The 95,317-nt window shown below is 74.1% G+C and carries 90 protein-coding genes and 1 pseudogene; 40 read left to right on the plus strand and 51 right to left on the minus strand.

The window, feature by feature from the left end; translation table 11 throughout:
- Positions 1–198: 198 nt before the first annotated feature.
- Both C8054_RS22040 and pgi read right to left on the minus strand, forming a co-directional pair.
- The gene (locus tag C8054_RS22040; RefSeq protein ID WP_107159670.1) at positions 199–1,623 is read right to left on the minus strand and encodes a vanadium-dependent haloperoxidase; all 1,425 of its coding nucleotides are present in this window, start codon (positions 1,621–1,623) and stop codon (positions 199–201) included.
- A gap of 393 nt (positions 1,624–2,016) precedes the next feature.
- Positions 2,017–3,651 (minus strand): glucose-6-phosphate isomerase, encoded by a 1,635-nt coding sequence (gene pgi, locus C8054_RS22045; RefSeq protein WP_107159834.1) that lies wholly within the window; start codon positions 3,649–3,651, stop codon positions 2,017–2,019.
- A gap of 243 nt (positions 3,652–3,894) precedes the next feature.
- Between pgi and C8054_RS22050 the strand changes: the two genes are divergently transcribed.
- The 7 genes from C8054_RS22050 (at position 3,895) to C8054_RS22080 (ending at position 10,474) form a co-directional block, all read left to right on the plus strand.
- Positions 3,895–5,835, plus strand: a complete 1,941-nt coding sequence (locus tag C8054_RS22050) for an ABC transporter ATP-binding protein (RefSeq protein ID WP_107159672.1) — start codon at positions 3,895–3,897, stop codon at positions 5,833–5,835.
- Positions 5,836–6,176: 341 nt separating this feature from the next.
- Complete coding sequence (locus C8054_RS22055; protein ID WP_107159674.1) at positions 6,177–6,563, plus strand: hypothetical protein; 387 nt, start codon at positions 6,177–6,179, stop codon at positions 6,561–6,563.
- Positions 6,564–6,628: 65 nt separating this feature from the next.
- On the plus strand, positions 6,629–7,012 hold the full coding sequence (locus tag C8054_RS22060) for a hypothetical protein (protein ID WP_107159677.1): 384 nt from the start codon (positions 6,629–6,631) through the stop codon (positions 7,010–7,012).
- Between the two features lie 144 nt (positions 7,013–7,156).
- The gene (locus tag C8054_RS22065) at positions 7,157–7,915 is read left to right on the plus strand and encodes an ABC transporter ATP-binding protein (RefSeq protein ID WP_107159836.1); all 759 of its coding nucleotides are present in this window, start codon (positions 7,157–7,159) and stop codon (positions 7,913–7,915) included.
- Positions 7,912–9,195, plus strand: a complete 1,284-nt coding sequence (locus C8054_RS22070; protein ID WP_107159679.1) for a hypothetical protein — start codon at positions 7,912–7,914, stop codon at positions 9,193–9,195. The genes C8054_RS22065 and C8054_RS22070 overlap by 4 nt, the downstream gene beginning before the upstream one ends.
- Positions 9,196–9,227: 32 nt before the next feature.
- Positions 9,228–9,791, plus strand: coding sequence for a hypothetical protein (locus tag C8054_RS22075; protein ID WP_107159681.1), 564 nt, complete (start codon positions 9,228–9,230; stop codon positions 9,789–9,791).
- 134 nt (positions 9,792–9,925) lie between these two features.
- Positions 9,926–10,474, plus strand: a complete 549-nt coding sequence (locus C8054_RS22080) for an RNA 2'-phosphotransferase (RefSeq protein WP_107159683.1) — start codon at positions 9,926–9,928, stop codon at positions 10,472–10,474.
- Here the strand turns inward: C8054_RS22080 and C8054_RS22085 are convergent.
- Positions 10,461–11,732, minus strand: coding sequence for a sulfite oxidase (locus tag C8054_RS22085; protein WP_233219920.1), 1,272 nt, complete (start codon positions 11,730–11,732; stop codon positions 10,461–10,463). The two genes, C8054_RS22080 and C8054_RS22085, sit on opposite strands and share 14 nt — an antisense overlap.
- A 143-nt stretch (positions 11,733–11,875) precedes the next feature.
- Here C8054_RS22085 and C8054_RS22090 point away from each other — a divergent pair, with 143 nt between their 5' ends.
- Both C8054_RS22090 and C8054_RS22095 read left to right on the plus strand, forming a co-directional pair.
- Positions 11,876–12,763, plus strand: a complete 888-nt coding sequence (locus C8054_RS22090) for a helix-turn-helix transcriptional regulator (RefSeq protein ID WP_107159687.1) — start codon at positions 11,876–11,878, stop codon at positions 12,761–12,763.
- 97 nt (positions 12,764–12,860) lie between these two features.
- Positions 12,861–13,868, plus strand: coding sequence for a hypothetical protein (locus C8054_RS22095; protein ID WP_107159689.1), 1,008 nt, complete (start codon positions 12,861–12,863; stop codon positions 13,866–13,868).
- A gap of 73 nt (positions 13,869–13,941) precedes the next feature.
- On the opposite strand, the gene C8054_RS22100 is transcribed toward C8054_RS22095, so the two are convergent.
- From C8054_RS22100 to C8054_RS22120, 5 genes are read right to left on the minus strand one after another with little or no spacing between them, the layout of a single operon-like run.
- Positions 13,942–14,580, minus strand: a complete 639-nt coding sequence (locus tag C8054_RS22100) for a hypothetical protein (protein ID WP_107159691.1) — start codon at positions 14,578–14,580, stop codon at positions 13,942–13,944.
- Complete coding sequence (locus C8054_RS22105; protein WP_107159693.1) at positions 14,577–15,983, minus strand: selenium-binding protein SBP56-related protein; 1,407 nt, start codon at positions 15,981–15,983, stop codon at positions 14,577–14,579. The genes C8054_RS22100 and C8054_RS22105 overlap by 4 nt, the downstream gene beginning before the upstream one ends.
- 16 nt (positions 15,984–15,999) lie before the next feature.
- Positions 16,000–16,725 (minus strand): ABC transporter ATP-binding protein, encoded by a 726-nt coding sequence (locus tag C8054_RS22110; RefSeq protein WP_107159695.1) that lies wholly within the window; start codon positions 16,723–16,725, stop codon positions 16,000–16,002.
- Complete coding sequence (locus C8054_RS22115) at positions 16,698–17,531, minus strand: ABC transporter permease (protein WP_107159697.1); 834 nt, start codon at positions 17,529–17,531, stop codon at positions 16,698–16,700. Before C8054_RS22115 ends, C8054_RS22110 begins: the two co-directional genes overlap by 28 nt.
- Positions 17,528–18,493 carry an aliphatic sulfonate ABC transporter substrate-binding protein gene (locus C8054_RS22120; protein ID WP_107159699.1) on the minus strand — a complete coding sequence of 322 codons (966 nt, stop codon included), beginning with the start codon at positions 18,491–18,493 and terminating at the stop codon, positions 17,528–17,530. The genes C8054_RS22115 and C8054_RS22120 overlap by 4 nt, the downstream gene beginning before the upstream one ends.
- 142 nt (positions 18,494–18,635) lie before the next feature.
- Here C8054_RS22120 and C8054_RS22125 point away from each other — a divergent pair, with 142 nt between their 5' ends.
- Complete coding sequence (locus tag C8054_RS22125; RefSeq protein WP_107159701.1) at positions 18,636–19,802, plus strand: LLM class flavin-dependent oxidoreductase; 1,167 nt, start codon at positions 18,636–18,638, stop codon at positions 19,800–19,802.
- A gap of 13 nt (positions 19,803–19,815) precedes the next feature.
- Here C8054_RS22125 and C8054_RS22130 read toward each other — a convergent pair whose 3' ends face one another.
- The 4 genes from C8054_RS22130 to C8054_RS22145 form a co-directional block, all read right to left on the minus strand.
- Entirely contained in the window at positions 19,816–20,325 is a 510-nt protein-coding gene (locus C8054_RS22130) for an NUDIX domain-containing protein (protein WP_107159703.1), read from the minus strand.
- Between the two features lie 94 nt (positions 20,326–20,419).
- A complete protein-coding gene (locus C8054_RS22135; protein WP_233219922.1) occupies positions 20,420–20,977 on the minus strand; it encodes an NADAR family protein in 558 nt (185 codons plus the stop codon).
- 120 nt (positions 20,978–21,097) lie between these two features.
- Positions 21,098–21,742 carry an SRPBCC family protein gene (locus C8054_RS22140; RefSeq protein ID WP_107159707.1) on the minus strand — a complete coding sequence of 215 codons (645 nt, stop codon included), beginning with the start codon at positions 21,740–21,742 and terminating at the stop codon, positions 21,098–21,100.
- Entirely contained in the window at positions 21,739–22,104 is a 366-nt protein-coding gene (locus C8054_RS22145; protein ID WP_107159709.1) for a helix-turn-helix transcriptional regulator, read from the minus strand. The genes C8054_RS22140 and C8054_RS22145 overlap by 4 nt, the downstream gene beginning before the upstream one ends.
- An 84-nt stretch (positions 22,105–22,188) precedes the next feature.
- Here C8054_RS22145 and C8054_RS22150 point away from each other — a divergent pair, with 84 nt between their 5' ends.
- The 4 genes from C8054_RS22150 to C8054_RS22165 are packed head-to-tail and all read left to right on the plus strand — an operon-like array spanning position 22,189 to position 27,251.
- Complete coding sequence (locus C8054_RS22150; protein WP_107159711.1) at positions 22,189–22,875, plus strand: response regulator transcription factor; 687 nt, start codon at positions 22,189–22,191, stop codon at positions 22,873–22,875.
- Positions 22,872–24,230, plus strand: coding sequence for a cell wall metabolism sensor histidine kinase WalK (locus C8054_RS22155; RefSeq protein WP_199199878.1), 1,359 nt, complete (start codon positions 22,872–22,874; stop codon positions 24,228–24,230). Before C8054_RS22150 ends, C8054_RS22155 begins: the two co-directional genes overlap by 4 nt.
- Before the next feature lie 55 nt (positions 24,231–24,285).
- The gene (locus C8054_RS22160; protein ID WP_107159713.1) at positions 24,286–24,999 is read left to right on the plus strand and encodes a DUF2993 domain-containing protein; all 714 of its coding nucleotides are present in this window, start codon (positions 24,286–24,288) and stop codon (positions 24,997–24,999) included.
- Positions 24,999–27,251, plus strand: a complete 2,253-nt coding sequence (locus C8054_RS22165; RefSeq protein WP_107159715.1) for an MMPL family transporter — start codon at positions 24,999–25,001, stop codon at positions 27,249–27,251. The genes C8054_RS22160 and C8054_RS22165 overlap by 1 nt, the downstream gene beginning before the upstream one ends.
- Positions 27,252–27,303: 52 nt before the next feature.
- Here the strand turns inward: C8054_RS22165 and C8054_RS22170 are convergent, their stop codons facing one another.
- The 3 genes from C8054_RS22170 to C8054_RS22180 form a co-directional block, all read right to left on the minus strand.
- A complete protein-coding gene (locus tag C8054_RS22170) occupies positions 27,304–27,978 on the minus strand; it encodes a peptidoglycan recognition family protein (RefSeq protein ID WP_107159717.1) in 675 nt (224 codons plus the stop codon).
- A gap of 68 nt (positions 27,979–28,046) precedes the next feature.
- Positions 28,047–28,793 (minus strand): lysozyme, encoded by a 747-nt coding sequence (locus C8054_RS22175; protein WP_107159719.1) that lies wholly within the window; start codon positions 28,791–28,793, stop codon positions 28,047–28,049.
- A 126-nt stretch (positions 28,794–28,919) separates the two neighbouring features.
- Positions 28,920–30,245: an FAD-dependent oxidoreductase gene (locus tag C8054_RS22180; RefSeq protein WP_107159721.1), complete on the minus strand. Its 1,326-nt coding sequence runs from the start codon at positions 30,243–30,245 to the stop codon at positions 28,920–28,922.
- Positions 30,246–30,365: 120 nt separating this feature from the next.
- Here C8054_RS22180 and C8054_RS22185 point away from each other — a divergent pair, with 120 nt between their 5' ends.
- Both C8054_RS22185 and C8054_RS22190 read left to right on the plus strand, forming a co-directional pair.
- Positions 30,366–30,716, plus strand: a complete 351-nt coding sequence (locus tag C8054_RS22185) for a YciI family protein (protein WP_107159723.1) — start codon at positions 30,366–30,368, stop codon at positions 30,714–30,716.
- Positions 30,713–31,918, plus strand: a complete 1,206-nt coding sequence (locus tag C8054_RS22190; protein ID WP_107159725.1) for an RNA polymerase sigma factor — start codon at positions 30,713–30,715, stop codon at positions 31,916–31,918. The genes C8054_RS22185 and C8054_RS22190 overlap by 4 nt, the downstream gene beginning before the upstream one ends.
- 57 nt (positions 31,919–31,975) lie before the next feature.
- Here C8054_RS22190 and C8054_RS22195 read toward each other — a convergent pair whose 3' ends face one another.
- Positions 31,976–32,395 (minus strand): MarR family winged helix-turn-helix transcriptional regulator, encoded by a 420-nt coding sequence (locus C8054_RS22195; RefSeq protein ID WP_107159727.1) that lies wholly within the window; start codon positions 32,393–32,395, stop codon positions 31,976–31,978.
- A gap of 119 nt (positions 32,396–32,514) precedes the next feature.
- Between C8054_RS22195 and C8054_RS22200 the strand changes: the two genes are divergently transcribed.
- The gene (locus tag C8054_RS22200; RefSeq protein WP_233219957.1) at positions 32,515–34,266 is read left to right on the plus strand and encodes an ABC transporter ATP-binding protein; all 1,752 of its coding nucleotides are present in this window, start codon (positions 32,515–32,517) and stop codon (positions 34,264–34,266) included.
- Positions 34,267–34,383: 117 nt separating this feature from the next.
- Here C8054_RS22200 and C8054_RS22205 read toward each other — a convergent pair whose 3' ends face one another.
- Entirely contained in the window at positions 34,384–35,250 is an 867-nt protein-coding gene (locus tag C8054_RS22205; RefSeq protein WP_107159732.1) for a hypothetical protein, read from the minus strand.
- A 472-nt stretch (positions 35,251–35,722) separates the two neighbouring features.
- Between C8054_RS22205 and C8054_RS22210 the strand changes: the two genes are divergently transcribed.
- On the plus strand, positions 35,723–36,271 hold the full coding sequence (locus tag C8054_RS22210) for a hypothetical protein (protein WP_107159840.1): 549 nt from the start codon (positions 35,723–35,725) through the stop codon (positions 36,269–36,271).
- Positions 36,272–36,484: 213 nt separating this feature from the next.
- On the opposite strand, the gene C8054_RS22220 is transcribed toward C8054_RS22210, so the two are convergent.
- Together C8054_RS22220 and C8054_RS22225 are read right to left on the minus strand one after the other, a co-directional pair.
- Entirely contained in the window at positions 36,485–36,784 is a 300-nt protein-coding gene (locus C8054_RS22220; protein ID WP_233219959.1) for a cell division protein DivIVA, read from the minus strand.
- A 191-nt stretch (positions 36,785–36,975) separates the two neighbouring features.
- Positions 36,976–37,746, minus strand: coding sequence for a phosphotransferase (locus tag C8054_RS22225; protein ID WP_107159734.1), 771 nt, complete (start codon positions 37,744–37,746; stop codon positions 36,976–36,978).
- 73 nt (positions 37,747–37,819) lie between these two features.
- Between C8054_RS22225 and C8054_RS22230 the strand changes: the two genes are divergently transcribed.
- The 9 genes from C8054_RS22230 to C8054_RS22270 all read left to right on the plus strand — a co-directional run bounded on the left by C8054_RS22230 (position 37,820) and on the right by C8054_RS22270 (position 49,308).
- Positions 37,820–38,710, plus strand: a complete 891-nt coding sequence (locus tag C8054_RS22230) for an alpha/beta fold hydrolase (protein ID WP_107159736.1) — start codon at positions 37,820–37,822, stop codon at positions 38,708–38,710.
- A gap of 19 nt (positions 38,711–38,729) precedes the next feature.
- Positions 38,730–39,341: a hypothetical protein gene (locus C8054_RS22235; protein WP_199199880.1), complete on the plus strand. Its 612-nt coding sequence runs from the start codon at positions 38,730–38,732 to the stop codon at positions 39,339–39,341.
- 153 nt (positions 39,342–39,494) lie between these two features.
- Positions 39,495–40,037 carry a hypothetical protein gene (locus tag C8054_RS22240; RefSeq protein WP_199199881.1) on the plus strand — a complete coding sequence of 181 codons (543 nt, stop codon included), beginning with the start codon at positions 39,495–39,497 and terminating at the stop codon, positions 40,035–40,037.
- 97 nt (positions 40,038–40,134) lie between these two features.
- Entirely contained in the window at positions 40,135–41,403 is a 1,269-nt protein-coding gene (gene fsxC, locus C8054_RS22245; RefSeq protein WP_107159740.1) for an FxsC protein, read from the plus strand.
- Positions 41,403–44,777, plus strand: coding sequence for an FxSxx-COOH system tetratricopeptide repeat protein (gene fxsT, locus C8054_RS22250; protein ID WP_107159742.1), 3,375 nt, complete (start codon positions 41,403–41,405; stop codon positions 44,775–44,777). The genes fsxC and fxsT overlap by 1 nt, the downstream gene beginning before the upstream one ends.
- Positions 44,777–45,181: a hypothetical protein gene (locus C8054_RS22255; RefSeq protein ID WP_107159744.1), complete on the plus strand. Its 405-nt coding sequence runs from the start codon at positions 44,777–44,779 to the stop codon at positions 45,179–45,181. Before fxsT ends, C8054_RS22255 begins: the two co-directional genes overlap by 1 nt.
- Positions 45,182–45,309: 128 nt before the next feature.
- A complete protein-coding gene (locus tag C8054_RS22260; RefSeq protein WP_233219966.1) occupies positions 45,310–48,219 on the plus strand; it encodes a M36 family metallopeptidase in 2,910 nt (969 codons plus the stop codon).
- Between the two features lie 177 nt (positions 48,220–48,396).
- Complete coding sequence (locus C8054_RS22265; protein ID WP_107159748.1) at positions 48,397–48,837, plus strand: ribonuclease domain-containing protein; 441 nt, start codon at positions 48,397–48,399, stop codon at positions 48,835–48,837.
- A gap of 57 nt (positions 48,838–48,894) precedes the next feature.
- A complete protein-coding gene (locus tag C8054_RS22270) occupies positions 48,895–49,308 on the plus strand; it encodes a barstar family protein (protein ID WP_107159750.1) in 414 nt (137 codons plus the stop codon).
- A gap of 109 nt (positions 49,309–49,417) precedes the next feature.
- Here the strand turns inward: C8054_RS22270 and C8054_RS22275 are convergent, their stop codons facing one another.
- The 10 genes from C8054_RS22275 to C8054_RS22315 all read right to left on the minus strand — a co-directional run bounded on the left by C8054_RS22275 (position 49,418) and on the right by C8054_RS22315 (position 62,577).
- Positions 49,418–50,137: an HD domain-containing protein gene (locus tag C8054_RS22275; RefSeq protein WP_107159752.1), complete on the minus strand. Its 720-nt coding sequence runs from the start codon at positions 50,135–50,137 to the stop codon at positions 49,418–49,420.
- A gap of 60 nt (positions 50,138–50,197) precedes the next feature.
- Positions 50,198–53,551 carry an ATP-binding protein gene (locus C8054_RS22280; RefSeq protein WP_107159754.1) on the minus strand — a complete coding sequence of 1,118 codons (3,354 nt, stop codon included), beginning with the start codon at positions 53,549–53,551 and terminating at the stop codon, positions 50,198–50,200.
- Positions 53,552–53,650: 99 nt separating this feature from the next.
- The gene (locus tag C8054_RS22285) at positions 53,651–54,061 is read right to left on the minus strand and encodes an ATP-binding protein (protein ID WP_107159756.1); all 411 of its coding nucleotides are present in this window, start codon (positions 54,059–54,061) and stop codon (positions 53,651–53,653) included.
- Between the two features lie 233 nt (positions 54,062–54,294).
- A complete protein-coding gene (locus tag C8054_RS22290; RefSeq protein ID WP_107159758.1) occupies positions 54,295–55,674 on the minus strand; it encodes a polysaccharide lyase family 1 protein in 1,380 nt (459 codons plus the stop codon).
- Positions 55,667–56,872: a Gfo/Idh/MocA family protein gene (locus C8054_RS22295; protein ID WP_107159760.1), complete on the minus strand. Its 1,206-nt coding sequence runs from the start codon at positions 56,870–56,872 to the stop codon at positions 55,667–55,669. The genes C8054_RS22290 and C8054_RS22295 overlap by 8 nt, the downstream gene beginning before the upstream one ends.
- Entirely contained in the window at positions 56,869–57,024 is a 156-nt protein-coding gene (locus tag C8054_RS32095; protein ID WP_158273880.1) for a hypothetical protein, read from the minus strand. The genes C8054_RS22295 and C8054_RS32095 overlap by 4 nt, the downstream gene beginning before the upstream one ends.
- Positions 57,021–58,511: a mannitol dehydrogenase family protein gene (locus tag C8054_RS22300; RefSeq protein ID WP_107159762.1), complete on the minus strand. Its 1,491-nt coding sequence runs from the start codon at positions 58,509–58,511 to the stop codon at positions 57,021–57,023. Before C8054_RS22300 ends, C8054_RS32095 begins: the two co-directional genes overlap by 4 nt.
- Positions 58,502–59,803, minus strand: coding sequence for an enolase C-terminal domain-like protein (locus C8054_RS22305; protein WP_107159765.1), 1,302 nt, complete (start codon positions 59,801–59,803; stop codon positions 58,502–58,504). The genes C8054_RS22300 and C8054_RS22305 overlap by 10 nt, the downstream gene beginning before the upstream one ends.
- Positions 59,800–61,233, minus strand: a complete 1,434-nt coding sequence (uxaC, locus tag C8054_RS22310; RefSeq protein WP_107159767.1) for a glucuronate isomerase — start codon at positions 61,231–61,233, stop codon at positions 59,800–59,802. Before uxaC ends, C8054_RS22305 begins: the two co-directional genes overlap by 4 nt.
- Positions 61,234–61,248: 15 nt before the next feature.
- Positions 61,249–62,577, minus strand: coding sequence for a Gfo/Idh/MocA family protein (locus C8054_RS22315; protein WP_107159769.1), 1,329 nt, complete (start codon positions 62,575–62,577; stop codon positions 61,249–61,251).
- Between the two features lie 238 nt (positions 62,578–62,815).
- Between C8054_RS22315 and C8054_RS22320 the strand changes: the two genes are divergently transcribed.
- The 8 genes from C8054_RS22320 (at position 62,816) to C8054_RS22355 (ending at position 70,321) form a co-directional block, all read left to right on the plus strand.
- Positions 62,816–63,862 (plus strand): LacI family DNA-binding transcriptional regulator, encoded by a 1,047-nt coding sequence (locus tag C8054_RS22320; protein ID WP_107159771.1) that lies wholly within the window; start codon positions 62,816–62,818, stop codon positions 63,860–63,862.
- 97 nt (positions 63,863–63,959) lie between these two features.
- Positions 63,960–65,303, plus strand: coding sequence for an ABC transporter substrate-binding protein (locus tag C8054_RS22325; protein WP_107159773.1), 1,344 nt, complete (start codon positions 63,960–63,962; stop codon positions 65,301–65,303).
- Positions 65,304–65,329: 26 nt separating this feature from the next.
- A complete protein-coding gene (locus C8054_RS22330) occupies positions 65,330–66,313 on the plus strand; it encodes a carbohydrate ABC transporter permease (RefSeq protein WP_107159775.1) in 984 nt (327 codons plus the stop codon).
- Positions 66,310–67,182, plus strand: a complete 873-nt coding sequence (locus tag C8054_RS22335; RefSeq protein ID WP_107159777.1) for a carbohydrate ABC transporter permease — start codon at positions 66,310–66,312, stop codon at positions 67,180–67,182. Before C8054_RS22330 ends, C8054_RS22335 begins: the two co-directional genes overlap by 4 nt.
- Entirely contained in the window at positions 67,179–67,823 is a 645-nt protein-coding gene (locus tag C8054_RS22340) for a hypothetical protein (RefSeq protein ID WP_233219974.1), read from the plus strand. The genes C8054_RS22335 and C8054_RS22340 overlap by 4 nt, the downstream gene beginning before the upstream one ends.
- The gene (locus tag C8054_RS22345; protein WP_107159779.1) at positions 67,820–68,671 is read left to right on the plus strand and encodes a PmoA family protein; all 852 of its coding nucleotides are present in this window, start codon (positions 67,820–67,822) and stop codon (positions 68,669–68,671) included. Before C8054_RS22340 ends, C8054_RS22345 begins: the two co-directional genes overlap by 4 nt.
- Positions 68,672–68,726: 55 nt before the next feature.
- The gene (locus tag C8054_RS22350; protein WP_233219977.1) at positions 68,727–69,710 is read left to right on the plus strand and encodes a sugar kinase; all 984 of its coding nucleotides are present in this window, start codon (positions 68,727–68,729) and stop codon (positions 69,708–69,710) included.
- Complete coding sequence (locus C8054_RS22355; RefSeq protein ID WP_107159845.1) at positions 69,707–70,321, plus strand: bifunctional 4-hydroxy-2-oxoglutarate aldolase/2-dehydro-3-deoxy-phosphogluconate aldolase; 615 nt, start codon at positions 69,707–69,709, stop codon at positions 70,319–70,321. The genes C8054_RS22350 and C8054_RS22355 overlap by 4 nt, the downstream gene beginning before the upstream one ends.
- On the opposite strand, the gene C8054_RS22360 is transcribed toward C8054_RS22355, so the two are convergent.
- The 17 genes from C8054_RS22360 to C8054_RS22445 all read right to left on the minus strand — a co-directional run bounded on the left by C8054_RS22360 (position 70,314) and on the right by C8054_RS22445 (position 85,666).
- A complete protein-coding gene (locus tag C8054_RS22360) occupies positions 70,314–71,078 on the minus strand; it encodes a hypothetical protein (RefSeq protein WP_107159782.1) in 765 nt (254 codons plus the stop codon). The two genes, C8054_RS22355 and C8054_RS22360, sit on opposite strands and share 8 nt — an antisense overlap.
- 27 nt (positions 71,079–71,105) lie before the next feature.
- Positions 71,106–71,582, minus strand: coding sequence for a hypothetical protein (locus C8054_RS22365; protein WP_107159784.1), 477 nt, complete (start codon positions 71,580–71,582; stop codon positions 71,106–71,108).
- Positions 71,579–72,496, minus strand: coding sequence for a hypothetical protein (locus C8054_RS22370; RefSeq protein ID WP_107159786.1), 918 nt, complete (start codon positions 72,494–72,496; stop codon positions 71,579–71,581). The genes C8054_RS22365 and C8054_RS22370 overlap by 4 nt, the downstream gene beginning before the upstream one ends.
- Complete coding sequence (locus tag C8054_RS22375) at positions 72,493–73,125, minus strand: phage tail protein (protein WP_107159788.1); 633 nt, start codon at positions 73,123–73,125, stop codon at positions 72,493–72,495. The genes C8054_RS22370 and C8054_RS22375 overlap by 4 nt, the downstream gene beginning before the upstream one ends.
- Positions 73,106–75,784: a putative baseplate assembly protein gene (locus C8054_RS22380; RefSeq protein ID WP_107159790.1), complete on the minus strand. Its 2,679-nt coding sequence runs from the start codon at positions 75,782–75,784 to the stop codon at positions 73,106–73,108. Before C8054_RS22380 ends, C8054_RS22375 begins: the two co-directional genes overlap by 20 nt.
- Positions 75,781–76,263 (minus strand): GPW/gp25 family protein, encoded by a 483-nt coding sequence (locus C8054_RS22385; protein ID WP_233219980.1) that lies wholly within the window; start codon positions 76,261–76,263, stop codon positions 75,781–75,783. Before C8054_RS22385 ends, C8054_RS22380 begins: the two co-directional genes overlap by 4 nt.
- The gene (locus tag C8054_RS22390; RefSeq protein ID WP_107159793.1) at positions 76,260–76,598 is read right to left on the minus strand and encodes a hypothetical protein; all 339 of its coding nucleotides are present in this window, start codon (positions 76,596–76,598) and stop codon (positions 76,260–76,262) included. Before C8054_RS22390 ends, C8054_RS22385 begins: the two co-directional genes overlap by 4 nt.
- The gene (locus tag C8054_RS22395) at positions 76,598–78,169 is read right to left on the minus strand and encodes a phage baseplate assembly protein V (RefSeq protein ID WP_107159795.1); all 1,572 of its coding nucleotides are present in this window, start codon (positions 78,167–78,169) and stop codon (positions 76,598–76,600) included. Before C8054_RS22395 ends, C8054_RS22390 begins: the two co-directional genes overlap by 1 nt.
- Before the next feature lie 76 nt (positions 78,170–78,245).
- Positions 78,246–79,007 (minus strand): hypothetical protein, encoded by a 762-nt coding sequence (locus tag C8054_RS22400; protein WP_107159797.1) that lies wholly within the window; start codon positions 79,005–79,007, stop codon positions 78,246–78,248.
- A complete protein-coding gene (locus C8054_RS31765; RefSeq protein WP_146179955.1) occupies positions 79,007–79,300 on the minus strand; it encodes a hypothetical protein in 294 nt (97 codons plus the stop codon). The genes C8054_RS22400 and C8054_RS31765 overlap by 1 nt, the downstream gene beginning before the upstream one ends.
- Positions 79,301–80,642: 1,342 nt before the next feature.
- Positions 80,643–81,125: a phage tail protein gene (locus C8054_RS22410; RefSeq protein ID WP_107159801.1), complete on the minus strand. Its 483-nt coding sequence runs from the start codon at positions 81,123–81,125 to the stop codon at positions 80,643–80,645.
- Position 81,126: 1 nt separating this feature from the next.
- Positions 81,127–82,353, minus strand: a complete 1,227-nt coding sequence (locus C8054_RS22415; protein ID WP_107159804.1) for a phage tail sheath subtilisin-like domain-containing protein — start codon at positions 82,351–82,353, stop codon at positions 81,127–81,129.
- Positions 82,354–82,369: 16 nt separating this feature from the next.
- A complete protein-coding gene (locus C8054_RS22420; protein WP_107159806.1) occupies positions 82,370–83,053 on the minus strand; it encodes a carboxypeptidase-like regulatory domain-containing protein in 684 nt (227 codons plus the stop codon).
- Positions 83,050–83,658, minus strand: a complete 609-nt coding sequence (locus tag C8054_RS22425) for a glycine zipper family protein (protein ID WP_107159809.1) — start codon at positions 83,656–83,658, stop codon at positions 83,050–83,052. Before C8054_RS22425 ends, C8054_RS22420 begins: the two co-directional genes overlap by 4 nt.
- A 14-nt stretch (positions 83,659–83,672) precedes the next feature.
- Entirely contained in the window at positions 83,673–84,017 is a 345-nt protein-coding gene (locus tag C8054_RS22430; RefSeq protein ID WP_107159812.1) for a hypothetical protein, read from the minus strand.
- Positions 84,018–84,209: 192 nt separating this feature from the next.
- Positions 84,210–85,037: a DUF3153 domain-containing protein gene (locus C8054_RS22440; RefSeq protein ID WP_233219982.1), complete on the minus strand. Its 828-nt coding sequence runs from the start codon at positions 85,035–85,037 to the stop codon at positions 84,210–84,212.
- 131 nt (positions 85,038–85,168) lie between these two features.
- Positions 85,169–85,666 carry a nitroreductase/quinone reductase family protein gene (locus C8054_RS22445; protein ID WP_107159814.1) on the minus strand — a complete coding sequence of 166 codons (498 nt, stop codon included), beginning with the start codon at positions 85,664–85,666 and terminating at the stop codon, positions 85,169–85,171.
- A 224-nt stretch (positions 85,667–85,890) separates the two neighbouring features.
- On the opposite strand from C8054_RS22445, the gene C8054_RS22450 reads away from it, so the two are divergent.
- Positions 85,891–87,039 carry an aromatic acid exporter family protein gene (locus C8054_RS22450; RefSeq protein ID WP_107159816.1) on the plus strand — a complete coding sequence of 383 codons (1,149 nt, stop codon included), beginning with the start codon at positions 85,891–85,893 and terminating at the stop codon, positions 87,037–87,039.
- 58 nt (positions 87,040–87,097) lie between these two features.
- On the opposite strand, the gene C8054_RS22455 is transcribed toward C8054_RS22450, so the two are convergent.
- Complete coding sequence (locus C8054_RS22455; protein ID WP_107159818.1) at positions 87,098–88,087, minus strand: LacI family DNA-binding transcriptional regulator; 990 nt, start codon at positions 88,085–88,087, stop codon at positions 87,098–87,100.
- A 117-nt stretch (positions 88,088–88,204) separates the two neighbouring features.
- Here C8054_RS22455 and C8054_RS22460 point away from each other — a divergent pair, with 117 nt between their 5' ends.
- Together C8054_RS22460 and C8054_RS22465 are read left to right on the plus strand one after the other, a co-directional pair.
- Entirely contained in the window at positions 88,205–89,440 is a 1,236-nt protein-coding gene (locus C8054_RS22460) for an MFS transporter (RefSeq protein ID WP_107159820.1), read from the plus strand.
- Positions 89,441–89,528: 88 nt separating this feature from the next.
- On the plus strand, positions 89,529–89,861 hold the full coding sequence (locus C8054_RS22465) for a hypothetical protein (protein WP_107159822.1): 333 nt from the start codon (positions 89,529–89,531) through the stop codon (positions 89,859–89,861).
- Between the two features lie 126 nt (positions 89,862–89,987).
- On the opposite strand, the gene C8054_RS22470 is transcribed toward C8054_RS22465, so the two are convergent.
- From C8054_RS22470 to C8054_RS22480, 3 genes are read right to left on the minus strand one after another with little or no spacing between them, the layout of a single operon-like run.
- Positions 89,988–90,692: an MBL fold metallo-hydrolase gene (locus tag C8054_RS22470; RefSeq protein ID WP_107159824.1), complete on the minus strand. Its 705-nt coding sequence runs from the start codon at positions 90,690–90,692 to the stop codon at positions 89,988–89,990.
- A 40-nt stretch (positions 90,693–90,732) separates the two neighbouring features.
- Positions 90,733–91,095: a fluoride efflux transporter CrcB gene (crcB, locus tag C8054_RS22475; RefSeq protein WP_107159826.1), complete on the minus strand. Its 363-nt coding sequence runs from the start codon at positions 91,093–91,095 to the stop codon at positions 90,733–90,735.
- Complete coding sequence (locus C8054_RS22480) at positions 91,092–91,595, minus strand: CrcB family protein (protein ID WP_107159828.1); 504 nt, start codon at positions 91,593–91,595, stop codon at positions 91,092–91,094. The genes crcB and C8054_RS22480 overlap by 4 nt, the downstream gene beginning before the upstream one ends.
- 298 nt (positions 91,596–91,893) lie before the next feature.
- Here C8054_RS22480 and paaK point away from each other — a divergent pair, with 298 nt between their 5' ends.
- Both paaK and paaI read left to right on the plus strand, forming a co-directional pair.
- Positions 91,894–93,201 carry a phenylacetate--CoA ligase PaaK gene (paaK, locus tag C8054_RS22485; protein ID WP_107159830.1) on the plus strand — a complete coding sequence of 436 codons (1,308 nt, stop codon included), beginning with the start codon at positions 91,894–91,896 and terminating at the stop codon, positions 93,199–93,201.
- Position 93,202: 1 nt separating this feature from the next.
- Positions 93,203–93,610 carry a hydroxyphenylacetyl-CoA thioesterase PaaI gene (paaI, locus tag C8054_RS22490; RefSeq protein WP_107159832.1) on the plus strand — a complete coding sequence of 136 codons (408 nt, stop codon included), beginning with the start codon at positions 93,203–93,205 and terminating at the stop codon, positions 93,608–93,610.
- 128 nt (positions 93,611–93,738) lie between these two features.
- Here the strand turns inward: paaI and C8054_RS22495 are convergent.
- Positions 93,739–95,317: pseudogene (locus tag C8054_RS22495) on the minus strand (hypothetical protein); the annotation flags it as partial.

A 95,317-nucleotide genomic window follows, 5' to 3' on the forward strand; every position in this document is an offset into this window, starting at 1 on the left:
CGGCCCGAGCCCGCCGGCGCCGTCGTGCCGCGCGCACCCCCGTGGCGCGCGGCACGACGGCCGTCCGAGCGGCGGCCCGAGTGACCGCCGCCGCTTCCGGGCGCTTCCCGGCAGCCGCTCACGGCTCGACCGGGCCGCTGCCGTGTCACGGCTCGACCGGGCCGCCTCCGTTTCGCGGCGTCACCGGGCCGCTGCCGTTCAGGGCTCGACCGGGCCGGCGGCGGCGTCGGCGCGCAACCCGTGCGCGGCCAGGTCGTCGGCCACCTCCAGGCCGAGGCGCACCCCGCCGATGTTCTGCCCGAGGTCGACCCGGCCGTCGTCGTCGAGCGCGAACGCGTCGAACGACCAGTGCACGCCCAGATAGACGCGGCTCAGGCCGTTCTCCTCGATCATCTGCCACAACCCGTCCGGGAAGCGGCGGGCCCAGCGCGGCCGGACCGTGCCGGTGTTGTCCACGCTGACGCCGTTCAGCTCGTCGGAGACGAACTCCAGCCCGTCGGCGAGGTCGTCCGGGCCGCGCCCGCCGCGCCCGTGGAACTGGCGCACCGTCTGCAACGCCGCCGCGCCGAACGTGGCGTGGCCGGAGGGGTACGCCGGGAAGTTCGGCGTCCGGTTCTTCTGCCCGACGCTGTTGGTGTTCGGCGCGCCCAACGGCAGCCAGCCGATGTCGCCGGCCGGGTCGAGCGCGGCGTCACCGGTGCCGGTCGGCCCCAGCGAGCTGTCGTGCTCCCGGATGCCGAGCACCGGTCGCCACAGGTCGTGGCGGTACTTCTCCGCCCAGCAGAGGATGCCGGCGTCGGCCATCGCGGCGTTGACGAGCGCGAAGAGTCGCGCGTTGCGGGCCGTGTCGTGGCCCTGAGCCCGGGCCACGGCCCGGACGATCTGGTTGTAGAACCGGGGCGGGGTGCCGACGCCACGCGCGCCGTCGTAGGCCCAGAACAGCCCGACGGCGGTCTCGGCGGCGGTCCGGCGCGGCAGCCGGTCCGGCAGCGTGCCGGCCAGGTGCGGCGCGACGCCCTTGCCCCGCACCTGGCGCAGCGCCCGCTCGTACGCCCGGTCGCCCGGGCGCGGCGGTGCGTCGAGCTGGTGCCGGGTGGTCACCGCGAAGCAGCGTGACCGCGCGCCGTAGAACGGCGCGTGGTAGCCCTGCCCCGGGTTGTCCGGGTCGACGCGGTGGTGCGGGCGCGCCAGGGACGGCACGTAGCCGTCGTCACCGAGACCGGGGTCGCCGGCCCGCAGCCGCAGCACCTCCTCGGCGACCCGCCGGCCGTAGGCGTGCCCGGCCGCGTCGTGCTTGCCGGCGACCAGGCCCGCGGCGAGGTGTCGGGCCTCGAAGAACGCCCGCTGTGCCGGGTGCAGGACGGCCAGCGTGGTCCGGGCCGCGGCCGCCACGGCGCTGTCCGGGTCCGCGTCGGCGGGTGGCTCCGGCAGCCGGTCGCCCAACCACGGCTCGTACGCCCCGGTGAGACCGACGTACGCGTCGTGCATGGCCAGGTGGACGACGGCCAGCGCGCGGGCGCTGCCCACCGGCCCCTGCGACTGCGCCTCGGTGACGTCGCCGGTGGTGTGGGTGACCCGGTTCGCCTCCAGGGCCACCTCGTTCCAGTACAGGATCTGATCCACGATTTCCCCCGTCGTGATCCGCTGTCGAATGGCGGCGGCAATGCCGTTTCCGCAACGGATCACGGGTGCGGGAAAATGGGCGCGCGCCAGCACGTCCGGAATGCCGTCCGGATCGGTGAGGTGCGGAAAGCCGTTTCCCCGTCGAGCCCCCGTTGCGAACCGGCGCCCCACTGCTCAGGTGGTCCGCCGCGCCGTCGTCGAAATGCGAATCGACGTCGGCTCATCCATGGTTGCGGCGGCCGAGGCGAGGGGTCAAGGTGAGGCGCGGGTAAATGTGGCGACTGTCGGGGAGTAAGCAGTCGAGCGATTCGTGCAACCGAATGGCGGGTTCACGTCGTCGCAGGTCACGACGACGCCCGGGCGGTCGGGCCACCCGGGCGTCGTCGGCGGAGGTCAGCTCCGGCCGCGCTCGGCGCGGTAACGGCGGATCAGCTCCGCGGTCGAGGTGTCCACCTCGGCCAGATCCGGCGCCGATCCGGTGAGCTTCGGGGCGAGCTGGTTGGCCATCACCTTGCCCAGCTCCACGCCCCACTGGTCGAAGGCGTTGATGTCCCAGACCGCGGCCTCGGTGAAGACGATGTGCTCGTAGAGCGCGATGAGCTGGCCCAGGGTCGCCGGGGTGAGCTTCGGGGCCAGGATCGAGGTGGTCGGGTGGTTGCCCGCCATCACCCGGTGCGGCACCACGTCGGCCGCGGTGCCCTCGGCCTCCACCTGCTCCCGGGTGCGCCCGAACGCCAGCGCGGCGGTCTGCGCGAAGAAGTTCGACATGAACAGGTCGTGCATGTCGCCCAGGTCGTGGTTGGGCCGGCTGAACGCGATGAAGTCCGCCGGGATCAGCCGGGTGCCCTGGTGGATGAGCTGGTAGAAGGCGTGCTGACCGTTGGTGCCGGGCTCGCCCCAGAAGATCTCCCCGGTCGGGTACGTCACCGGGGAGCCGTCGACGCGTACCGACTTGCCGTTGCTCTCCATGGTGAGCTGCTGGAGGTAGGCCGGGAACCGGTGCAGGTACTGCGCGTAGGGGAGCACGGCGTGGGTCTCCGCGCCGAGGAAGTCCGAGTACCACACGTTGAGCAGCCCGAGCAGCGCCGGAACGTTGCGCTCCACCGGAGTCGAGCGGAAGTGCTCGTCGACGGCGTGGTAGCCGGCCAGCATCTCGCGGAACCGGTCCGGGCCGATCGCCAGCATCACCGACAGCCCGACCGCCGAGGGCAGCGAGTACCGTCCGCCCACCCAGTCCCAGAAGCCGAACATGTTCTCCGGATCGATGCCGAAGTCGCGCACCCGCTGCTCGTTGGTGCTGACCGCGACGAAGTGCCGGGCGACCGCGTCGTCGTCCGCGTCCAGCCCGGCGAGCAGCCAGCGCCGTGCCTGGTCGGCGTTGGCCAGCGTCTCCTGGGTGGAGAACGTCTTCGAGACCACCACGAACAGCGTGCGCGCCGGATCCAGGTCGGCGGTCTTGTCGTGGATGTCGGTCGGGTCGATGTTGGACACGAACCGGCAGGAGATCCCCGCGTCCCGGTACGCCTTCAACGCCTCGTACGCCATCACCGGACCCAGGTCGGAGCCGCCGATGCCGATGTTGACCACGGTGGTGATCCGCTCACCGGTGTGGCCGCGCCACCCGCCGGAGCGCACCCGGTCGGCGAACGCCGACATCCGGTCCAGGACGGCGTGCACGTCGGCGACGACGTCCTGGCCGTCCACGTGCAGCGTGGCGTCGGAGGGCAGGCGCAGCGCGGTGTGCAGCACGGCGCGGTCCTCGGTGACGTTGATGTGCCGGCCGGCGAACATGGCCGCGATCTTCTCGGCGAGGCCGACCCGCTCGGCGAGCGCGGTGAGCAGCGCGACCGTCTCGTCGGTGACCAGGTTCTTGCTGTAGTCCACGTGCAGGTCGGCGACCTCGCCGGTGAGCCGCTCGCCCCGCTGCCCGTCGGCGGCGAAGAGGTCGCGCAGGTGGGTGGCGCGCATCGCCTCGGCGTGCTTGCGCAGCGCCTGCCATTCGTCGGTGGTGGTGACGTCCACAGCCATCGGGTCGATCTTCTCCTTCACGACGGGGCGGTCGGCGGGCCTTCGCCGGCGACCCCACCAGCCTGCCATCCGGGGCCGGTCACCGCGACGCGACCCGGTATCGCCCCACCTGGTGGGCGCGTCCCACCCGGCGTCGAGCCCGACACGAGCCTGGCGCGTTCGTTCGACACGCCGGTCACCGGCTGACACCTGTCGATTGCCGAACGTAATATCCTGCTGCCCGGTCCCCGTGTGGGAGGTGCCATGCCCGGAGTGGTCCACCCTCGTCCCCCGTCCGACCCGGACGAGCCGGCCGACGAGTCGGCGCTGCCGGAGCTGGTCGATCCGCACTGGATGCACCGGGCCACCGAACTGGCCCACACCGGCTTCTGGTCGGTGGCCCGCCGGCTGCCCGCGCTGGTCCGCGAGGCGGTCGGTCTGGCGTGGGCGACCAGCCGCCGGGACACCGCGGCCTCGCTCGGCCTCAACGTGGCCGCCGGGGTGCTCACCACGCTCGGCCTGCTCGCCACCACCGGTGTGCTCCAGCAGCTCTTCGCGGCCGGTCCGACGCCGGCGCGGATCCGGGCTGCGCTGCCCGCCCTGGTGCTGGCCGCGGCGGCCGTCACCGCGCGCGGCGCGCTGACCGTCGCGGCCGGATGGGCGCAGGCCCGACTCATCCCGCAGATCAACTACGCGGTGGAGCGCCGGCTGTTCGAGACCACCTCGGCGGTCGAGCTGGCCGCCTTCGACGACCCGGGATTCGCCGAGGAGATGGACCGGGCCCGCGACCGAGGGCTGGCCGAGGCCGGGTCCCTGGTCGACGACACGGTCAACCTGGTCACCGGCGTGGTGGGGGTGGTGGCCACCGCCGTCGCGGTGGCCGTCATCCACCCGCTGCTGCTGCCCTGTCTGCTCGTCGCCGCCGTGCCGGAGGCGGTGACGGCGGTGCGGATGGCCCGCCGGCAGCACGTCGACTGGCTCGCCCGGATCACCCGGCGCCGCCGCAAGTGGATGCTGGGCGACCTGATGGCCAACCGGCACACGGCGGCCGAGATCCGCGCCTACCAGATGCGCGCCTTCCTGCTCTCGGAGTACCGCCTGATGACACGTCTGGAGACCCGGGCCGAGCTGCGCCTGGCCCGGGCCCAGACGATCACCCGGGGGCTCGGTCTGTCGGTGACCGGGATCGCCACGTTCGGGCTCTACCTGGTGCTGGGAGGCCTGCTCATGGAGGGCGTGGTCGCGCTCGCGGCGGCGGCCACCGCGCTGCTCGCCCTCCAGTCCGCGCGCGGCAGCCTGCACACCGCGATCTTCGCCACCAACTCGCTCTACGAGGACGCCCTCTACTACCAGGACTACCGAAACTTCCTCGACCGCGCCGACCGGCGGATCCCGGCCGGTGGCGACCGGCCGGTCGACGGGTTCGACCGGCTGGAGCTGGACCGGGTCAGCCTGCGGTACCCGGACACCGAGGCCGCCGCCGTCGACGAGGTGAGTCTCTCGTTCCGGCGCGGCGAGGTGGTCGCGCTGGTGGGGGAGAACGGCTCCGGCAAGACCACGCTGGCCAAGCTGATCGCCGGCCTCTACCGGCCCACCGACGGCACGATCCGCTGGGACGGCGTGGACGTCGCCGAACTGGACCCGCGTCAGGTCGCCGCCCAGGTCGCGGTGATGAGCCAGGACTGGTGGAAGTTCCCGTTCACCGCCCGGCAGAACATCCGGGTCGGCCGTCACGACCGGGCCGGCCGGCCCGGTCCCACCGTGGAGGCCGCCGCCCGGGCCGCCGCCGCGCACGACATGCTCAGCGAGTTGCCGTTCGGGTACGACACGCTGCTGGACCGGCAGTTCAAGGACGGTCAGGACCTGTCGGGCGGGCAGTGGCAGCGGCTGGTGGCCGCCCGCAGCCTCTACCGCGACGCCCGGCTGCTCATCTGCGACGAGCCCTCCGCCGCGCTGGACGCGCGCGCCGAGCATGCCCTCTTCGCGCACCTGCGGCGGCACCCCGACCGGGCCGTCGTGCTGATCACCCACCGGCTGGCCAACGTGCGGCACGCCGACCGGATCTTCGTGCTGGACCACGGTCGCCTCGTCCAGCAGGGCGACCACGGCACGCTGATGGCCGCCGACGGCCCCTACCGGCAGCTGTTCGAACTACAGGCGGCCGGTTACCTGGCCGGCACCGGCGAGCCGGCTCGCGACCGTTGACATCCAGCGCACTCGAACTCCGGCCGGCCCTGGCGATTGACGGCCCCGTCCGCGAGCCATCCTTAACCGAGTGCGGGTGCCAGAGCAGTGATGCTGCCTGCATGAATGGACTGCTGGTGGAGGCATCTTCCGGCGCACGGTTCACGCGAAGCGTCCAGCCAGGACACCCGCACGATTACGAACTTCGATGTTGACAGGCATCGGCGGAACTGACTACTTTGAGTACGTCCGAGGTTACAGCTCGGCACGGGGGAAAGTCGGCACCAATCTCACGCATGGCTTGGCGTGTGCGTCGTGGCCTGCCTATTCCTTCGTGTCGACCTAATTAGTTAGGTGCGGATATGAAGTTGAAGCTGGTCCTGGTGAGCGCCTTGCTCGCGATTCCTGGGGCGGCCCTCACGGGCATGGCCGCCTACGCGGACCCATCCGGCTGCTCGGCGAGCACCACCGATTTCGGGCTCGATTCCGGCAAGAAGCTGCAGGCGACGGGTGAGGGGCTCTGCAGCACGAGCGCGAGCCGAAACCTGCAGGTGGAGATCAAGCAGGACCTGAGCCTGCAGCCCGATCCGGTGGTGGCGCACGGCAACGATTCCCGAACCGCCAAGTCCTACGCCTCGACGGTCGTGAGCTGTGACAACGGCAACACTGCCACGTACTACGGTCGCACTTTCTTCACCACCAACACCACCTACCACGACTCGACTCACCGTCGGTACACGGTCTGCTGATCGAAGAACAAGCCTGCCGAGATCGTGCGCAACGCGGTCGTGTAGCCAGACGATTGGAGAAAGATTTGCGAATCAAGATTGTTCTTGCCGGAGCCCTGCTAGCTCTTCCGACGGCGGCCATCGCCGGCTCGGCCGCATTCGCGGACCCTGCCGGTTGCTCGGCTGCGACCACCTCCTTCGGCTTGAGCAGTGGCGAACTCAGAGCACTCGGCGAAGGGCGCTGCAGCACCAGTGCCAACCGGAACCTGCAGGTGGAGGTCAAGCAAGATCTCAGTCTGCAGCCTGATCCGGTCGTGACCCACACCAATGACAACGGATCGAAGACGTACTACAGCGGAGTCGCCCAGAGTTGCGACAGCGGCAACACGTCGACCTACTACGGCCGAACCTTCTTCACGACGAACACCACCTACCACGACAGCTCGCACAAGAAGTTGACGGTGTGCTGACAGGGTAGTGCTTGACGCGGGATGACGTGCGAGAATCGTCTCCTGTGTACGCCGGCAGCCCCCCACCTCGCGGGCCAAGCCCTCGCGTGCGAGGTAGGGGGCTTGCCGGTGGCCTTGCGCATCGGCTAGGAGTAGGGAAGAGTGTTGAGCGTCATAGTCGAAGGTGAGCGGCTTGGGCAGCGGTACGGAAAGAGCTGGGTAATTAGAGAACTGAATTTCTCCGTGCCGAGTGGTGTCTCCGTTCTGCTGGGACCGAACGGTGCGGGCAAGACGACGCTTCTTGAGATGATTGCTACGATCAGGAAGCCGGCGGCTGGATCGTTGTCGGTTGTGGGGGTGCCGGCCACGCGTGCCGCAGAAATTCGTGATATTCGGCGCCGGACTGGATACCTGCCGCAGTTCTTCGGTTTCTTCCCTGGATTTACCGCACAGGAGTTCGTCGAGTACTGCGCCTGGTTGAAAGCCGTTCCCAACAAGAACATCGCGAAGCTCTCCCGTGAGGCGCTCAGTCGAGTAGGTATGGAGGATCGTGCCTCGCAGACCATGCGGACCCTGTCCGGCGGAATGCTCCGGCGCGTCGGTATCGCCCAGGCGGTGGTCCACTCGCCCGAACTGGTCATCCTCGACGAACCAACCGTTGGTCTCGACCCTCAGCAACGCATCGAGTTCAGGTCGCTCATCCGCATGCTGAGCGATCAGACGAGCTTCCTGGTCAGTACGCATCTGGTGGACGAGGTCCAGCACGTTGCCGACCGGGTGCTGGTACTCAGTGACGGGCGGATCTCCTTCGACGGCTCCGCCGATGAATTGAGCGCCAGGTCGCACGACGACGCGATCGGCGACACCGTCCTGGAACGCGGCTACAGCGCGGTGCTGAGCGCGGGCGGGCGGTCGATGCCATGACCGCCTTCCGTCATGAGCTACGGCACAGCGTCGCCCTGCTGGCGTTCCCCTTTATTCTTTTCGCCCACTGCGCGCTTGCCGTTCAATGGCTGTGGCCGTCAACCGACATATGGCTGAACATGACCTCGGCGGTGGTCGGGGCATCGATGCTGTCCGGTCCCCTGATCGCCGGGCTGGCAGCCTGGATTGCGACTCGCGAGCACCGCAGGCGTGCGGCGTACCTGCGCATGGGCGCGGCCCGGGGCGTGCTGGCTGCGCCGGCACTGGAATGGGTAACCGTCGTACTCGTCGTCACCGTCTCCTACCTCACGGTAGCGGTGGTTCTCGGCGTGAAGACCGCCTTGGGCGCGACTGCGGGCGCGCCGGACCTTGTCTGGCTTTCGGTCGGGCTGATCGCGCTCGTTCTCATCGCGACGGTCGGTTACCTGTGTGGTCGGCTGCTCCCCAGAGTGTGGACGCCGCCGACGGTCGCCCTGATCTCCTATCTGTACTTCGCCTGGAATCTTCGGCACGGTGGAACATCCTGGTCGTACCTGTCGCCGGTCACCATGCAGCAGGTCAGCATCTTTCGTCCGATGAACGACCTGCTCATCGCCGGACAGGGGCTCTGGTATATCGCGCTCATCGCGCTCGCTGCGGGAACACTGGCCATCGTGCTCAAGGGGAGACTGGAAGCGGCGCCCCTGCTGACGGTCGTTGCGGCTGTGATTGTCGCCTCGGTATCCGTCGGTGTGGTGCTGAGTCAGCGTGGGCGCATTCTGGGTGAGCCTGAAAATGTTGCCTACCGCTGTTCCCGAGGCGCACCCCAGGTTTGCGTTCACCCGGCTTTCGCCAAGGGGCTTCCGCGGCTGACGACGATATTCGTCGAGCTGCACGAAAAGGTTCAGGGAACCCCAGCCGACTTCGTTCGGATTGAGCAACTTCCGCGAGACATGGCGATGCAGCCTCGGCCGGACGCGAATCGCTTCGCCCTCGACAGCCTCTCCGAGGCGGACATGCGCGGCGCGGTTTCCGAATATCTCGACGGTGTCGGAATTGGGGGCTTCGCGTGCGCGGACCAGCGGGCCGCCGGTGGCAGCTCTGCCAACATCGGAATCGTTCGCGCATGGCTGAGCAACGATATGAGGCAGTTCTTTGGTGATGACGCCGCAGCTGCCCGCCTCACCTGGTTCACCAAGATCGGTGAGCCCGGTCGGCGGAGTTGGTTTGCCAAGAACTACGCTTCGATCCATGCTTGCCGGCTGAGCGACGACGTTTTTACCGGTGAGGGTTTCCAGTGATCGGAATACGGCTTTTTCTTCGCAGCCGGCGAGTGCTGGCCGCCGCAGCGGTGGTGGTGATGGCCCAAGCCGCCGGCCTCGTCGTCGGCGCATCGGAATTCCGGACGAGCTCCTACACCGAGCTTGCGGTGCCCTGGGTCGTCTTTCTGCCGCTCATCTCCTCGGTGGCTGTGGGCGTGTCGTTGCGCACGCCTTCCCCTGAGGTCGACGGGTCCGCCGTTCGCGCACTGGCCTGGTACAGGACAGCACAAGCCGCTGCTCTCGGGTCAATCGCGCTACTCGGAACGATCGGCATGACCCAGCATCTGAACGGCCCGATCGGCATGACGGCAGCGGTCCGCAACCTCGCCGGGTTCACCGGGCTGGCCCTGGTCTCGGCAGCGCTCGTGGGGGCTCGCCTCTCCTGGCTGCTTCCCGTCGCGTCGGCGATGACGGCCATGACCATCGGCAGCCCCGTCAACACCGGTTTCGCATGGGACTGGCCGGTGCGGGTGGACCATGACTACTCAGCTTCCGTCACGGCACTTCTCCTGCTGGTGGTCGGCGCGATTGCCATTTTTCGAGGAGGACCGCGGGAGGTCAACCGGGACCGGTAGGCCGATCTCTCATTGATCGACCCACCTCAGGACACCGGCGGAACGGCTCCAGCGCTCGATCGACCTCTCCCGCTGTCCCGGCAGCCCCGCCGAATCCGGTCGACGCGGCGTGGCCGGGCGCCCACACTGTCCGGATGGAACACCGTGACCTGGTCCGGGTGAGCAGACGGATGTCGCTGGCGTTGCGGCACCGTCCCGACCGGTTCGGCCTGACGCTCGACCGGGCCGGCTGGGTGCCGGTCACCGACCTGCTCGCCGCGATGCGGATCAGCCGCGTCGAGCTGGACGCCGTGGTCGCCGGCAACGACAAGCAACGCTTCGCGGTGGAGCCCGGCCCGGACGGGGTCGACCGGATCCGCGCGAACCAGGGCCACTCGGTCCCGGTCGACCTCGGTCTGACGCCGGCGTCGCCGCCCGGCCGGCTCTACCACGGCACCGCCGACGAGGTGCTGGCGGCGATCCGGGCCGAGGGGCTGCGGCGGGGACGCCGACACCACGTACACCTCTCGCCGGACGTGGCGACGGCCCGGCGGGTCGGCGCGCGGCGCTCCGGCGCGGTGGTCGTGCTCGCGGTCGACGCCGCCGCCATGGCCGACCACGGCTACCTGTTCTACCGGTCGGCGAACGGGGTGTGGCTGACCGACACCGTCCCGCCGGGCTACCTGACCGTCAGCACGCCGTGACCGGGTGCGCCACCACGGCGTCGAATACGTAGGCCAGCGTGTTCGGCTCGGCCCGGTCGGGCTGGCCGGCGCCGGTGCGGTCGGTGGCGCGGGCGCGCAGCGTGTACCGGCCGGCGACCGGTGGGCGCCAGCGCGCCGTCCAGCGCTGCCAGGGACCGCCCCGGTCGGCGGCCACCAGGTCGGCCGCGCGCCACCCGTCGCCGGTGTCCACCTCGACCCGTTCGATCGGCCCGGTGCCGGACCAGGACCGGCCGCGCAGCAACAGCTCCTCGCCGGCCGGCACCCGGGCGTCCCAGGCCAGCTCGAACGCGCTCTTCACCGGCTGCGCGCCGAGCACCGTGCCGCCCTCCGGGTGACCGGGGCCGAACAGCCGGTAGAACCGGGTGTTCCAGGGTGAGAACAGCGGCGTGGTGGAGACCTCCACCGGACCCACCCACTTGATCGAGGAGATGCCGATCCAGCCGGGCACCACCACCCGCACCGGGAAGCCGTGGTCGGCCGGCAGCGGTGCGCCGTTCATCTCGTACGCCAGCAGCACGTCGTCGAGCGCCTTGGCGACCGGCAGCGGCCGGCGGACCCGGCCCAGGTCGATCCCGCCGGTGACGTAGTGCGGGTCCAGGCCCTCGGGCATCACGTCGACCGCGTCGTCGCGTAGGCCGGCCCGGCGCAGCACGGCGCCGAGCCGGACGCCGCGCCAGCGGGCCACGCCCACACCGCCCAGCCCCCAGGGCACACCCGGGGCCGACTCGCCCTGCTGGGAGGCGAAGAACCGCCGCCCGTTGCCGGCGCACTCGACCAGCGCGGTGCTCTCCTCGGCCGGCAGCCGGCGCAGCTCGTCGAGGCTGAACTCCACCGGCGCGGTCCGGGGCGGCGCGCCGTGCAGCCCGTCGCCGAACAACGACAGTCGCCAGGTGGCCGGGTCGAGTCGCGGGGTGACGGTGTGGTTGCGGACGAAGAACCGGTCGGTCGGGACCACGTATCCCTGACCGGCCATCGCCGACCAGTGCATCTCGGCGTTGGTGTCCAACCGCCGCAGCAGCTCCGGCGGCAGCGGCTTGGCGATCGGCGGGTCGACGCCGACCGGGACGGCGGTCACCGCGACCGGCTCGCGTTCCGCGGCGGCGGCGGCGACCGCGGCCATGGCGGTGCCCAGCTCCCGCAGCGCGTCACGGTCGACGCCGTCGCCGCGCGCCGCACCGGCGAGCCACTGCCGGCTCCGTTCGGCGTCGTGGGCGGCTTCGGTGGGGGACAGGCTCACGGGGACCTCCGGGCTCGGCGACACTGCCTTTCCTATTGAATCAGTAGGAGTTGACTGTCGTCGACGTGGGCCTGCCCCGCCCCGCGGTGCCTATCCCTGACAGGGAGTGGTTGGCGCAGGGCGGGCTGGCGATACTTCGAGTCATGAACGCGAGAGGACAGCTCGGCGACTTCCTCCGGGCCCGGCGCTCCCAGCTACGGCCGGAAGACACCGGCGTGGCGACGTACGGCGAGCGGCGCCGGGTCCGCGGCCTGCGCCGCGAGGAACTCGCCCTGCTGGCCGGGGTGAGCGTGTCGTACTACTCCCGGTTGGAGCAGGGGCAGGCCGGGAACGCCTCACCCGAGGTGCTCGACGCGCTCGCCCGGGCACTGCGGCTGGACGACGCGGAACGCCGCCACCTGACCGAGCTGGCGGCCGGGACCCGCCGGCGGCCCGCCGTGCGCCGCCCGGCCCCGGAGCGGGTGAGCCCGGCGGTCCGTCAGCTCGTCGCGGCGCTCGGCGACGTGCCGGTGGTGGTGCTCGGTCGTCGCGCCGACGTGCTGGCGTGGAACAGCGCGGGGCACGCGCTGTTCGCCGGTCACCTGACTCCGGAGATCCCGGAGCGGCCGGACCGGTCCCCGAACATGGCCCGGCTGGTGTTCCTGGACGCGCACACCCGCGACCTGTACACCGACTGGCCCACCAAGGCCCGCGCGGTGGTGGCGACGTTGCGGATGGCCTCCGGGCAGGATCCGGACGACCCGCTGATGGCCGCGCTGGTCGGCGAGTTGACCCTGCGGAGCCCGGAGTTCGCCGCCATGTGGGCCGACCACCGGGTGAAGGCCGGTGGCGGCACCGTCCACCGGATGTGTCACCCGCTGGTCGGTGCGATGGACGTGACGCAGCAGGCCCTGCGGACCGAGGACGGTCAGACCGTCGTCGTCGCCACCACCGAACCCGGCTCGGCATCGCACGCGGCGATGACGTTGCTCGTGCACAGCGTCGCCACCGCCCGTGCCGGCGCTGCGCGCCCGCCTGTTCGGCGCGAATAGCACCACTCCATCGTGCGACGCGAGGTGCTCCGCGAGGAGCGCCGGACCCGTCGCGCCCGTTCCCGCCCACCAATCAACCCGTCAGTAAGGAACAAGAATGCGCAAGAGAATGATGACTCTCGCCGTCGCGCTCGCCGCGGCGGGGATCGGCGTCGTGACCGCCGTGCCGCCGAACGCCGCACCGGCCGCCACCGTACGACCCCTGACCGTCGGGTCGGACCGACCGTCCGACTCGCCGGTGACCTCGCGGATCGCGGTCCACTTCGACCTGACGAAGGGGCAGCTGCCGGAGAACGTCGCGATGGGCCCGGACGGCACGGCCTACGTCACGTTCGCGGCCGCCCGGCAGGTCGCCGCAGTCACCCCCTCCGGTGGGACGCGGATCCTGGCGACCCTGCCGGCCCCCGCCGACGGGGGCGTCCACACGCCGGTGCTCTCGTTCGCGCTGACCACGGGCATCGTCCGAACGGCGGACGGCACGCTCTTCTTCCTGTACGCCAGCGGCGACGCCGCCTCGACCGGGCTGTACCGGCTACGCCCCGGCCAGGTCGTCCCGCGCCGCATCGCCGCCCTGCCGGCCGACGGGCTGCCCAACGGCCTGGCGTTCGACGCGACGGCGAAGCGGTTCTACCTCACCGACTCGGTGCGCGGCACGATCTCGACAGTCGCCCTGGACGGCGGCCCTGTCGAGGTCTGGTCCTCGGCGCCCGAACTCGCCGCGACCGGTTTCCTCGGCGCCAACGGCATCAAGGTGCGCGCCGGCGCGGTGTGGGCGACCAACCTCGACCAGGGCACGCTCCTGCGCATTCCGGTGCGGCACGGCCGGCCCGGCCCGGTCCGGGTGGCGGCCACCGGTCTGGTCGGCATCGACGACTTCGCCTTCGTCGGTGCCGGTGACCGGCAGGTCGTCGCCGCGTTGAACGGGCCGAACACGGTGGTGGGCATCGACGTGGCCGGCCGGTCACGCACGCTGCTGACCGCCGCCGACGGGCTGCAGAACCCGACCTCGGTGGCCGTGCGGGGTCGCACCGTCGCGGTGCTCAGCGCCGCGTACACCACCGGTGTCGACCCCAACCTGGTGCTGGCCACCCTGCCGGCCCGCTGACCCCTCCCGGGGCTGCAGACGCGGACCGCCCGCCGCCGTCGGATGACGGCGACGGGCGGTCCGCCCTCGGCGTTCAGGTGGCGCCGAGCAGGGTCACCACACCGGCGGCCACCAGCACGCCGGCCCACAGCCGGTCGACGTTGAACCAGGCCCGGCGCAGCACGCCGACGCCGAGTACCTCGTACACCAGCAGCGCGACCGCCAGCGCGACACCGAGCATGGCCCCGGTGTGCACGGCCGCCGCGGCGAGCCCGGTCAGCGCACCGGCCGGCGCGGCGGCCAGGTGCCCGGCATGCGGGCCGGCGCCCACCGCCGGCTCGGCGAGCAGCACCGGCAGCAGCATCAGCCCCGCGCCGTGCGCCGCCGACATCAGGAACGACCAGGCGGTGAGCTGGGCCGCCGACAGCCGCATCCCGGCCCAGCGGAAGTGCCGGTCGGACAGCAGCCGCCACAGCCCGAACCCGACCAGCAGCACCCCGCCGCCGACCGCGACCGCCGTGCCGGCCGTCACCGAGCGGGTGGCGCTGACCAGCGCGGCGACCACCGCCACCGACGCCAGGTGCCCGGCCGCGATCGGCGGCAGCGCGGCCAGCAGCGCGGCCCGACGGCGTTCCTGGAGACCCCGGGCCACCGCGAACAGCCAGCCCATCGCCGGGTTCAGGCCGTGGAACGCGCCGAGGCCGACAAGCGCCGCCCAGGTCGCGCCGGTCACGGGAAGCAGTACGAGTCGGACGAGGCGTCGCCGCCCTGCAACCGGGTCTGGTGCACCCGCCGGCCGCGGAACTCGTGCCCGCGCGGGAAGAAGCGCGGGTCCGGCACGAGGCCACCGTGCTCCTCGTCGACGTCCAGCTTCGCCACCCAGGCGCCCACACCGTCGGGATAGAACTGGTCGTCCCACGCGCCGTAGAGCGAGTTGCTGACGTAGACGCGGCGGCCGTCGCGGCTGATCTCCACCATCTGCGGGCCGCCGGCGAGGGGCTCGTCGGGGTACGCCGGGTGCGGGGTGCGGGCGACGATGCCGCCCAGGCGCACCGAGCCGACCCGCACCGGGTGGAACGGGTCGCTGACGTCGTAGCGGATCAGCTCGCCGGTGCCCCAGCAGGAGACGTGCAGGAACCTGTCGTCCACCGACAGGTCGATGTCGGTGACCAGCGGCGGCACCGCCCCGAACGGTGTGAGCAGCTCGGGCAGGTCCGCCGCGTCGGCCGGCTCGGCCGGGATGTCGATCACCTTGGTCACCGCCCAGGCGTCGCCGTCGCGGTGCCACAGCCAGACCGAGGCGGACAGGTCCTCGACGCTGATCACCACGCCGACGAAGCCGTACGACTTCGTCGGGTCGTGCGCGGGGCGCAGCTCCAGCGCCATCTGGTACGCGTCGCCGAGGTCGACGCGTTGCACGTGTCGACGCTTCGCCAGGTCCCAGAAGTGCAGCGCGTGCCCGTAGCGGCGACCCAGCAGCAGCTCGCCGACGATGCCGTCCTCGATCATCGACGGGGTGCCCCACTCGCTGGTGACCAGCACGTCCTGCGTGTAGTGCCACCAGAAGTCGTACGCCAGGAACTGCGGTCCCCGGTCGGCCTCCCACGCGCCGCGTACCTCGAACGTGGTGTGGTCGAGCACCGCGATGCCGCCCGGCCCCTCCTCGCCGTCGGCGCCGCCGAGCGCGGAGACATAGATGCCGTCCGGCCCGCAGTGCACGGTGTGCGGGCGGGAGTACCCGGCGCGCTCGCCCAGCTCCTTCGCCTCGATCACCTTCACCAGCTCGGGCCGGCGCGGGTCCGGTTTGGTGTCCAGCACGTGGATGCGGGACGAGCGCAGGCCGGGCACGATCAGGTAGCGGCGTTCCACGTGCGGGTGCGGCGCGGTCGGGCAGAGCGCGCTGCTGCACGCGTTCCAGCCGAAGTGGTGCAGCTCGTCGCCGGTGTGCGGCAGCTCGGTCCAGCCCACCACCCGGCCGTACGTGTCGGAGGCCGGGTCGGTGTCCAGCACCGCGATGGCGTCCGGTTGCCGCCCGGCGCGGTCGAACGCGGCCACGTACGCCAGCTTCTCGGCCGGCGCGGCGGCGGCCAGCGTGGGGGAGGGGTAGAACGTCGGGTCCGGGGTCCAACGGGTCATCGGTGCTCCATCATGGTCACGAGGTGGGTACGCCGAGGCGGTCGAGCAGCCGGCGGCGCAGCGCGCCGAGGGCCGGGTCGTCGGGGCTCGGGGCGGGGCCGAGGCCCACCGGGACCTCCTCGGCGATGACGCCCCCGTCGAGCAGCAGGACGCGGTCGGCGAGCAGCAGCGCCTCCTCCACGTCGTGGGTGACCAGCAGCGCGGCGAAGCCGTGCTGGGCGCGCAGCCGGCGCAGCAGTCCCTGCATGCGCAGCCGGGTCAGCGCGTCCAACGCGCCGAACGGCTCGTCGAGCAGCAGCAGGTCCGGCTCCCGGACCAGCGCCCGGGCCACCGCGACGCGCTGCGCCTGCCCGCCGGACAGCTCGGCCGGCCAGGCCCGGCCCCGGTCGGCGAGCCCGACCTCGGCCAGCGCGCGGTCGACCCGGTCGCCCACGCCCGGCCCGGTGAGGCCGAGCGCCACGTTGTCGGCCACCCGTTTCCAGGGCAGCAGCCGGTGCTCCTGGAACACCACCGCGGCGGCGCCGTGCACCCGGTGCGTGCCGCCGGCGTCGTCGTCCAGCCCGGCGAGCACCCGCAGCAGTGTGCTCTTGCCGGAGCCGCTGCCGCCGAGCAGCGCCACCGTCTCCCCGGCGGCGACGGTGAGGTCGACGCCGGCCAGCACCACGGCGGGGCCGAAGGACCGGGTCACCGCGCGGGCGGTGAGCACCGGCCCGGTCAGGTCGCCCGCAGCCCGCGTCGCCACGTCAGCGTCCTCCGTTCCGCGTACCGGATGAGCAGGTCCGAGGCCAGGCCCAGCAGCGCGTAGACGAGCAGGCCGAGCACCACCACGTCGGTCTGGCTGAACTCGCGGGCCTCCATCATCAGGAAACCGACGCCGGTCTGGGCGTTTACCTGTTCGCCGACGACCAGGCTCAGCCAGGCCGCGCCGATGGCCAGCCGTAGCCCGAGGAAGAGCGCGGGCAGCGCGCCGGGCAGCACCACGTGCCGCAGCCGGGCCGCCGCGCCGAGTCCGCAGGTGCGGGCCGCCTCAACGAGACGTTCGTCGATGTCCCGGATGCCGGCGTACAGGTTGAAGTAGATCGGGAAGAACGCGCCGAGCGCGACGAGCGTGACCTTCAGCGACTCGCCGATGCCGACCCAGATGATGAGCAGCGGGACCAGGCCCAGGTGCGGCAGCATCCGGGCCATCTGCACCGGTGGGTCGACCAGGTCGTCGCCGAGGCGCAGCAGCCCGGCCGCGGCGCCGAGCGCCAGCGCCAGGCCGCCGCCGATGAGCAGGCCGAGCGCGGCGCGGGTGAGCGAGTCGAGCAGGTGCGTGCCGAGCGTGCCGTCGGCGGCCAGCCGCGCGCCGGTGGCCAGCACCGTGCTCGGCGCCGGCAGTTTCTCCGCGGCGAGCAGGCCGGAGCGCGCGGCGGCCTCCCAGGCGACCACCAGCGCGACCGGGCTGGCCAGCCGCCACCACCGCCGGCCGGTGCGGGCCCGCGGTCGTCGCGGCGCCGGCGACGGTACGACCGGGGCGGGCGCCTCGGCCAGCGCCGGGCCGGTCACCGGAACGCCTCGGTGAACCGGTCGTCCACCCGGCCGGCGATGTCCACCGGTCCCGGCACCAGTTTCAGCGCCACGAAGCTGTCCGCGATGGCCTGCAACTCGCGGCCGATGTCCGGGGTGACCGGGGCGAGCGGCTTGGCGCTGCGGGCCAGTGCCCGGGTGGTCACGTCCAGCGGGATCTTCAGCTCCGGGGCGAGCACGGCGGCCCGCTCCGCCGGGTGGGCGATGCCCCAGTCGGTGGTCTCGCGGTAGGTGTCCAGGAAGGCCCGCACGTCGTCGGTGCGGTTCTTCACCGCGCCGGGCGCGGCCAGCACGTACTCCCGGTTGCCGGCCAGGCCGGCCGCGTCGGCGAGCACCCGCACGCCGGGCCGCTCGGCCAGCGCGAAGTAGGGGTCCCAGATGATCCACGCGTCGACCTGCCCGTTGTCGAACGCGGGTCGTCCCTCGGCCGGCTTGAGGTACTTCACGTTGAGGTCGGCGAGCGTCATCTTGTTCGCCTCCAGCAGCTTCACCAGCAGCCAGTGCACGTTGGAGCCCTTGTTCAGCGCGACCGTCCGCCCGCGCAGGTCGGCGAAGCTCCGGTACGGGCTGTCCGCCCTGACCAGCACCGCCTCGCCCTGCGGGATGGGCTCGGACGTGCCGATCACGGAGAACGGGATCTTCCCGGCGGCGGCGAAGACCGGTGGGGCCTCACCCACCTGCCCGATGTCGATGGAGCCGGCCTTGAGCGCCTCGGTGAGCGCCGGACCGCTCTCGAACAGCGACCAGGTGACGTTCTTCGCGGTGCCGCGCGCCTTGACCAGACTGAGCCCGCCGAAGCGTTGGTAGCCGATCCGCAGCGGTCCGCCGTCGCGGGCGTCGGTGGCCTCGCCGCCACAGCCGGTCAGCGTCGCGGCGGCGAGCAGCACGAGCGTGGTGAGCAGCGCGGTCACCCGGCGGCGGGGTCTCGACGGGGTACGCATGACGACTCCTCGGAAGGGGTGGGGCCCGGCAGCTCGGCGGGCGTCAGCAACCTACCAACCCGATAGGTTTTATGGGTAGTCTGTCGGCGCGGTCGTCCCACCCCTCAGGAGGCGGCCCGCCCGACCCGCGCCGGAGGCACCCATGTCGCTCACCTTCCACTGGTTCCTGCCGACGTACGGCGACAGTCGGGACATCGTGGGCGGCGGGCACGGTGTGCCGGTGGGCACCGCCGGGGGCGCCCGCCCGGCCGACGTGGCCTACCTCGGCCAGATCGCCCGCAGCGCCGAACAGCTCGGCTTCGTCGGCGCGCTGACCCCCACCGGCGCCTGGTGCGAGGACGCCTGGCTGACCACCGCCATGCTCACCCAGGTGACCGAGCGGCTGAAGTTCCTCGTGGCGTTCCGACCCGGCCTGCTCTCACCCACGCTCGCCGCGCAGATGGCCTCCACCTTCCAGCGGCTCTCCGGCAGCCGGCTGCTGCTCAACGTGGTCACCGGCGGCGAGTCCACCGAGCAGCGGGCGTACGGCGACTTCCTCGACAAGGACGCCCGGTACGCGCGTACCGACGAGTTCCTGCACGTGGTGCGTGCGTTGTGGCGCGGCGAGACGGTCGACCACGACGGCGCCCACCTCCGCGTCTCCGGCGCCCGGCTGGGCCGGCTGCCCGACCCGGTGCCGCCGGTCTACTTCGGCGGGTCGTCCGCTGCCGCCTTGCCGGTGGCGGCCCGGCACAGCGACGTCTACCTGACCTGGGGCGAGCCGCCCGCGCAGGTGGCCGACAAGCTGGACCGGATCCGTGGCCTGGCCACCGCCGCCGGCCGCGAGCTGCGCTACGGCATCCGGCTGCACGTGATCAGCCGGGACATCGCCGACGAGGCGTGGGCGCAGGCCCGCCGGCTGCTCGACGGCATCGCCGAGGACGACATCCGGGCCGTGCAGGAGGGGCTGCGGCGCAGCGAGTCCGAGGGTCAGCGGCGGATGCTGGACCTGCACGGCGGCTCCCGCGACCGGCTGGAGATCGCGCCCAACCTGTGGGCCGGGGTGGGGCTGGTCCGGGGCGGCGCGGGCACCGCACTGGTCGGCAGCCACACCGAGGTCGCCGACCGGATCGCTGACTACCACGCGCTCGGCATCGACGAGTTCATCCTCTCCGGCCACCCGCACCTGGAGGAGGCGTACTGGTTCGGCGAGGGCGTGCTGCCGATCCTGCGCCGACGTGGCCTGTGGCGGCACCCGGCCGGTGAGCCGGCCGTCGAGGCGTCGGTCGGCGTGCCGTTCGCACCCCGGCCGGTGCCGGCCCGGGGCTGAGACGCCCCCGCGGTCAGCGCTGGCGCCGGCCGGCCAGGAAGTCGGCGAGCACCCGGGTGTGCGTGGAGAACGCCAGCTCGACCGGCTCGGTGAGCACCAGCCACTCGGTGGCCTCCTCGGTCGGCGCGGACGGCGGCAGGTCGCCGACCGGCCGCTCGGGCAGCACGCCGAAGACCATCATGGTGCCACCGGCCGGCGTGCCGTGCACCGCGAACAGCCGCGCCTCGCCGGCCTCGGCGAGCAGCCCGGTCTCCTCGCGCAGCTCCCGCACCAGCGCCTCGTCCCACTCCTCGCCGAACTCGATGTAGCCGCCGGGCAGCGCGAGCTGGCCGCGGGCCGGCTCGATGTCCCGGCGGACGACCACCACGCCGAGCCCGTCGGGCGTGCGGACCGGCAGCACCGCCACCGCCACCGGCAGCGGGTTGCGCCACACCGTCTCGCCGCAGGCCGGGCAGACGCGGGGCCAGCCGGCGTCCGCCGGGTAGGCCGCGCCGCAGAAGGAGCAGTGCGAGTACGGGGTCACGTCGCGCACGTTACCCGGCCCACCGGCCGCCGGGTTGCCCCGTCGGATGGCGCACCCGGCGCGGATCCCGGTGCCGGAACCGGGCCGGCCGCCGTCACGCCCGGCCGGCCAACTGCTCGCGCGCCGCCATGAGCGCGAAACCGAGCAGGTTCTCGCCCCGCCACGTCGCCGGGTCGGCGGCGCGTGGATCGTCGGCGGTCAGGCCGATGCCCCAGACGCGATCCGTCGGGCTCGCCTCGACCAGCACCCGGTCACCGGTGCCGAGCAGGAACCGCCGCAACGGCTCGTGCTGGCCGAACTTGGCCACGTTGCCGGCCACGACGACCTCCCGGCGGCGGGCCACCCAGACGGCCTCGTCGAAGCCGCGCACCTGCCGGCCGAGCGCCTTGGCCCGGTGCGGGTGCGTGGCGGCGAGCACCCGCTCGGCGGTCGCGTGGTCGTCGAAGAGGGTGGCCTTGTGCCACATCATCCAGTGTTCGGCGGTGGCGAACTCCCGACCGTCCACGGTGAACGCCGCCGGCCACCACTGGCTCAGGCAGCCGGCGCCGACGCTGCCGTCCCGTTGCGGCCGGTGCCCCCAGAAGTGCAGATATCGCACCGACCGGCCGGCGTCGAGCGCGGCGGTCAGGTCGGCGACGGATCGGATCGGCATGCCCCGCATCCTGCCCGCCCCCACCGACGTTCCGCACGTCGCTTTCCGGGCCGGCGGCCCGTCGAGTCGAGCGGGGGCCCTTCCTCTACCGAATACGTCAAGAAGGGGCCCCGCCTTGCCTCAGGCGCCGGTGTAGAAGGCGGCGACCCGCTCACCGGCGGCGCGCGCCTGGTCGGCCGGGGTGCCGGCGTCCACACTGGCCGCCGTCCACCGGGCGCCGGACTCGGTGACGAACCGGCGGCCCTCGTCGGAGGCCATCCACCCGGCCGCCGCCGCCGGGTCGACGCCGGCGCCGGCCGGCACGTGCGCGGTGCCGAGGTGGGAGGCGAGGCCGACCAGCCCGAGGTCCCAGCCGATGCCGACCGCGCCCGGGCCGTACTCGGCCCACCGCTGGTCGTCGACGTGGGCGACGTGCTCCAGCTCGAACCGGGTCCGGCCGTCGCCGGCGTCGCGCAGGCGCACCTCGATCCAGCTGACCTCCCCGCCGAACTCCCAGGTCGCGGCGAAGCCGTGCGGCGGATCGCACCGCTGCACGGTGCCCTCGGCGTTGCCCTCCAGCCGGTAGCGGCCACCGACGCCCAGGTCGCCGGAGACCGGCAGGAACCAGCGCGGGATGCGTTCCGGGTTGGTGCAGGCGTCGAAGACGTCGGCCAGCGGAGCGTCGTACGTCTGGCTGATGGTGAGCACCCGCGCCTGCCCGGCGGGGAGCGTACGGTCGCCGATCCGGCGCTCGACGGCGCTGATCTGCCCGGTCACGTCGATCATGGAGTGGTCCTCTCGTCGTCGGGATCGTCCTCGCGCAGCCGCCGTTCGCGGCGGCCCCGGGCCAGCTCGGTGGCGAGCGCCGCCAGCGGCGGCGCCCAGAAGCGGCGGAATCCGGCCAGCCAGGCGTCGATCTCGCGCAGCGGGCCGGGGTCGACCGCGTAGAGCCGGCGGGCGCCCTCGGCGCGCACGGTGGTGAAGCCGTGTTCGCGGAGCACCTTGAGGTGCTGGGAGACCGCCGGCTGGCTGATGCCGAACTCGCGCCGCACCGTCTCGCCGAGCGTGCCGGCCGGCTGTTCGCCGTCGGCGAGCAGCTCCAGGATGCGGCGGCGCACCGGATCACCGAGGACGTCGAAAGCGTGCACGACCTCTTTATATCAGATCAGGCTTATATAAGCGGGGGCTGTATTCTCATCGAACTCTCATCGACCTGTGCTCTGCTGGTCCCGATGGGTACGACGGTCCTGGTGGTCGACGACGAGCCGAACATCGTCGACATGGTGGCGACGGTGCTGCGGTTCCACGGCTTCGAGGTGGTGACCGCCGGCACCGCGCGGGACGCCGAGCGGCTGTCCGGCGAACGGCCACCGCACCTGCTGGTACTGGACGTGCTGCTGCCCGACGGCGACGGGTTCGCGCTCTGCCGCCGCCTGCGCGCCGCCGGGCACCGCTTCGGCATCGTCTTCCTCACCGCCCGCGACGCGCCACGCGACAAGATCGCGGGCTTGACCTGGGGTGGCGACGACTACGTGACCAAGCCGTTCTCGGTCGACGAACTGGTCGCCCGGGTCCGGGCGGTGCTGCGCCGGATCGGTCCCGACGCCGACGCCGGCGCGGGCCTGCTCCGCTACGCCGACCTGGAGTTGGACGAGGAGACCTGCCAGGCACGTCGCGCCGGCCACCCGCTCGCGCTCTCGCCGACGGAGTTCAAACTGCTGCGCTACCTGATGCTCAACCCCGGGCGGGTCCTCAGCCGCACCCAGATCCTCGAGGCGGTGTGGAGCTACGACTTCGGCGGCGCGTCGAACGTGGTCGACACCTACATCGGTTACCTGCGCCGCAAGCTCGACCCGCTCGGGCCGCCGCTGATCGTCACCCAGCGCGGGTTCGGGTACGCGCTGCGGGCCGGCGGATGAGCCGCCTGCCACTGCGGCGCAGCCTGCTCACCGGCATGGTGACGCTCACCGCCCTGGCCCTGCTGGTGGCCGGCGTGGTCAGCGTCGCGGGGCTGCGGGCGTACCTGCTGGAACGGACCGACGACCAGCTCCGCGCCGGCGCGGCGCTGGCCACCCAGCGGGTCGGGGTGCTGCTGCGCGAGCCCGGCGGGGTGGCCCGCGCGGTCGTCGCGCCCTCCGACTACCTGGTGGAGATCCGGCACCCGGACGGCACGCTCACCCGGCTCGGCGGGTCGCCGCCGGCCGACCCGCTGCTGGCCCGGGCGCCCGCGCCGCCCGCCGACGGCGCTCCCGGCCCGGCCACCACGCTCGCCGACGGGGCCTGGCGGGCGGTCACCGTGCGGGCCGGCGAGGCGGTCGTGCTCATCGCGCTCCCGCTCGCCCCGGTACGCGAGACGGTGCGCCGCCTGGTCCTGGTCGAGGCGGCCGGTGGTCTGACCGTGCTGGTGCTGCTGGCCGGCTTCGCCCGGCTGCTGCTGGTACGCGGCCTGCGGCCACTGGACCGGATCACCGACACGGCGACCGCGATCGCCGGCGGCGACCTGGACCGCCGGGTGCCGGTCGAGGGCAGCGACCGGACCGAGGTGGGACGGTTGACCCGCGCGGTCGACGGGATGCTCACCCGGCTCCAGTCGGCGATCGCCGCCCGGTCCCGCTCCGAGGACCGGCTGCGCACGTTCGTGGCCGACGCCTCGCACGAGCTGCGGACGCCGCTGACGTCCATCCGCGGCTACCTGCACCTGTTGCGCCGGGACATGGTCGAGCCGGCGCGCCGCCCGGAGGTGCTGCGCCGGGGCGACGAGGAGGCGACCCGGATGAGCCGGATCCTCGACGATTTGCTCTACCTGGCCCGGCTCGACGCCGAACCCCGGCTCGACCGCGACCCCGTCGACCTGGCCGAGGTGGCCCGGGAGTCAGTCGCCGACGCGCTCGCGGTGCAGCCCGGCCGTCCGCTGCGGGTCGCCGCGCCGGACGCCGCCCCGGTACGCGGGGACGCCGACGCGCTGCGCCAGGTGCTGGCGAACCTGCTCGCCAACGTCCGCGCGCACACCCCGGCGGGCACGTCGGCGGTGGTCGAGGTGGAACGAAGCGACGGACGGGTCGAGGTACGCGTCCGCGACACCGGGCCGGGGATGACGCCCGAGCTGGCCGCCCGCGCGTTCGACAGGTTCAGCCACGGCGGCGCCGGTGGCAGTGGACTGGGCCTGGCCATCGTCGCCGAGATCGTCGCCGCGCACGACGGCGAGCTGGGACTGGACACCGCACCGGGCGCGGGTACCACGGTCTGGTTCCGGCTGCCTGGCGTCGACTCTTGACGTTCTCTCATCCGACTCCGGTCGGACGCCCAGCCGGGCCTGGTGTGCTCGGCGCATGCGCAAACTCACCCGCCGCCGGCTGCTCGCCGGGACGGCGGTCCTGTTCCTCGTCGTGGCGGCGGTGGTCGCCGACCGGGTGACGGCCCGGCTGGTCGCCGGGCGGCTCGCCGACCGGGTCGCCTGCGCGGCCGGGGTGGCCCGGCCCTCGGTCGAGCTGGCCGGCTTCCCGGTGCTGCCCCAGGTGCTCGGCGGCCGGCTGGACCGGCTCCGGGTCGCCGTGGCCGGCGCCCGGGTCAGCGGCCTGCGGGTGGCCCGCGCCGACGCGGACCTGCGGAACGTCCGGACCGGCGACGGGCCGGCGCGGATCGGCGACGTGGCGGTGGCGGTGCTCGTCGGCTACGAGGCGCTGCCCGCCGAGGTGGCCGGACGGACGCTGCGCTACCGCTACGTCGACGGGCTGCTCGGCATCGAGACGCAGCTGTCCGCCGTCCCGGTCACCCTGCTGACCCGCCCGACGCTGACCGGCGGACGGCTCACCCTCATGCCGACCGAGGTGGAGGTGTTCGGCATCCGGCGGCCGGCCGGCAAGTTGCTCGACCGGCTCGGCGGGGGCCCTGACCTCGGGCGGGACCTGCCGGCGCTGCCGGCCGGCCTGTCGTACCGGGCGGTGACGGCGACCGCCGACGGGCTCCTGGTCCGGGTCGGCGGGCACGATCTCACCCTGCCGGCGGCCGGTGGCCGGGCCGGCGCGCGCTGTGGAGGGGCCTGATGCGGGTCGATGACGCGAGCCCGGTGCACCGGATGCTGGGCGGCCTGGGCCGGTTCTGCGCCCGCCGTCCCCGTACGGTGCTGGCGACCTGGCTGCTCCTGGCCGTCACGCTGGTCGGCGCCGCGGCGGTGCTGGGCCGGCCGGTCGACAACGACGTGGCACTGCCCGGCAGCGACGCCCAACAGGCCCGGGACCTGCTCGACCGGACCGGGCCGGGCGGCGGCACGGGCGGGCAACTGGTGCTGCGCGTCGACGACGGACGGCTCGACGACCCGGCCCGCCGGGACGCGCTCGCCCGGGTCACCCGCGAGGTCGCCGAGGTGCGCCACGTGACAGGCGTCGACGGGGTGAGCGCCGCGGCCGGCACGCTCAGCCCGGACGGGCGGACCGGCTGGGTGACCGTGCGGCTCGACGTGTCGCCGCGTCAGGTGGACCGGGCGTTCGCCCGCGCGGTCACCGACGCGGCGGCGCCCGCCGGGGCCGCCGGCATCGAGGTCACCCCCGGCGGGGTGCTCGCCTCGGCCGCGGAACGCGGCGGTTCGCGGGACAGCGAGCTGGTCGGCCTGGCCGTCGCCGCGCTGGTGCTGCTGCTCGCCTTCGGTGGCCTGGTCGCCGCCGCGGTGCCACTGGTGACCGCGTTGATCACGCTGGCCTGCGCGGTCAGCGCGGTGGGCCTGGCCGGGCACCTGGTGGCGGTTCCGTCGGTGGCCGGCACGCTGGCCACCATGGTCGGCCTCGGCGTCGGCATCGACTACGCGTTGTTCCTGGTCACCCGGCACCGCCGGCTGCTCGCCGAGGGCGTGCCGCCGGCCGAGGCGGTCGCTCGCAGCGTCGCCGGCTCCGGCAGCGCGGTCGTGTTCGCCGGCGGGACGGTGGTGGTCGCGCTCGGTGGACTGGCGGTGGCCGGGGTGCCGATCCTCGGCACGCTCGGCTGGACCACCGGCCTGGTGGTGGTCGTCGCGGTGGCCGGCGCGGTGACGCTGCTGCCGGCGCTGTTGGCGCTGCTCGGGCACCGGATCGACCGGCTGCGCATCCGCCGCCGGCGTCCGGCCCCGCCACCCGCCTCGGGCGCCGGCCCCGACGTCGACCCCGATGCCGGCCTCGTCGCCGGGACCGACAGTCGGACCGGCGCCGGCCCCGACGGTGACCCCGGTGCCGGGGCGGGCCGGGCGACCGGGTGGGCCCGACAGGCGGACCGGGTGACCCGCCGGCCGTGGCGGTGGGCGCTGCTCGCGGTGCTGCTGCTCGGCGCGCTCGCCGCGCCCGCACTCGGCCTGCGGCTGGGTCAGGTGGACGCGGGGGACGAGCCGGTCGGCACCGCCGGGCGGACCAGCTACGACCGCCTCGCGGCCGGCTTCGGGCCGGGCGTGAACGGCCCGTTGACGGTGGTCGCCGAGTTGACGCCGCCGGCCGGTTCCGGCGCCGACCCCCGGGTCACCGGGCTGACCGCCCGGGTGGCCGGCACCGCCGGCGTCGCCCGGGTCACCCCGGTCCGGCTCGCCGACGACGGGCGGACCGTGGCGCTGACCGCGTACCCGCGCACGGCGCCGAGCGATCCGGCCACCGCGGCGTTGGTGCGGACGCTGCGGACCGCGGACGTGCCGGGCGTGGCCGTGCACGTGGGCGGCGCGACCGCCACCCGGGTCGACCTCGCCGACCGGGTGGGGGCGCGGATGCCGTGGGTCATCGCGCTGGTGGTCGGGCTCTCCACCGTGCTGCTGTACGCGGCCTTCCGGGCGCCCGTCGTCGCGGTCAAGGCGGCGGTGATGAACCTGGTCTCGATCGGGGCCGCGTACGGGGTGCTGACCGCGGTCTTCGCCTGGGGCTGGGGCGTCGGGTTGACCGGCCTGTCCGGTCCGGTGCCGGTGGAGAGCTACCTGCCGATGATGCTGTTCGCGCTGCTCTTCGGGCTCTCCATGGACTACGAGGTGTTCCTGCTGACCGCCGTGCAGGAGTCCTGGCGGGCCACCGGCGACAACCGGGTGGCGGTCCGCGAGGGGCTGGCCGGCACCGGCCGGGTGATCACCTCGGCCGCGCTGATCATGGTGACCGTCTTCGCCGGCTTCGTGCTCCAGGACGATCCGGTGATCAAGATGTTCGGTCTCGGCATGGCGGTGGCCGTCGCGGTCGACGCCACCGTGGTGCGGGGCCTGCTGGTGCCGGCCACCATGGCCCTGCTCGGCCGGGCGAACTGGTGGCGACCCGGCCGGCGGAGCCGAGTGGGCGAGCGCCTGGCGGGTCCGTCGAGTTAAGCGGGGCCCCTTCCTCTACCGAATGCGTTAAGAAGGGCCCCCGCCTTACATCTCAGGCGCCGAGTCGGCCGGCGACGGTACGCCGCAGCTCGGGCAGCCGGTCGTGCAGCAGGCCGGGACACTGCGTGGAGTTGAAGTCCTTGTGCCCGTAGATCTCGGTGGGCGCGATGCCGTACTGCTGGCAGGTGAACGCGCAGAACCAGACCAGGCTGTCCCAGAGCGCCTGCGGCGGCTGCACGTCGAGGTAGATGCCGTCGTTCTCGATGCCGATGGCCTGGCTGTTCTGCCCGACGCAGTGGGCGCCCTGCACCATGCTCTGCCCGTGCAGCAGCCCGTACAGGCTGCCGTGCCGGCCCTCGGTCAGGTAGCCGCCCCGGCTGTTGGTGAAGTGCTGCCCGGAGTCGAGCCAGCCGTTGCTGTCCATGTGCAGGTTCTGGATGTCGCGCGAGTTCCGGTACGCCTGGGCGAGGCTGTAGTCGGTGGTGTTCGGGAACGCGGTGTGATGAATGATGATCTTGTTGGGTCGGCTCTGCACCACGCTCACCGGCGACGACGGGGGACGGGCGCCCCAGGTCGCGCAGTTGGCGATGGTCGGCTGGTCGACCCGGGTGGCGGCGGCCCGGGCGTCGCGGCCCGCGCCGACCTGGGTCAGCGCGCCGGCGCCGGCGGCGGCGCCGAGCAGGACCGCGCCGCGCAGCACGGCCCGCCGGGGGAGAGGAACGGACATCGGGGCCTCCTCGTCGGGTTCGGACACGGCGGCGGGGCGGGCCGCAGCGACCCGCCCCGCCGGTGGGGTCAGCAGGTGCCGTTGCAGGCCAGCACGCGGAGCCGGTCCAGCGTGCCGTTCCAGACGTTCTGGTCACCCGGGAACACGCCGGAGGAGGACCACTGCCAGAACGAGTACGTGCCCCAGCCGGCCGGCAGCGTGCCGACGCTGCTGGAGTACCGCGCGATCCACAGCGGATTGTTGGCCGCGAACTGCGACGTGTTGCCGGTGCAGGTGCTCCACCAGTCGGTGGTGGTGTAGATGGTGGCCCACCGGCCGGTGCGGGCGTAGTACTGGTTGACGAACGAGGCGATCCAGCTCCGCATCGACGCCTGGCTCAGCCCGTAGCAGGTGGCGCCGTACGGGTTGTACTCGATGTCGAGCGCGCCGGGCAGCGTCCGGCCGTCCCGCGACCAGCCGCCGCCGTGGTCGACGAAGTAGTTGGCCTGGGTCGCGCCGGTGGTGGTGTCCGGGCGGGCGAAGTGGTAGGCCCCGCGGATCATCCCGACGTTGTAGGAGCCGTTGTACTGCTGGGCGAAGTAGGCGTTGGTGTAGTACGTGCCCTCGGTCGCCTTGACGTACGCGAACCGGGCGCCGTTGGCCCAGGCGCCGGACCAGTTCACGTTGCCCTGGTAGCTGGAGACGTCCATGCCGGGCAGTCCGGCCGGGGCGGCCTGGGCGGGCGCGGCGCCGGCCAGGGCCGCGGCGGCGGCGGTGACGGTGGCGAGCAGGGCGGCGCCGGCCGCGCGCAGCGCCGATCGCAGGTGACTGTGCATCTTTCCTCCCTGGGGGTTGCCGCCTCGCGGCGGCGGGAGTATGCCGAAAGGAACTGTCAACATTAGGTCACATGACGGAGAAACTTTTCAATAGACGCATCGAAGATTTTCTCTGAATCTCGAGGCTCAGCCGAGGGCGTGGAGGGCCTCGGCGGCGGCGCGCTCGCCGGCGGTCACCGCGCCCTCCAGGTAGCCGCTCCACCGGGTCGCGGTCTCCGTCCCGGCCCAGTGCACCCGGCCCACCGGCGCGCGTAGCTCCGGGCCGTAGTCGCACCAGGAGCCGGGCGTCACCATGCCGCAGAAGCAGCCCCGGGTCCACGGGTCGGCCGACCAGTCGTACTCGACGAGGTCCACCGGGTCGGCGGCGGCCGGGCCGAACAACGTGACCAGCGCGTCCCGCAACGCGGCCCGGCGCGCCCCGTCCGACAGCCGGCGCAGCGCCCGGGCCTGCGCGCCGTAGCTGAACGCGGTGAGCACCCCGCCCGGCGCGCCGGGCAGCGAGTTGTCCACCGTCTCGGTGAGTGGCCCGGTGTCCGTGGTGGCCACCCCGGAACGGCCGTCGGCCCGCCAGAACGGCTCCGGATAGCGCGCGTGCACCTTGACCGCCGCGCCCATCGGCATCCGCTGGGTCAGCCCGTCGCGCAGCGCCGGCAGCGGCGGGTCGTACCGGATCCGGCCGGCCAGCGCCGGGGCCACCGCGACCACCACCGCGTCGCCGTGGTGCACCTGACCGCCGGCACGGACCCGCACGCCGGCGGCGTCCTGGGCGATCGCGTCCACCGGCGCGTCGAGGCGCAGCCGACCCGGCGGCAGCGCGCCGGCCATCCGCTGCGCCAGCGCCGCCGGCCCGCCGACGATCCGGTCCTGCTGGGCGCCGCCGGCCATGCCGAGCAGCGATCCGACGCCGCCGCCGCTGCGCAGGTAGAACAGCATCTGCAACAGCGACACCTCGGCCGGCGAGGCGGCCAGCAGCCCACCGGCCAGCAGCCGGCCGGCGTACCGGGCGGTGACCGGGTCGGGCGCGGTGGCGGCGAGCCACCCGCCGAGCGTGGTCCGGTCCCACTCCGCCGCCCCGGCGGCCCGCCACGGCGCGACCGGGTCGACGCCGGCCGCCAGCGCGTCCAGCGTGTCGAGCAGCCCGGCCAGCCCGGCCGGCGGCCCGGCCACCGGCGCACCGTCGAGCACCAGCGTCGGCGCGCCCCGGGCCGGCGACGGGAACGTCTCCAAGCCGTACGCGGCGACCAGCGCGTACATCCGGTCCTGGGCGGGGCCGATCCACTGCGCGCCGAGGTCGAGCCAGCCACCGCCGGGCAGCGGTCGGCTCAGCGTCCGGCCGCCCACCCGGTCCCGGGCCTCCAGCAGCAGCGACCGCGCGCCGGCCGCCTCGACCGCGAGCGCGCAGGCCAACCCGGAGAACCCCGCCCCCACCACGATCACCCGGCCGTCGCCCACGGCCGGGCATACCCGGATCCCGGCGGGAATCTCGCCCGCCCGGCGTGTCGAGACCGGCGTCCGCCGTTCGTGTGAAGGGTGGAGGGCGGCAGGGGCCGCCCGTGGTGCCGAGGAGGAACCGTGAAGCAGTACCTGATCAGCATGTACCAGCCGGCCGGCGCGCAGCGGCCGGACCCGGCGTTCCTGGCCGGGGTGATGCGCGAGGTGGAGGCCATCGGCCGGGAGCTGCGGGAGGCCGACTGCTGGGTGTTCGGCGACGGCCTGCACGCGCCGGAGACCGCGACCGTGCTGCGGGCGGCCGGCGACGACGTGCTGGTCACCGACGGGCCGTTCGTCGAGGGCAAGGAGTACCTGGGCGGCGTCACCATCATCCGCGCGCCCGACCTGGACGCGGCGCTGGAGTGGGGCCGCCGCTATGCCCGCGCCACGACGCTGCCGATCGAGGTCCGGCCGTTCCAGGGCGAGGGATGACCGCTGTCGAACGCGTCTTCCGGGCCGAGTACGGCCGCGTGGTGGCCATCCTGGTCCGCCTCCTCGGCGACATCGACCTCGCCGAGGAGGCGGTCCAGGAGGCGTTCGCCGTCGCGGTGCGCCGCTGGGCCGTCGACGGGCCGCCGTCGAGCCCGGCCGGCTGGATCGTCACCACCGCCCGCAACCGGGCGATCGACCGGCTACGTCGCGAGTCCACCCGCGCCGCCCGGCACGCCCAGGCCGCCCTGCTGTACGCCGCCGACCCGCCCGCCGAGGAGGGGCCCGTGACCGACGACCGGCTGCGTCTGATCTTCACCTGCTGCCACCCGGCGCTCGGCCCGGCCGCCCGGGTGGCGTTGACGTTGCGCCTGCTCGGCGGCCTGCGCACCGCCGAGATCGCGCGGGCCTTCCTGGTGCCGGAGTCGACCATGGCGGCGCGCCTGGTCCGGGCCAAGGCCAAGATCCGGGACGCCGGGATCCCGTACCGGGTGCCCCGCGACGCCGACCTGCCGGACCGGCTGCGCGCGGTGCTGGCCGTGGTCTACCTGATCTTCAACGAGGGGCACACGGCCAGTGCGGGGGAGCACCTGGGCCGCGTCGAGCTGAGCGCCGAGGCGATCCGGCTGGGCCGGCTGCTGGTGACGCTCATGCCGGACGAGCCGGAGGCGCTCGGACTGCTCGCGCTGATGCTGCTCACCGAGGCGCGGCGGGCGGCCCGGACCGGCCCGGACGGGATGCCGGTGACGCTGCCGGAACAGGACCGGAGCCGGTGGGACCGGACGCTTGTCGTCGAGGGTCAGGACCTGGTGCGAAGCTGCCTGCGGCGGGACCGGCCCGGCCCGTACCAGATCCAGGCCGCGATCAACGCGGTGCACGCGGACGCGGCCACCGCCGCCGCCACCGACTGGGGGCAGATCCTCGCGCTCTACGACCGGCTGGCAGCCTGCGCGCCGGGGCCGGTGGTGGCGCTCAACCGGGCGGTCGCGCTGGCCGAGGTACGCGGACCGGCCGTCGCCCTGGCCGAGGTGGACCGGCTCGACCTGGCCCGCTACCACGTGTGGCACGTGGTCCGGGCCGACCTGCTGCGCCGCCTCGACCGGCCGGCCGAGGCGCGGGCCGCGTACGACGCGGCGATCGCCGGCACCGGCAACGAGGCGGAACAGGCGTTCCTGCGCCGCCGCCGCGACCGACTGGCCGGCTAGCGCGACGGCCGGGGCGGGCCCTGTGGGCGTCGCGGTCGGTCGACTCCGGTGGTGGCGCTACTCGTCGCGCAGTCGGCGCAGGATCCGGGTCAGCTCCGCCCGGTCGCCCGGGTCGAGCGCGCCGAAGAACCGTTCCGCCTCGGTGGCCCGGGCCGCCCGGATGGCGGCGCCGACCCGTTCGCCCTCGGCGGTGGGCGCGACGAGCGTGGCCCGCCGGTCGCCCGGGTCGGGCCGCCGCTCGACCAGGCCGCGCTCCTGGAGGCCGTCGACCACCTCGGTGGCCGAGCGGGGCGCGATGTGCAGGTGCTCGGCGAGCGTGCCGGGGCGTAACGCGCCGTGCCGCAGCAGGACGCCGAGTGCCCGCGCCTGCCCCGGGCTGACCTCCCACGGCTCCAGCGCGCGCTTGGTCTGGTGGCGCAGCCGTCGGGCCACCGCCCAGAACGTCTCGGCCGGGCTCTCCTCGTCGCTGCCGCTCACCCGGAATACGGTAGCAGCCGATCCTGTTGTTCCCTCATGATGAGGTAACCTCAGCATTACCCCGACGAAGGAGCACCCCCTTGGATCGCATCCCCGACGGCCGCGGAGCCGGCCGAACCGTGTCCCCCACCGAGAAGGCCCAGGCCCGCGACGTGTCGCTACGCCGCATCGGTGGCCTCTTCACCGCCCACCGCGGCCCGCTCGCCGCCGTGGTGGCGATCATCGTGGTGTCGTCGATCATCGCGATGGCCTCGCCGTTCCTGCTGCGTGCCGTGATCGACCGGGCCCTGCCCGACCGCGACCTGACGTTGCTGGCCTGGCTGGTCGCGGCCATGATCGCGGTGGCCGCCGTCACCGCCGTGCTCGGCGTCGTGCAGACCTGGATCTCCACCCGCGTCGGCCAGGAGGTCATGCACCGGCTGCGCACCGACGTCTTCGCCCACCTCCAGCGGCAGTCGATCGGCTTCTTCGTGCGCACCCGCACCGGTGAGGTGCAGTCGCGCATCACCAACGACATCGGCGGCATGCAGTCGGTGGTCACCTCCACCGCCACCTCCATCGCCGCCAACCTCACCACGGTGGTCGCCACCACCGTGGCCATGGTGGCGCTGAGCTGGCGACTCACGCTCGTCTCGGTGATCGTGCTGCCGCCCGCGCTCTGGCTCACCCGCCGCGTCGCCCGGCTGCGCCGGGAGATCACCGCCCGGCGCCAGCGCGAGCTGGCCGACCTCACCGTCACCATCGAGGAAGGGCTGTCGGTCAGCGGCGTCCGGCTGGCCAAGACGCTCGGCACCGGTGCGGCGCTGGTCGACCGGTTCACCGCCTCCTCGGCCCGCCTGGTCGACCTGGAACTGCGCTCCGAACTGGCCGGCCGCTGGCGGATGGCCGCCATGACCGTGGTCTTCGCCGCCATCCCCGCCGTGATCTATCTCGGCGCCGGCCTGCCCGGCACCGCCGGCACGCTCACCATCGGCACGCTCGTCGCGTTCACCGCCTTGCAGGGCAACCTGTTCCGCCCGCTGATGGGCCTGCTCAACGTCGGCGTCACGCTGACCGCCTCGCTCGCGCTGTTCGCCCGCATCTTCGAGTACCTCGACCTGCCGGTCGAGGTCGCCGAGCCGGCCCGCCCGACGCCGCTGGACCCGGCCACGGTCCGCGGCCACCTGCGCGTCGAGGACGTCACGTTCAGCTATCCGGGCAGTGACACCGCCGCGCTGGCCGGCGTCACGCTGGACGTGCCGGCCGGCACCAGTCTGGCCCTGGTCGGCGAGACCGGCTCCGGCAAGAGCACGCTCGCCGCCCTGATCAGCCGCTTGCACGACCCGGACGCCGGCCGGATCACCATCGACGGCGTCGACCTGCGCGATCTGCGCCTGGCCGACCTGGCCGCCGTCGTCGGCGTGGTCAGCCAGGAGACGTACCTGCTGCACGCCACCGTGCGCGACAACCTGCGGTACGCCCGGCCGGACGCCACCGACGCCGACCTCGAGGCCGCCGCCCGCGCCGCCCGGATCCACGACCTGATCGCCGCGCTGCCCGACGGGTACGACACCATGGTCGGCTCCCGTGGCCACCGCTTCTCCGGCGGCGAGCAGCAGCGCCTGGCCATCGCCCGGACGCTGCTGCGCGACCCGCGGATCCTGGTGCTCGACGAGGCGACCAGCGCGTTGGACACCGAGACCGAACGCGCGGTGCAGCGGGCCCTGGACGAGCTGGCCCGGGGCCGGACCGTGGTGACCATCGCGCACCGCCTCTCCACCGTGCGCGACGCCGACCGGATCGCCGTGCTCGACCACGGCCGCATCGTCGAGTCCGGCACCCACCAGTCCCTCCTCACCCGCCAGGGCCGCTACGCCACCCTGGTCGGCTGACCCCCGTCCCGTCCCGTCCCCGCCCCTGGCCCTCGTCGATCTTGCAGATACGGCCCTTCCACATCAGATCAGATCCGACTTTCCCGGGGCCGCAAGTGCAAGATCGCGGGGGTGAGGTCACGGGTCAGGGGTCGGGGGTGGGTTCTCGGGGTGGGGTGGGTGGGAGCGTTGACCCGGGGCCGGGCGTGGGGTGGGCGGGGGCAGCAGGGGGTTCAGCGGCATGAACATCTCCGCCGGGACGCCCGGCCGCGGGCCGCGTCGGGGCGGCGCGGGTCGGGCCGCGGCGCGCCCCGTGCCGCCGGGCGGTCGCTCCGGCTCCGTCGTGTCGGATGGGGGCGGGTCGCGCCGGTGGCGTTCCTCGGCGTACTCGGCGCGTCGGCGGACCAGGTCGCGCTCGCACTCCAGCGCGATGCGTTGCTCCCAGTACGGCAGGAGCAGCCGGCGGACCCGTTCGTCCAGGTGCACCGTCACGTCGGGCTCGCAGCTGAACGTCACGTCGCCCCGCGCGTACGCCCAGGGTGGTGGATCGTGCTCGGCGAGCGCCGCGGTCAGCGCGGCGAGCAGGTCGCGCGGACGGTGCGGCGGCACCTCCGCCGCGCAGCGGACCGCCAGCCGGTGCAGCCGCTGCGTCGCCTGCGGCTGAAAATAGTCGACGTACCAGCCGAACAGTTCCGGCCGGGCGGTCTCCGACGACCAGGTGTAGGTGGCCCGGACCCCGAACACGTAGACCTGGCCCTGGGCCGGCACCACCAGCGGCTCCGGTTGCCGCCGGTCGACGGTGGTCACCGGTGTCGCCTGCTCCTCGGTCCACCACAGGCCCCGCAGCGTGGGCTGCGCGCCGGCCCAGAACCGCCGGGCACGCCGGCGCGCCGCGTCACCGAGCGCCCGGGCCCGTCCGGCCCAGCGTCGTCGCCGGCCGTCGACAGGTGCGCCGGGCCCCGGTCGGCGGCCGGCCGGGCCGGGCTCCGGTGGCATCGCCGTCATCGCACCCCTCTCCGTCGGACGGCAGCCGGCCGCCCGGCCGTCGTGCGGCGGCGGGTCGGTCGGGTGAGGGGTGTCTCGGAGTCAACCTAACAACCGGGTACGGCCGGAGCGGGCAGCCGCGCGGACGGGTCGAGGCTCGCGTCCGCCCGATCGGACGACGTGTCGGGTAGTCCGATCGACGGGACTTGCCGCCGAGTCTGTTAACGTGCTCAATGCGGTCGGTCCCGTTGACGGGACCGACCGTCCAGACCGGACACTCATCTCACTGTGATGTCTTGATTCCGCTACGTCGCGCTTCGTAGCGTGAGGCTTCCGCAAACCCCTCGGGTGGTGGGGCGCCACCGACGGCCGCGGTCATTTCCGTGGGGGGCGAACGCTGATCGCCGGAGCCGTGCCGGTCACCACCGTCGCGGCGTGGTTGCGTGCCGACAAGCCGACGCCCGCCGGGCCGGGCGCGGAAGGGACTGAACGCATGGGCGTGGAAGCTCGCCGGGCCGCCGGACGGACCATCGAATTCCTCAGGTCGCTCGCGGAGCGGCAGTACGGCCGGGTGTGGACCCCGGACTTCCTCACCCTCACCCCCGACGTGCAGGGTTTCGTGGTGTACCACCACGGTGGGCTGGTCCTGGTCTACGGCGCGGTGGTCCAGGGCGACCCGACCCGCTGGTTCTTCCAGATGGCGTGCGCGCCCGGCGCGGACGTCGCCGATATCTCCGGCGCGATGACCTGGGCGAACATCCGCAACCGGCTGGCCGATACCGGGCGCTACTACTGCGTGGTGAAGGCCGACCAGAGCGCCTGCCACGTGGTGTTCACGCTCGACGTGTGGAGCCCGCTGCTGGAGGACGTGACCGCGCCCGAGGCGCAGGCCGTCCGCGACCTGCTCGACGGCGCGCTCGCGGTGTGCGTCCACAACGCCGCGGCCGACTTCCGGGACCTGTCCGCGTACCTCCCGGCGGCCCGGCCGCTCAACCCGACCGAGGTCGACGCCTGGACCCTGTTCGCCTGCACGCAGGACTGACCGGGTCGTGAACGCTCCTCGGCCCCGCGCAGGCCGACGAGTTGGACGAAGATCTCCCGCTTCGCGGTGGCGAGGACACGACGGTCGATGACGTAGCCGGCCAACCAGATCCAGCCGAGGTGAGTCAGCTCGGAGTCGACCGACACGACCCGGAACGTCAGGGCGCGGTCGCCGCCGAACTGCACCGAGGCGCGGCCGTCGATCCGCAGCAGGTCACCCGGTTGCGGACGCACCGCTACCAGCGACCGTCGCTCGGCGGCGGCACCGGCGGGCGTGCATGGCCTGCCAGTCGCGCACGGCCCGCTTCAGTCGCTCGTTCTGCACGGTCAGCCGGCGGATCTGCCGGTGCAGGTCGGTCAGCTCGTCGGCGGCCTCGGCCTGCAACGCGCGCACCTGATCGCCGTCGACGCCCCGGCGGCGCGGATCGAACGCGCGGGTCCGCGCCTCGGGCGGGGTCATCCGGGCCGGCAGGCCGGTGCCGTAGAGCTGGCCGGAGCGACACACCCCGGTCACGTCGGTCCTTTCCCGGTTGCGTCTGCACCTCTGGGTGCACTTCTGGTCGCCCTGGCGACAACAACTGCACCCGCCGGGCAGGGGTGATCGGAGACAGGGCGGTCCAGTGGGTCGGGACGGGCACGCGCACCCGCCCCGACCGGGGGAATGAGCCGAACTCGTTGCCACGCGAGGACCGACCCTGACCGGCTTCAGTCCAGCAGGGCCTTCAACCACTGGTCGGTGTGGCGCTCGGTGTAGTCGGCGTCCGCGCGCCACGACTCGCCGTGCCCGATCCGCCAGTGCGTCGTCCAGGGCTCGACCCCGAGTGCGGCCTGGTCCCGCAGGAAGTCGTGCATCGCCCGGGTCCGGGCGGGCAGCAACGGCACCAGGTCGCGGCGCTGCCGCTCGTCCAGCCCGTACCCGTCCACGAGGGCGCGTAGCCGCCGTCCCGCGTCCGCGCGCTGCCAGCCCTGATGCGCCGACAGAGGGACGAATCCGTGCGCCGCGTAGGCGAGATCCCACAGGCGTGATCCCGGCCCGGCATTGTCCCAGTCGATGACGATCCAGCGTTCACCGATGACGAGGTTCCACGGCGCGAGGTCGTGGTGGACGATCAGCTCGTCCCGGTCAGCCGGGATCAGGGCGTTCCACCGCGCGTCGGGCGGCGGTGTGAACGTCGCGAGCGCGTCGTGCAACTCCCGCGCCAGCCGGCCCATCCGGGCGAGCCGGCCCAGTGGTTCCAGCAGGTCGAAGCGGTGCGGCCACGGCACCTCACCTGCCGCGTAGGTGAGCACCTCCCGGCCCTTCTCGTCGACCCCGAGCGGCCGGGGCACGCCCCGGAAGCCGACCGACCAGAGGTGGTCGAGCAACGCGTGCACCGTCGGGGTCCAGGGGCCGGCCTGCCGGCGTACGGTGTCGCCGACCCGCACCACGCCCGCCGTGACGTTCCCGCCGGCGAGCGGGATCTCCTCGGCGCTCATCCGCCCAACGTGCCACATCGACCGTCGCGCCGCAGGTCCCCACGGCCGGCATGCGGATCGCCATACTGTCGCGATGACCGCAGACGTGCGTACCGAAGACGGTTGTCGCCTGTGGGCCGACCAGTCCGGCGCCGGATCGCCGCTGGTGCTCTGCCACGGCGGCCCGGGCATGTGGGACTACCTCGGCCCGGTCGCCCGGCTGCTCGACGATCACGCCCACGTCGTCCGGTGGGACCAGCGAGGCTGCGGACGCTCGCAGCGGCGCGGGCCCTACACGGTCGCCCGCTTCGTCGCCGATCTCGACGCGGTACGCGAGCACCTGGCCGGGCCGCGGACGGCGCTGCTGGGGCACTCGTGGGGTGCCCACCTGGCGCTGCGGTACGCGATCGAGTACCCCGATCGGGTCAGTCACCTGGTCTACGTCTCCGGCACCGGCATCGACCCCGATCGCGGCTGGCATCCGCACTACGAACGGAACCTGCGGCGGCGCCTCGAACCGTACCGGGAACGATGGGCGGCGCTCGGCGACCCACCGCGCGCCGCTGCCGAGGAGCGCGAAGGGGCGATCCTGCAGTGGTCGGCCGACTTCGCCGACCCCGACGCCGCCCTGCGCCACGCCGAGGAGATGGCCACGCCGTGGCTCGGCATCAACCGGGAGTGCAACCAGGCTCTCAACGCCGAGGTGAAGCGGGAACTCCGCGAGTCCGGGTTGGCCGCCCGGTGCCGTACGCTCGACGTGCCCGTGCTGATCGTCGACGGCGCCGAGGACATCCGCCCTCGCTGGGGCGTCGACTCGCTGCACCGGTCGTTGCCGCGCGTCACACGCGTCAGCCTGGACGGAGCCGGTCACCTGCCCTGGGTCGAGCGCCCGGACGCCTTCCGCCGCGCGCTGACCACGTTCCTGACCGATGATCCTCAGGCGCCCGCCGCACCCCGGCCTGCGATAGCGTGGCCGGCCAGATGAATCAGCGGGCGGGGGATCGATGAGCGTGCTGGGAAACCTCGGGACGCAACTGCCGGCTCTGCTCGGTGTCCTGATCGGTACGGCGGGCACGATGCTCGCCACCGGCCTGAACGAGCGGACCCGGTGGCGCCGGAGCCAGACCGTCCGGTGGGACGAACGGCGACTCGACGCGTACGTGGAGTTGACGAAGGCGGTCAAGGAGATCCACGCCGTGGCGACCCAGATGCTCGGCGAGCACCGTCCCGGGGCGAGGCGGCCGGCACTCGACCACAGCGAGGGAGTGGCCCGACTGGCCGAGGCGGACGTCCGGCACACGTTGGCGTGGGAGTCGGTGCTGCTGCTCGGTGACGAGGCAACGGTCAGTGCCGCTGCCGAGTGGCGGCATGCGGTCCGCGACATCGAATCGGCGGCACGTGACCTGCCTCGTCCGCCGACGGACGTGACCGGGATGATCCACCGGGCCGATCTGGGGCGTGACCGGTTCTACCGGGCCGCCCGGGACAGTCTGGGCGTTCGCGGGGGCTCGGTGGAGCAGGTGCGGCACCTGCTCCCGAAGCCTGGTCGGCCGGAGCCTGCGCCATTGGCGCGCCGGCGGTCGTCGGATCGAATCGATGGCCGTCCGGCGGAGTAGGACGGGTCAACACCGTCCGTCCGCCGGGGGCCGTGGTCCAGCCGGTGGTGCACCCGGGCACGTCGTCAGGTCCGCCTGATCGGGCGGACCGACTCGTTGGCGGCTGCGCGGGCCCGGGGTTGCGGCCCGAGCCGGGATCGCCACACTGTAGCGGTGAACATGGGCAGGTATCTGGGTACGACGACGGCCCGCTTCGACGAGGTGACCCCGCTGCTGTGGGGCGCGGCCGACGAGGAGGATCCCCCGGACGCCGACGACCGCCGTAAGGTGGTGCTGGAGCAGTACAAGATCTATGTGGAGATGGCCGACCGGGTGAGTGCCCGGCGCGGCCTCACCAACACGTTCTTCCTGAGTTTGAACACGCTGATCGCCACCGCCGCCGGTGTGGTCTGGCGCAGTCGCGACGGCGTCGAGCCGAGCTACCTGGCCGTCCCGGTGGCGGCACTGCTGTTGCAGTGTGCGGCCTGGTTCTGGTTGTTGCGCTCCTATCGTCAGCTCAACTCCGCCAAGTACGTCGTGATCGGCGCGCTGGAGGAGCGGCTGCCGGCTTCGCCGTACTGGCGGGCGGAGTGGAAGGCGCTGGGCGAGGGTCGGGACCCGTCGCGATACTGGCCGTTGACCCACCTCGAACAGTGGATTCCGGTCTCGTTCGCCATCGTCTACGCGGCCGGTTTCGTCCTGGTGCTGCTGGCCTGAGCAGCCGATTCACCGAACTGTCGGCAAGTCGACGATTGCCGCGCCGTCACTGTCTCGTTCAGACTGACCCCCGGTCGTCGGCGAGGGTGTGCAGGGGATGTCGTTTCTTTTCTTTCTCAGCTATTGCGGTGAGGACGGGCGCAGTGGTTTCGTCTCCGATTTCTTCACCGATCTGTCGGACGAGATCCGTCGGAGCACCAACCTGCCGGAGGACCGCATCGGCTTCGAGTACGGGAGGATGGACGACGGGACACAGTGGCGTCCCACCGTCGCGAAGGCGCTCGGCACCTGCAGCGTGTTCGTGCCGCTCTACTCGCCGCGATACTTCGAGGCGCGCTTCTGCGGGCAGGAGTGGGGGATCTTCGCCGACCGGCTGCGGTCGTACGAGCAGGAGCACGGCGTCACGCCGGAGCTGATAGTGCCGGTGCTGTGGGAGGACGTCTTCGGCGAGGACCACCTCGGCATCCCACGGCTCGCCCAGGACATCTGGGCCCGAAGCGGCGTGTTGGGAACCCAGCAGCCGCCGATCGCCCTCCGAAAAATGGTGCAGCAAAAGGCCCGGCACCGCCACCGTTACGACGACTTCCTGGACCTGTTGGTCACCCGGATCCGCACCGTCGCCGCGCAGTACGCGCTCCCGGCGTACGACGGGGCGATCGACTTCGACACCGCGCCGGACGTCTTCCGGCCCGTGGTCGGTGACGACGGCGACAGTCCCGTCCCCCGGCCGAGGGCGGGGGAGTCCGGCACGAGCGGCCCGCGGCACGTGCACCTCGTGGTGGCGGCGCCGACCGCGACCGAGGCCGCCGAGAAACGCGCCGAGGTGCACCGCTACGGGACGCGTTCGGAGGACTGGATGCCCTACCTGCCGGAGGCGGTCAAGCCCGTGGTGCGTTACGCGATGACGGTCGCCGACGAACAGGACCTCACCTCGCATCCGGTCGGCGCGTCCGAGAAACTGCCCGAACTGCTCACCGACGCGGAGTCGGCGAACGAACTGGTGGTCCTGCTGGTGGACGCCTGGGCCACGCTCATCCCGGCGTACGTCGAGGCGCTGGAACCCTACGACGACCACTTCTACGGCAACTGCGCCGTGCTGGTGCCGTGGAACCCGGCGGACGCCGAGTCGACGGCGAACGTGACGAGGTTGCAGGAATCCGTCTCGACGCTGTTCGCGAAGAACATGCGCGTTCCACATCCCAATTTCCACCACGCGCTTCGCACCGTGGACGAGTTCCAGCAGAGGTTGCGGGAGGCGCTCATCCGGACCCAGAAGTTCGTCTTCGAGCGACACCCGGTGCCGGAGTTCGCGGACGCCGCCCCGACCGTCGACCGCCCGATCCTGGACGGACCGGGGGCGGCCTGATGGGTGCCGACGAGACGCCGGGACGCATCGTCACCTTCTACTCGTACAAGGGTGGCACCGGCCGTTCGATGGCGCTGGCCAACATGGCCTGGATCCTGGCCAGCAACGGCCACCGCGTGCTCACGGTGGACTGGGATCTGGAAGCGCCCGGTCTGCACCGCTACTTCCATCCGTTCCTCCTGGACAAGGAGTTGACGTCCACGCCGGGTCTGATGGACATGCTGTGGAGCTACGCGGCCGGCATGGTCGATCCGTCGGTCGACGACCGCGAGCAGTGGCGGAAGAAGCACGCCGACGTGCTGGAGTACGCGGTGTCACTGCGCCACAAGTTCCCCCACGGTGGGTTCGTCGACCTGCTGCCCGCCGGCCGGCAGGACCGGTCGTACGCGAGTCGCGCCATGTCGTTCGACTGGGACAACTTCTACGACCGGCTGCACGGCGGCTCCTTCATCGACGAGATGAGGAGCAGCATGCGCGGGCACTACGACTACGTCCTGATCGACAGCCGGACCGGCCTCAACGACACGTCGGGCATCTGCACGGTGCAGCTTCCCGATGTCCTGGTCATCTGCTTCACGCTCAACAACCAGAGCGTCACCGGTGCGCTGGCCGTCGCGGATTCGGTACGCCGTCAGCGCGGCGACCACGACCTGCGCATCCTCCCGGTGCCGTCACGGGTGGAGGACGGCGAGAAGGCCCGGCTGGAGGCGGCCCGCAGCTACGTGCGGCACGGCTTCCGACGTTTCCTCAGCGTGCAGAGCCGGGAGGACCGGGACCGCTACTGGGGTGACGTCGAGATCCCTTACAAGATCTTCTACGCCTACGAGGAGATCCTGGCGTCGGTCGGTGACCGCCCGCACCAGGAAGGCTCACTGCTGGCCGCATACGAGCGGCTGACCACCCACGTCACGGACGGTCGGGTGACCGAGGCCGAACCGCTGCCGGAGTCGGAGCGGGAGGCACTGGTCAGACGCTTCTGGCGGCGGACCGTCGGCGTCAGCCTCTATGACTTCTTCATCAGCCATTCGGACGCCGACCGGCGATGGGCCGAATGGATCGCCGCCGAGCTGGAACAGGCCGGCTACCGGGTCTGGGCCCGGTCGCGGAACCTCCGCCCCGGCGCGCGACTGTCGGAGGAGATCGAGAGGGTCATGTTGTCCAGCGACGTGACGCTCGCGTTGCTGTCCCCCGCGGCGCTCCGGTCGGTGGGTCTGCACCGCGAGTGGGGGCTCGCCCGCGACGTCGACCCGGGCGGTGAGTCGGCGCGCCTCATCCCCGTGCAGGTCGTCGAGTGCCGGACGCCGGCGGGGCTGCGGGACCTCAACGGCATCCAGTTGGCCGGGGAGGACGAGAAGACGGCTCGCCAACGGCTACTCGCGGCGATCCGGTTGGTGCAGCCGGCCACCGGTGGTTCCCGTCCCCGCGACGCGGGCGTCGGCTCACGCGACTTCCCCGGCCGGCTGCCGAAGATCGCCCGGATGCCACCGGCACGACTGCCGGACCTGGTCGGCCGCGAGGAGGAGATTTTCGACCTCTGGGCCGGCTTCCGCGACCGTCGTGGCGGCACGCAGGTGATCTGCGGGTCCGCCGGCGTCGGCAAGACGGCGTTGGCGGCCGAGTTCGTGCACCGGTTCGCCCCCACGTACGACGCCGTGTGGTGGGTCTCCGCCCGGTCCCGCGACGACGTCGTTCTCGGGGTGGTGGAGCTTGTCGTGGCGCTCGGCGGGGCGGAGGGGGGACAACTGACCGACGAGCCGGCCCGCGAACTGCGGTACCTGCTCGGCGATCGGCGGTGTCTGCTGATCCTCGACGGGATGGAGGACGCTCGCGACTGGCGACCGGTGGCGCCGTCGCCGTTGGTGGACGTCCTGATCACCTCTCGGCTTCAGGCCTGGGGCGCGGACGTGGTCCGGCACGAGCTGTCCGTCCTGTCCGAGGCGGAGTCCGTCGAGCTGCTCCGCCGGATCGAGCCCGACCTGGGCGACGGCCCGGCACGGGAGATCGCCGGGCGGGCGGGCGGGCTGCCGCTGGCGCTGGCGCTGGCCGCCACCAGTCCCGCGGTGGCGGGGAACCTCCGGGGCGACACGCACACCCGGTCGTCCGGCTTCATCCTGGCCCCCTTCTGGGCCTGGGCGCGGGAGCGGCTGTGGACCGAGGCGCCGGCCGCCGTGGAGTTGCTGCGCATCGTGGCGTTCTTCGCGCCCGACCCGATCCCGGTCAGCCTCTTCGTCGACACCCCGGCCGCCGCGGACCATCCGGGCCTGCGCAACGCGATGACGCGGGACTCGAACTTCGACGAACTGCTGGCCACGTTGCACGACTACAGCCTGGTGGAGCGGGACGAGGACTCGTTCCGGGTGCACCCGCTGGTGCAGGAGGCCGTGCGGGAGGAGCTCACCATCATCGCCCAGGAGTCGTACCGGCGTCAGGGCGAGCGGCTCCTCGTCTCGGCCCGGCTCGGCGATCCGGTCGACGTGCGCAGTGGGCCCCGCTACCGGCGGCTGCTCCCGCACGTGGTGGCCGCCGACTGGGCCCAGGGACGGTCGCTGCGCGCACTCGTGCTCCTCCTGTGCGGTCACCTCTCCGCCGCCGGTGAGATCGATCGGGCGCGGAGTCTCTGCGAGGACGTGGTGGCGCGCTTCACCGTGCTGCTCGGCGCGAACCATCGCGACACCGTCGCGGCCATGCACACCTTCGCCGCGGTGGCCTGGCAGGCCGGTGACGCCGACGTGGCGCTCGCTCTGGCCGAGCGCGTCTGGGCGCGACGGAGTGAGCTGCTCGGCCCGGACCACGGCGACACCCTCGCCGCGTTGAACAACCTCGCCGTGATGCTGGAGAGCCAGGGCCGGCGCGAGGAGGCGTTGGGTCAGAACGCGAGGGTCCTGGCCCTGCGGCAGACCACGCTCGGTTCCGATCATCCCGACACGTTGGTGGCCCTGGGCAACCGGGCGACGATGCTCTTCCGGGCAGGTCGGCTCGCGGAGGCGCTCGACTGCGAGCGGAGCGTGTACGCCGGACGGTACCGGCGGCTCGGCCCGCAGCATCCGACCACCCTGGCATCGATGGAGAACATCGCCGCGATCCGGCTCGAGATGGGGGAGAAGAACGCCGCCGCGGAGACCTACGAGTTGTTGGTCGCGCGCCACAGCGAGCTGCTGGGCGCCGACCATCCGGACACTTTGCGCGCGATGATCCTGCTGGCCCGGGCGAGACAGCGACTGGGCGACGTGTCGGGCGCCCGGCGCCTGCTCGCCGAGGCGAGTGACCGACAGCGTCGGCTGCTGCCCGAGGAGCACCCGCAGCACGCGGCGATCGGTGCGGTGCTGAGTGAGATGTGGGGGCCCGAGGACGACCAGGAGCGGGGAGACACCTGATGGACCCGATGGTGATGTCGCTGGCCCGGCAGGCCGGCCAGGCGGTCGTGGCCGCGATGGCCTCGGAGATGTGGCCGATCGTGCGCGACCGGCTGACGAGGCTCTACGCCCGGACGAGCGAGGGTCGGGCCTCGGAGGTCGCGGACGCGCTGGAGGACTCCCGCCGGGCCGTGCTGGGCGGCAACTCCTCGCCCGACTTCGTGGCCACCCGCTGGCAGGGCCGGTTCGAGGCGATGCTGGAGGTGCACCCGGACCAACTCGAACCGCTGCGGGAGGTCGTCGTCGGGGCGACCGCCGAGGCGGAGACCGATCCGGGCCAGGTGTTCCGGGTCGGCAGCGGCACGGTGCTCGGCCACGGCCAGATCGTCGCCCACAACCTCGGCGGCGGCATGGTCTGGCCCTAAGGCATCGACGCAATGCCATTAATGGATGTTCGGCGGGTGTCGGCCCGTCGATCATCCTGGTCGGATGGCGGCACGGACATCGCCGTTCGACGATGACAGGAGGGACCGTGCGCACACCATCCCGTGCGTTGACGGGGACCACCGCGCTGCTCATGGCAGCCGGTATGGTCCTGACCGCCGGAGCCGGCGGTCAGGCCGCACCCCGGGACCAGGCCCGCACCGGGGCCGTACCCGATCACCTGCCGGGGGACCGGCACGACACCCGGGCCAAGGACAACCGCAAGGGCCGCGTCGCCGCCACCGCGCGGCAGCGGGACCGGGTCGCCGCGCTGGGCGCGCGGGTCCGCTGGACCGACTTCGGTACGCCGGCCACGCTCACCTCGACCGGGAAGCCGCTCGCCACCGGGCTGCCCGCCGACCCGGCCGCCGCCGCGCGCGCCTACGTGACGGCGAACTCCGACGTGCTCGGGCTGACCGCCGAGGGCGCCGCCGCGCTGGAGCAGTTGACCGTGGCGCCGATGGGACCGGGCGCGACGGTGCTGTTCCGGCAGCGCTTCGGGGACCTGCCGGCCGCCGTCGACGGCATGCTGGCGGTCGGCGTACGCGACAGGGCGGTCTGGCACGTCAGCTCGTCACTGGCCCGGGACGCCGGCACGCCGGCCCCGGCCACGATCGACGCCGCGCAGGCCCGCAGGGCCGCTGTCGCCGACGCCGGCCGTGCCGACGCGCAGGTCCTGCGTACCTCGTTGGTCGCGGTGCCCACCGCGGACCGGGGGCCGCGCGCGGCCTGGGAGGTGGTGCTGGGCGCGGACACCACCGGCGCGGACCCGGCCGCCTACTCCACGTACGTGGACGCCCGCGACGGCGGTGTGCTGGTCCGCGAGGACCTGATCGACCACGCGGAGGACAATCCGTCCTGGGACGTGTTCCCGAACTCGCCGCGCGTCGACAGGTCCTCGGTCGACACGCGGGTGCGCTGGTGCGCCGCGCCGGCGGCCGGCTGCCGCGAGGTGGTCGGCGTGCCGGGGCACCCGGCGTGGGACGTGGACCCGGCCACCGGGGCGTCCACCGCCACGACGAAGGGCAACAACGCGATCGCGGTGCAGAACTGGTTCAGCAACGACCCGTTCAGCGTCGGCACCGAGACCGCCACGCCGCGTCCGGACCGCACCTACGCCTACCCGTGGACGAACCAGTGGCAGGAGCGGCGCTGCGACCCGGAGGTGTTCACCTCGCCGCAGGCGAACGACATCGACGCGGCCCGCGCGAACCTGTTCGGGATGCACAATCGGATGCACGACTGGACCTACCACCTGGGCTTCACCGAGGAGACCTGGAACCTGCAACAGGACAACCTCGGTCGGGGCGGTCTCGGCGGCGACGCCGAGCAGGGCAACGCGCAGGCCGGCGGCGTCAGCGGCGGGCCGCCGACGTTCCCGGCCCGCAACAACGCCAACCAGATCACCCCGCCGGACGGCGTCGCGCCGACCACCAACATGTACCTGTGGCAGCCGGTCGCCGGCTCGTTCTACGCGCCCTGCGTGGACGGCGACTTCGACATGTCGGTGATCGCCCACGAGTACGGCCACGCGGTCACCAACCGCATGATCGCCGGCCCGAGCGCGGGCGTCAGCTCCCCGCAGGGCATGAGCGAGAGCTGGTCCGACCAGCTCGCCATGGAATACCTGTTCGAGCACGGCTACGCCGCGCCCGGCCGACGTGGCTTCACCATCGGCGAGTACACCACCCAGGACCCGAACGCGGGCATCCGCAACTACAACATGAGCGCCAGTCCGTTGAACTACTCGTCGGTCGACTACGACGTGACCGGCCTTCAGGTGCACGCGTCCGGCGAGGTGTGGAGCGCCACCAACACCGACATCCGGGCGGCCATGATGCGTCGCTGGGGGGCGGGCACGCCGGCCGTGCAGAAGGCGTGCGCGACCGGGGCCCGCGAGGTGACGGCGTGCCCGGGCAACCGGCGCTGGATCCAGCTCGTCGTCGACTCGTTCCTGCTGATGGCGGTCAGCCAGGTCAGCATGGTCGACGCCCGGGACGCGATGCTCGCCGCCGACCGGATCCGCTTCGGCGGGGCCAACCAGGACCTGCTCTGGAACGCGTTCGCCGCGCGGGGCCTCGGCGAGACCGCGGCCAGCGTCGGCAACGCCGACCCCGATCCGACGCCGGGCTTCACCTCCCCGTACGCGCAGGAGGGCTCGCTGCGGCTGCTGCCGCTCGGCGACCGCGGGCCCGTGGCCGGCGCGCAGCTGTTCGTCGGGCGCTACCAGGCGCGGGCGGTGCCGGTCGCGGACACCGACGCGGCCACCCCGCTCACCGACCGGGTGGACCTGGTGCCCGGCACGTACGAGTTCGTGGTCCGGGCGCCCGGGTACGGGCACACCCGGATCGGCCCGGTGACCGTGCGGGCCGGCCAGAACCGGACGCTGCCGGTGGTGCTGCGGCCCAACCTGGCCTCGACGACGGCGGGCGCGACGGTCGCCGGCGACGGCATCAACCTGGCGTCGGTCGCGGACGACGACGAGGCCACCAACTGGGCCTCGCTCGGCGCGCCGGTGGCCGGGCGGCAGGTCACCGTCGACCTGGCCGGCGGCCTCCAGCAGGTACGCCGGGTGCAGGTCAGCGCGATGCTGCGCCCGCCGGTGACCGGGGACCCGGACGCCGGCACCCAGAGCCGGTACTCCGCGGTGCGGCAGTTCCGGGTCCTGGCGTGCACCGCCGCCGGCGCGGTGAGCTGCGCCGACGCGGCCGACTTCCGGCCGGTGTTCACGAGCCGGCCGGACGCGTTCCCGGCGGTGGCGCCGCGGCCCCGGGCGCCGGAGCTGATCCTGCGCTCGTTCGACATCCCCCGCACCCGGGCCACCCACCTGCGCGTCGAGGTGCTGACCAACCAGTGCACCGGCGCGCCGGACTACGCCGGTGAGCAGGACGCCGACCCGCGCGCGGCGACCGACTGCGCGACGGCCAGCCCGCAGGCGCAGAACGTGCGGATCGCCGAGTTCCAGGCGTTCGCGCGCTGAGCACGCGGCGGGTGCGGGCGGCTCGGTCCGTCCGCACCCGCCACCGCCTGTTCACCCGGGATTCGGGGCCCGGTCGCCGGGTGAGGGCTGTACGCCGGGCAGGATCCTGGGCAGACTGAGCGCCGACCAGCCAACGATGCTGGCCGATGTTCTGTCGGCTCGCTCAAGGAGGATCCCTTGACCCCGTTCCGCGCCGCCGTCACCCGCGTACGCCGCGCTCTGGCCGCGTCCGCCCTGGTCACCGCCGTGGCCGCCGCCGCGCTCGTGGCCCCCGCCACGGTCTCCACCCGACTCGCCGAGCCCGCCGGGGCCGCCGTCTACAGCTCCTGCACGCTGTCGCGCTGCGCGGACGCCCGGACCGCCCGCTCCGGCTGGTCGGCGAAGAGCTTCCCGACCAGCCGGGGCTGGTACTCGTGGAGCGGTGGCCAGTGCAACTTCGCCGGCGGGCAGTTCTACAACCGCGAGGGCCAACTGCCCACCAACGCCACCTACTACGAGTACGACGTCTACCCGCGCGCCTGCAACGCCGCCCGGGACGCGTACCGGATCGTGGTGAACCGGAGCACCGGGGCGACCTGGTTCTCGCCCGACCACTACGCCAACTTCTACCGGCTCTGAGTGTCCGTCGGCGCCGGCCTCCCCGGCCGGCGCCGACGGTCGGAAAGGACAGCTTCCATGGGCGCAGCGTCCCCGCAGCCGCCGGCCTGGCTGACGCTCGACGCCGGGTCGGCGCCCGAGCCGGCCGGTGTGCCGCTCCCCGGCCCGGCCACCCGGACCCGGGCGGCCCTGCACGAGACGCTTGCCGCGGCGCTGCCGCTGCCCGACTGGTACGGCCGCAACTGGGACGCCCTGGCCGACGCCCTGGCCGACCGGATCGACTCCGGGCCGCTCACCCTCGTCGTCCGGGACGCGGCGAACCTGCTCGCCGACGAGCCGCCCGCCCAGCTCGGCACGCTGCTCGACGTGCTCGGCGCGGCAGCCGCCGGCGGACACGCCACCCTGCGGGTGGTGCTGCGCGAGCACCCGGAGCGGCTGCCGGCCCTGCGCGCCCGAGTCGCCGCCGCCCTGGGCGCCCCCACCCCCGACTGAACACCCGCCGGCCCTTCCCCGGCGAGAGTCGCGTCGATCATGAGGTTGACCGGGTGGGGAAGCGCTCTCCCGGCGGTCAACCTCATGATCAACGGAACTGCCCGGTGGGTCAGGGCCGGGGGTCGAGGATGGCGCTGAAGCGCTCCTCGGCCAGGTCGAGCTGGGCGAAGATGTGTCGCTTGACCGGCATGGACAGGGGCGTGTCCGGGCGGGCGACCAGCTCGCGGAAGACCGGCACCAGCGGGCGGTACTTGGTGGCCGCGCGGGCCACCTTCGGGCCCACCGTGTGGATCACGCCGACGCCGTTGTCGGTGAAGTCGGACACCTTGATCACCCGTGCCCAGGGCTCCCGGTCCAGGCTGGTCGCCACGTGCTCCCGGTACTGCGCGTCCCGGTCCCGGTCCGGGTCGTACTCCGGGTTGGTGACCGCCGCGACCAGTCGCGCCACCCGCGCGCCGAAGCGCGCGGCGAGCGTGGCCAGCGCCGCCGTCGTCACGTCCCCGTCCACAGTTGGTCCGGCCAGCTCGGCCGGGTGGTCCTCGACCGCGTCGTGCAGCAGCCCCGCGACGATCACGTCCACGTCCCGCACCTGGTAGTGGTGCATCAGCCGGATCGCCACCCGCAGCAGGTGGTTCAGGTACGGCTCCCGGACCCGCCGGTCGTCGCGGTGCAGTTCGGCGGCGAGGTCCAGCGCCTCGGTCAACCGGTCGCGGGCCGCGTCGTCGAACGCGGCGACCTCCAGCCGGAAACGGGCCAGCAGGCCGGGCTCACCGTGGATCTCGGTGATCGCGTGCATCGGCATGGTGGCGAGGTACGCGGGGAACTCCATACGTCCCTTATAGCTGATCTTCGCTCGCCGTGGATGTCGGCTGGCCGACGCGTACCGCCGTCACCGGCGCCAACCCGGCAACTGCCGTTCGGCCATCTGTCGCCAGAACCGTCGCAGCGACCGCCGGTCACCGTTCTGCCACGGGGCCCGCGCCTGGGTGATGTACCGCAGCGTGGCCAGGTCGCTCTGTCGGGCGCAGAAGTTCTGGTCCAGCTCGTGCGGCAGATGCTCGCCCCGGCTGGGCAGCGGGCAGAGCCGGAACGCGCAGTCGTCCAGGCAGGTCGCGCCGGGATCGGTCCGTTGGTCCTCGCGCGCGGTCCGCATGGGCTGCATCGCCGAGCGGTCATTGGTCAGGCACGGCGGCAGGTCGCAGCGGTCCGCCCGGCCCAGCCGCTCTTCCCGTTCGGCCGACGTCTCGCCCCGGTCGGCGAGGTTGAGCAGCAGCATGATGTCGGCGAGCAGCCGCTGGGCGCGGCGGTCGAGGATGCTCCACCCCATCGAGTCGGGAATCCACAGCCGCTGCTCCCGGCGCACCAGGGCGGAGGCGCTGCACGAGCCCACCCGGCTCGCGGTCTCCCGCTCGTCCACCCAGCAGAACCGCTCGGGTCGCCGGGTGAGCAGGGTGAGCACGCAGAGCCGGCCGACCTCCAGCACGAACGGGTGCGCCGTGCACCGCTCGCGTCCGTGCACCGCGGCACCCGCGCTGGAGATCCAGTGCTGCACCATGCCGTACGGGTTGGCGCCTCGGCCACGGCGCGGCACCGGGGTGGTCGGGTCATCGGGGAGGGAGAGCAGCGTGAGCGCCTGGATCAGGACCAGGTGGCTGTACCAGAAACGGGAGTGGCGCAGCGCGTGCTCGGCCTTCTCCACCAGGAAACTGCGATCCCACTGCTGGCGGCCGACGGGTAGCCGGCGCGTGTTCGCGGCCAGTCGGAAACCCTGGGCGAGCGCCATCTCCGCGGTGATCGGCAACGCGGCACCGCCCGGACCGGATCCGCGCAAGGCGGCCAGCCACGGCTGCAGGGCGGCGCCACTGCGCTGTCGCCTGGCTTCCTCGGACGCGTCGGACTCGGTGTCGTTGACGGTGGACAGATGCAGCAGCGGCAGGAGCCATCCCCGCAGTTGTTGCTCCTGACGGACCTTTGCCTCGTCCGCGGGGTCCGAGCGGACGGCTGCCGGCCGCAGCAGGTCCGCGCCGGTGAGGGCCAGCGTGGAGTCCAGCCCGCCGAAGCCCAGCTCGCGCGCGGCGGCCAGCCGCACCCGGTAGGACTTTTCCTGACTTGCGATTCGGAACAGGTCCGCGTACGCCGTTGGCTCGGCCGACGAGCGGCGGGTCGCGGTGGCGTGCCGTCGCTGATCGGTGATCAGCCGGGCGGTCTCCCCGATCCGGCGCACCAGGTCGAGCTTGGCTTCGTCGAGTGGCCGGTCCGGCGTGTCGTGCTGGTAGTCCGACCAGCGTCCGGCCACCTCGCGCACCAGCTCGGCGTGGCACGGGCGGGTGCTGGCGATGTCCACCTCCAGGGCAGCCGCATAGATCTCCAGTTGCCAGCAGTGGTTCGGCTGTCGGGGCACCCAGGCCCGCAACCGTCGCACCAGGTCCGCGGCGACGTCCGTCTCCGGGCGATTGCCCGTCACCGCGTCGCACCAGGTCGACGGCGTAGTCCAGCCCGACCTGCGCACCGTGCGTCCGCCGTCGGGTACCCCAGCCAGGTGGCGGGAGAGCAGCCGCAGCGCGTCGAGCAGCTCGCGACTCGGACGGGCCGCGAAGAGATGGGGCAGCAGCGCGTCGCGCAACGCGACGTCCGTGAGCATCCAGGCGCCCAGGTACGCCTGGATGTCGCCGTGGTGGAACCGGACGCCGTCGTTCTGGGCGTCGACGACGCCCAGCTCGCTGCCCTCGGTCACCGCGTGGGTGAGGACGTCGCGGTCTCGTGGGTCCCGGTCCCGGCCGAGCAGACGGACGAGGGCGTCGAAGATCGGTCGGTTCGTCGACGTCGCCTCCGTCCACCTGCGGTCGTCGGTGAGGTCGCGATAGGTGACCTGCAGGGAGTCGCGGAACAGCCCGACGCAGGCGAACGCGCCGAGCACCTGGAGGGTGTGCTCCCGCTGGGCGGAGTTCGAGGCGAAGTCCGCCCGCAGGTCCCCGGCCTGCAACGCCTCGCGCCAGTCCTCCAGCACCGGCCACCGGGCGGCGTACCGGTCGGTGGCCCGCGCGGCCACCCCCCGCTCGGACTGGTAGCCCGGCCGGGGGTGCAACCGCCCCCGGCGGTGAAGATCCCGGATGATCCGCAGGAAGACCGGTGACTCGGTGACGTCGGCGGCGACCACCAGGTCGATGACCGGCGCCCAGGTGGCCGAACCGGGACGATCCTCACCGCCGAGCGCATACTCGAGCGCGGCCCCCTCACCGAGCGATTCGAGAGCGACGACGATCGCCGGCATCCCCCGCAGCGGGTCGTACGGCCGGGAGGCGATCACCAGCGGCAGATGGTCGTTGGCCGCCTTTGCGATGGCCGCGCGGATGACGCTCTCCCCGCTGTGCTCCTTGTCCTCCCGGGCCGCCTCCTCCAAGCCGTCGGCAAGCACCGCCACATGGTTGCCCCAGCGCAACGTGCGCCACAGACGATTGCCCTGCGCGTCGCTGTACAGCCGGGCGTTGATCTCCTCCAGGAACCGGTCCCGCGCCAGCTTCTCGAAGTCGACGTTGTTCCTGTCCTGGGCGTCGTGCAGCCGGACGGGCACCGGCACGATGCCCCGCCGGGCGAGTTCGCGGGTCAACGCCACCAGGGTGGCGGTCTTGCCGCTGCCGACGCCACCCACGATCACGGTGGGACAGCGGACCCGGTCGTCGCGGATGCGTTCGATCAGGACCTCGCACAACTCCTCCCGCCCGACCACCTGATCGATGTCGTCGCTGGCGGTGCGCACCAGCTCACACGGCTGACGCAGGGCCCGTTTGCGGTACCAGCCGCGCACGTGCACCCGGGTGAACACGTAGAACACGAAGAATCCGAGCGCCGCGCCGGTGACCGGGCTGAGGAAGCCGGTGATCGTGGCGCAGGATTCCTTCGGGGTGTCCCCGACCTGCCCGGCCACGTTGCCGCCGCAGGGATGCCGCAGCCGGCCGAGCAGGCCCACCGGATGGTCGACGTCGAGGTGGTAGGTAAGTAGGTGGGCCAGCGGCACGATCAGCTGGGTGATGGTGAGGAGCGCGACGATCGTCACCGCCATGGCGAACAGGACCAGCCACGACCAGGGGTAGTGCCACCAGCGGGCCCGGGTTGGGAAGATCGCGGCCTGTTGCTCCTGGTAGCCGCGGAGACCACCGCCGAACGTGGTCTGGCCCCGGCGGGACAGCCGCGCCCACCAGATCCGTGGGGTCCAGAGCCAGCCCCGCCACAACGGACCGCGCATACCTGGCACCCCTCCCGGGACAGCGCCGACGCGAGCGATGCTCACGGCGCTTCTCGGCCGAGGCTAACCCGCCCCTGAGCGGCGACGACGGGGTTTGCGTCAGCCGGCCGGGGTGAGCCGCTTGACCAGGCGTACGCAGGTGCCCTCCGGCGTGCCGACGATCGTCGCCTCGTCCATCACCCGCGCCATGATCAGCCGCCCCCGGCCGCGGTCGCTCTCGTCGTCGCCGTCGGCCGGCCGCCAGGCGCCGTGGTCGCGCACCTCGATCTCCAGCCGGTCGTCGCGCAGTTCGACCCGGAGCGTGGTGATCCCGTCGGGGGCGAAGCGGTAGCCGTGCTCGATCGCGTTGGCGCAGGCCTCCCCGGTGGCGATCAGCACCGTCTCGACGTCCCACTCGCCGATGCCGTGCGCGTGCAGCCAGCCGCGCAGCCGCTCCCGGGTGGGCGCGAGCCGGCCGGGGTCGGCCGGCAGGTCGATGGTGAGGACCCGGCCGGATGTCCCACCCGTCACGTCCGGCCTCCGTCCCGTGCCCGTCTCCGGGCCTGGGCATCCACTCGCGCTGTCACCACCCGCTTCTCACCCTCTTGTCCCCGGTGACCGCCGTTTCATGCCACCGAGGGTGAGGTCCGGCAAAGGTGATCATCGCGCATCGGGGCCGGCGTGTCAGCCGACACCCCGACGGAAGCCGCCGGGCCGGCGTCCGTCGGGTGCGGACGCCGGCCCGGAGCGCGGGTGGCGAGCGGTCAGAGCGGGAGCCGGCCGGCGCCCGCCCAGGCGCCGACGACCAGCGGGACCAGCGGCGTCGGCAGCGGTGGCGCGGCGCGCAGCGTCGGCGTCCAGCCGGCGTCGCCGCCGAGGTCCGGGTCGTGCGCGGCGTTGTACGCGGCCAGCAGGTCCACCGGCCGGGCCCGGCCGTCGCCCTGCCGCACCCAGCTCCCGCGCTCGGTGAGCGCGGTGCCGCCCCAGTCGCGGATGAGGTCCGCCGGGTCGACGTCGTCGGCGAGCGTGAAGAAGTTGTGCTCCGCGACGATGGCGGACCGGACGCCGACGCCGAGCGCGTACTCGAAGCCGGGGCCGCCGAGCCGGTAGTGGTTCTCGTGCACGTCCACCTGGCCGAACCGCACCCGGGGCAGCCGCTGGAGGTCCCCGTCGAACAGGTTGTGGTGCACGCTGACCTTCAGCCGGTCGACGTCCGGGCCGACCGTGTTGGAGGAGCCGATCAGCATCAGTTTGTCCCGCCCGACGAACCGGTTCCAGGACGCGGTGACCAGGCTGGCGGTGTGCGTGACGTCGAGCGAGCCGTCGTGCACCTGGTAGGGCCGGCCGAAGTAGCTCGGCTGCGCGCGGTCCGGGTTGTCGCCGTCGGTGAACGTGTTGTGGTCCACCCAGACGTGCTCGCTGCGCCGCACCGAGATCTGGTCGTACTGCGAGTTCCAGTTGCCGGCGTCGCCGTCGGTGGGGGACCAGGCCGGGAAGCAGTCCCGGGCGTCGGCCAGCTCCAGGTTGCGCACGATCACGTTGGCGACCCGGTCGATCATCACGGTCAGCCCGGTGAGCCGGGCGCCGCGCAGCCCGACGATCGTGGTGTTGGACCCGACGTTGAGCTGCGTCTGCCGGGTCTGGGCGGCCACCGACCGGACCCGGGCCGCCTCCAGCGGGCCGCTCGGGTCCACCCGGCCCCAGACCGCCGGGTCGTACGCGGTTAGGTAGGCCGGCAGCGAGTACTCCGGGTCGGCCAGGTCGGCGCAGCCCAGCGGCGTGCCGTCGGGCCCTTCGAAGCCGTCGATCGGGCCGGCCACGTACACGATCTTGGGCGTGGCGTCGGCCGCGTTCGTGGCGTTGTCGCCGCCGAGCGCGGCGACCAGCTCGGCGCGGGTCCGCACCACGCGGACCCGGTCGGCGGTGGCGGCCCCGCCGCCGGTGGTGCCGGCGCCCTCGGCGGCCCAGCCGTCGTTCGCCGGCAGCGCCTGGCGGCCGAGCAGCTGCGCCGCCGGCGCCTGGCGGCCGATCGGCTCAGCCGCGCGGGACGACCGCTGTCCGGCCGGCGCGGCCGACGCCGGTGCGGCGGTGGTGGCCGCGAGCGCGGCGGCGAGGATCGCGGCGATGACCGTTCGTCTACGCATGATGTGTTCCGTCCTGTCTGTCGGGGATGTCGACGCCGAGGTCCACCAGGTGCGGCCGGACCGCCCACGGCACGCCCGCCTCGGACGGCAGCACGCCGGTCTCCGCCGCGTCCCGCAGCACCGCGTTGACGCCCCGGAGCACCCGGACCCGCTCCGGTCCGTCGCCCACGGCGCGCACCAGGTCGCCGTCGAGCAGTGTCGGCTCGGGCGCGTCCCGCAACGCGTCCAGCACCTCGGTGAACGGCCCGGTACGCGCCAGCGGCGCGATCAGCGGCACGCCGGCGGCGCGGTGGTCCAGCAGGTTCGCCAGCAGCCCGACCCGGCCGGGCACGGCGCGCGGGCGGGCGTCGCCGGGCAGGCGCAGCCGGTCGGTCGGGTACTCCAGCACCGCCCGGCCCCGCTCGCCGGTGACCAGCACGTCGCCGGCGACGTGCTCCTCGGCGGCCAGCGTGAGCGCGGCCAGCACCGGCGGCCCGACGTCCGGGGTCAGCCGCAGCACCGTGGTGTCGTCCACCTCGATCGGGCGGACCCGGTAGCGCTCCACCTCGATCCGGGCCGGTCGCACCGGCTCACCGGCCACCGCCCCGGCCACCGCCAGGCACTGCATCAGCGCGTGCGCGAGCGGATTGGCCAGCGCGCCGTCCAGCGCCGGCCGGCCGTCCACCGACCGCCGACCGGCCCACGGGGAGCGGGCGTAGTAGGCGTCGGGGCGCTGCCAGGCCGCGACGCCGGCGACGCCGGTGACCGGGCCGAGCCGTCCGGCGGCCAGCGCGCCGCTCAGCTCGGCCAGCGCCGCCGAGCCGAGCGCCTGGAAGTTGACCTGCACCGCCCGCCCGGCGGCGGTGGCGGCGTCGACGAGCGCCCGGTGCTCGGCCAGGTCGAGCACGGGCGGCTTCTCCAGCAGCAGGTCCGCGCCGGCGGCGAGCACGTCGCGCGCGATCGGCAGGTGGGTGTGCGGCGGCGTGCACACCACCACCACGTCCGGTCGGGATGCGGCCAGCATCGTCAGGTGATCGGTGAAGATCCCGGTCCCGGGCGGCGTCGGCGCGTCCGGTTCCTCCTCCGGGGGCCGCACGTCGACCAGCGCGACCAGCCGCAGCCGGCCGGCGCCGTGCAGTGCGGCGATCACCCGCCGGTGCCAGCGGCCGTGCCCGTTCGCGCCGACCAGCGCCACCCGCGGCGGCGCGCCGCCGCTCATCGGTCCACCCCCGGCGCGTCGTCGCTGTCGGGCCGCGCGCCGTTGCCATCGCCGGGGCGCGGGTCGTCGCCGTCGCCGGGCCGCGCGCCGTTGCCGTCGTCGGGCCGCCCGCCGTTGCCGTCGCCGGATGGTGCCGGCGTGCCGCCGGTCACCGGGCACCGGCCAGGGTGGCCCGGACGCCGTGCCGGTCCAGTGCGGTCAGCCAGCCGGTCACGGCCGTCCGGAACTCCTCGTCGGCGGCCAGCTCGGCGGGGAAGACCTCGCGGACCGCGAAAACCGCGTCGACCACGCCGGCCGGGGTGTGCCGGCCGGCGGCCAGCGCCGCGCGCAGCCGGTCGGCGAGCGGGTCGTCGAGCGGCAGCGGCCGGCCGTCGTCGGTGTGCCCGTGCAGGAACCGCAGCCAGGCGGCCACCACCAGCGCGCTCCACCGCGCCGACCGGCCGGCCGCGCGCAGGTCGACGGCCGTGTGCAGCACCCGCTGCGGCAGCTTCTGCGAGCCGTCCGAGGCGACCTGCGCGGTGCGGTAGCGGATCGCCGGGTTGGCGAATCGGGCGAGCACCTGCTCCCCGTACTCCGGCACGGAGACGCCGGGCGGCGGGGTGAAGCTCGGCGCGATCTCCTCGGCGACCAGCCGGCGCAGCACCGCGTCCAGGTGCGGCAGCGCCAGCGCGTCGACCACCGTCTCCGCGCCCGCGAGCGCGCCGAGGTACGCGGTGGCGGAGTGCACGCCGTTGAGCGCGCGCAGCTTCAGCCGTTCCCACGGGCCGGCGTCGTCGGTGAGGACCGCGCCGGCCCGCTCCCAGGCGGGTCGGCCGCCCGGGAAGTCGTCCTCGATCACCCACTGCGACCACGGTTCGGCCGCTACCGCCGCCAGGTCGGTCACGCCGAGCGCGCGCCGGGCGGTCTCCCGGGTCTCGTCGGTGCTGGCCGGCACGATCCGGTCGACCATGGTGCCGGGGCAGGTGACCTGCGCCGCCACCCGGTCCAGCGTCGCGTCGGGCACCCGGGCCAGCGCCAGGCACTGGTCGACCAGGCTGCGCAGCCGGCGCCCGTTGGCCGGCAGGTTGTCGCAGCTCACCAGCGCCAGCGGCCCGGCGTCGGCGGCGACCCGGGCGAGCAGGCCGCGGACCAGCAGCCCGGGCACGGTGCGCGGCGGCCGGTCGGTGGTCAGGTCGGCGGTCAGTTCCGCGTCGGCGGTCAGCGCGCCGGTCACCGGGTCGAGCTGGTACGCCTTCTCGGTGACGGTCAACGTGACCACCCGGATCGCCGGGTCGGCGAGCAGGCGCACCACCGCGTCCGGGTCGGCGGCGGCGTGCCGCACCCCGGCCAGCGCGCCGACGACCCGGGTCGACGCGCCGTCGGCGGCGAGCGTGGTGACGCTGAACAGCGCGTCCTGCGCGGCCAGCGCCTCGACCACGTCGGTGCTGCGCGGCGCGACCCCGACGATGCCCCAGTCGCCGCCGGCCGCGCCGACCGCCGCCTCGGTGTGCACGGCCTGGTGGGCGCGGTGGAACGCGCCGAGCCCCAGGTGGACGATGCCGGCCGGCACGGTGCCGGGGCGCACCAGCGGCCGGCTCTCCTCGGGCAGCCGGCGCAGCGTGGCCAGGCCGAGCCGGTCGGTGTCGACGGTCAGCGCCATGCCGGTCCCTCCGGGAAGCGGAACTCCGCGATCGACTCCGGCCGCATGGCGGCGCTGTAGCCGGGCGCGGTGGGCAGCAGGTAGCGTCCGCCGCGGGTGCGGACCGGGTCGACGAAGTGCTCGTGCAGGTGGTCCACGTACTCGACCATCCGGCCGTCCAGGCCGGTGCTCACCCGCAGGTGGTCGAAGACCGCGAGGTGCTGCACGTATTCGCAGAGCCCGACGCCGCCGGCGTGCGGGCAGACCGGCACCCCGAACTTCGCCGCCAGCAGCAGCTCGGCGAGTACCTCGTCGACGCCGCCGACCCGGCACGCGTCGACCTGCATCACGCCGATCGCCTCGGCTTGGAGCAACTGCTTGAAGATGACCCGGTTGGCCGCGACCTCACCGGTGGCGACCCGGCACCGGCCGCCGGACAGCTCGGTCACCGCGCGGGCGATCCGGGCGTGGCCGAGCACGTCGTCGGCGTGCGTGGGCTCCTCGATCCAGTACGGGTCGACCTCGACCAGCACGCTCATCGCGGCGATCGCCTCGTCCACGTCCCAGACCTGGTTGGCGTCCATCATCAGCAACGCGTCCGGGCCGATCTCGGCCCGGATGATCCTCCCCCGCCGCAGGTCGTCGTCGAGCCGGCCGCCGACCTTCATCTTCATCGCCCGCCACCCCGCCGCGTACGCGTCGCGGGTCAGCGCGCGCACCTGCTCGTCCGGGTAGCCGAGCCAGCCCACCGACGTGGTGTACGACGGGAAGCCGTCACGTTCCAGCCCGGCCAGCCGCTCGCCGAGCCCGTCGCGGCCCTTGTCCAGGATGGCCGCCGCCTCGTCCGGGGTGAGCGCATCGGTGATGTGGTGGAAGTCGACGGTGGCCACCAGGTCGTCGGTGGGCAGCTCGGCGAGGAACCGCCACATCGGCTTGCCGGCGAGCTTGGCGCGCAGGTCCCAGACCGCGTTGACGAGCGCGCCGGTGGCCATGTGGATGACCCCCTTCTCCGGGCCGAGCCAGCGCAGTTGCACGTCGGCGGTGAGCGAGCGCCAGAACGCCACCGGCTCGGCGGCGATCTCGGCGACCGTGCGCCCGCGTACGTGGTGGGCGAGCGCGCGGACCGCCGCGCAGGTGATCTCGTTGCCCCGGCCGTTGGTGAACGTGAACCCGGTGCCGGTCGGCCCGCCGTCGGTGGTCAGCTCCACGTAGGTGGCCGAGTAGTCGCCCCGGTTGATCGCGTCCGAGCCGTCGCCGCTGGCGGCGGTGGGGAAGCGCACGTCGTGCACCTCGACGTCGACGATCCTGGTCATGAGCGCCCTCCGGAGAACTTGAAGACCTGCTTGGGCAGCCGGTACGCCAGGTCGACGATGGTCTCGGCGGCCTCGTCGGCGTCGAGGCGGTGCTCGGCGACCAGGCGGGCCAGGAAGCCGGCGTCGACCCGGCGGGCCACGTCGTGGCGGACCGGGATGGAGCAGAACGCGCGGGTGTCGTCGACGAACCCGGCGGTGTTGTAGAAGCCGGCGGTCTCGGTGACCGCCTCCCGGAACCGGCGCAGCACCTCCGGCGAGTCGAGGAACCACCACGGCGCGCCGAGCCGCAGCGCCGCGTAGCCGCCGGCGAGCGGCGCCAGTTCCCGGGTGAAGGTGTCCTCGTCGAGCGTGTAGAGCACCACTGTCAGCCGCCTATCGTTGCCGTGCGCGTCCAGCAGCGGGGCGAGGCCGTGCACGTAGTCGGTGGCCTGCGGCACGTCGCCGCCGACGTCGCGGCCGTGCCGGGCGTGCAGCCAGCGGTTGTGGTTGCGCACCGCGCCCGGGTGCAGCTGCATCACCAGGCCGTCGTCGAGCGACATCCGGGCGAACTCCAGCAGCATGTGCGCCCGGAACGCCTCCGCGTCGCCCGCGTCGGCGAGGCCGCGCCGGCCCTTGTCGTACAGCGCCGCCGCCTGCGCCGGGTCGAGATCGAGGGTACGGGCGGTGGGGTGCCCGTGGTCGGTGGAGGTCGCGCCGGCCGCGACGAACGCCGCCCGGCGCTGCCGCAGCGCGGCCAGGTACCCGGCGTACGTGCCGGTGTCCTCGCCGGAGACGTCGGCGAGCCGGTCCACGTTGGCCGCCCAGCCGTCGAACTCCATGTCCACCACGTCGTCCGGGCGGAACGTGGTGACCACCCGTCCGCCCGGCCCGCCCCAGCCGTCGGCGGCGAGCTTGGCGTGCCGGCCCAGGTCGTCCAGGGGCGACTCGGTGGTGGCGAGCACCTCGATGCCGAAGCGCTCGAACAGTGCCCGGGGCCGGAATCCTGGTTCGGCCAGCCGGGCGGCCAGTTCGTCGTAGACCGCGTCTGCGGTGGCCGGGGAGAGCGCGTTGTCCACCCCGAACACGTTCCGGAACGTCTGCTCCAGCCACAGCCGCGACGGCGTGCCCCGGAACAGGTGCCAGTGCGCGACGAAGCGCCGCCAGATGGTCCGCCCGTCGGTCTCGACCGGGCTGCCGTCGACGCTCGGCACGCCCAGGTCGGCCGGCGGCACGCCCTGGCTGAGCAGCATCCGGGTCAGGTAGTGGTCGGGCACGATCAGCAGCCGGGCCGGGTCCGGGAACGGGCGGTCCTCGGCCAGCAGCGCCGGGTCGACGTGCCCGTGCGGGGAGATGATCGGCTGCGTGGCCGCCAGGGCGTACAGCTCGCGGGCCAGCGCGCGTTGGCCGGGCTCGGCGGGCAGCAGCAGATCGCTGGGGGAGACGATCGACACAGCGGGGCTCCTCGGTCAGGGCAGGGTGAGCAGGTCGGCGACCCGGACGGGCGCGCCGGTCTCCAGCGAACGGTTGGCGGCCAGGCCGGTGAGCAGCGCGAGCGCGCCGTCGTACGCGGTGGCGGCGCGGCCGAGCGGGTCGGGTTCGCCGCCCAGCAGCACCCGGGTCATCCGGGCGTCCGCACCGCCGTGCCCGCGCCGGGTCCAGCCCTCCACCGGAATCTCCACCGGCGGCGCCCAGAACGGGCGCAGCGTGAGCCGGGCCGCGCCGCGTTCCACCGCGGCCTCGTCGCCGTGCAGCGCGGCGCCCTTGAGCGCGGACGCGCCGCCCGGGCTGACGTGGTCGCTCTCGGTGACCTCCAGTTCGAGGCGGCCCCGGCTGCCGTTCACCATCACCCGGTAGCCCTCCCAGGGCGCGTACGCGGTGAGGTGGTAGGTCATGGTCGCGCCGGTGGAGTAGCGGGCCAGCACCGCGAGGTCGTCCTCGATGGTCACACCGGGGGCGAACACGTTGCGGTCCCGGTGGTAGCCGTCCTCGGCCTCGGCGTCGAGGTACAGCTCGCGCAGCCGGGGGTGCTCGGCCAGCCGCAGCGCGAACGGGTCGTCGGCGGCGGCGGGGGCGCCGTGCGCCCGGTCGTAGTCGCGGGCGTAGCCGTGCCGGCGGCCGGTCTCGCCGTAGAAGAACAGCCGGCCGGCCGCGTACACCTCGACCGGTCGGGCGTCCAGCCACCAGTTGACCAGATCGAAGTGGTGGCTGGCCTTGTGCACGAGCAGGCCGCCGGAGGTGGCCTTGTCCCGGTGCCAGCGCCGGAAGTAGTCGGCGCCGTGCCGCACGTCCAGCAGCCACTCGAAGTGCACCGAGCCGATCTCGCCCACCGCGCCGTCGGCGAGCAGCCGGCGGAGCTGCTCGTGCAGGGGGTTGTAGCGGTAGTTGAACGCGACGGTGACCTGCCGGCCGGTCTCCGCGACCGCGTCCAGGACGCGCCGGCAGCGGGGCGCGTCGACGGTCATCGGCTTCTCGGTGACCACGTCGCAGCCGGCCCGCAGCGCGGCGGTCACGTACTCGTCGTGGGTGACGTCGACGCTTGTCACCAGCACCACGTCGACCCGCTCCTTCGCCAGCATGGTGGCGAAGTCGGCGGCGGCGTAGGTGGGCACCGGCGGGTGGCCGAGGTCGGCGAGCCAGCGGTTGTGCGCGTCCATCCTGCTCTGGTTGACGTCGGCCAGGGCGACCAGCTCGGCGGTGTCGGCGTGGTCGAGCGCGAGCGCGCGGACGAACATCTCGGCGCGCGCCCCGGCGCCGACCAGGGCGTGGCGGACCCGTTTCCGGGCCGGTGGTGACATGACGTCGGCCTCCCGCGGTTATGCAAAGGTTTGCAGCCGAAGAAACCACGTCGGGCAAGACGTCGTCAACGGTCGATGAACATCCCGCCCTATAAATCCGCATTGGTACGTTTTTGTGCGCCCACCGGGAGCGGTACCGCAATCGAGACGTAACAATGGACCGTTGACACCGGCGCAACCGTTTGCATTAATTGGCCACACCCCGTGACCCCCACCACATCGGACGAGGGAGCCCACCGTGCCAGCCACCATCCGGGACGTCGCCCGGGCCTCCGGCGTGCACATCTCCACCGTCTCCCGCACGTTCTCGGCCCCGCACCTGGTCAACCCGGAGACCCGGGTCCGGGTGCTGGCCTGTGCGGAGGACCTCGGCTACCGGCCCAACCGGGCCGCCCGGGCCCTGATCACCGGCCGGACCCACAACATCGGCCTGATCGTCGCCGACATCGCCAACCCGTTCTTCCCGCCGCTGATCAAGGCCGCGGAGGGTCAGGCCAGGCACCGCGACTACCACGTGTTCGTGGCCGACACCAACGAGGACGTGGCCGCCGAGGAGGACCTGGTCCACGCGCTCGCCAAACAGGTCGACGGTGTGCTGCTGTGCAGCCCCCGGATGAGCAACAGCCTGATCGAGCAGGTCAGCCGCGAGGTCCCGGTGGTGGTGATAAACCGCCAGGTCGCCGGCCTGCCCTGCGTGATGATGGACGTCGGGCAGGGCGCCCGGTCCGCGATCGAGCACCTGCTCGGCCTCGGTCACCGGCGGATCGCGTTGCTCGGCGGCCCGCGCGGCTCCTGGACCGCCCGGGAGATGCGCCGGGCCGCGTCGGCGGCGGCCCGGGCCGGCGGCGCCGAGCTGAGCCTGCTCGGGCCCAACCAACCCACCGAGACCGGCGGCGGCGCGCTCGCCGACCAGGTACGCCGCAGCGGCGTCACCGCCGTGCTCGCCTACAACGACCTGATGGCGATCGGCCTCATCGAGGGGCTCGACGCACTCGGGCTGCGGGTGCCGCAGGACGTCAGCGTGGTCGGCGTCGACGACATCGCGCTGAGCCGGCTCACCCGCCCCAAGTTGACGACGGTGGCCACGCCGACCGCGGCCGCCGGCCGGACGGCCGTCGACATGCTGCTGCAACTCGACTCCGACGCGCCGCGCGGTGCCCGGGGTCGGGGCGCGGCAGCCGGCGACCGTCGCACCACCGCACAGGTAATGCTCCAGACCGTACTGGTCGTCCGCGACTCGACCGGGCCCGTCCCCGTGCCCGGTCGGGACTGCACCGGGGCCTGAGCAGGTGGCCCGGGCCCGCATAGCGGTGCGGACCCGGGCGACCCGTGGACGGCCGCCGGTGACGTCGTCGCCTCCCACAGCCGAGGAGTGAGCGCAGATGCACCCCGCAACGCCCCCCACCGCCGGCGCACCCGCCGGGCGGGATCACCGTACCCCCCTGTCCCGACGTCGATTCGTTCGCGGCCTGGCCGTCGTCGCGTTGGCCGCGCCGCTCGCCCTGGGCGCGGCCGGCTGCGGCGACGACGACGCCGCCGGCGACGGCGGCCCGGTCAAGCTCTCCGTCTTCTGGTGGGGCGGCGAGGCCCGGGCCAAGCTCACCGAGGACGCCCTGGCCCTCTACACGAAGAAGCACCCCGACGTGACGTTCGAGAAGACCTGGCAGGCCAACCAGGGCTACTTCGACAAGCTCGCCACGCTGACCGCCGGCGGCAACCCGCCCGACCTGTTCCAGATCGACGACAACTACCTGGCCGAGTACGCCGGCCGCAGCACCACGCTCGACCTGGGCAGCTACCGCGACTCGGGCAAGCTCGACGTGTCGAAGTTCCCGAAGAGCCTGCTGGAGTACGGCGTCGTCGACGGCAAGCTCGCCGGGGTGGCCGCCGGGGAGAACACCCAGGGCCTGGTCTACAACAAGACGCTGCTGACGAGGAACGGGCTGCCGGAGCCGACCACCGGGATGAGCTGGGAGGAGCACATCGCCTGGGCCGAGCAGGTGGCGAAGAAGACCAAGGTGCCCGGCACCCAGGACCCGAGCGCCGACTACAAGGCGCTCTGGGTCTGGCTGCGCCAGCAGGGCAAGGACCTGTACCAGGGCAAGGAACTCGGCTTCACGGTCGAGGACGTGACGACGTGGTTCGAGCTGTGGAAGGGCGCGCGCGACCGGGGCGCCACCCCGAAGCCGGACGTGATCCACGAGGGCAACTCCAGCGACGTCACCAAGCAGCTCGTGGTCACCGGCAAGGCGGCCACCTCCTGGGTGTGGGTCAACCAGATGCCGGACCTGAAGAAGAACACCAAGGACGAGTTGGGCGTGGTGGCGTACCCCGGTGACCCGAGCGCCCAGTGGGCCCGCGCCTCGATGTACTGGTCGGTGTTCAAGGGCAGCAAGCACCGCGACACCGCGGTCGACGTGATCAACTTCCTGAACAACGACCCGGAGGCGGTCGCGCTGCTCGGCACCGACCGGGGGCTGCCGTCCAACATGGACCTGCGGGCCAAGGTCAGCGAGACCGTCACCGACCCGGCCATGAAGCAGTCCATCCAGGTCGAGTCCGAGCTGGCGCAGAAGTTCGGCCCGTCCCCGCAGGTCCCGATCAAGGGACACAGCAAGGTCAAGTCGGAGCTGACCAAGGCCGCCGAGAACGCCCAGTACGGCCGGGCCACCCCGGCCCAGGCGGCGGAGCAGTTCGTCACCGCCTGCAAAGCCGCGATCGCCTGACCCCTCGACGGAAAGGAACCGGACCCGTGGCCCTCACCACGGCGCCCGGCCGGAGCCCGCGAACCGGACCGGTCGGCCCCCGCCCCACGCGGCGCGGGGCCGGCCGGGCCCGGCTCGGCGAGGGCCTGGCGGGGTACGTCTTCCTCTCGCCCTGGCTCATCGGACTGATGGGCGTCACGGCGATCCCCATGCTGCTCTCGCTCTGGCTGAGCTTCACCGACTACGACATCCTCACCCCGCTGTCCGAGGTGCGCTGGGTGGGGCTGGCCAACTACGAGCGGATGTTCACCGCCGACCCGTCGTACTGGCACGCGGTGCGGGTGACGCTGACGTTCGCGCTGGTCGCCGTGCCGCTGAAACTCGCCGCCGCGCTGGGCGTGGCGCTGCTGCTCAACCGCACCTGGCGCGGCGTCGGGCTGTTCCGCGGCCTGTTCTACCTGCCGTCGCTGCTCGGCGGCAGCGTCGCGCTGGCCATCGTCTGGGTGAACATGTTCAACCGCGACGGCGCGTTCAACTCGTTCCTCGCGCTGTTCGGCGTCGAGGGGCTGCCCTGGGTCGCCGACCCGGACTGGGCGCTCCAGACGCTGATGGTGCTGGCGATCTGGCAGTTCGGCGCGCCCATGGTGATCTTCCTGGCCGGGCTCAAGCAGGTCCCGGTCGAGCTGTACGAGGCGGCCTCGGTCGACGGCGCCGGCACCTGGCGCAAGTTCCGCGCGGTCACCCTACCCATGCTCTCCCCGGTGATCTTCTTCAACCTGGTGCTGGAGACCATCCACGGCTTCCAGGGCTTCACCGCCGCGTTCGTGCTCAGCAACGGCACCGGCGGCCCGGTCGACTCCACCCTGATGTACACGCTCAAGCTCTACATCTCCGGCTTCACCGACCTGGAGATGGGCTACGCCTCGGCGATGGCCTGGGTGTTCCTGCTGGCCATCGCGCTCATCACGGCTGTCTTCTTCAGCACCGGCCGGTTCTGGGTGCACTACTCGGACGGAGGGGACGACTCATGACCGCGGTGACCGCCGTCGCCGGCCGCCGCCGCCCACGCAACCGGCAGGCGTTGCGCCTGGTGGTGCTCGTGGCGATCGTGGCGGTGGTGCTCTACCCGCTGATCTGGATGCTCGGCACCTCGGTCAAGTCGCCGACCGAGATCGTCAACAACATCGGCCTGCTGCCGGAGGAGTTCACCCCCGGCAACTACGCCGAGGGCTGGACGAACTTCGACGTCAGCTTCGGCCGGTTCTTCCTCAACAGCGCCATGGTCAGCCTGCTCACCGTGGTCGGCAACGCGCTGTCCTGCCTGCTGGCCGCGTACGCCCTGGGGCGGTTACGGTTCCGGTTCCGCAAGGCGTGGTTCACCGTCATGATCGGCACCCTGCTGCTGCCCGGGCACGTGCTGATCGTGCCGCAGTACATCCTGTTCCGCAGCCTCGACCTGGTCGGCGGCGACTGGCCGTACCTCCCGCTGCTCATCCCGCACTTCCTGGCCACCGAGGCGTTCTTCGTCTTCCTCATGGTGCAGTTCATGCGCGGCATCCCCCGCGAACTGGACGAAGCCGCCAAGATCGACGGCGCGTCGCCGTACGGCGTCTTCCGGCACGTGATCCTGCCGCTGAGCCGCCCCGCGCTGGTCACCACCGCGATCTTCTCGTTCATCTGGACCTGGAACGACTTCTTCCGCCAACTGGTCTTCCTGTCCACGCTGGAGGACTACACGGTCCCGGTGGCGCTGACGCTGTTCATCGACTCGACCAGTCAGAGCGCGGTCGGCCCGATGTTCGCCATGTCGGTGCTGTCGCTGCTGCCGGTGTTCCTGTTCTTCCTCGCCTTCCAACGGATGCTGGTCGAGGGCATCAACACCAGCGGGCTGAAGGGATGAGCGCCGAGGCCCCCCGCCGGGACTGGCGGGACACCGTGGCGGAGGCGGCCGACCTGGCGCTGCTCGGCCTGGTCGTGGCGGCGGCGTCGCTGCCGCTGCTCACGCTCGCCCCGGCCGTCGCCACCGCCTCCGCCGCGCTGCACGACCGGTCCGCCACCGGGAGTTGGCCGCCGGCCCGGACCAGCTTGACCCGGTTCGCCCGCGCGGTGCCCGCCGGCACGGCGGTCAGCGCCGTCGCGCTCGCGGTCGCCGCGCTGCTCGCCGTCGACCTGCTGGCGCTGGCCACCGGCCGGGTGCCCGGCGGCGGCCCCGCCCTGGCGGTCACCGCCGTCGTGGTCGCGGCAGTGCTCGGGTACGCCGGTCTGGTCGCCGTCGCGGTCGGGCGCACCGGCGGCCGGGGGTGGCGCCGCGCCGCCCGCGAGGTGGCCCGCGTCTGCGCCCGACACCCCGGCGGCTGGGCCGCCGCGGCCGGCATCGGCGGGCTCGCCGCGCTGCTCGCCGCGCTGGTCACCCCGGTGGCGGTGCCGATCCTCGGCGGGTACGCCCTCGCCGCGCTGCACGCGGTCGACGCCCGACGCCGGGCGCGCGCCCCGGAACCGGCGGACGCCCACCCCGTCGCACTCGGACCGGAGGCGTCGTGACCGCCGAACCCGACGAGGAGCGGCTGGTCGTGGCCGGCGTCGAGGTGGCGCGCTACCTGGTCCGCCCCGACCTCGACCCGCGCCACGGCCCGCGGCCCTACCTGCACCCGGTGCGCACCCGCGCCGGTACCCCGGTCACCGACGCGCTCCCGGCCGACCACGTCTGGCACCTCGGCGCGTCCCTCACCGTGCCGGACGTGGCCGGCGCCAACTTCTGGGGCGGCCGGACGTACGTGCGCGGCACCGGCTACACCTGGCGGGACGACCACGGCGTCATCGCGCACACCGGCTGGCGGGAACGGGCCGCCGACCGGCTCGACCACGACCTCGACTGGCGGGACGCCGACGGCCGGACGTTGCTGCGCGAGCACCGCCGGCTCACCGCCGCGCCGGCCGGGGACGACGCCTGGTGGCTCGACCTGTCCGCCACGTTCACGTCCGCCACCGGCGCCGACGTCCACCTGGGCAGCCCGGCCACCAACGGCCGCCCCGGCGGCGCCGGCTACGGCGGCTTCTTCTGGCGGGCCGTCGCCGGCCCGGAACCCCGGGTGTGCACCGTGGGCGCGGTCGGCGAGGAGGAGGTCAACGGCTCGGCCGCGCCCTGGTTGGCGCTGTCCGGCACCGCGCCCGGCGGCGCCGCGTACACGCTGGTGTTCAGTGGGCTGGGGCCGGGCGACAGGTGGTTCGTCCGCACCGCGATGTACCCGGGCGTCTGCGTCGCGTACGCGTTCGACCGCCCGGCGGTGGTCGCCGCCGACCGGCCGCGCCGCAACCGGCACCGGGTGCTCGTCGTCGACGGCCACCTGGCCCGGGCCGAGATCGCGGACCGGATGGCGGCTGCCCCGTGAGCGCGAGGAGTGAGCCGGGGTTGCGAGCCCCGCAGTCGCGCCCGAAGGACACACCTTGACCGGCCCGGAGGTCGCCTGCGTGGGGGAGACCATGGTGGTGCTCGCGCCCGACGACGGCGGGCCGCTGGAGCACGCCGACCGGCTGGCGGTCGGTGTCGGCGGCGCGGAGTCCAACGTGGCCATGGGGTTGGCCCGGCTCGGCCACCGCGCCGCCTGGGTCAGCCGGGTCGGGGACGACCCGTTCGGCCGCCGGGTGGTCGCCGAGATCGCCGCCGCCGGGGTGGACGTCCGCACGGTCACGGTCGACCCGGCCGCGCCGACGGGCGTCTACCTCAAGGACCCCGGCCCGGCCGGCACCCGGGTGCACTACCACCGTGCCGGGTCCGCGGCGAGCCGGCTCGGCGCGTCGGACCTGGCCGACCCGCGGCTGGCCGGGGTGCGGCTGCTGCACCTGTCCGGGATCACCGCCGCGCTCTCCGACTCCTGCCGGGAGCTTCTCGCGTCCGCGCTGGCCGGGCGGGCGCTGCCCGGGGCCCGGACCACGTTCGACGTGAACCACCGTCCGGCGCTCTGGCCCACCGACCGGGCCGCACCGGCGCTGCGCGACCTGGCCGACCGCGCCGACGTGGTGCTCGTCGGGCTGGACGAGGCGGCGACGCTGTGGGGCAGCGCCGACCCGGCCGCGGTCCGCGACCTGCTGCCCGGGCCGGAGCTGGTGGTGGTCAAGGACGGGCCGGTCGGTGCGACCGCGTTGCCGCGTACCGGGCCGGCGGTCTTCGTGCCGACACCCCCGGTGGACGTGGTGGAGCCGGTCGGCGCCGGGGACGCCTTCGCCGCCGGCTTCCTCGCCGGGCTGCTGCGCGACCTCGACCTGCGCGCCTGCCTGCGGATGGGTCACCTCACCGCCGCGCCGGTGCTGGCCACGCCGGGCGACACCGCGCCGCCGCCCGATCCGGCCGGGATCGCCCGGGCGTTGGCGCTGACGGACCGGGAATGGGCGGCGCCGGCGAGGCGCCGCGACGAGGGGAGCGGCACATGACCGAGCACGACTTCGCACCGCTGTTCGGCGACGGGCGGGTCATGGTGATCCTGCGCGACCTGCCGCCGGAGAAGACGGTCCGGCTCGCGGAGCTGGCCTGGGATCTCGGCATCGGCGTGGTGGAGGTCCCGATCCGTACCCCCGCGGCGGTGCCCGCGCTGCGCGCCGCGGTCACCGCCGGACGGCGCCGGGACCGGCTCGTCGGCGCCGGCACGGTCCGCACTTCGGCGCAGGTCCGCCAGGCGATGAGCGCCGGCGCGGCGTTCACCGTCGCCCCCGGCCTGGACCTGGCCGTCGCGGACACGGCGCGCGGCTACGGCATTCCGCACCTGCCCGGCGTGGCCACCCCGACCGAGGCGCAGCGGGCGCTCGACCACGGCCTGGTCTGGCTCAAGGCGTTCCCGGCGGTCAGTCTCGGCCCCGCCTGGTTCCGGGCGGTCGCCGGGCCGCTGCCGGAGGCACGCTTCGTGGCCACCGGCGGCATCGACGCCGGCAACGCGGGCGACTTCCTGGCCGCCGGCGTACGCGTGGTGGCGGTCGGCTCGGCGCTCACCGACCCGGCGCAGCTTCCGCGCCTGGCCGCGCTCGCCACCGGCGACCCGGTCAGCTGACGGTGCGGCCGGACGTCGTCGCGGTGGTCCGCACCGCCTTGACGATCGCCGGGATCGAGCCGACCAGCAGCACCAGCGCCCAGATGATCGCCACCACCGCGAAGACCACCGCGCCCAGGTCGTCGACGACGCTGACCAGGATCACCGGCACCAGGCCGTGCAGGAACTGCAACACCACGGTGCACAACAGCGTTGTCGACGCCAGCAGCACCAGCCCCTTGTTACGCAGGAAGCGCGGCTGGGCGGCCAGCAGCAGCCCGGCCCAGACCAGCTTGAGCAGCAGGACCAGCCCGAGCAGCACGGCCGCGTCGCCGACCGGGAAGAACCCCCACACCGCGAGGTACGCCAGCGTGCCGAACGGGACCGCCAGGAACAGCGAGACCATCACCGTCAGCTCGACGAACGCGACGACCAGCAGGACCAGCGACACCACCAGCAGCACCACCGAGAAGACCAGCGTGGCCGCGCCCTGCACCCGGCCCTGGACCCGGTCGGGCAGCACCAGGCTCAGCGCGAACAGCCCGGTCGTCCAGAGCGCCACCACGTCGATCAGCGCCAGGTAGCCGGTGCCCCGACCGGACGGCTCGGCCACCTCGCCGACGTCGCCCAGTTCGACGCCGAGCCCGCCGGCGCTGTCCCGCAGCGCGGCGCCCGCGTCCCCGCCGCCGGTCAGCGCCGCCGCGCCCAGCTCCACGCCCACCACCAGCGCCACCGCCAGCAGCGCCAGCAGCAGGAACGGCTTCCGCAGCTCACCCATGGCGCGCCTCCCCGCGGTCGGGCCCGGTCAGGACCGGGCGAGCGTGACCGTGCATCCGCCACCTCCCGGGCACCGCAGGAGCACCTCGGTCTCCCGGTCCACCGCCACCGTCGCCACCGTCGCCCCGTCCGGCCCCGGCGTGACCTCGTCGGTGACCGTGACGTCCGCGTCGCCGGGCGCGCGGGCGGTCACCTCGAACCGCGTCGCGCCGCGCAGCACCAGCGTGCGCAGCGCGCCCGGGTCGGCGACACGCAGCCGGCAGGTGGCGCCGAACGCGACCACCACGCCGTCGGCGGTGGCGGTCGGGGCGGTGGCCGGCGGCACGCACGCCACGCCCACCGTCGCCGGGTCCACCGCGCCGGCGCCGCGTCCCAGCCGGGCCAGTGGTCCCGGCCCGGCGGCCGGGTCGCCGGGGCCGTCGTGCCGCCCGGCGACCGCCACCACGTAGAGCACCACCAGCAGCCCGGCCAGCGCGACCACCAGCAGCTTCTGCCGACCACTCACGGCTGGCCGACCGGGGCGAACCGGATCTGGTCGACGCCGGCGAAGTAGCGGTCGGTGCCCTGGGTCCGGCTCACCACCACCAGCGTCAGCTGGTGCGTGCCCCGGGTCAGCTCCAGCGTGCCCACCGCCACGTCGTCGGTGCGCACCACGGTCGGCGAGAAGCCGAGGAACGTGTCGCCCACCTGCCGGCCGTCGACCAGCCAGATGGTGTTCGCGTAGTCGAACGAGGTGGTACGCACCGTGGAGAACCGCCAGGCGCCGTCCGCCGGCAGGTCCACCGGCACGGTCACCCGGTCACCGACCGCCCGGCCCAGGAAGAACAGTTGCGCGTCGCCGGACCACGTCACGTCGCAGCAGTTGTCCTGCGCCACCACCTCGGCCTTCGCGGCCGTGGCGGACCGGACCTCGGCGGCGGCCACCAGCGTCTCCGCCTCCACGGTCACCGCCGCCGGCCGCGGCGGCGACGTCTGCTCCGGGCGGGTCACCAGCCAGACCGCCACGCCGGTCACCACCAGCAGCAGCACCGCCGCGGCGGCCAACCACGGCCACGGCGTCCGCTTCGGCGGCGCGACCGCCCGCACGTCGTACGTCACCCGGCCGCTGGAGCGGGAACTCTCCTCCGGGGCGGTGTTCGCCGAGTACGCGAACCCGGTCATGTCGTACCGCCGGGGCGGGGTGCCGGCCGGCACGGCGAGCCGGACCAGCACCGACACCGAGCCCTGACCGGGCACCACCCGCTGCGGCTCGGTGACCGTGAACCAGGCCCGCTGGCTGCCCTCGCCGGGCGCCACGTCGAACACCACGGTGTCCGGCGCCGGGCCGGGATTGGACACCGTGAAGGTCAGCTCCCCGGCGTTGCGGGCGTCCAGGGTGAACTGTTCGGCGGCGGCGACGACGGTCCATTCGGTGGTCATGACGGCTCCTCCGGCGGCTCGTGGGGCGGGGGTGGGGGCACGGACGCCCGGCCGACCGCGCGTACCGGCCCGGGCGGGGACGGGTCGCCGGCCGGACCGGCGGGTGGGTCGTGGGGCGGGCCGGCCGGGGCGGCGACCACCTCGACGGTGACCGCCGCCGGTTTCTCCGCCTCGACGATCCGGCCGATCAGCGCCAGCCGGTCCGCGGCCGCCGGCGGCACGCGCACCACCAGGTGGAACGGCCGGTCGGCCGGTTCGTCCAGCTCGAACCCGGTCACCCCGGTGGCCAGCTCCAGCGCGGTGCGCATCCCGTACGGAGTGCCGCGCCAGCGGGCCAGCAGCGCCCCGTGCGCGACCAGGTCCCGCAGCCGGCCCAGCGGCAGCGGCGGCGGCGCGTCGGCGCGCGGCGCGGCGACCACGTGGTCCATCGCCACCCAGCGGGTCAGGTACGCCACGAACCCGTCCGGCGTCCGGTACGGCCCGAACAGCGCGTCGACGTCGGCGAGCACCGCCTCGTCCGGGGCGTGCAGCGCCTCCATCACGTCCAGCAGCGCGCCCAGCACGCTGCCCGGGCCGGCGGCCCGCTGGTACGCGGCCGGCAGCAGCCGCTCAATCGCGGTTCGGCGCATCCTGCCGCACCACCTCGATGTCGTGCTCGCCGGAGCAGAGCAGCCAGGTGCCGGGGACGGTGACCACGTCGGCGGTGGCCTGGTTGGCGCTGGCCGTCCAGTCCTCGCCGTCGCCGCTGCGGTACACGCCGCGCTCGCCGCCGGCCAGCACCAGCCGACCGGCGCCGGACGGGTCGGTCGGCGCGGTGGCGGCGATGGCGTCCACCGGCGAGAACCGGGTCCGGTCCCGCAGCGGCAGCCCGCAGTTGACCATCACCGGCCGCCACTGCGGCTGCCCGGCGAGGGTGTCCAGCCGGACCACGCCGCCGCTCTGCGTGGCCGCCAGCGCCAGCGGCCCGCTGAACGCCAGGTCCCGGCAGGTGCCGCCGATCCAGCCGGCGGCCATCGACTGCCACTGCACGTCGGACTCGAACAGCCGGGTCCGGTGTGCGCCCTGGCCGGGTTTCTTCGGGTCCGGCTCGCCCGCGCCGCACCACAGCAGCGTGGCCGGTCCGTCGTACTGCACCGCGAGGACGCGGTTGTCCACGTTGGCGAGGCCGACGTGGCTGAACGTGCCGGGGCGGCCGGCCGCGACGGACAGGTAGACGCCGAAGCCGGCCTGCGCGGCGACCGCCACGCCGGGCGCGCCGCGCTCGGAGACGAACGACCGCACCGCGTAGAACCCGCGGTCGGCGTCGGCCGGGTCGACCAGGATCTGCAACGGCACCGCGCCGGGCAGCAGCGGCACCTCGTACAGGCCGGCGTCGGTGGCCAGCAGCAGCGCGCCGGTGCCGTCCCGGTCGATCCACGCCAGGTCCCGCACGCCGGAGTCGAGGTCGGTGAGCAGCGTCCACGTCTCGCCCAGGTCGGTGCTCAGCCGCACCCGGGAGCCGCCGGCGTCGCGGGCGGTCACCACCGCCACCGAACCGGCCCGGGGCACCACGCCGGGGCGGGTCGGGGCGGGCGCGGGCGCGACCCGGACCACCGTCTCGTCGTCGAACCGGCCGGCTGGTTCCCAGCCCGCGCCCGCGTCGGTCGAGCGGAACAGCACCGGCCCGCGCCCGGCGTACCAGGTGTCCGGCTGGTACTGGTCCACCGCGACGGTCCGCACCTGCGCGTCCGGCGCCTCGTCGACCACGAACCGCACCGACTCGACGTACCGCACGCCCGGCTCGGCGTGCTCCAGCATCCGGTAGACGTTCGACGCGCGCAGCGGCTCGCCGAACGCCCAGCCGGTCGGGTTGAGTGTCGTGGGCAGCGGGCTGAGCGTCTGGTGCAGCCGGTCGTGGATGCGCCGGCGGACCGCGTCCACGTCCTCCTCGCGGCGCACCACCACCCGGGCCCGGACCGAGACCGCCTTGTACCGGGCCCAGCCGGCGCGCACCGCCGTGCCCAGCGCGCGGCGGCGTTCCAGGTCGGCCTCGACCCGGCGGCGCGCCTCCTCGACCTCGTGTTCGCGCAGCACCGACACCGGCAGCCGGCCGCCGGGGCGGGCCGCCTCCGGCACGTACGGCACCAGCACCACCTCCACCTCGCCCGGCCGGGCGAAGCTGTAGACGGCGGCCCGGGTGAACGCCCGCGCCCGCGCCACCGCGCCGGAGCCGGTGGCGAGGACCTCGAAGTCGCGGGCGGTGACCGCGCGCTGCTGGGCGAAGAACTCGTACGGCCCGCGGGCCAGCACCGACTCCAGCGACTCCAGCTCCCGGCCGCCGGTGGCCGGCAGCGGGTTCGTCACCCGCAGCCCCGGCAGCGGGTCGCGCAGGCTGGTCAGCACGCCGGCGGCCACGTTCCCGGCCGACCCGCCGCCGCACCGGTACCAGAGCCGCACCTGCCGCCCGGCCGGCGGCACCGCCGCCACCGTGGTCGCCCCGGCCGCCGTCGGCGCCCCGGCCGTTCCCTCGTCGGTCGGGGCGCTCCCGGTGCCGCTCCCGGCGTCCGGCCCGCTCCCGTCGCCGGTGGCCGGGCGCAGGTCCAGCGCGGGCGCGAACGTGACCACTCCGGAGGCGCGGTCGACCAGGTAGACCCTGGCCTGCGGGCCGATGCCGGCGAAGCTGTCCACCGGCTGCCAGATCTCGTACGTGCGTCCCTCGTGCTCCCGGGCCGCGGCGCCCAGCTCCACCGAGCCGGCCGGCACCTCCACGCCGAGCAGCAGGTCCAGCGCCTCGGTGGTGCGGGTCAGCGGCGCGCGGGCGGCCCGGAACGTCTGGCCGGGCTGGCCGGTGCCGGTGCCCAGCAGTTCCGCGTCGACCGGCTCGCAGTGGTGCACGCGTACCGTCGTCTCGGTCTCGCCGGCGGGCAGCACTGCCGGTTCGGTGGTCACGAAGACGACCGGCCGGGGGTCGGCGCCGCGGGCCGCGGCGATCCGGGTGCCGGCCGGCACCCGCACCGGGCCGCGGTCGGGGCCGGTGCGGGTCAGGCGCACGTCCGCCCAGGCCGCCGCCGGCGGGTGCCGGGTCGCGCCGAGCAGGTTCAGGAACGCCACGTACGCCTTCTCCGGCAACTGGTTCAGCCGGTAGATCATCACCTCGGTCAGGTAGGCGAACGCCTCCAGCAACGCCATCCCCGGGTCGTGCGCGGACAGGTCCGTCCAGTCCGGACAGGAGCGGCGGATCCGTTCCCGGGCCTCGGTGACCAGGTCGAGGAAGGCACGGTCGTCCAGGTGCGGCACCGGCAGCGTCATGGCGTGACCCCCTCACCGGGCCGGTCGGCCGAGCCGCCGCCGGGCCGGTCGCCCGGGTCGTCGGGCTCGTCGTCGGGCGGCAGCAGGTCGACGGAGAAGACGAGCTGGCCGGGGGAGAGGCTGGCCCGCACCCGGTAGTCCAGCCGGATCACCAGGCGCCACGGGTCGTCCGGGTCCGGGCCGGCGTCCACGTCGAGCACCTCCACCCGCGGCTCCCAACGCCGGATCGCCTGCCGCACATAGTGGATGGCCAGGCCCGCGGTGGTGTCGTCGTTCGGTGCGAAGACCAACCGGTGCAGCCGCGACCCGTAGCCGGGACGCATCAACCGCTCGCCCGGCGTGGTGGACAGCAGCAGGCACAGCGCCTGGCGTACCGTCTCGTCGCCCTCGGTCATGGCGAGCCCGCCGGCGGCGGTGAGCGCGAGGCCGCCGGCGCGCCCGGCGTCGAAGCCGGCGCCGACGAACCGGAACGCCCTCATCGGTCCGCCCCCAGGAACATCTGCCGCGGGTCGTGGACCCGGTGGTGCACGGTGCCCGGCGGCGTGCCGTCGGTGAGCCCGTCCAGGTGCGACAGCACCACCGGCTGCCGGTCCACCCGCACCCAGGCGCTGTAGCCGACCGTCACTGTCATCGTGTGCAGGCAGGGCTTGACCGTCGGGCCGTAGTTCGGGCAGGCGGTGACGTCCCGCCCCACCGGGTCGGGCCGCACCAGCACCGGCACGCCCCGCACGGTGACCCAGCGCTGCGACGGGCGGTTCGTCACCCGCCCGTCGTGGCCGCAGGTGATCAACGAGTCGCGGTGGATCCAGCGCATCAGCCACCTCCGGAGGAACGGGCGAGCGTACGGGCCTGGGCGGCGGCGGTCTGCGCGTCCTCGGCCGCCGGGGCGTGCAGGAAGTCGACGGTCTTCGCGCGCACCACCATGGCCCGGCCCGGCGCGGAGAGCACCAGGTCACCGGCGGCGTGCACGGTGGTCAGTTCGGGACGCAGCTCGACGAAGCTGCCCGCGTCGGTGGCCAGCCGCAGCGTGCGCCCGTCGTCGTCGATCACGATGGACTGGCCGGTGCCGGTCCGCATCGACCAGCGGCGGGACCGGCCGGAGACGATCCCCGCGTCGTACGGCTCGACGGCGCCGAACAGCGAACCGAGCACCACGCCCGAGGTCGGCTCCCCGCCGGGCAACGCCACCAGCACGGTGTCCTCCGGGTCGGGCAGCGCGACGATCCCCTTGCCCCGGCCCGCGCCCGGACACAGCACGGCGAGCCAGCCGGCGTCCAGGTCCCCGTACGCCGGCAGCGTCACCCGGGCCCGGCCCAGCCCGTCCGGGTCGTCGACGGCGGTCACCGTGCCGAGCGTGACGGTCGCCGCCGGCGGCGCCGCGACCGGCGGCGGCTCGGGCGGGGCGGTGGAGAACCGGGTCAGGTGGCCGTCCGCGTCCAGCGTGTGCACCACCTCGGTCAGCACGTACACGCCGGCCACCGGATCCGGGACGCCGGCCAGCGCGATCCGCCGGCCCGGCCGCAACGCCGGGTCACCCTCGGCCGTGCCCTCGACCGTGACCAGCGCGGCGACCCGCGCGTCCAGCCCGGCCTGGGCCAGCGCGGCCAGCTCGTCGTCGCTGCGCCCCGGCTGGTCCACCGCGGTACGCACCCCGTCCGCGCCGACGTCGCCCGGCTCCGGGCGCAGCGGGATCCGCCGCCCGCTGCGCGCCTCACCGACCCGCTGCCCGAGCGGCTCGGCGCGCTGCGGGTGCCAGCCCAGCGCCGCGCACTCCGCGCCGGCCCGGTCCAGGTTCTCGACGATCCGCAGCGCGTGCACGGTTCCGCCGAGCGTCAACGGCACCGGCTCGCCGTGGCCGTCGAGGGTGAGCAGCCGCAGCCGGTCCCCGTCCACGCCCAGGTGCAGCCCGGCCCGGCCGGCCACCTCGCACAGCAGCTCCAGGTCGGTGTGCCGGTGCTGGAGCAGCCGATCCAGGCGCGGCCCGTCGACCTCGGCGACCACCGCCAGCCCCAGCCCGGCGCACAGCTCCCCGGCGAGCTCGGCGGCCGTCACCGACTCGAACACCCGCAGCTCCTGCCGCTTGCGCAGCCGGTGCAGCGGGTCGTACGCCCGGATCCGCAGCAGCGCGGCGCCGTCGCCCGCGTACTCCACCTCGACGGCGGTCACCTCGCCGGTGAACAACGCGTCCGGGTGGCCGTCGAGGCGGACGTCGAGCGCCGCGCCGGGGCGTACCGGTGGGTCGAGGGCGCCCGGGCCGGGCGCGGTGGCCAGCGCCAGCTCGCACTGCGTCGGCCGGTCCAGCCGGGCGGCGACCCGGACCCCGCGCAGCCGCGTCGGGTCGGCCAGCGGCCGCCCGTCCACGCGTACCGCCGCCGCCCGCTTCACCGCACGCCTCCGGTCGTGGCGTGGCCGGAGTGATCGTGGCCCCCGCGCGCCACCGGCGCGGACGGGTCGGATGCGGTCACGGCGTACCTCCCGTCGTGGTGGCGGCGTCGAGCGGAGGCGTGGCGAGGACGGACGCCGGCACCGCCAGCGCGGTGCCGGCCGGCACCGTGAGCGGGTCGGTGATCCGGTTGTGTTCGGCGAGCAGCCGCCAGCGCAGCGGGGACCCCAACGCGTCGTGGGCGAGCAGGTCGAAGCGCACACCCGACCAGCCCGGTTCGGCCGCGCCGTCCGCGGCGGCCACCACCGCCGAGCCGGGCGTCACGGTCGGGGTGCTCGCCGCGGCCAGCTCCGCCTCGAAGCCGGCCTGGGCCGCCTCGGCGCTCTCCGCCACCCGGACCAGCCGTAGCCGCAGCCAGGAACGCCGGGGCGTGCCGGTGAGCGTGAACGCGTCGAAGCGTTCCGCGATCGCCGCGATCACGCCGGGCACGTTCCAGGTCTTGCCCCAGACCAGCCGGACCAGCGGCGGACGCGGCCAGCCGTGCTCGACGGTGGAGTTCTCGGCGAGCATCCACAGCGGACGGGTCAGCGCGCGGACGTCGTCGGGGCGGGCCGGGGACTCCACGAAGTCGATGTCGAAGAGCAGGTCCAGCACCAGTTCGGTGCGCCCGCCGCCGGTGAAGACCAACGGGTCGTCGGCGAGGCCGGCACCGGTGAGCGACCCGTCCGGTCTGCCGCGCGGGCGTATCCCGGCCAGCCGGGTGACCTGCACGGTCTCCGGATTGAGCAGGCAGTCGACCCGAGTGCCCGACTCGTCCACGAGGAAGGCGACGCGTTCCATCAGCCACCCGCCTGTTCCCGGTCCAGCAGGGCGTCCCGGAACCGGGCGGCGCGCGGGGCCGACGCCAGGGGCGACGGCTCGTCCGGCAACGCCGGCCACGGGTCCCGGTACGCCGTGCCGGCCTCCGCCGCCGCGCTCGGCTGTTGCACCTCGCCCGGTCGCCCGGCGCCGCCGGCCCGGTCCGCGCCGGTCTCGCCGGGCAGGGCCGGCCATGGGTCGACCGGACGGCGCCGACCCGCGTCGTGCGCCGTCGGAGGCGTCGACGGGTACGGTCGCCGCCACGACAGCGGCACCGGGAACTCGCCGCCGCGCTCCGCGCCGGCCCCGTCGACCGATCTCTGCGGCTTGCGAGAGACCGGACGCGTCGCCTCCGTGGGTCCCGCGGTGGCGCCGGCCGGCTCCCGGCCGCCACGACGGGAGTCAGCCGCCGCGTGTCGGCCCGGCGCACGCGACCAGTCCGGCCCGGCCCCACCGGGTACGTCCACCCGGTCCGTGACCCGGTCGGACCATCCCGCACGCCGTGCTCGCCGCCCCGATCGGTCGGCCCCGGCCAACCCGGCCGCGCGGGCCGAGCCGGCTACGGCGCTCGACCCGGGGATGCCGTCGTGACGGGGCGTGCCGTCGTTACTCGATGGGGCGTGTCCCGGTCGGCTGCCCCGTTCCGGTGCGCCGACCGAGCCTGCGGTGCCACCCGGCCATCCGGTGGCGGCCGAGGACGCGGCGGCGTCGCGCCCCGGTGTGCCGGGACGTGTCGGTGCGCCGCCGCCGGTTGCCGCTGAGGCTCCGGAAGCCGCCGCGTCAGGTGCGGCTGGCCCGGTAGCCCGGGATCCGGCAGCGCGGGATCCGACAGCGCGGGATCCGGCAGCGCGGGATCCGGCAGCGCGGGATCCGGCATCCGCCGCGAGGCCGGAGGACACCGCCTGGGACGCGGCCCGGGTCGGATCGGCCCAGGCCGCCGGCACGCCCCGGCCCGCCGGTTCCGTACCGGCCGGATCCCGGTCCGTCGGCACCCGGCCCGTCGGCACCCGGCCCGTCGGCACCCGGCCCGGTTCGGCGTCCGCGTCACTCGGAGCGGGGTACGTCTCCCCGTCGGGCCACGCCGTCTCGCCGTTCGGGTCGGAGCCGATGACCGCCGCCGCGAAAGGGAAGCCGTGGGGCCACCGTCCATCGCTCCCCGTGCTGCCACGGTGCGGGACACTCGTCCCCACCATCGGGAGGCCCTGAAGATCTTGGTAGGAAGCGGCCCCCAGAAGGGCCATTTCGTACCAAGATCTCGGCGAGCCGATCCGCCGGGAGCCGACGCCGGTCGGGCGTGCCCGCCACGCCCGCCACAGCCGTTCCACCCAGCCCCACCCCACGCCGGCTCTCGCGGGCCGCTCGGTGATCAAGGAGTTCGGGTCGGCCACGAGGTCGGAATCGTCGCGAACTCCTTGATCATCGCCGGTGGGTGCGGGGTGGGGGAGGTCGCGGAGGAGGCCGGGGGCGTGGGCGGCCACCAGGCGGAGCCAGTGCTCCGGGGGCTCGCCGGGGCGGCGCGACGGTGGAGCCGTAGACGGTGCGGCCGGCGGCCGGCGGGCGGTGGGCGGCGGGTCCGTGAGACGGTCGGCGGTGGCCCGCAGCGCGCGGGCCAGCCGGTCACGCGGTCGTCGGGGCGGTCGCACTGCCGGACTCCAGCTCCAGCCCCTCGTACGCCAGGGTCAGCGCCTCGATGGCGATCTCCTGGGAGAGGGTGTTCAGGTGGGCGCCCCGCCACCGGGTCGGCCAGGCGTTGATCATGTTCCAGCGCAGCACCTCGGCGGTGCCGGCCGGGTCGAGCAGCACCACCGAGACGTTGCGCCGGTTGACCGTGCCCTTCGCCGCCGCGTTCACCCAGTCCCACAGCTCCCGGGCGTTGGTCAGGCCGAAGTGGAGCGTCACCGGCGCGTACTCGACCTGCCCGGGCACGGCGCGGATGCGCTCGTTGCCGGCCTCCCGGTACGCCAGCGACGGGATCGCCACCTCGAAGCCGCTGACCTCGGTGAAGTGCCCGTTGGTGATGCCGTTGATGAGCAGCTTGAAGTGGTACGCCCGGTACGGGTCGACGGGCGCGCCCGGCTGCGGGGTGGCCGTGGTCGGCATGTCAGCCTCCGATCGTCTCGGTCTCGGTGCCGCCGGCCCACTGGCTCAGCTTGAACACCACGAACTCCGCGGGCTTGACCACCGCGATGCCGATGTGCGCCACCACCATCCCGGCGTCGCGCACGTCGGCCGGGTTGGTCTCCTCGTCGCACTTGACGAAGAACGCCTCCTCCGGCGTACGGCCGAGCAGCGCGCCGTCGCGCCACACCCGGGTCAGGAACGCGCCGATGTCGCGCCGGATCGAGCGCCACAGCGTGAAGTCGTTCGGCTCGAACACCATCCACCGGGTGCCGTTGGCGATGGCCTGCTCGATGGAGATGGCGAGTCGCCGTACGTTCAGGTAGCGCCACTCGCTGGCCTCGGCGGCGAGCGTCCGGGCGCCCCAGAGCCGGATGCCCTCGCCGGCGAAGAACCGGATCACGTTGACGCCCTTGGGGTTGAGCACGTCGTGCTCCGGCCGGGTGACCCGGTACGCCAGGTCGACCGCGCCGCGTACCGGCTCGTTGGCCGGGGCCTTGTGCACGCCGCGCAACGCGTCGGTGCGGGCCCAGATGCCGGCGACGTGCCCGCTCGGCGGGGTCAGCACCAGGTCGCCGCCGAGCGGGTCGCGGACCCGGATCCAGGGGAAGTAGAAGGTGGCGAAGTCGGACTGCCGAGGCCGGTCGCCGCCGGTGCCGGGGGCGTCGTCGTCGCTGTCCTTCGGCGTACCCTCGGCGGGTTTGCCGGTGGTGGGCTTGCCGGGTGTGGCGACCCGGGTGAGCCGGGAGACGTCGGTGACCTCGGGCGGCGGGTCGCAGATCGCCACCATGGTGCGCAGCCGCTCGGCGGTGCTGATCAGCGCCTCGTGCGACACCGGGTCGTGGTAGCCGGGCGCGGCCAGGATGGCGATCTCGTCGATCGCCTCCAGCAGTTGCAGGCCGCCGCGCCGCCCACCGGTGCCGGTGAGTTGGCCGCCCTCGCCGACGTTGACCACCCAGCACCGGGTGCCGCCGTTGTCCAGGAAGCCGAAGACGGCCCGGGCCAGCGGGGTGCTCTCCAGGTGCTCGCCGTCGGCGTAGAGGCGCAGGAACTCGGTCCAGCTGTTGACCGCCATCGGCCGGTCGACGTGGGCGGTGCGGTCCGGCGCGACCCCGACGAAGGCAGCCGTGCTGGTGCCGACCGGGCCGATGGGCCGGGCTCCGGAGGGCACCTCCTCGACGTAGATGCCGGGGGAGAAGTAGGTGGGCATCGGTCCTCCTCGGGAGTCAGTCGGGGGCGGGCACGACGATCAGGTCGTCGGCGGCCGGGTCGAACTCGGCGGTGTGCACGCGCCCCCGACCGACCAGCCGGATCCGTACCGGACGGTCCGGGGCGTCGGGGTCGTGCGGCACGCCGACCAGCCGGAACCGGCCGGCGGCGTCGGTCTCGGTGGCCTGCGCGGTGCCGACCAGTTCCACCCGCATCGCGGCGAGCGGCTGGTCCTGCGGCCCGACCACCCGGCCGTCGAGCGTGCGCATGCCGAGCTGCCGCAGCCGCAGCGGCTGGCGCACCGGCGGCGCGGTCGGCGCCGGCCGGTCGATCCGGGCCGGCACGTCGAGCAGCAGCGCCGGCCGGGGTGGCACGCCGAACGCCCGCCACAGCGCCGGGTCGCCGGCGGCCAGCACCAGCTCCGCCCGGCCGCCCCCGCTGGTGGCGGCGGCGAGCACCCGGTCCAGCGCCGGCACCGCCGCCGGCCCGCCGCTGCTGACCAGCAGCCGGACCACGAAGCGGTACGGCTCGCGCGTCGCGCCGCCGGCCGCGGTCTGCCGGACCGGCCGCAGCTCCAGCGGCCAGACCGTGAGCCCGCCGGCCGGGTCGTCGCGGGGCGGGCCGACCGGGACGGTTTCACCCGCCGCCCCGGTCAGCCAGGTCGCGACGTCCGCGACGGCCGCCTCGATGGCGCCGGTCATCGCGGCGGCGTCCCCTGGATCCGGTACGCGATGGCCTCGTTCCAGACGTGCGGGTAGACGCCGATCTCGAAGTAGCGGGTGAACCTGTTGATCGGCGCGTTGGTGTGGTCGTGCCAGAGCAGCCACACCGGGGCGACGGTGAACAGCACGTAGTTGAGCGCGACCAGCGGCAGGTAGAGCGGGCCGAGCAGCCGGGCCTGGAACACGTGCACGTCCTCGTGCCGTTGGATGCCGGGGCTGGACCCGGCGCAGACCGTGCCGATGGTGGTGGCGTACCGGGGCGAGACGCCCTCGACCAGGTTGACCCGGCCGCTGCCGGCCGAGGCGACCCGGTCGAGCTGGTGGCCGACGACCAGGTGCAGGGCCAGGTAGAGCGCGCCGGCGAACGTGTTGAGCAGGCTCCACGTGTGGTCGACCACGAAGCGGAGGATGCCCTTCGCGTCGGCGCCGTAGGTGCCGGCCGAGGCGGTCGCCCAGCCGAACGGCGCGCCGACGAGCAGCCCGACGACGGCGCCGACCAGCAGGCCGACGGTGCCGGCGGCGGCCTGCCCGAGCACCGCGCCGAAGACGATCTGTGCGGCGGCGCTGAGAATGCCGAAGACCATGGCGGGCACCTCCCTCAGACCCAGGAGCGGACGAAGCGGGGCTCGTGCCCCTGGGCGAGCTGGGTCGGCGACGCCTGCGTCGCCTGCCGGTTGCCCGGGGGCAACTGGTTGATGCCGAGCGCGGCGGAGAAGATGACCAGGCCGTTGAAGAACGCGATGATCCACTTCTCCGGACCGGCGTCGTCGGCGAACGCGGCGGTCAGGTACGACAGCAGGAGCGCGACGCCCAGCGCGATCCACTTGCGCGCCTTGTCGCCGCTCGGCCCGATCAGGCCGCCGATGACGTTGGTGGCGAGCAGGGTGGCGGCGCTGGCGCCGGTCAGGCTGCCCAGGGCGGCCCAGGTGAAGAGATCGTTCACGGCGATCCCCCTTTTCGACGGTGCGGTGGTGCGGTCGGGGTTCGGTGGTGCGGCGGCCCGAGGACGGCGTCCACGGGTGGCGCCCGGTGCGCGGTGGGGGACCGGCGGGTCGCCGCCGGTGCGGCGGGAAAGCTGTGGCCGGGGCGTCAAGGGCGGGTGCGGCCGGTGGGACTCGGTTGGGGCCGGTGGAACTCAGGTCGGCGGGTCGGCCGGGGGCGTCGGCGTGGCCCGGTCGGTCGACGCGGTCGGTGCGGTGGGCGCGAGGGCCGTCGGGGACGCGGGCGGCGCCCCGGCCGCCGGGCCGCCCCGGGAGCGGCGCCGCAGCAGGACGACCACCACCACCGCGGCGACCACCAGCAGCCCGACCACTCCGCCGACGATCGGCAGCCAGGGGAGGGAGCCGCTCCCGGTCACGGCGGCGACCGCGCTGGCGGAGGGCGTCGGTGGCGCCTCGGCGACGGCCCGCAACTCGGCCGGCTTGGGCTGGTTGGCGACGACCTGCCAGCTCACCGAGCGCCCGTTGACCGTCCCGTTGCTGTCGAGCACCCGGCCGGGGAACGTCACGGAGATCTCGAACGCCATCAGGGTCATGAACGCCTGCTGATTCCGGGGATCTTGTTCGGCCACCTTTCCGCCGTATTTCTTCGGGTCCAGCGGAAGGGAGAAGCGATAGAGGTCGCCATCCCGGACAAGATTCACACTTTCGCTGGTGAATTGCGCCAGCGGTGTTTTTCGGTAGGCGATCTGAATGCCGTAGGAGGTGGCGTCCTCGTACCGGCTCTCGGTGCCGGCGGGGAGCGTGGGAATGTTCTGCCGGAGCTCGGCGAAGGCCGCCGCGACGTCCGGGTTGCGCTGCTTGAGCACGGACTTCTGGGCGGTCAGCAGGAGCTGGCCGGAGACCGTGTCGTCGGTGTTCACGGTCAGCCCGAGGTTGAGCTGCATGCAGCCGCTCAGCGTCGCCACAAGGGCGAGACACACCGCGAGGCGGAATGCCCGGCTGCGGCGGAGTCTCGTATTCATGGTCCCAGTGTGCGCGGTCGCGCCGGGGCCGGCAGTCAGCGATCAGCCGCCGCTTTGTCGCCGATCTTACCGGCCGCCTCTCCCATTCGGACGACCCCGGGAACGGACGCGATCGATATCCTGAAAGGTTGTCACCCGGCCTTTCCCGGCGCCGGCTCCGCCGACGTGACCCGGAAGACCGGAATGCCGGCGGCCACCCGCGCGAAGTCGGCGAGCGGGGCGTGCCGGTCCACCGGCACGTGCGGGCGCGCCCCGGGCGCGAGCGCGAGGTGGCGACGCAGGATCGGCGGCCGGTCCGCCACGGCCACCTCGACCAGCCGGACCGGCTCCCGGCCGCTGTGCCGCAGCACCGCCCGCCCGCCGGCGGCCCGGACGTTGGCCACCCAGTTGACCCGGTCGCCGAGCATCGACACCAGGTACCGCTCGCCGTCGTGGTCCGCGACCACCAGCGGCACGGCGACGATCCGGCCGGTGCGCCGGCCGGGCACCTCCAGCGTCACCCAGTTCCGCGGGCCGAGCCCGGCGGCGTGCTGCCGGGCGGCGAGCCCGTTCAACACCCGGGCGAGCCGGTTCGGCCGGCCCTCCCGGTACATCCACCTCACCTGCCGTCGCCACAGTCCCGTACGCATGAGCTGTCCCCTCCCTCTCCGTCCCTGCCTCTCCGTCCATCTCCATTGAGGACCGCCCCGGACGGCGGCGACCAGGGCCGATCGGCACCCGACGCGCGTCGATCTTGCGGTTGCTGCCCCGACGAAGCGGGTGAATGACCCGAGACGCGGGCCGGAACTGCAAGATCGCGCGCGGGGTGCGGGCCGGTCCCGCAGGATAGGGCCGGGTGGAACGGGAGGCGGGGATGAGCGGGGTACGCGAGGGCCGGCGGCGGGTCGGCCCGGCGGTACGGGCGGCGGCCGGGCGGCTGCGGCGGGGCTGGCTGCCGGTGGTCGAGGCGACGCTCGCCGCCACCGTCGCCTGGATGCTCGCCACCCGGCTGGTCGGGCACCCGCAGCCGTTCTTCGCGCCCGCCGCGGCGCTGATCGTGCTCGGTCAGGCGCGGGGCCAGCGGATCCGCCGGGCGGTGGAGGTGGTGCTCGGCGTGGCCGCCGGCGTGCTCGTGGCCGACCTGGTGGTCCAGGCGCTGGGCCCGCGCACCACCTGGACCGTGTTCACCGTCATCCTGCTCACCGTCGCGCTGGCGGTGGCGGTCGGCGCCAGCTCGGTCACCGTGGTGCAGGCCGCGGTCTCCGCGCTCTACCTGGTGGTGGTCTCGCCCCCGACCGAGTCGCTGGTCCCGTTCCGGTTCGTCGACGCGCTGATCGGCGGCGCGGTGGCGGTGGTAGCCAGTCAGCTCGTCGACGCCCGCCGGCCGCTCGCCCCGCTGGTGGCCGAGTTCCGGCACACGTTCACGGAGCTGGCCGGCGTGCTCGACGAGGTCGCCGACGCGCTCGACCACGCCGACGACGAGGCCGCCCTGGCCGCGCTGGACCGGGCCCGGCACGTCGACGCCGGGGTGGAGCGGCTGCGGGACGCGGTCCAGGCCGCCGGCGAGGCGCTCCGGCTCAACGTCCGGCGTCGCCGGCACCTCGGCCGGCTGCGCTCCGTGACCGGTTCGATCCGGCAGATCGACTACGCGGTGCGCAACGTGCGGGTGCTGGCCCGGGCCGCGGTCACTGTCACCCGCGGCGACGCGCCCGTCCCGACCGACCTGGGCGCCGCCGTACGCACGCTGGCCGACGCCGTCCGGGCGGCCGGCGACGCGCTCGCCGCCGACCTCAACGGGCAGGAGGAGACCGCCGACGGGCACGCCGCCCGGGCGGACGCGGCGGCGCTGGCGGCGGTACGGTCGGTCGGCCGCCTCTTCGCCGCCGGCCCGACGCTGCCGCTCGCACTGGTCATCGGGCCGGTCCGGGCCACCGCCATCGACCTGCTGCGCGGCGTGGGCGTGGACGACGACGCGACGGTGCTCAGCCGGGTCGACGCGGCGGTCACCGGGCCGGGGCGCTGAGGGCGCCGCCGGCGGCGGGTGGCCCGGAACAGCGGGACAGGCCGCTGACCGTCGCCGCTCAGGCGCTCTCCCGGGTCACCAGCGTGGACGCGAAAGCGGTGCTCGGCGCGACCGGCGCCCTGGTCAGCACGGCGGTGGCCGCGGCGGTGGCGATCCGGTCGACCGGATGGGTCGCGGTGGTCAGCGCCGGACTGCTCATCGCCGCGTACGGCAGGTCGTCGAAACCGCCGACCGCCACGTCGTGCGGCACCCCCAACCCGTGCCCGCGCAACGCGGCGATCACCCCGAACGCGGTGGCGTCGCTGGCCGCGAAGACCGCGTCCAGGTCCGGCCAGCGGCGCAGCGCCGCCAGCGCCGCCGCGCCGCCCCGCGCCGCGGTGAAGTCGCCGGTCACCAGCCGCTCCGGCGACCCCGCCTCCCGCATCAGCTCCCGGTACGTGGTCACCGACCGCTCCGCGCAGGTCAACCAGCGTGGGCCGGTCACCATGGCGATGCGGCGGCGGCCGGTGGCGTACAGGTGGCGCAGCACCGCGCCGGCGCCGGCCGCGTTGTCCACGTCGAACGACGGCACGGTCGCCGAGCCCTGGCCGATCGAGACGACCCGGCCGCGCAGCCGGCTCGGCACCGCGTCCAGCGCCGCCCGCGTGGTGTTGACCAGGATCACCCCGCAGACGCCCCGGTCGGCGCCGAGCCGGCCCAGGCCGGACGGGTCGTCGAGCGGCAGCCACTCCAGCGCCACCCCGATCCCGTGCGGCGCGCACACCCGCGACGCGGCGCTCACCACCCGGTGCACGTACGGGTCGTCGAAGACCGCGTCGGTCCGGCCCACCACGGCCACCACCAGTCGGACGCCGGCGCCGCGCACCAGCGCCCGGGCGGTGACGTCCGGCACGTAGCCGAGGTGGTCGGCGGCGGCGCCCACCCGGGCCCGCGCCTGCGCCGAGGCGAACCCGTAGCCACCGAGCACCCGCGAGGCGGTGGCCCGGGACACCCCGGCGGCGCGGGCCACGTCGTCGAGCGTGGCGGGTCGTGCGGTCGGCGTACCCATGTGCGCATCATGCCCGGTCCGGACCGGGCACGGTAAGGGGTGGGAGCGCTTGTGGTGGTAGCGCTCTCAGGTGTGCGATGGTCGTCGGGAACCATTCGGGGAAGGGACTACCGCACCGTGAGCAACGCCCTCGACGCGCCGGCCGCGTCACGGCCACCGGCCGCCCGGCCGGTGCTGGCCGCCCGTAACGGCGTCGCCGTCGTCTTCGCCCTCAACGGGCTCGCGATGGCCAGCTGGTTCTCCCGGGTGCCGGCGGTCCGGGAGGCGCTCGGCCTCAGCCCGAGCCGGCTCGGCCTGCTGCTGCTCTGCATGTCGGTGGGCGCGCTGCTGGCCATGCCCGCCGCCGGTCTGGTCACCCAGCGGATCGGTCCGGCCCGCACGGTGGTCGTGGCGACCGTGCTGGTCGCGCTCGGCATGACGGTGGCCGGTCTCGCCACCGGCCTGGCCGGCTGGGCGGTCGGCGTCGGGCTCGGGATCGCCGCGTTCGGCTTTGGCTCCGGCCTGTGCGACGTGGCGATGAACGTCGAGGGCGCGGTCGTGGAGAGGCGGCTCGGCCGGACGATCATGCCCCGCTTTCACGCCGCCTGGAGTCTCGGCTCGGTGGCCGGGGCCGGGCTCGGCGCGGGGGCGGCCCGGCTCGACGTGCCGATCGAGGTGCACCTGCCGGTCCTGGCGGTGCTGATCCTGACCGGCACGCTGCTCGGGGCGCGGGCGTTCCTGTCTGCGCCGGCCGAGTCGACGGGCGCGGGCGAGCCGGCGGCCCGGCGGCGGGCGCTGCTGACCGCCTGGCGGGAGCCGCGCACCCTGCTGGTCGGCCTGCTGGTGCTGGTCATGGCGTTCACCGAGGGCAGCGCCAACGACTGGCTGGCGGTGGCGTTCGTCGACGGGTACGGCGTGGACGAGGCGGTCGGCGCCGCGGTGTTCGGCGTGTTCGTGGTCGGTATGACGCTGGGCCGGACCGTCGGCACGATCGCCATCGACCGCTGGGGACGGGTGCCGGTGCTGTTCGGCACCATCGGGCTCGCCGCCGTCGGCGCCGCCCTGGCCGTGCTGGCCGGCTCCGGCCCGCTGGCCGTGGTCGGGGTGGCGTTGTGGGGGATCGGCGCGTCGCTCGGCTTCCCGGTCGGGATGAGCGCCGCCGCCGACGACGAGGAGAAGGCCCCGGCCCGGGTCAGCGTGGTCGCGGTGATCGGCTACACCGCGTTCCTCGCCGGGCCGCCGCTGCTCGGCTTCCTCGGCGACCACCTCGGCGTGCTGAACGCGCTCGGCCTGGTGCCGCTGCTCCTGCTGCCCACGCTGGCACTGGTGCCGGTGCTGCGCGCGCCGGCCGGAGCGGACCGGCCGGCCCGCTGAGCGGCTCAGCCGACTCCCACGGCGCTCCCAGGCCCCTGCCAGGCGGGCGTGCTGCACTGGACTCCGACGCCGAGGAGAGGAGGCGGGCATGGGCTGGTTCAGCCGACGGGCCGCCGAGCCGACAACGCCGACGAAGCTCGACCGCGAGGCGAACCGGGAGGATCTGGCGCAGCTGGAGGCGTTCGTGACCAGCCGGCACGGGGTCGAGTTCTATCTGGAACCGGAGACCACCGCCACCGACACCACGGTGGTCGCCATCGCCCACGACGGGGAGTGGATCCGCCGCCGCACCGGCTCGCCCCGGGTCGCCGGCAAGATCGCCCAACGGCACGCGGTGCCGCTCTACGAGGCGGCCCGCACCGGCTACCCGGAGCGGATGCGAGCCTGGAACCGGGCGCACCCGGAACGCCACGCACGCTGACCTGCGCACCGGCCCAGGCGGGAGGGGTCCACGCCAGGGCCGGTGCGCTCCGGTCCGGTCCGCGTCGGACGGGTCCAGGCCGGTCCGCGCCGGGTCATCGCGGTCGCCGGGTGTGCCGGCGGCCGTTCACTCGCCGAGCGCGGCGCGGGCCTGGTCCCGGCCCAGCGGCTCGTCGTGCGCGGAGACGTACCACTCGACGTGCTCGGAGAGCAGGCTCCGGGCCAGCGCCAGATCCGGCCCGTCGGTCGGGCCGCGTTCGTGCAGTGGTGGCGGGTACCAGCAGTCGCCCAGCAGCAGCACCCGCGAGTCCGGCACCAGCACCACCGTCGAGTCGGGGGCGTGCCGGCCACCGACGTGGCGCAGTACCACGCCGGTGGGCAGCATCAGCTCGTCGGTGAACGTGTGGGTCGGCGGCAGCACCGCGAAGCCGTCCCAGTCGTCCACCGCGAGCGCCCGCGCCCGGTAGCTGGGCCCGAGCCGTGGCTCGGCGCGGACCCGCTCCCGCAGGTGACGGTGGCTCCACGGGCGGGCCGCCTCGGCGCGCAACGGCGCGACCCCGGCCTCGTGCCCGACGATCTCCACGCCCGGCCAGGCGCAGGCGCCCCAGACGTGGTCCCAGTGGTGATGGGTGTAGACCAGCCAGCGCGGCTCCGGCAGCCGGGCGGCGGCGATCCCGGCACGGATCTCCCGGGCGTGTGCGGGACTGTGGCCGGCGTCGACGAGCACGCTGCCGCGATCGTCGGCGACCACCGCCACGGTGGGCCGCACCGCACCCGGGTCGGGGTCGCCGGGGAACAGCCAGACCCGGTCGGCCAGGTGGCGCAGCTCCATGGCGGGATGCTATCGCCGCCCGCCCCCATCGGCTGTCCCGTCAGCCGGTGAACGCGGCGGCCAACGCGTACCCGACGAAGGCCGCGCCGAGCCCGGCGACCACACTGACCAGCACGTTCGCGTACGCGTGGAGACGTGCGCCGGTGCGGGCCAGCCGCAGCGTCTCGTAGCTGAGCGTGGACCAGGTGGTCAGCGCGCCGCAGAAGCCGGTGCCGACCAGCGCGGTCACCGCGGGATCGGCCGGCACCGCCAGCACCGCGCCGAGCAGCAGCGAGCCGGCCACGTTGACGGTCAGCGTGCCCCACGGGAACGCGGAGTCGTGCCGGGCCTGCACCGCCCGGTCGGTGAGGTAGCGCAGCGGAGCGCCGAGCGCCGCGCCGAGCGCGATCCACAGGACGGTCACCGGGCCTCCCCGCGCCAGGCGGCCAGCAGCCGGCCGGTCACCACGTCTCCGGCGGCGACCGCCAGCAGCGCGGCGAGCACGGTCATGGCCAGGTAGACCAGCGCCGTGCCCGGCGCGCCGGCGGTCACCAGACGTTGCGCGTCGACCGCGTACGCGGAGAACGTGGTGAATCCGCCGAGCACGCCGACGCCGAGGAACGGCCGGACCAGCGGCCCGGCCGGTCGGGCGGTGAGGACCGCCATCAGCACGCCGATCAGCAGGCACCCGGTGACGTTGACGCCGAACGTGGCCCAGGGGAGACCGGTGGGCGGGTGCGGCGCGGCGGCCTGCGCGCCGGCGCGAGCCAGCGCGCCGAGCACGCCGCCGGCGGCGATCACGCCGAGCACCGCCGCCGGGTGCGCGGTCAGCTCCGTCCGGTCGGCGGGTACGCGGAGATCGACGTCCGGATCGACGCGGGACTCGGGCGGTCGTCTCACGGTGCCTCCCACCAGGACGGGCATCACTGGCAGGGACCGTTGGCGTGGTCGCGGTTCTCCCGGCGCCTCCCGGGACGGCGGGCCCCACCGCCGGCTCACCGAGCATAACCCGCCCTGCCCCGCCCTGACCTGACCCCCGCGCCTCCTCGTCGATCTTGCGGTACCGGCCCCGGCGAAGGGCGCGAACCGCCCGTGCGAAGGGCGGTCCCCGCAAGATCGGCGAGGGGAGGACGTTGACCTGGCAGGGTGGGCCGTACGGGCGTACGGTGAGCGGGTTCCCGCCCGGCGCGGCGGCGTCGGGCCCGTCGCGCAGGAGGCAACCGTGCAGGACCGCACCCCTCGTCCGGACGAGCTGGATCCCGCCGAGCGGATCGGCGTCGACGAGCTGCGGGCGCTCCAACTGGACCGGTTGCGCCACTCGCTGCGGCACGCGTACGCGCACGTGCCGCACTACCGGAGCGCGTTCGACGCCGCCGGCGCCCACCCCGACGACGTCCGCGACCTCGCCGACCTGGCCCGCTTTCCGTTCACCGCCAAGGCCGAGCTGCGGGAGAACTACCCGTTCGGCATGTTCGCCGTGCCCCGGGAGCGGGTCGCCCGGCTGCACGCCTCCTCCGGCACCACCGGACGCCCCACCGTGGTCGGCTACACCCGCGCCGACCTGGACACCTGGGCCACGCTGATGGCGCGCTCGATCCGGGCCGCCGGCGGCCGGCGCGGCGACCGGGTGCACGTCGCGTACGGATACGGCCTGTTCACCGGTGGCCTGGGCGCGCACTACGGCGCCGAGGAGCTGGGTTGCACTGTCATCCCGGTCTCCGGCGGCATGACCGAGCGGCAGGTCATGCTGATCCGTGACCTCGAACCGGAGGTCATCATGGTCACCCCCAGCTACATGCTGGCCATCGTGGACGAGATGGAACGCCAGGGCGTCGACCCGCGCGCCACCTCACTGCGGGTGGGCATCTTCGGGGCCGAGCCGTGGACCGAGGACATGCGCCGGGAGTTGGAGCAGCGGCTGGACCTGCACGCGCTGGACATCTACGGCCTGTCCGAGGTGATGGGCCCCGGCGTGGCGGTCGAGTGCGTGGAGACCAAGGACGGCCTGCACCTGTGGGAGGACCACTTCTACCCCGAGATCATCGACCCGGTCACCGGCGCGGTGCTGCCCGACGGCGAACGCGGCGAGCTGGTGCTGACGTCGCTGACCAAGGAGGCGATGCCGGTGGTCCGCTACCGCACCCGGGACCTCACCCGGCTGCTGCCCGGCACGGCACGCCCCATGCGGCGGATCGAGAAGATCGCCGGGCGCACCGACGACATGATGATCGTCCGGGGGGTGAACGTCTTCCCGACCCAGATCGAGGAGCTGATCCTGCGGGCCCCCGCGCTGTCGCCGCACTTCCAGTGCGTACTCGACCGGCAGGGACGGCTGGACACCCTCACCGTCCACGTCGAGCGCCGCGCCGGCGCCGCCGTGGCCGACGCGGAGCGGGCCGGGGCCGCCCTGGTCGAGCAGGTCAAGAACACCATCGGCGTCTCCGTGGCGGTCCGGGTGATCGAGCCGGACGGGGTGGAACGCTCGATGGGCAAGATGCGCCGCATCGTCGACCAGCGGCGGGAGCGCTGAGATGACGGACGACGGCGGGCGTACCGCGGCCCACGACATGTTCGACGCCGACGTCGCCTCGACCGGGCTCGGCATCGAGCTCGTCTCGGCCGGTGACGGCGCGGCAGTGGCCCGGATGCGGGTCACCCCGGCGATGCTCAACGGGCACGCGATCGGCCACGGCGGTTTCGTGTTCCTGCTCGCCGACACCGCGTTCGCGCTGGCCTGCAACAGCCACGGCCCGGCCACCGTGGCCGCCGGGGGCGAGATCACCTTCCTGCGCCCGGTGCGCGCGGGCGACGTGCTGGACGCGTACGCCACCGAGCGGGTCCGGCACGGCCGCAGCGGCATCTACGACGTCACCGTGCGACGTGGCGACGAGGTGGTGGCCGAGTTCCGGGGACGCAGCCGGGTCATCGTCCGCGACTGACCCCGCCCCATTCCAAGATCGACTGAACCGGCGCGCGTGGCGCCACCCGTCGCTTGCCGGGCGCGACTGTTCTCGGCCGCCGCCCGGGCCGGAGTGGCCCCGTGCCCGCTCCGACCCGGACGCGACCGTCAGGCGGCCAGCCCGAGCGCGGCGTCGGGCGGCGTCGGTGTTCGCCGGCCCCGGTCCGCACGTTCGGGCGGGCCGGTCACCCGGCCGACCCGTGCCGAGCCGCCCGGTGTGACCCGCGCCGAGCCGCCCGGCGTGACCTGTGCCGAGCCGCCCGGTGTGACCCGTGCCGAGCCGCCCGGTGTGACCCGCGCCGAGCCGCCCGGCGTGACCTGTGCCGGCCGGTACGAGGCCGGGGAACCCGGTCCGGTCCGCCCGTCGCCGCTGACCGGAGCGTCCGGTCGCCCGATGCTGGCGACGCCGTTCCGTCGTCCGGCGCCGGTCGGAGTGTCCCGTTGCCCGTGGTAGGCCGGCGCGTTCCGCTGCCCGATCTCCCCCCGTGACGAGTCGGCCCCGGTGACGGCCGCGTCGGCGTACCCCGATCGCTCCGTCGCCGACCGGAGCGCGTCGGCCCCGTCCGGTCCGGACGGCGGGACGGGCGCCGGTCGGGCCCCTCCACCCGACCGGCGCGACCGCCCCGCCCCGAGCGGGCAGGTCGCCCGCTCCTCGGCGTCCCACCCGGGGACGCCGGTCCCCACCGACGCAGGCAGGCGCGCGGCGGGAGCCTCACCCGGCCGATCGGCCAGCTGGCGCACCACGCCGACACCAGGACGGCCGCTGACCTGTCTGTCAGCGATGCCGGCACCGGTGCCGATGCCAGGCCCCGTGCGGGCCCCCCGCCCGACGCCGGTTCCCGCCCGGGTCCGGGCTCCCCACCCGACATCGGTTCCCGCCCCGATGCCGGGCCCGGCGTCGATGCGCGCTCCGACGACCGCGCCGGAGCGCGCGTCGGTCGCCGGCCCGGGGGTGGCCCCGGACCGGACGGCGACGGGTACGCCGATGCGGTCCGTGCGGATCGCCGGCACCGGCCCACCGCTGGCCAGCCGGCGGACGAAGTCCGCCCGCACCGCACGCGGCAACCGGTGCGCGGCCACCCGGGCCACCACCGGCTCGACGATCGTCCAGCCGCCCGAGCCGCCCGAGCCGCCCGAGCCGCCGGGGATACCCGAGCCGCCCGGGACGGCGGTGCTGCGTGAGCCGAGACCGGTGCGCCGGACGCCCACGCCCGTTCCGGTGTCCGAATCGGCCCACTCGCGCGCACCGGCCGGCGCGGTCCCGCCCGCGTTGCCTGCTCCCGGAACGGCGCCGGCGTCGGTGCGGCGGAGCAGTCCGGCCGCGGCCAGGGCGCGCAGCACCGGCCCGGCCTGGCCGGCCGGCCAGGCGAGCATCCGCTCGACGGTCGCCGTGGCGACCGGGCCGCCGACCACCGCGCCCGCCATCAGCACCGCGCGCTGCGCGCCGTCCAGCCGGTCCAGCCGGGCGTCCACCAGCCGACGGACCGGTGCGGGCACCCCGGCCGGCTCATCCTTCGCCGCGTCGGCCGCGGCGTACGCGTTCGCGACGGCCGGGTTGCCGCCGACCAGCGGCAGCAGGGCGGCGGCCAGCGCTGCGGGCCGTCCGGCCCGGTCCAGCAGCTGCCGCAGCAGGCGGCCGGTGTCCCGCGCGCCCAGCGGCGGCAGCCAGATCCGCAGCCGCCGGGCA

This window comes from Micromonospora sp. RP3T (assembly GCF_003027925.1).
GTDB lineage: Bacteria > Actinomycetota > Actinomycetes > Mycobacteriales > Micromonosporaceae > Micromonospora.

Bases quoted from the DNA above. Each gene is read 5' to 3' on its own strand.
- C8054_RS22170 (WP_107159717.1), bottom strand. From the start codon at position 27,978: ATGTCCGTTCCTCTCCCCCGGCGGGCCGTGCTGCGCGGCGCGGTCCTG.
- C8054_RS22355 (WP_107159845.1), top strand. From the start codon at position 69,707: ATGACCGAGCACGACTTCGCACCGCTGTTCGGCGACGGGCGGGTCATG.
- C8054_RS22255 (WP_107159744.1), top strand. From the start codon at position 44,777: ATGGACCCGATGGTGATGTCGCTGGCCCGGCAGGCCGGCCAGGCGGTC.
- C8054_RS22390 (WP_107159793.1), bottom strand. From the start codon at position 76,598: ATGCGCTGGATCCACCGCGACTCGTTGATCACCTGCGGCCACGACGGG.
- C8054_RS22425 (WP_107159809.1), bottom strand. From the start codon at position 83,658: ATGGTCTTCGGCATTCTCAGCGCCGCCGCACAGATCGTCTTCGGCGCG.
- C8054_RS22125 (WP_107159701.1), top strand. From the start codon at position 18,636: ATGTCGCTCACCTTCCACTGGTTCCTGCCGACGTACGGCGACAGTCGG.
- C8054_RS22465 (WP_107159822.1), top strand. From the start codon at position 89,529: ATGGGCTGGTTCAGCCGACGGGCCGCCGAGCCGACAACGCCGACGAAG.
- C8054_RS22210 (WP_107159840.1), top strand. From the start codon at position 35,723: ATGGGCGTGGAAGCTCGCCGGGCCGCCGGACGGACCATCGAATTCCTC.
- C8054_RS22055 (WP_107159674.1), top strand. From the start codon at position 6,177: ATGAAGTTGAAGCTGGTCCTGGTGAGCGCCTTGCTCGCGATTCCTGGG.
- C8054_RS22370 (WP_107159786.1), bottom strand. From the start codon at position 72,496: ATGACCACCGAATGGACCGTCGTCGCCGCCGCCGAACAGTTCACCCTG.
- C8054_RS22205 (WP_107159732.1), bottom strand. From the start codon at position 35,250: ATGACGGCGATGCCACCGGAGCCCGGCCCGGCCGGCCGCCGACCGGGG.
- C8054_RS22440 (WP_233219982.1), bottom strand. From the start codon at position 85,037: ATGAATACGAGACTCCGCCGCAGCCGGGCATTCCGCCTCGCGGTGTGT.
- C8054_RS22300 (WP_107159762.1), bottom strand. From the start codon at position 58,511: ATGGCGCTGACCGTCGACACCGACCGGCTCGGCCTGGCCACGCTGCGC.
- C8054_RS22455 (WP_107159818.1), bottom strand. From the start codon at position 88,087: ATGGGTACGCCGACCGCACGACCCGCCACGCTCGACGACGTGGCCCGC.
- C8054_RS22275 (WP_107159752.1), bottom strand. From the start codon at position 50,137: ATGGAGTTCCCCGCGTACCTCGCCACCATGCCGATGCACGCGATCACC.
- C8054_RS22415 (WP_107159804.1), bottom strand. From the start codon at position 82,353: ATGCCCACCTACTTCTCCCCCGGCATCTACGTCGAGGAGGTGCCCTCC.
- C8054_RS22225 (WP_107159734.1), bottom strand. From the start codon at position 37,746: ATGAGCGCCGAGGAGATCCCGCTCGCCGGCGGGAACGTCACGGCGGGC.
- fxsT (WP_107159742.1), top strand. From the start codon at position 41,403: ATGGGTGCCGACGAGACGCCGGGACGCATCGTCACCTTCTACTCGTAC.
- C8054_RS22140 (WP_107159707.1), bottom strand. From the start codon at position 21,742: ATGATCGACGTGACCGGGCAGATCAGCGCCGTCGAGCGCCGGATCGGC.
- C8054_RS22385 (WP_233219980.1), bottom strand. From the start codon at position 76,263: ATGAGGGCGTTCCGGTTCGTCGGCGCCGGCTTCGACGCCGGGCGCGCC.
- C8054_RS22400 (WP_107159797.1), bottom strand. From the start codon at position 79,007: ATGGAACGCGTCGCCTTCCTCGTGGACGAGTCGGGCACTCGGGTCGAC.
- fsxC (WP_107159740.1), top strand. From the start codon at position 40,135: ATGTCGTTTCTTTTCTTTCTCAGCTATTGCGGTGAGGACGGGCGCAGT.
- C8054_RS22090 (WP_107159687.1), top strand. From the start codon at position 11,876: ATGAACGCGAGAGGACAGCTCGGCGACTTCCTCCGGGCCCGGCGCTCC.
- C8054_RS22070 (WP_107159679.1), top strand. From the start codon at position 7,912: ATGACCGCCTTCCGTCATGAGCTACGGCACAGCGTCGCCCTGCTGGCG.
- C8054_RS22420 (WP_107159806.1), bottom strand. From the start codon at position 83,053: ATGACCGGCGCCATCGAGGCGGCCGTCGCGGACGTCGCGACCTGGCTG.
- C8054_RS22120 (WP_107159699.1), bottom strand. From the start codon at position 18,493: ATGCGTACCCCGTCGAGACCCCGCCGCCGGGTGACCGCGCTGCTCACC.
- C8054_RS22305 (WP_107159765.1), bottom strand. From the start codon at position 59,803: ATGACCAGGATCGTCGACGTCGAGGTGCACGACGTGCGCTTCCCCACC.
- C8054_RS22375 (WP_107159788.1), bottom strand. From the start codon at position 73,125: ATGCGCCGAACCGCGATTGAGCGGCTGCTGCCGGCCGCGTACCAGCGG.
- C8054_RS22295 (WP_107159760.1), bottom strand. From the start codon at position 56,872: ATGAGCGGCGGCGCGCCGCCGCGGGTGGCGCTGGTCGGCGCGAACGGG.
- C8054_RS22450 (WP_107159816.1), top strand. From the start codon at position 85,891: ATGAGCGGGGTACGCGAGGGCCGGCGGCGGGTCGGCCCGGCGGTACGG.
- C8054_RS22095 (WP_107159689.1), top strand. From the start codon at position 12,861: ATGCGCAAGAGAATGATGACTCTCGCCGTCGCGCTCGCCGCGGCGGGG.
- C8054_RS22325 (WP_107159773.1), top strand. From the start codon at position 63,960: ATGCACCCCGCAACGCCCCCCACCGCCGGCGCACCCGCCGGGCGGGAT.
- C8054_RS22155 (WP_199199878.1), top strand. From the start codon at position 22,872: ATGAGCCGCCTGCCACTGCGGCGCAGCCTGCTCACCGGCATGGTGACG.
- pgi (WP_107159834.1), bottom strand. From the start codon at position 3,651: ATGGCTGTGGACGTCACCACCACCGACGAATGGCAGGCGCTGCGCAAG.
- C8054_RS22470 (WP_107159824.1), bottom strand. From the start codon at position 90,692: ATGGAGCTGCGCCACCTGGCCGACCGGGTCTGGCTGTTCCCCGGCGAC.
- C8054_RS22190 (WP_107159725.1), top strand. From the start codon at position 30,713: ATGACCGCTGTCGAACGCGTCTTCCGGGCCGAGTACGGCCGCGTGGTG.
- C8054_RS22165 (WP_107159715.1), top strand. From the start codon at position 24,999: ATGCGGGTCGATGACGCGAGCCCGGTGCACCGGATGCTGGGCGGCCTG.
- C8054_RS22315 (WP_107159769.1), bottom strand. From the start codon at position 62,577: ATGTCACCACCGGCCCGGAAACGGGTCCGCCACGCCCTGGTCGGCGCC.
- C8054_RS22270 (WP_107159750.1), top strand. From the start codon at position 48,895: ATGGGCGCAGCGTCCCCGCAGCCGCCGGCCTGGCTGACGCTCGACGCC.
- C8054_RS22235 (WP_199199880.1), top strand. From the start codon at position 38,730: ATGAGCGTGCTGGGAAACCTCGGGACGCAACTGCCGGCTCTGCTCGGT.
- C8054_RS22080 (WP_107159683.1), top strand. From the start codon at position 9,926: ATGGAACACCGTGACCTGGTCCGGGTGAGCAGACGGATGTCGCTGGCG.
- paaI (WP_107159832.1), top strand. From the start codon at position 93,203: ATGACGGACGACGGCGGGCGTACCGCGGCCCACGACATGTTCGACGCC.
- C8054_RS22340 (WP_233219974.1), top strand. From the start codon at position 67,179: ATGAGCGCCGAGGCCCCCCGCCGGGACTGGCGGGACACCGTGGCGGAG.
- C8054_RS22480 (WP_107159828.1), bottom strand. From the start codon at position 91,595: ATGCCCGTCCTGGTGGGAGGCACCGTGAGACGACCGCCCGAGTCCCGC.
- C8054_RS22175 (WP_107159719.1), bottom strand. From the start codon at position 28,793: ATGCACAGTCACCTGCGATCGGCGCTGCGCGCGGCCGGCGCCGCCCTG.
- C8054_RS22150 (WP_107159711.1), top strand. From the start codon at position 22,189: ATGGGTACGACGGTCCTGGTGGTCGACGACGAGCCGAACATCGTCGAC.
- C8054_RS22105 (WP_107159693.1), bottom strand. From the start codon at position 15,983: ATGACCCGTTGGACCCCGGACCCGACGTTCTACCCCTCCCCCACGCTG.
- C8054_RS22445 (WP_107159814.1), bottom strand. From the start codon at position 85,666: ATGCGTACGGGACTGTGGCGACGGCAGGTGAGGTGGATGTACCGGGAG.
- C8054_RS22290 (WP_107159758.1), bottom strand. From the start codon at position 55,674: ATGCGTAGACGAACGGTCATCGCCGCGATCCTCGCCGCCGCGCTCGCG.
- C8054_RS22135 (WP_233219922.1), bottom strand. From the start codon at position 20,977: ATGCCGATCCGATCCGTCGCCGACCTGACCGCCGCGCTCGACGCCGGC.
- C8054_RS22160 (WP_107159713.1), top strand. From the start codon at position 24,286: ATGCGCAAACTCACCCGCCGCCGGCTGCTCGCCGGGACGGCGGTCCTG.
- C8054_RS22380 (WP_107159790.1), bottom strand. From the start codon at position 75,784: ATGACGCTGCCGGTGCCGCACCTGGACGACCGTGCCTTCCTCGACCTG.
- C8054_RS22050 (WP_107159672.1), top strand. From the start codon at position 3,895: ATGCCCGGAGTGGTCCACCCTCGTCCCCCGTCCGACCCGGACGAGCCG.
- C8054_RS22230 (WP_107159736.1), top strand. From the start codon at position 37,820: ATGACCGCAGACGTGCGTACCGAAGACGGTTGTCGCCTGTGGGCCGAC.
- C8054_RS22335 (WP_107159777.1), top strand. From the start codon at position 66,310: ATGACCGCGGTGACCGCCGTCGCCGGCCGCCGCCGCCCACGCAACCGG.
- C8054_RS22280 (WP_107159754.1), bottom strand. From the start codon at position 53,551: ATGCGCGGTCCGTTGTGGCGGGGCTGGCTCTGGACCCCACGGATCTGG.
- C8054_RS22410 (WP_107159801.1), bottom strand. From the start codon at position 81,125: ATGCCGACCACGGCCACCCCGCAGCCGGGCGCGCCCGTCGACCCGTAC.
- C8054_RS22360 (WP_107159782.1), bottom strand. From the start codon at position 71,078: ATGGGTGAGCTGCGGAAGCCGTTCCTGCTGCTGGCGCTGCTGGCGGTG.